119 protein-coding genes and 1 tRNA gene (1 of these 120 only partly in view) are annotated in these 109,560 nt (G+C 71.0%); 73 read left to right on the top strand and 47 right to left on the bottom strand.

What is annotated here, in order from left to right; all coding sequences use genetic code 11:
• The 6 genes in view from HDC37_RS14150 to HDC37_RS14125 are tightly spaced (at most 40 nt apart) and all read left to right on the top strand, a layout consistent with a single transcriptional unit that may run on beyond the window.
• Positions 1-714: the 3' portion of a metal-dependent hydrolase gene (locus tag HDC37_RS14150; RefSeq protein ID WP_306457571.1), read on the top strand. The gene continues 192 nt to the left of window position 1, outside the view; 714 of the gene's 906 nt are visible here — the last part of the coding sequence; its start codon lies beyond the left edge, outside the window; the stop codon is at positions 712-714.
• Positions 715-741: 27 nt separating this feature from the next.
• Positions 742-1,167, top strand: coding sequence for a DUF2256 and DUF3253 domain-containing protein (locus HDC37_RS14145; RefSeq protein WP_179561044.1), 426 nt, complete (start codon positions 742-744; stop codon positions 1,165-1,167).
• Positions 1,164-1,760 carry a DUF1349 domain-containing protein gene (locus HDC37_RS14140; RefSeq protein WP_179561043.1) on the top strand — a complete coding sequence of 199 codons (597 nt, stop codon included), beginning with the start codon at positions 1,164-1,166 and terminating at the stop codon, positions 1,758-1,760. Before HDC37_RS14145 ends, HDC37_RS14140 begins: the two co-directional genes overlap by 4 nt.
• A gap of 40 nt (positions 1,761-1,800) precedes the next feature.
• Positions 1,801-1,998: a hypothetical protein gene (locus HDC37_RS14135; protein WP_179561042.1), complete on the top strand. Its 198-nt coding sequence runs from the start codon at positions 1,801-1,803 to the stop codon at positions 1,996-1,998.
• 5 nt (positions 1,999-2,003) lie between these two features.
• Positions 2,004-2,831 carry an endonuclease/exonuclease/phosphatase family protein gene (locus tag HDC37_RS14130; protein WP_179561041.1) on the top strand — a complete coding sequence of 276 codons (828 nt, stop codon included), beginning with the start codon at positions 2,004-2,006 and terminating at the stop codon, positions 2,829-2,831.
• Positions 2,831-3,481, top strand: coding sequence for a hypothetical protein (locus tag HDC37_RS14125; RefSeq protein WP_179561040.1), 651 nt, complete (start codon positions 2,831-2,833; stop codon positions 3,479-3,481). The genes HDC37_RS14130 and HDC37_RS14125 overlap by 1 nt, the downstream gene beginning before the upstream one ends.
• Here the strand turns inward: HDC37_RS14125 and HDC37_RS14120 are convergent.
• The 5 genes from HDC37_RS14120 to HDC37_RS14100 all read right to left on the bottom strand — a co-directional run bounded on the left by HDC37_RS14120 (position 3,417) and on the right by HDC37_RS14100 (position 6,935).
• Complete coding sequence (locus HDC37_RS14120; protein ID WP_218869838.1) at positions 3,417-3,767, bottom strand: DUF6510 family protein; 351 nt, start codon at positions 3,765-3,767, stop codon at positions 3,417-3,419. The genes HDC37_RS14125 and HDC37_RS14120 overlap by 65 nt on opposite strands.
• A complete protein-coding gene (locus HDC37_RS14115; protein ID WP_308472229.1) occupies positions 3,764-4,483 on the bottom strand; it encodes a ferredoxin reductase in 720 nt (239 codons plus the stop codon). Before HDC37_RS14115 ends, HDC37_RS14120 begins: the two co-directional genes overlap by 4 nt.
• Complete coding sequence (locus HDC37_RS14110; protein WP_179561038.1) at positions 4,480-5,073, bottom strand: sulfite oxidase-like oxidoreductase; 594 nt, start codon at positions 5,071-5,073, stop codon at positions 4,480-4,482. The genes HDC37_RS14115 and HDC37_RS14110 overlap by 4 nt, the downstream gene beginning before the upstream one ends.
• Positions 5,074-5,280: 207 nt before the next feature.
• Positions 5,281-6,516, bottom strand: coding sequence for an RNA polymerase sigma factor (locus tag HDC37_RS14105; RefSeq protein ID WP_179561037.1), 1,236 nt, complete (start codon positions 6,514-6,516; stop codon positions 5,281-5,283).
• Positions 6,513-6,935 (bottom strand): YciI family protein, encoded by a 423-nt coding sequence (locus HDC37_RS14100; RefSeq protein ID WP_179561036.1) that lies wholly within the window; start codon positions 6,933-6,935, stop codon positions 6,513-6,515. Before HDC37_RS14100 ends, HDC37_RS14105 begins: the two co-directional genes overlap by 4 nt.
• A gap of 165 nt (positions 6,936-7,100) precedes the next feature.
• Between HDC37_RS14100 and HDC37_RS14095 the strand changes: the two genes are divergently transcribed.
• The 3 genes from HDC37_RS14095 (at position 7,101) to HDC37_RS14085 (ending at position 9,306) form a co-directional block, all read left to right on the top strand.
• Positions 7,101-7,889 carry a DUF4239 domain-containing protein gene (locus tag HDC37_RS14095; protein WP_257021527.1) on the top strand — a complete coding sequence of 263 codons (789 nt, stop codon included), beginning with the start codon at positions 7,101-7,103 and terminating at the stop codon, positions 7,887-7,889.
• A gap of 45 nt (positions 7,890-7,934) precedes the next feature.
• A complete protein-coding gene (locus HDC37_RS14090) occupies positions 7,935-8,498 on the top strand; it encodes a DUF1016 N-terminal domain-containing protein (RefSeq protein ID WP_179561034.1) in 564 nt (187 codons plus the stop codon).
• Between the two features lie 103 nt (positions 8,499-8,601).
• Positions 8,602-9,306, top strand: coding sequence for a cyclodeaminase/cyclohydrolase family protein (locus HDC37_RS14085; RefSeq protein WP_179561033.1), 705 nt, complete (start codon positions 8,602-8,604; stop codon positions 9,304-9,306).
• Here HDC37_RS14085 and HDC37_RS14080 read toward each other — a convergent pair.
• A complete protein-coding gene (locus tag HDC37_RS14080) occupies positions 9,284-10,132 on the bottom strand; it encodes an SDR family NAD(P)-dependent oxidoreductase (RefSeq protein WP_179561032.1) in 849 nt (282 codons plus the stop codon). The genes HDC37_RS14085 and HDC37_RS14080 overlap by 23 nt on opposite strands.
• Before the next feature lie 291 nt (positions 10,133-10,423).
• Between HDC37_RS14080 and HDC37_RS14075 the strand changes: the two genes are divergently transcribed.
• The 7 genes from HDC37_RS14075 to HDC37_RS14045 all read left to right on the top strand — a co-directional run bounded on the left by HDC37_RS14075 (position 10,424) and on the right by HDC37_RS14045 (position 15,506).
• Complete coding sequence (locus tag HDC37_RS14075) at positions 10,424-11,143, top strand: ABC transporter ATP-binding protein (protein ID WP_179561031.1); 720 nt, start codon at positions 10,424-10,426, stop codon at positions 11,141-11,143.
• Entirely contained in the window at positions 11,140-12,438 is a 1,299-nt protein-coding gene (locus tag HDC37_RS14070; RefSeq protein WP_179561030.1) for an ABC transporter permease, read from the top strand. The genes HDC37_RS14075 and HDC37_RS14070 overlap by 4 nt, the downstream gene beginning before the upstream one ends.
• A gap of 29 nt (positions 12,439-12,467) precedes the next feature.
• Positions 12,468-13,100: a TetR/AcrR family transcriptional regulator gene (locus tag HDC37_RS14065; protein ID WP_179561029.1), complete on the top strand. Its 633-nt coding sequence runs from the start codon at positions 12,468-12,470 to the stop codon at positions 13,098-13,100.
• 165 nt (positions 13,101-13,265) lie between these two features.
• Positions 13,266-13,514 (top strand): hypothetical protein, encoded by a 249-nt coding sequence (locus tag HDC37_RS14060; protein WP_179561028.1) that lies wholly within the window; start codon positions 13,266-13,268, stop codon positions 13,512-13,514.
• On the top strand, positions 13,511-14,404 hold the full coding sequence (locus tag HDC37_RS14055; protein ID WP_308472228.1) for an aminoglycoside phosphotransferase family protein: 894 nt from the start codon (positions 13,511-13,513) through the stop codon (positions 14,402-14,404). The genes HDC37_RS14060 and HDC37_RS14055 overlap by 4 nt, the downstream gene beginning before the upstream one ends.
• A 101-nt stretch (positions 14,405-14,505) precedes the next feature.
• The gene (locus tag HDC37_RS14050) at positions 14,506-15,189 is read left to right on the top strand and encodes an acyl-CoA synthetase (RefSeq protein WP_179561027.1); all 684 of its coding nucleotides are present in this window, start codon (positions 14,506-14,508) and stop codon (positions 15,187-15,189) included.
• Positions 15,186-15,506 carry an amino acid transporter gene (locus HDC37_RS14045; RefSeq protein ID WP_179561026.1) on the top strand — a complete coding sequence of 107 codons (321 nt, stop codon included), beginning with the start codon at positions 15,186-15,188 and terminating at the stop codon, positions 15,504-15,506. Before HDC37_RS14050 ends, HDC37_RS14045 begins: the two co-directional genes overlap by 4 nt.
• 4 nt (positions 15,507-15,510) lie before the next feature.
• Here HDC37_RS14045 and HDC37_RS14040 read toward each other — a convergent pair whose 3' ends face one another.
• The 3 genes from HDC37_RS14040 to HDC37_RS14030 all read right to left on the bottom strand — a co-directional run bounded on the left by HDC37_RS14040 (position 15,511) and on the right by HDC37_RS14030 (position 18,368).
• The gene (locus tag HDC37_RS14040) at positions 15,511-16,251 is read right to left on the bottom strand and encodes a DUF2071 domain-containing protein (RefSeq protein WP_308472227.1); all 741 of its coding nucleotides are present in this window, start codon (positions 16,249-16,251) and stop codon (positions 15,511-15,513) included.
• A 175-nt stretch (positions 16,252-16,426) separates the two neighbouring features.
• Positions 16,427-17,809 (bottom strand): adenylosuccinate lyase, encoded by a 1,383-nt coding sequence (gene purB / locus HDC37_RS14035; RefSeq protein WP_179561024.1) that lies wholly within the window; start codon positions 17,807-17,809, stop codon positions 16,427-16,429.
• Between the two features lie 37 nt (positions 17,810-17,846).
• Complete coding sequence (locus HDC37_RS14030; protein ID WP_179561023.1) at positions 17,847-18,368, bottom strand: low molecular weight protein-tyrosine-phosphatase; 522 nt, start codon at positions 18,366-18,368, stop codon at positions 17,847-17,849.
• 136 nt (positions 18,369-18,504) lie between these two features.
• Between HDC37_RS14030 and HDC37_RS14025 the strand changes: the two genes are divergently transcribed.
• Complete coding sequence (locus HDC37_RS14025; protein WP_179561022.1) at positions 18,505-18,795, top strand: hypothetical protein; 291 nt, start codon at positions 18,505-18,507, stop codon at positions 18,793-18,795.
• On the top strand, positions 18,792-20,174 hold the full coding sequence (locus HDC37_RS14020) for a hypothetical protein (RefSeq protein ID WP_179561021.1): 1,383 nt from the start codon (positions 18,792-18,794) through the stop codon (positions 20,172-20,174). The genes HDC37_RS14025 and HDC37_RS14020 overlap by 4 nt, the downstream gene beginning before the upstream one ends.
• On the opposite strand, the gene HDC37_RS14015 is transcribed toward HDC37_RS14020, so the two are convergent.
• Positions 20,143-20,541: a phage holin family protein gene (locus tag HDC37_RS14015; RefSeq protein WP_179561020.1), complete on the bottom strand. Its 399-nt coding sequence runs from the start codon at positions 20,539-20,541 to the stop codon at positions 20,143-20,145. The genes HDC37_RS14020 and HDC37_RS14015 overlap by 32 nt on opposite strands.
• Before the next feature lie 123 nt (positions 20,542-20,664).
• On the opposite strand from HDC37_RS14015, the gene HDC37_RS14010 reads away from it, so the two are divergent.
• From HDC37_RS14010 to HDC37_RS13990, 5 genes are all read left to right on the top strand, one after another.
• A complete protein-coding gene (locus HDC37_RS14010) occupies positions 20,665-21,792 on the top strand; it encodes a histidinol-phosphate transaminase (RefSeq protein WP_308472226.1) in 1,128 nt (375 codons plus the stop codon).
• Positions 21,793-21,895: 103 nt separating this feature from the next.
• On the top strand, positions 21,896-22,972 hold the full coding sequence (locus HDC37_RS14005; RefSeq protein ID WP_257021546.1) for a thiamine pyrophosphate-dependent enzyme: 1,077 nt from the start codon (positions 21,896-21,898) through the stop codon (positions 22,970-22,972).
• Positions 22,969-24,012 (top strand): alpha-ketoacid dehydrogenase subunit beta, encoded by a 1,044-nt coding sequence (locus HDC37_RS14000; protein ID WP_179561018.1) that lies wholly within the window; start codon positions 22,969-22,971, stop codon positions 24,010-24,012. Before HDC37_RS14005 ends, HDC37_RS14000 begins: the two co-directional genes overlap by 4 nt.
• Before the next feature lie 8 nt (positions 24,013-24,020).
• A complete protein-coding gene (locus HDC37_RS13995; RefSeq protein WP_179561017.1) occupies positions 24,021-25,406 on the top strand; it encodes a dihydrolipoamide acetyltransferase family protein in 1,386 nt (461 codons plus the stop codon).
• A gap of 257 nt (positions 25,407-25,663) precedes the next feature.
• The gene (locus tag HDC37_RS13990; RefSeq protein ID WP_179561016.1) at positions 25,664-27,217 is read left to right on the top strand and encodes a multicopper oxidase family protein; all 1,554 of its coding nucleotides are present in this window, start codon (positions 25,664-25,666) and stop codon (positions 27,215-27,217) included.
• A gap of 134 nt (positions 27,218-27,351) precedes the next feature.
• Here the strand turns inward: HDC37_RS13990 and aztD are convergent, their stop codons facing one another.
• Genes aztD through aztB form a run of 4 tightly spaced genes read right to left on the bottom strand, consistent with a single transcriptional unit; the run spans position 27,352 to position 31,642 of the window.
• Positions 27,352-28,563: a zinc metallochaperone AztD gene (gene aztD / locus HDC37_RS13985; protein ID WP_179561015.1), complete on the bottom strand. Its 1,212-nt coding sequence runs from the start codon at positions 28,561-28,563 to the stop codon at positions 27,352-27,354.
• A gap of 29 nt (positions 28,564-28,592) precedes the next feature.
• The gene (gene aztC / locus HDC37_RS13980) at positions 28,593-29,522 is read right to left on the bottom strand and encodes a zinc ABC transporter substrate-binding protein AztC (RefSeq protein ID WP_179561014.1); all 930 of its coding nucleotides are present in this window, start codon (positions 29,520-29,522) and stop codon (positions 28,593-28,595) included.
• Positions 29,519-30,769: an ABC transporter gene (locus HDC37_RS13975; protein ID WP_179561013.1), complete on the bottom strand. Its 1,251-nt coding sequence runs from the start codon at positions 30,767-30,769 to the stop codon at positions 29,519-29,521. The genes aztC and HDC37_RS13975 overlap by 4 nt, the downstream gene beginning before the upstream one ends.
• A 24-nt stretch (positions 30,770-30,793) precedes the next feature.
• The gene (gene aztB / locus HDC37_RS13970) at positions 30,794-31,642 is read right to left on the bottom strand and encodes a zinc ABC transporter permease AztB (RefSeq protein ID WP_374939199.1); all 849 of its coding nucleotides are present in this window, start codon (positions 31,640-31,642) and stop codon (positions 30,794-30,796) included.
• A gap of 89 nt (positions 31,643-31,731) precedes the next feature.
• Here aztB and HDC37_RS13965 point away from each other — a divergent pair, with 89 nt between their 5' ends.
• Genes HDC37_RS13965 through HDC37_RS13925 form a run of 9 tightly spaced genes read left to right on the top strand, consistent with a single transcriptional unit; the run spans position 31,732 to position 39,981 of the window.
• Positions 31,732-32,412, top strand: coding sequence for a metal ABC transporter ATP-binding protein (locus tag HDC37_RS13965; protein WP_179561011.1), 681 nt, complete (start codon positions 31,732-31,734; stop codon positions 32,410-32,412).
• Between the two features lie 31 nt (positions 32,413-32,443).
• Positions 32,444-33,508, top strand: a complete 1,065-nt coding sequence (locus tag HDC37_RS13960) for a metal ABC transporter solute-binding protein, Zn/Mn family (protein WP_179561010.1) — start codon at positions 32,444-32,446, stop codon at positions 33,506-33,508.
• Positions 33,505-34,323, top strand: a complete 819-nt coding sequence (locus HDC37_RS13955) for a metal ABC transporter ATP-binding protein (RefSeq protein ID WP_179561009.1) — start codon at positions 33,505-33,507, stop codon at positions 34,321-34,323. The genes HDC37_RS13960 and HDC37_RS13955 overlap by 4 nt, the downstream gene beginning before the upstream one ends.
• A 23-nt stretch (positions 34,324-34,346) precedes the next feature.
• On the top strand, positions 34,347-35,228 hold the full coding sequence (locus HDC37_RS13950; protein ID WP_218869866.1) for a metal ABC transporter permease: 882 nt from the start codon (positions 34,347-34,349) through the stop codon (positions 35,226-35,228).
• Between the two features lie 2 nt (positions 35,229-35,230).
• The gene (locus HDC37_RS13945) at positions 35,231-35,641 is read left to right on the top strand and encodes a Fur family transcriptional regulator (protein WP_179561007.1); all 411 of its coding nucleotides are present in this window, start codon (positions 35,231-35,233) and stop codon (positions 35,639-35,641) included.
• Positions 35,642-35,684: 43 nt separating this feature from the next.
• Positions 35,685-36,725, top strand: coding sequence for a permease (locus tag HDC37_RS13940; RefSeq protein ID WP_308472224.1), 1,041 nt, complete (start codon positions 35,685-35,687; stop codon positions 36,723-36,725).
• Positions 36,718-37,710 (top strand): DUF1980 domain-containing protein, encoded by a 993-nt coding sequence (locus HDC37_RS13935; RefSeq protein WP_179561005.1) that lies wholly within the window; start codon positions 36,718-36,720, stop codon positions 37,708-37,710. The genes HDC37_RS13940 and HDC37_RS13935 overlap by 8 nt, the downstream gene beginning before the upstream one ends.
• Positions 37,700-39,115, top strand: a complete 1,416-nt coding sequence (locus HDC37_RS13930; protein ID WP_179561004.1) for a hypothetical protein — start codon at positions 37,700-37,702, stop codon at positions 39,113-39,115. Before HDC37_RS13935 ends, HDC37_RS13930 begins: the two co-directional genes overlap by 11 nt.
• Positions 39,112-39,981 (top strand): DNA-3-methyladenine glycosylase, encoded by an 870-nt coding sequence (locus tag HDC37_RS13925; RefSeq protein WP_374939189.1) that lies wholly within the window; start codon positions 39,112-39,114, stop codon positions 39,979-39,981. The genes HDC37_RS13930 and HDC37_RS13925 overlap by 4 nt, the downstream gene beginning before the upstream one ends.
• 120 nt (positions 39,982-40,101) lie before the next feature.
• Here the strand turns inward: HDC37_RS13925 and HDC37_RS13920 are convergent, their stop codons facing one another.
• Positions 40,102-40,398 (bottom strand): DUF4287 domain-containing protein, encoded by a 297-nt coding sequence (locus HDC37_RS13920; RefSeq protein WP_179561003.1) that lies wholly within the window; start codon positions 40,396-40,398, stop codon positions 40,102-40,104.
• Positions 40,399-40,518: 120 nt separating this feature from the next.
• Here HDC37_RS13920 and HDC37_RS13915 point away from each other — a divergent pair, with 120 nt between their 5' ends.
• The 4 genes from HDC37_RS13915 to rpsN all read left to right on the top strand — a co-directional run bounded on the left by HDC37_RS13915 (position 40,519) and on the right by rpsN (position 42,853).
• On the top strand, positions 40,519-41,850 hold the full coding sequence (locus tag HDC37_RS13915; RefSeq protein ID WP_179561002.1) for an HNH endonuclease signature motif containing protein: 1,332 nt from the start codon (positions 40,519-40,521) through the stop codon (positions 41,848-41,850).
• Positions 41,851-42,136: 286 nt separating this feature from the next.
• Positions 42,137-42,373: a 50S ribosomal protein L28 gene (gene rpmB / locus HDC37_RS13910; RefSeq protein WP_124291907.1), complete on the top strand. Its 237-nt coding sequence runs from the start codon at positions 42,137-42,139 to the stop codon at positions 42,371-42,373.
• Positions 42,373-42,543: a 50S ribosomal protein L33 gene (gene rpmG / locus HDC37_RS13905; RefSeq protein WP_005051772.1), complete on the top strand. Its 171-nt coding sequence runs from the start codon at positions 42,373-42,375 to the stop codon at positions 42,541-42,543. Before rpmB ends, rpmG begins: the two co-directional genes overlap by 1 nt.
• Before the next feature lie 4 nt (positions 42,544-42,547).
• On the top strand, positions 42,548-42,853 hold the full coding sequence (rpsN, locus tag HDC37_RS13900; protein ID WP_179561001.1) for a 30S ribosomal protein S14: 306 nt from the start codon (positions 42,548-42,550) through the stop codon (positions 42,851-42,853).
• Between the two features lie 57 nt (positions 42,854-42,910).
• On the opposite strand, the gene HDC37_RS13895 is transcribed toward rpsN, so the two are convergent.
• A complete protein-coding gene (locus tag HDC37_RS13895; protein ID WP_179561000.1) occupies positions 42,911-43,783 on the bottom strand; it encodes a potassium channel family protein in 873 nt (290 codons plus the stop codon).
• Positions 43,784-43,880: 97 nt separating this feature from the next.
• Between HDC37_RS13895 and HDC37_RS13890 the strand changes: the two genes are divergently transcribed.
• The 3 genes from HDC37_RS13890 (at position 43,881) to HDC37_RS13880 (ending at position 47,694) form a co-directional block, all read left to right on the top strand.
• On the top strand, positions 43,881-44,963 hold the full coding sequence (locus HDC37_RS13890) for an alpha/beta hydrolase (protein ID WP_179560999.1): 1,083 nt from the start codon (positions 43,881-43,883) through the stop codon (positions 44,961-44,963).
• A 333-nt stretch (positions 44,964-45,296) separates the two neighbouring features.
• Positions 45,297-45,584, top strand: coding sequence for an HU family DNA-binding protein (locus tag HDC37_RS13885; RefSeq protein WP_124291903.1), 288 nt, complete (start codon positions 45,297-45,299; stop codon positions 45,582-45,584).
• Between the two features lie 106 nt (positions 45,585-45,690).
• Entirely contained in the window at positions 45,691-47,694 is a 2,004-nt protein-coding gene (locus tag HDC37_RS13880; RefSeq protein ID WP_308472223.1) for a cytochrome c oxidase assembly protein, read from the top strand.
• A gap of 15 nt (positions 47,695-47,709) precedes the next feature.
• Here the strand turns inward: HDC37_RS13880 and HDC37_RS13875 are convergent, their stop codons facing one another.
• Together HDC37_RS13875 and HDC37_RS13870 are read right to left on the bottom strand one after the other, a co-directional pair.
• Positions 47,710-48,780, bottom strand: coding sequence for a hypothetical protein (locus HDC37_RS13875; RefSeq protein WP_179560998.1), 1,071 nt, complete (start codon positions 48,778-48,780; stop codon positions 47,710-47,712).
• A 9-nt stretch (positions 48,781-48,789) separates the two neighbouring features.
• The gene (locus HDC37_RS13870) at positions 48,790-49,656 is read right to left on the bottom strand and encodes an NAD(P)/FAD-dependent oxidoreductase (protein ID WP_179560997.1); all 867 of its coding nucleotides are present in this window, start codon (positions 49,654-49,656) and stop codon (positions 48,790-48,792) included.
• A 53-nt stretch (positions 49,657-49,709) separates the two neighbouring features.
• Between HDC37_RS13870 and HDC37_RS13865 the strand changes: the two genes are divergently transcribed.
• On the top strand, positions 49,710-50,165 hold the full coding sequence (locus HDC37_RS13865) for a MerR family transcriptional regulator (protein WP_179560996.1): 456 nt from the start codon (positions 49,710-49,712) through the stop codon (positions 50,163-50,165).
• Between the two features lie 4 nt (positions 50,166-50,169).
• Positions 50,170-51,534, top strand: coding sequence for an ATP-dependent RecD-like DNA helicase (locus tag HDC37_RS13860; protein ID WP_179560995.1), 1,365 nt, complete (start codon positions 50,170-50,172; stop codon positions 51,532-51,534).
• A gap of 3 nt (positions 51,535-51,537) precedes the next feature.
• On the opposite strand, the gene HDC37_RS13855 is transcribed toward HDC37_RS13860, so the two are convergent.
• Positions 51,538-52,191, bottom strand: a complete 654-nt coding sequence (locus HDC37_RS13855; protein ID WP_179560994.1) for a heme oxygenase (biliverdin-producing) — start codon at positions 52,189-52,191, stop codon at positions 51,538-51,540.
• 43 nt (positions 52,192-52,234) lie between these two features.
• Positions 52,235-52,543 carry a DUF2470 domain-containing protein gene (locus HDC37_RS13850; protein WP_179560993.1) on the bottom strand — a complete coding sequence of 103 codons (309 nt, stop codon included), beginning with the start codon at positions 52,541-52,543 and terminating at the stop codon, positions 52,235-52,237.
• A gap of 84 nt (positions 52,544-52,627) precedes the next feature.
• Between HDC37_RS13850 and HDC37_RS13845 the strand changes: the two genes are divergently transcribed.
• From HDC37_RS13845 to HDC37_RS13835, 3 genes are read left to right on the top strand one after another with little or no spacing between them, the layout of a single operon-like run.
• Positions 52,628-53,911 carry a serine hydrolase gene (locus HDC37_RS13845; RefSeq protein WP_179560992.1) on the top strand — a complete coding sequence of 428 codons (1,284 nt, stop codon included), beginning with the start codon at positions 52,628-52,630 and terminating at the stop codon, positions 53,909-53,911.
• 13 nt (positions 53,912-53,924) lie between these two features.
• The gene (locus tag HDC37_RS13840; RefSeq protein WP_179560991.1) at positions 53,925-54,797 is read left to right on the top strand and encodes a DMT family transporter; all 873 of its coding nucleotides are present in this window, start codon (positions 53,925-53,927) and stop codon (positions 54,795-54,797) included.
• Positions 54,798-54,853: 56 nt separating this feature from the next.
• Positions 54,854-55,513, top strand: a complete 660-nt coding sequence (locus HDC37_RS13835) for a GntR family transcriptional regulator (RefSeq protein WP_179560990.1) — start codon at positions 54,854-54,856, stop codon at positions 55,511-55,513.
• Between the two features lie 3 nt (positions 55,514-55,516).
• Here the strand turns inward: HDC37_RS13835 and HDC37_RS13830 are convergent.
• Positions 55,517-55,590: transfer RNA gene (locus HDC37_RS13830), tRNA-Gly, on the bottom strand.
• A gap of 61 nt (positions 55,591-55,651) precedes the next feature.
• On the opposite strand from HDC37_RS13830, the gene dcd reads away from it, so the two are divergent.
• Entirely contained in the window at positions 55,652-56,257 is a 606-nt protein-coding gene (gene dcd / locus HDC37_RS13825) for a dCTP deaminase (protein ID WP_179560989.1), read from the top strand.
• 61 nt (positions 56,258-56,318) lie between these two features.
• Positions 56,319-56,477 (top strand): hypothetical protein, encoded by a 159-nt coding sequence (locus HDC37_RS13820; protein ID WP_164478128.1) that lies wholly within the window; start codon positions 56,319-56,321, stop codon positions 56,475-56,477.
• A 10-nt stretch (positions 56,478-56,487) separates the two neighbouring features.
• On the opposite strand, the gene HDC37_RS13815 is transcribed toward HDC37_RS13820, so the two are convergent.
• Both HDC37_RS13815 and HDC37_RS13810 read right to left on the bottom strand, forming a co-directional pair.
• On the bottom strand, positions 56,488-56,862 hold the full coding sequence (locus HDC37_RS13815; protein WP_179560988.1) for a hypothetical protein: 375 nt from the start codon (positions 56,860-56,862) through the stop codon (positions 56,488-56,490).
• 129 nt (positions 56,863-56,991) lie between these two features.
• Entirely contained in the window at positions 56,992-58,386 is a 1,395-nt protein-coding gene (locus HDC37_RS13810) for an MFS transporter (RefSeq protein WP_179560987.1), read from the bottom strand.
• A gap of 221 nt (positions 58,387-58,607) precedes the next feature.
• Between HDC37_RS13810 and dnaK the strand changes: the two genes are divergently transcribed.
• From dnaK to HDC37_RS13790, 4 genes are read left to right on the top strand one after another with little or no spacing between them, the layout of a single operon-like run.
• Entirely contained in the window at positions 58,608-60,479 is a 1,872-nt protein-coding gene (gene dnaK / locus HDC37_RS13805; RefSeq protein ID WP_179560986.1) for a molecular chaperone DnaK, read from the top strand.
• Positions 60,480-60,481: 2 nt separating this feature from the next.
• On the top strand, positions 60,482-61,111 hold the full coding sequence (locus HDC37_RS13800; protein WP_179560985.1) for a nucleotide exchange factor GrpE: 630 nt from the start codon (positions 60,482-60,484) through the stop codon (positions 61,109-61,111).
• A 12-nt stretch (positions 61,112-61,123) separates the two neighbouring features.
• Entirely contained in the window at positions 61,124-62,116 is a 993-nt protein-coding gene (locus HDC37_RS13795) for a DnaJ C-terminal domain-containing protein (RefSeq protein ID WP_141936366.1), read from the top strand.
• Between the two features lie 14 nt (positions 62,117-62,130).
• Entirely contained in the window at positions 62,131-62,592 is a 462-nt protein-coding gene (locus HDC37_RS13790; RefSeq protein ID WP_179560984.1) for a heat shock protein transcriptional repressor HspR, read from the top strand.
• An 8-nt stretch (positions 62,593-62,600) separates the two neighbouring features.
• Here HDC37_RS13790 and HDC37_RS13785 read toward each other — a convergent pair whose 3' ends face one another.
• Positions 62,601-63,971: a DUF2252 domain-containing protein gene (locus HDC37_RS13785; protein ID WP_308472222.1), complete on the bottom strand. Its 1,371-nt coding sequence runs from the start codon at positions 63,969-63,971 to the stop codon at positions 62,601-62,603.
• Positions 63,972-64,090: 119 nt separating this feature from the next.
• On the opposite strand from HDC37_RS13785, the gene HDC37_RS13780 reads away from it, so the two are divergent.
• On the top strand, positions 64,091-64,846 hold the full coding sequence (locus tag HDC37_RS13780) for a potassium channel family protein (RefSeq protein ID WP_218869836.1): 756 nt from the start codon (positions 64,091-64,093) through the stop codon (positions 64,844-64,846).
• Positions 64,847-64,869: 23 nt separating this feature from the next.
• Entirely contained in the window at positions 64,870-65,427 is a 558-nt protein-coding gene (locus tag HDC37_RS13775; protein WP_179560983.1) for a cysteine hydrolase family protein, read from the top strand.
• A 27-nt stretch (positions 65,428-65,454) separates the two neighbouring features.
• Here HDC37_RS13775 and HDC37_RS13770 read toward each other — a convergent pair whose 3' ends face one another.
• A complete protein-coding gene (locus tag HDC37_RS13770) occupies positions 65,455-66,051 on the bottom strand; it encodes a hypothetical protein (RefSeq protein WP_179560982.1) in 597 nt (198 codons plus the stop codon).
• Between the two features lie 153 nt (positions 66,052-66,204).
• On the opposite strand from HDC37_RS13770, the gene HDC37_RS13765 reads away from it, so the two are divergent.
• Both HDC37_RS13765 and HDC37_RS13760 read left to right on the top strand, forming a co-directional pair.
• Positions 66,205-67,422, top strand: a complete 1,218-nt coding sequence (locus HDC37_RS13765) for a glycosyltransferase (protein ID WP_179560981.1) — start codon at positions 66,205-66,207, stop codon at positions 67,420-67,422.
• 10 nt (positions 67,423-67,432) lie between these two features.
• Positions 67,433-68,635 (top strand): glycosyltransferase family 4 protein, encoded by a 1,203-nt coding sequence (locus tag HDC37_RS13760; protein WP_179560980.1) that lies wholly within the window; start codon positions 67,433-67,435, stop codon positions 68,633-68,635.
• On the opposite strand, the gene HDC37_RS13755 is transcribed toward HDC37_RS13760, so the two are convergent.
• Positions 68,622-69,038 carry a hypothetical protein gene (locus HDC37_RS13755; RefSeq protein WP_179560979.1) on the bottom strand — a complete coding sequence of 139 codons (417 nt, stop codon included), beginning with the start codon at positions 69,036-69,038 and terminating at the stop codon, positions 68,622-68,624. The two genes, HDC37_RS13760 and HDC37_RS13755, sit on opposite strands and share 14 nt — an antisense overlap.
• Positions 69,039-69,307: 269 nt before the next feature.
• On the opposite strand from HDC37_RS13755, the gene HDC37_RS13750 reads away from it, so the two are divergent.
• Positions 69,308-70,336 (top strand): GlxA family transcriptional regulator, encoded by a 1,029-nt coding sequence (locus HDC37_RS13750; protein WP_179560978.1) that lies wholly within the window; start codon positions 69,308-69,310, stop codon positions 70,334-70,336.
• Between the two features lie 4 nt (positions 70,337-70,340).
• On the opposite strand, the gene HDC37_RS13745 is transcribed toward HDC37_RS13750, so the two are convergent.
• Complete coding sequence (locus HDC37_RS13745; RefSeq protein ID WP_179560977.1) at positions 70,341-71,957, bottom strand: M28 family peptidase; 1,617 nt, start codon at positions 71,955-71,957, stop codon at positions 70,341-70,343.
• A 196-nt stretch (positions 71,958-72,153) separates the two neighbouring features.
• On the opposite strand from HDC37_RS13745, the gene HDC37_RS13740 reads away from it, so the two are divergent.
• The 4 genes from HDC37_RS13740 to HDC37_RS13725 all read left to right on the top strand — a co-directional run bounded on the left by HDC37_RS13740 (position 72,154) and on the right by HDC37_RS13725 (position 76,307).
• Positions 72,154-74,370, top strand: a complete 2,217-nt coding sequence (locus HDC37_RS13740) for an ATP-dependent Clp protease ATP-binding subunit (protein WP_179560976.1) — start codon at positions 72,154-72,156, stop codon at positions 74,368-74,370.
• Positions 74,371-74,399: 29 nt separating this feature from the next.
• Complete coding sequence (locus HDC37_RS13735) at positions 74,400-75,242, top strand: UbiA family prenyltransferase (RefSeq protein WP_179560975.1); 843 nt, start codon at positions 74,400-74,402, stop codon at positions 75,240-75,242.
• Positions 75,243-75,307: 65 nt separating this feature from the next.
• Positions 75,308-75,733, top strand: coding sequence for a hypothetical protein (locus tag HDC37_RS13730; RefSeq protein ID WP_179560974.1), 426 nt, complete (start codon positions 75,308-75,310; stop codon positions 75,731-75,733).
• Positions 75,693-76,307: a DUF4166 domain-containing protein gene (locus HDC37_RS13725; RefSeq protein WP_257021526.1), complete on the top strand. Its 615-nt coding sequence runs from the start codon at positions 75,693-75,695 to the stop codon at positions 76,305-76,307. Before HDC37_RS13730 ends, HDC37_RS13725 begins: the two co-directional genes overlap by 41 nt.
• A 3-nt stretch (positions 76,308-76,310) precedes the next feature.
• Here the strand turns inward: HDC37_RS13725 and HDC37_RS13720 are convergent, their stop codons facing one another.
• The 5 genes from HDC37_RS13720 to HDC37_RS13700 all read right to left on the bottom strand — a co-directional run bounded on the left by HDC37_RS13720 (position 76,311) and on the right by HDC37_RS13700 (position 81,166).
• Positions 76,311-76,721, bottom strand: a complete 411-nt coding sequence (locus HDC37_RS13720; RefSeq protein ID WP_179560972.1) for a DUF2255 family protein — start codon at positions 76,719-76,721, stop codon at positions 76,311-76,313.
• A gap of 134 nt (positions 76,722-76,855) precedes the next feature.
• Positions 76,856-77,992 carry an NAD(P)/FAD-dependent oxidoreductase gene (locus HDC37_RS13715; RefSeq protein WP_179560971.1) on the bottom strand — a complete coding sequence of 379 codons (1,137 nt, stop codon included), beginning with the start codon at positions 77,990-77,992 and terminating at the stop codon, positions 76,856-76,858.
• Complete coding sequence (locus HDC37_RS13710; RefSeq protein WP_179560970.1) at positions 77,985-78,692, bottom strand: methyltransferase domain-containing protein; 708 nt, start codon at positions 78,690-78,692, stop codon at positions 77,985-77,987. Before HDC37_RS13710 ends, HDC37_RS13715 begins: the two co-directional genes overlap by 8 nt.
• A complete protein-coding gene (locus tag HDC37_RS13705; protein WP_179560969.1) occupies positions 78,689-79,828 on the bottom strand; it encodes a type III polyketide synthase in 1,140 nt (379 codons plus the stop codon). The genes HDC37_RS13710 and HDC37_RS13705 overlap by 4 nt, the downstream gene beginning before the upstream one ends.
• A gap of 63 nt (positions 79,829-79,891) precedes the next feature.
• Complete coding sequence (locus HDC37_RS13700; protein WP_179560968.1) at positions 79,892-81,166, bottom strand: MFS transporter; 1,275 nt, start codon at positions 81,164-81,166, stop codon at positions 79,892-79,894.
• Between the two features lie 111 nt (positions 81,167-81,277).
• Here HDC37_RS13700 and HDC37_RS13695 point away from each other — a divergent pair, with 111 nt between their 5' ends.
• The 3 genes from HDC37_RS13695 (at position 81,278) to HDC37_RS13685 (ending at position 83,193) form a co-directional block, all read left to right on the top strand.
• Positions 81,278-81,802: a winged helix-turn-helix domain-containing protein gene (locus HDC37_RS13695; RefSeq protein WP_179561299.1), complete on the top strand. Its 525-nt coding sequence runs from the start codon at positions 81,278-81,280 to the stop codon at positions 81,800-81,802.
• 216 nt (positions 81,803-82,018) lie between these two features.
• Positions 82,019-82,417 carry a VOC family protein gene (locus tag HDC37_RS13690; protein ID WP_179560967.1) on the top strand — a complete coding sequence of 133 codons (399 nt, stop codon included), beginning with the start codon at positions 82,019-82,021 and terminating at the stop codon, positions 82,415-82,417.
• Positions 82,414-83,193, top strand: a complete 780-nt coding sequence (locus HDC37_RS13685) for a hypothetical protein (protein WP_179560966.1) — start codon at positions 82,414-82,416, stop codon at positions 83,191-83,193. The genes HDC37_RS13690 and HDC37_RS13685 overlap by 4 nt, the downstream gene beginning before the upstream one ends.
• Positions 83,194-83,202: 9 nt before the next feature.
• On the opposite strand, the gene HDC37_RS13680 is transcribed toward HDC37_RS13685, so the two are convergent.
• The 3 genes from HDC37_RS13680 to HDC37_RS13670 form a co-directional block, all read right to left on the bottom strand.
• Positions 83,203-84,588 carry a glucose-6-phosphate dehydrogenase gene (locus HDC37_RS13680; RefSeq protein ID WP_179560965.1) on the bottom strand — a complete coding sequence of 462 codons (1,386 nt, stop codon included), beginning with the start codon at positions 84,586-84,588 and terminating at the stop codon, positions 83,203-83,205.
• A gap of 72 nt (positions 84,589-84,660) precedes the next feature.
• The gene (locus HDC37_RS13675) at positions 84,661-85,761 is read right to left on the bottom strand and encodes an ABC transporter permease (protein WP_179560964.1); all 1,101 of its coding nucleotides are present in this window, start codon (positions 85,759-85,761) and stop codon (positions 84,661-84,663) included.
• Positions 85,758-86,642, bottom strand: a complete 885-nt coding sequence (locus HDC37_RS13670; RefSeq protein WP_179560963.1) for an ABC transporter ATP-binding protein — start codon at positions 86,640-86,642, stop codon at positions 85,758-85,760. The genes HDC37_RS13675 and HDC37_RS13670 overlap by 4 nt, the downstream gene beginning before the upstream one ends.
• A gap of 241 nt (positions 86,643-86,883) precedes the next feature.
• On the opposite strand from HDC37_RS13670, the gene HDC37_RS13665 reads away from it, so the two are divergent.
• A complete protein-coding gene (locus tag HDC37_RS13665) occupies positions 86,884-87,453 on the top strand; it encodes an NADPH-dependent FMN reductase (protein WP_179560962.1) in 570 nt (189 codons plus the stop codon).
• 64 nt (positions 87,454-87,517) lie between these two features.
• Here HDC37_RS13665 and HDC37_RS13660 read toward each other — a convergent pair whose 3' ends face one another.
• Together HDC37_RS13660 and HDC37_RS13655 are read right to left on the bottom strand one after the other, a co-directional pair.
• Positions 87,518-88,261 carry a response regulator transcription factor gene (locus tag HDC37_RS13660; RefSeq protein WP_218869856.1) on the bottom strand — a complete coding sequence of 248 codons (744 nt, stop codon included), beginning with the start codon at positions 88,259-88,261 and terminating at the stop codon, positions 87,518-87,520.
• A 32-nt stretch (positions 88,262-88,293) separates the two neighbouring features.
• Positions 88,294-89,619, bottom strand: coding sequence for a sensor histidine kinase (locus HDC37_RS13655; protein WP_179560960.1), 1,326 nt, complete (start codon positions 89,617-89,619; stop codon positions 88,294-88,296).
• A 132-nt stretch (positions 89,620-89,751) separates the two neighbouring features.
• On the opposite strand from HDC37_RS13655, the gene HDC37_RS13650 reads away from it, so the two are divergent.
• Together HDC37_RS13650 and HDC37_RS13645 are read left to right on the top strand one after the other, a co-directional pair.
• On the top strand, positions 89,752-89,994 hold the full coding sequence (locus tag HDC37_RS13650; RefSeq protein ID WP_179560959.1) for a hypothetical protein: 243 nt from the start codon (positions 89,752-89,754) through the stop codon (positions 89,992-89,994).
• Between the two features lie 78 nt (positions 89,995-90,072).
• On the top strand, positions 90,073-90,642 hold the full coding sequence (locus tag HDC37_RS13645) for a hypothetical protein (protein ID WP_308472220.1): 570 nt from the start codon (positions 90,073-90,075) through the stop codon (positions 90,640-90,642).
• A gap of 3 nt (positions 90,643-90,645) precedes the next feature.
• Here HDC37_RS13645 and HDC37_RS13640 read toward each other — a convergent pair whose 3' ends face one another.
• Genes HDC37_RS13640 through HDC37_RS13630 form a run of 3 tightly spaced genes read right to left on the bottom strand, consistent with a single transcriptional unit; the run spans position 90,646 to position 94,733 of the window.
• Positions 90,646-92,106, bottom strand: coding sequence for a carotenoid oxygenase family protein (locus tag HDC37_RS13640; protein WP_218869834.1), 1,461 nt, complete (start codon positions 92,104-92,106; stop codon positions 90,646-90,648).
• Positions 92,103-93,836 carry a phytoene desaturase family protein gene (gene crtI, locus HDC37_RS13635; protein WP_257021525.1) on the bottom strand — a complete coding sequence of 578 codons (1,734 nt, stop codon included), beginning with the start codon at positions 93,834-93,836 and terminating at the stop codon, positions 92,103-92,105. The genes HDC37_RS13640 and crtI overlap by 4 nt, the downstream gene beginning before the upstream one ends.
• Positions 93,837-93,884: 48 nt before the next feature.
• Positions 93,885-94,733, bottom strand: coding sequence for an exodeoxyribonuclease III (locus HDC37_RS13630; RefSeq protein WP_179560957.1), 849 nt, complete (start codon positions 94,731-94,733; stop codon positions 93,885-93,887).
• A 40-nt stretch (positions 94,734-94,773) separates the two neighbouring features.
• Between HDC37_RS13630 and pyrE the strand changes: the two genes are divergently transcribed.
• Complete coding sequence (gene pyrE / locus HDC37_RS13625; protein WP_179560956.1) at positions 94,774-95,352, top strand: orotate phosphoribosyltransferase; 579 nt, start codon at positions 94,774-94,776, stop codon at positions 95,350-95,352.
• Between the two features lie 15 nt (positions 95,353-95,367).
• Here the strand turns inward: pyrE and HDC37_RS17290 are convergent, their stop codons facing one another.
• Genes HDC37_RS17290 through HDC37_RS13615 form a run of 3 tightly spaced genes read right to left on the bottom strand, consistent with a single transcriptional unit; the run spans position 95,368 to position 96,898 of the window.
• Complete coding sequence (locus HDC37_RS17290) at positions 95,368-95,502, bottom strand: hypothetical protein (protein WP_257021524.1); 135 nt, start codon at positions 95,500-95,502, stop codon at positions 95,368-95,370.
• Positions 95,499-96,071 (bottom strand): YdeI family protein, encoded by a 573-nt coding sequence (locus HDC37_RS13620; RefSeq protein WP_179561296.1) that lies wholly within the window; start codon positions 96,069-96,071, stop codon positions 95,499-95,501. Before HDC37_RS13620 ends, HDC37_RS17290 begins: the two co-directional genes overlap by 4 nt.
• A 17-nt stretch (positions 96,072-96,088) precedes the next feature.
• Positions 96,089-96,898, bottom strand: coding sequence for an HAD-IIA family hydrolase (locus tag HDC37_RS13615; protein ID WP_179560955.1), 810 nt, complete (start codon positions 96,896-96,898; stop codon positions 96,089-96,091).
• A gap of 64 nt (positions 96,899-96,962) precedes the next feature.
• Here HDC37_RS13615 and HDC37_RS13610 point away from each other — a divergent pair, with 64 nt between their 5' ends.
• The gene (locus tag HDC37_RS13610; RefSeq protein ID WP_179560954.1) at positions 96,963-97,898 is read left to right on the top strand and encodes an SDR family NAD(P)-dependent oxidoreductase; all 936 of its coding nucleotides are present in this window, start codon (positions 96,963-96,965) and stop codon (positions 97,896-97,898) included.
• Between the two features lie 41 nt (positions 97,899-97,939).
• Here the strand turns inward: HDC37_RS13610 and HDC37_RS13605 are convergent, their stop codons facing one another.
• The gene (locus HDC37_RS13605; protein WP_179560953.1) at positions 97,940-98,578 is read right to left on the bottom strand and encodes a metal-dependent transcriptional regulator; all 639 of its coding nucleotides are present in this window, start codon (positions 98,576-98,578) and stop codon (positions 97,940-97,942) included.
• A 51-nt stretch (positions 98,579-98,629) separates the two neighbouring features.
• Between HDC37_RS13605 and HDC37_RS13600 the strand changes: the two genes are divergently transcribed.
• Positions 98,630-99,274, top strand: a complete 645-nt coding sequence (locus HDC37_RS13600; RefSeq protein ID WP_179560952.1) for an RNA methyltransferase — start codon at positions 98,630-98,632, stop codon at positions 99,272-99,274.
• A gap of 61 nt (positions 99,275-99,335) precedes the next feature.
• Positions 99,336-101,285 (top strand): heavy metal translocating P-type ATPase, encoded by a 1,950-nt coding sequence (locus tag HDC37_RS13595; RefSeq protein ID WP_179561295.1) that lies wholly within the window; start codon positions 99,336-99,338, stop codon positions 101,283-101,285.
• Here the strand turns inward: HDC37_RS13595 and HDC37_RS13590 are convergent.
• Positions 101,233-102,543, bottom strand: a complete 1,311-nt coding sequence (locus tag HDC37_RS13590) for an MATE family efflux transporter (protein WP_179561294.1) — start codon at positions 102,541-102,543, stop codon at positions 101,233-101,235. The genes HDC37_RS13595 and HDC37_RS13590 overlap by 53 nt on opposite strands.
• A gap of 104 nt (positions 102,544-102,647) precedes the next feature.
• Between HDC37_RS13590 and HDC37_RS13585 the strand changes: the two genes are divergently transcribed.
• Positions 102,648-104,630: a M13 family metallopeptidase gene (locus HDC37_RS13585; protein WP_179560951.1), complete on the top strand. Its 1,983-nt coding sequence runs from the start codon at positions 102,648-102,650 to the stop codon at positions 104,628-104,630.
• An 80-nt stretch (positions 104,631-104,710) separates the two neighbouring features.
• Entirely contained in the window at positions 104,711-105,655 is a 945-nt protein-coding gene (locus HDC37_RS13580; protein ID WP_179561293.1) for a serine hydrolase, read from the top strand.
• Positions 105,656-106,130: 475 nt separating this feature from the next.
• Here HDC37_RS13580 and HDC37_RS13575 read toward each other — a convergent pair whose 3' ends face one another.
• On the bottom strand, positions 106,131-106,595 hold the full coding sequence (locus HDC37_RS13575; protein ID WP_179560950.1) for a shikimate kinase: 465 nt from the start codon (positions 106,593-106,595) through the stop codon (positions 106,131-106,133).
• 10 nt (positions 106,596-106,605) lie between these two features.
• A complete protein-coding gene (locus HDC37_RS13570; RefSeq protein ID WP_179560949.1) occupies positions 106,606-107,313 on the bottom strand; it encodes an AIM24 family protein in 708 nt (235 codons plus the stop codon).
• A gap of 73 nt (positions 107,314-107,386) precedes the next feature.
• Between HDC37_RS13570 and HDC37_RS13565 the strand changes: the two genes are divergently transcribed.
• Positions 107,387-108,298: a PaaX family transcriptional regulator C-terminal domain-containing protein gene (locus HDC37_RS13565; protein ID WP_179560948.1), complete on the top strand. Its 912-nt coding sequence runs from the start codon at positions 107,387-107,389 to the stop codon at positions 108,296-108,298.
• Between the two features lie 87 nt (positions 108,299-108,385).
• Complete coding sequence (locus HDC37_RS13560; protein WP_179560947.1) at positions 108,386-109,468, top strand: DUF222 domain-containing protein; 1,083 nt, start codon at positions 108,386-108,388, stop codon at positions 109,466-109,468.
• The last annotated feature ends 92 nt before the right edge of the window (positions 109,469-109,560 follow it).

Genomic DNA, 109,560 nt, shown 5'->3' with positions numbered 1-109,560 from the left:
CCGGCGGACCGCGCGAGGCTCGAGGTCGCCGGCGAGACGTTCCCTGTCGTCGACGCGGTCGTCGGCGGCATCCAAGACGGGCGCCTGTTCCTCGGGGCGGAACTGCCGGTCCGGATCGGCACGGCGGGGTGGGTCTTCGTGGTCGCGCATCTCGTCGAGGGCGCCGGACCCGCGGTGGGCGCCGAGGTGGACGCCGTCGTCGACGCCGACCATCGTGCGTCTCTCTCGGCCGGCCACACCGTCTGCCACCTCGCCTCCCTCGCCCTGAACGCCGCCCTCGCGGGGGCCTGGACGAAAGACGTCGTGGCGGACGCCCGGGGGAACCCCGACTTCGATGCGCTGGCGATCCAGACGAGCCGGATTCACCCCCAGGGTTCGGTGGACGTCTACCGGGTCGGCAAGTCGCTCCGGCGGAAGGGGTTCTCGGCCGCCGGGCTCGACGACCTTCCCGCGACCACGTCGCACGTCAACATGCTCCTGGCGGAATGGATCGCCTCCGGTGCCGCCGTCCGCATCGAGCGAGACGGCGATGGGCTGTCCTCGCGCCGCGCCTGGGTGTGCGAGCTGCCGGATGCCACGGTGAAGATCCCGTGCGGCGGCACCCACGCCTCGCGCCTCGGCGACTTCGCGTCGGTGACCGTGGCCCTCGAGGCCCGCGATATCGAGGGAGCCCGAGAGATCACCATGACGACGACGGGTCGTTCGGCCCTCTGACCCTCCGGCCCGCGGCACGATGGAGCCATGGGTCGCACACGGGGAGGGACGGATGCCGCCGATCCGCGGCATCCGAAGATCTGTGCGTCCTGCGGGCGCACCATGGAGTACCGCGCGAAGTGGGCGTCGAACTGGGACTCGGTGAAGTACTGCTCCGACGCGTGCCGACGCCGGGGGGTGACCCCCCTCGACCGTGAGCTGGAGGGCGCGATCCGGAAGACCCTCGCGTCGCGTGCGGCGACGTCGTCGATGTGTCCGTCCGAGGCCGCGAAAGCCGTCGGCGGCGACGAGTGGCGCGAGCTGATGGAACCGGCGCGACGCGCCGCGCGGCGCCTCGTCGCGGCGGGCGAGGTGGAGATCACCCAGGGGGGCCGGGTGGTCGACCCCTCGACGGCGAAGGGCCCGATCCGCATCCGCCGGAGCCCGGCCGCCGATGCGACCATAGAGGGATGACCGCCTCGATCCGTCCTCGCCGCATCGACTGGGCCGACGGGTGCTGGACGCATGAGCCGGCCGCCGTCGCGCATCGCGGCGACGACCTCGTCGTCACCGCCGTCGAAGGCAGTGACGCGTGGCTGCGCACCGCGTACGGGTTCGAGCACGCCTCCGAGCACGCGCTCGTCACCGCGCTGCCGGTCGGCACGGCGATGGAGGTGGAATTCACCGCCGACTTCAGCGAGCAGTTCGATCAGGCGCGGGTCTTCGTGCGGATCGACGGGGAGCGCTGGATCAAGAGCGGCGTGGAGTTCTGCGACGGCGAGCTCGGCGCAGGCGCCGTCGTCACCGACCGCCGCTCGGACTGGTCGGTCGGTGCCGTGCCCGCGTGGAGCGGCCGTCGCCTGGTCATCCGCGTCAGCAGGGGTGAGGACGCGATCACCGTGCGCGGCGGAGTCGCCGGCGAGCCGATGCGGCTGCTGCGGCTCGCGCCCTTCGACGGCTCCGCCGAGGCCGCGGCGGGTCCGTTCGTGGCCGCCCCGTCTCGCGCCGGCCTGACCGTGGTGTTCCACTCCTGGCGCCTGACCGAGGCCGACGCGTCGATTCACTGATCCGGCCCTCCCGCCTCCCGCGCAGGCGTACGCTCTCAGCATGATCGAGCTGCTGGCATTCGGGGGCGTCGCCGCCGGTGTCACCGCGGCGGCGCTGTGGGTCGCCCGGCCCCGGCGACAGGCTTCGGCGCCCCACGACGACACCCTCCGGGTCGGTCGTGCCGCGGATCCGTCACCGTACGAGGCGGCGCGACGCGCAGAGGGAAAGGCAGCCTGGACCCGGATCTCGGGCGCCTGAGGGGGATGTCGACCGCCCTGATCGGACCCGTGGCGCCGCCCGGGCTGCACGTCATGACCTTCAACATCCGCCGCCGGCTCACACCCGCGCTGCGGCGCGTGGATCGATGGAGCTACCGGCGCGGGGCGGTGGCCGCGCTGCTGGAAACGGAGCGCCCCCACATCCTGGGTGTGCAGGAGGCCCTCCCCGACCAGGCGCGCGACGTCCACACCGCGCTCGGCGCGCGATATGTGGCGCTCGGGCACGGACGGCGGCGGGATGGCGGGGGAGAGGCCTGTCTGCTCTTCTTCGACGCCGACCGGCTCGAGCTCGAGGACTGGCGGCAGATCGCTCTCTCCGACAGCCCTGACGAGCCCGGGTCGAGCTCGTGGGGCAACAGGGTGCCCCGCATCGCGGTCATCGCACGGCTGCGTGACCGCGCGACCTCCGCGGTGTTCGTCGTCGTCAACACCCACTTCGACCACCTCTCCCGACAGGCGCGACGTCGCTCGGCCGAGGCCCTCCGCCGGGTCGTCGGTGAGGAGGCGCGGCCGAGCGTGGTCATGGGCGACCTCAACACCGGCGAGGGATCACTCCCGATCCGGGAGCTGCTGCGGGATGCGGTTCTCCGCGACGCGTGGGCCGCCGCCGCCGATCGTGCCACACCCGAATGGGGGACGTTCCCCAACTACCGCGAGCCGTGTGCGGGTCGCAAGCGCATCGACTGGATCGTCGTGACCGGCGACATCGAGGTGGAGCGCATCGCGATCAACCCGTCGGCCCCGGCGGGGCGCCGGCCCTCGGACCACCTGCCGGTCCAGGCCGTGCTGCGCATTCCGGAGGGAGAGCGATGATGACCTCGGCGGTGAGGCGGAACCCGTTCGTGCAGAACTTCCTCCGGCCACCCGCGACGGCCCTCGACATCGTCGCCGACGCTGTGCGGCTTCTCGGTGTGATCAGCGTCGTCGTCGCGGCCGTCTGGTTCACGCTCCTCGACGCGGGAGTGGTCGCGTTCTCGCTCCCCGCCCTCATGGTCCCCCGCTTCCTCGCCCTGCGTCCGGGGTGGGACATCGCGGTCGAGCTCTCGATCCTCACCGCGGCGTGGAGCAACATCTTCGGGCTCTACGAGTCGATCCCCGGCTGGGATCTCCTCGTGCACGCGGTCGTGTCGGGCGCGCTCACGCTCATGGGGCTGCTGGCCTTCGCGCACCTCGGCGTGCTGCCGTGGCCCGGGCGGTCGCGGCATCCTGGGTTCTCCGGAGCGGTCCTCGGCGGGATGCTGGCCCTTGCCCTCGGGGCGCTGTGGGAGATGGTCGAGTGGGCCGGACGCACCTTCGTCACCGCCGAGATCATCGTGTCGTACAACGACACCATCGGCGATCTCGCTGCGGACGGTGTGGGCGGTGTCGCGGCGGGACTGCTGCTCGCGGGTGCCCGGGTCACCCGGCCGGAGACGGCTCTCCGCCCTCCGGCGCACGCCGAAGGCCGCAGCTCCCGGCGATGAGCAGGGAGGGGCCGCCATCGCCGCGCATGAGAGTCCACAGGGTGTGCGTGCACGATCGGCATCGCACGATGAACGCGTCGCGGTCGGCCTCCACCCGCCATTCGGCCAGCGGCGCCGCGGTGTGACAGCCGCCGCATTCCACGATCAGCATGCTGAGGTCGCCGGCGAGGAGATCCTGAAGGACGCCCACGACGGCATTGCCGTCGACGATGTGCGCCGTGTGGGGGTCGTCCCGGCCGGGGTGGATGGCGCGAGTGAGGTCAGCGGGGTCATCGGACATCGTCATCCTCCGAATCGTTCGGTGCGCACGCGCGCCGGATCGTGGCCGGCGGCGACCATCGCGTCGGCGGCGGCTTCGACGAACCGCGTGGGTCCGCAGATGAAGGTGAGCGGATGCCGCGTGGGCGGCCACGTCGCCGCCGCCACCCGATCCGGGGTCAGGCGTCCGACGGGTTCGACCCACCCCTCGGGGGCGGTGCGGGTGTACGCCCACGTGAGGTCGAGGGAGCGGTCGGCGAGGTCGAGGATCTCGTCGCGGTACAGCGCGTCGTCGGGGGTGCGCACCGAGTAGAGCAGACGGAAGGGCGCAGGGCTTCCCGCCCGGTCGTGCGCGCGCGCCATCGCGAGGAGGGGCACGATCCCCGACCCTCCCGCGATGAGCTGCACCGGGTCGTGGTCGGATTCATGCCACACGAAGTATGCACCGAGCGGGCCCTTCACCTCGAGCATGTCGCCGACCTCGGCGACCTCGACGAGGTAGGGCGACACCTCCCCGTCGGGGACGGTGTCCACAGCGAGCTCCACGCGTTCCCCCGCACCCGACGAGGCGATCGAGTACGACCGCTCCGCCTGGTAGCCGTCTTCCGCGGTGAGGCGGATGTCGAGGTGCTGGCCGGGATCGTTGCCGGGCCAGCCGGGCACGTCGAGGGTGAGGACGCGGGCGTGGCTGGTGGTCGGCCGGACCGCCGCGATACGTGCGGGCAGCCACCCGGTGGTCCTCACCAGTACCGTTCTTCCAGCCAGGGGTCGCCGCGCAGGTGGTAGCCGTTCTGCTCCCAGAACCCGGGATCGTCGTGCTGCTGCATCACGAGACCCCGCACCCATTTGGCGCTCTTCCAGAAGTACAGGTGCGGCACGAGGAGGCGGGCAGGGCCCCCGTGCTCGGGATCGAGCGGCTCGCCGTCGAATTCGTAGGCGACCCAGGCCTTGCCGCCCAGCAGATCGTCGAGGGGCACGTTCGTGGTGTAGCCGCCGTACGAGTGCGCCATGACGTAGTCGAGGCTCGTCTCGACGTCGTCGAAGAGGGTGTCGAGCGCCACGCCCCGCCACGAGGTGCCGAGCTTCGACCAGCGGGTGACGCAGTGGATGTCGGTCGACACCTCCTCCGACGGGAGGGCGGTGAACTCGTCCCAGCTCCACCGCGCGGCCTCGCCGGTCTCGGTGCGGATCGAGAACGACCACTCCGACAGCGGAATGCGAGGCGTCGGGCCGGCCGAGAGGACCGGGAAGTCGGTCGTGAGGTACTGGCCGGGCGGAAGGTCCGGGTCGGCGTCACGCCGACGCGAGCCGAAACCGCGGGTGAAGGAGGCCATCGGAACCTGCTTTCGCGAGGGTGGTGCCGAACCGGGTGTGACGCTCTGCCGCGAGCCTAGGGCCAGGGCCTCGGCCGCTCAACCGCCTCCGCGTCGAACTCCCCGACGGGGCGTGTCCCGAACTCCTGCAGAATCGACCGGGGAGCGCGCAGCAAAGGGTTTCCGCGCCTATGACCTCGGTATTGCAGGAGTCACGGACACCGCGGGTCAGCCACCGATCGCGGCCGCCTTCGCGCGCAGCACACCGGCCTCGCGCTCGTTACCCGTCAGAGCCGCCGCGGCCAGAAGCTCGGCGCGGGCCTCCTCGGCGCGGCCGAGCCGAGCGAGCAGCTCGCCGCGCACACTCGGGATGAGGTGCGACCCGCGCAGCGCGCCCTGTGCGGCGATCCGGTCGACCATCGTCAGCGCCGTCCCGGGCCCGTCGACCATCGACACCGCGACGGCGCGATTGAGGTCGACGACCGGGCTCGGGGCGAGGCGCCCCAGCGCCTCGTACAGCACGACGATCTTCTCCCAGTCGGTGTCGCCGAACTCGGCGGCGATCGCGTGCTGCTCGGCGATCGCCGCCTGCAGTGCGTACGCGCCCCGCCCGTGCCCCAGCGCGTCGGCCCGCTCGAGGGCGGCGCGACCGCGGCCGATCTGCGACCGGTCCCACCGCCTCCGGTCCTGATCCGCGAGCAGCACGGGGTCGCCCGCGGCATCCGTCCGCGCCCCGAACCGTGATGCCTGCAGCTCCATCAACGCCAGCAGCGCCCACGCGTCGGCCTCCCGCGGCATCAGCCCGGCGAGCATGCGACCGAGCCGCAGGGCCTCCTCGGCCAGGTCGGCGCGCACCCATCGGTCGCCGCTGGTCGCCGCGTATCCCTCGGTGAAGACGAGGTAGACCACGCTCAGGACTGTCTGCAGTCGCCCCGGCCACTCACCGGGATCAGGTGTCTCGAACGGCACCTTGGCCGCCTGCAGGGTCTTCTTCGCCCGCGTGATGCGCGCCTGCACCGTGGGAACCGGCACCAGCAGCATCCTCGCGATCTCGACCGTCGTGAGCCCTCCGACGACCCGCAGAGTCAGGGCGACCTGCGACTCCCGCGACAGCGTCGGGTGACAGGCGGTGAACACCAGACGCAGCACATCGTCGTCGATCGGCTCCCAGACGTCCTCGCGCGCCTCGGAAAGGTCGTGCGCCATCGCGCGGTGGCGGTCGTCGAGCGCCGAGCGACGGCGCCATGCGTCCACCGCTCGGCGCTTGGCCACCGCGGTGAGCCACGCGCCCGGGTTGCCCGGCACCCCGTGCTCGCGCCACGATCCGAGGGCCTCGACGATCGCCTCCTGCGCGACATCCTCGGCGAGGACGACGTCCCCCGTGGCGCGCGCCACCGCCCCGACGATGCGCGCGCCCTCCATGCGCCACACGGCGTCCAGCACGCGGCGCGGGTCGGTGCTCATTCGGTGCCGAGCTCCCTGCGCCAGTCCTTCTCCTTCTGCACGTATTCGTTGTCGGCGTAGTCCGCGAAGTCGGACTCGTCGGTCATCCGGCGCACCTCGATCTTGTTGCCGGGGCCGAGCGGAGCCTTCTTCGCCCACTCGACCGCCTCCTCCTGCGATCCGACCTGGATCGTCCAGAAGCCGTTGAACAGTTCGTGCACCTCTCCGTAGGGCCCGTCGGTGACGATCGGCGCTTCGCCGGTGAACTCCACGACCGCACCCTGAGCGGCGTCGGTCAGACCGTCGCCGCCCAGCAGCACTCCGGCCTTCATCATCGACTCGTTGTAGGCGCCCATCGCGTTGATGATCGCCTCGAAGTCCATGTCTTCGTAATTCTCGACCGACCCGCTGTTGCGCATGATGAGCATGTACTTGGGCATCAGATTCTCCGTTTCGTTCGGGGAGGAAGGCCCTCCCACTATCGCGTCGAACCGGCGCGGACGAAATCGACATCGCCGCAGAAAAAGATTCCGGATGCCGCGACGCGGCGAGCCGCGGCATCCGCTTGCCTTCGAACCAAGCCGTCGCCGGGCACAATGCCAGTCATGTGGCTCTACCAGCTGCCGGTCGGGGTCGCGCTGCCGGGTTTCGTCCTCCTGTTCGTCGCCGCGTCGCTGCTGATCGTCGTCGCGCTGCGCCGCTGGGTGCCGGGCGAGAAGAAGCAGATGCGCGAGTGGGACCGGATCCTCGCCTACGTCATGGCGACCTTCGGCGTGCTCTACGGCGTGACGCTCGCGCTCATCGCGGCCGCCTCGTACGAGAACTACCGCAGCGTCGAGGAGATCGTGATGGACGAGGCGTCGGCCGTCGCCGTGCTGTACCGCGACACCGCCGGCCTTCCCGAGCCGGAGCAGGAGGAGCTCCAGGAACTGATCGTCGCTTACGTCGACCACGTGAGGAACGTGGACTGGGCGGCGCAGCGAGCCGGTGAGATCCCCTCGCAGTCGGTGGCCGAGGTCGCCGCCATCGAAGAGGTGCTCTTCTCCTTCGAGCCCGAGGGCGAGGGCGAGGCGAACGTCCAGTCGGCGGCGATCTGGGCGTTCAACGATCTGATGTCGGCCCGCAGCGCCCGCATCGGCGTGATCGGGCTCGAGCTGCCCGGCATCCTCTGGTTCGTCCTGTACTCGGGCGCGGCGATCACGGCGGTGCTGATCGGGATGATCCAGATGGGACGGTTGCGGACTCACCTGGTCATGGCAGGAGTGCTCGCCTCCTATGTCGCGATCGTCATCTTCACGATCGCGAGCTTCGACCACCCCTACATGGGTCCGGTCGCGGTGGGTACGGAGTACTTCGAGGAGGTGCAGGAGTGGCTCTTCGATCGCGCGGATTGAGCGCCGCTCTGTCGCGACCGGCTGATTCTGCGACATGCTGACGTGATGAGCGAGGATGCCCCGGCGCTGATCGATCGAGTCCGCTCGGCGCGCCACACCCTGCAGCGTCGTGCCAACGCCGAGGTGATCGCGCTGTACTGGCAGGTCGGGGCGGCGATCCTCGAGCGGAAAGAGCAGGGAACAGACGAGGATGCCGCGCTCAAGACGCTCGCGACCGGACTCCGCGATGCTTACCCGACCATGACGAGCTTCACGGTGGAGGACCTGCGCCGCATGCGCGACTTCGCCGCCTCCTGGCCCGCGCGCGGCGGCATCGTCCAGCAGCCGATCGGACAGCTGCCGTGGGGGCATGTCGTCGAGCTGCTCGCCCGCCTGAGCGACCAGGGGCTGCGAGAGTGGTACGCGGGCAAGGCCGTGCAGCACACCTGGAACCGCGCCGAGCTCGTGCACCACATCGCGGCCCGCCGCCACGAGCACGACACCGAGGCCCCGCAGAACTTTGCCGCCGCCCTCCGCCGCGCCGACTCCGCGCTCGCCGAGCAGCTGAACGCCGATCCCGACACGATCGGGTTCCTCGCGGTCGGGATCGACCGTGCGGGAATCCCCTGAGATCGCGGAGGACGAAGCGCTGGTGCCCGCACGGGCGTTGCATTGCGCGGGCAGATCCGCCACCCCCTTCGACGGAAGCGGGAGCGTCACCAGACTGGGGCTCATGGACTCTGAAATTCGCACGGCACGCGACGCGAGCGTCGGCGCATGGCTTTCCGCCCTGGGCGAGGCGACCGGGTCCCCCGGTGGAGGCGCGGCTGCCGGCGTGATGCTCGCGATCGCGGCGAGCCTCACGTCGATGGTCGCGGGCTACACCGAACCGTCCGACGAACAGAGGGACGGTCTCGGTGCCCTCCGTGAGCGCGCGCGCATGCGCGCCCGGGTCGCGCTGCAGTTGGCGGACGACGACGCCGAGGCGTCGGACGGCTTCGGTGCGGCCTTCAGGCTGCCACCCGGTCGCGAGCGCGACGCCGCGGTCGAACGCGCGTCGGTCGCGGCGGCTCGCACCTCTGCGGTGGTCGGTGAGCGAGCCGGCGAGGGCATCGCCGACCTCGAGTGGCTCGCCGAGCATGGCAACCCCGCCCTCGTGTCGGACATCGCCGTCGCGTGCGGAGCGCTGCGAGCCGCGATCGCCGGCGCGCGGACGAACGTCAGCTTCGATCTGGCGTCACTGACCTCGACGGGGAGGACGCACGACGACGTGCGCGGAGAACACCCGCAGCTGTGGTCGGCGGTCGAGCGTTTCACCTCCGACCTGGCCCGCCTCGACGCCCTTGAAGCGGCGCTCGATCCCCGCGCCGCCCCGACGGAAGCGGCTGGCGAAGGCGAAGACGGAGAGGGTGACCTCAGTCGCCCGTCCGCCCGGTGAAGGCGTCCATCGACGAGTAGACGCGGAAGACGCGGCCCGCGACGGCATCCCACGCGCGCGTCGGAAGCAGCCCGCGCAGTGCCATCGCGAGCTTGACCGTCCACGGGCGCAGCACCATCGGCGTTCCCCGGAGCATCCCGCGCCATGCGGCCGCCGTCGCCTGCACCGGCGTCATGACCGGTGTCAGGAGCGGGCCGCGGGCGCCGGCGAACATGCCGGTCGAGACGTAACTCGGACAGAAGGTCGTCACGGCGATGTGGCGATGGCCGGCCGCCGACAGCTCCAGCCGCACCGACTCGCTCCAGCCGATCATCGCCCACTTCGATGCGGCGTAGACGCTCATCCGCGGGTTGGCGAGGGTGCCCGCCGCGGAGGCGATGTTGAGGATCCGCTTGGGGTGTGACGTGTCGGCGATCATGTGAGGGAGCACCTCGCGGGTGAGCCACATGGCCGCGAGGGTGTTGACCCGCAGGGTCGCCTCGATGTCCGTGACCGGATCGTGCTCCCAGAACGGCGCCCCGCGCACGATGCCGGCGTTGTTGATGAGGATGTCGGGTGCCCCGACCTCGTCGCGGACACGCGCGACCCCCTCGCGGATCGACCCCGGCTGCGACACATCGACGACGTAGGCGCGCACGTCGACGCCCGAGCGGCCGAGGTCGGCGGCCAGCGCGTTCGCGCGTTCTGCGTCGATGTCCCAGAGCGCCACGGCGCGTGCACCTGCGGCGACCGCTCGCCGGGCGTACAGCTCACCCATCCCTCGCGCGCCGCCGGTGATGAGCACGACCGCGCCGCGCACCGGATCGTCTTCGTTGGTTCGCTTCATCGCGTCCTTTCTCGGCAGGTGGTGGCCACACAGAGACTCCAGCGGCCGTCCGAGCCTCATCCATCGCATGGTCTGCGTGCCATCATCGCGCACCCCCACGGTGAGGAGACGTCATGGCCGCGTGCCAGGTCGGGAATCTCACAGGCCCCCCCTCGCCGACATCCATCAACCGGGTGGCGAGAACGATGCTCACCGTCCTTCCCCGGAGGCGATGCATCGGATTCTCTCGAGATTCTTTCAGCGACTGCGCACTAATGTACAGTTACTGCAAGATACGTCGAAAGGAACATCATGCTGTCATCGGATGGCGCGGCTGCGGCCGTGCCCGTGCTGCGCGCCCGGGGGCTCACCCGGACGTATGGGAAGGGGGAGTCGGCGTTCACCGCGTTGCGCGGTGTCGATCTGAGCGTGGATCGCGGGCGGTCGGTGGCGATCGTGGGGAAGTCGGGGTCGGGGAAGTCGACCCTGATGCATCTGCTGGCGCTGCTGGACAAGCCGACGACCGGTGATGTCGAGGTCGATGGTCGGCCGGCGTCGCGGTTGCGGGCGGGCGAGCTGAATCCGCTGCGCAACAAGACGTTCGGGTTCGTGTTCCAGCAGTTCTTCCTCACCGCCGGGCAGACGGTGTTCGAGAACGTCAGCCTGCCGCTGGTGATCGCCGGGATGCCCGCGGCCGAGCGGCGCGAGCGCACGATGGCGTCGTTGGACGCGCTGGGGTTGGCCGACAAAGCGAAGAACCGGGCGAACGACCTGTCGGGGGGTCAGAAGCAGCGGGTGGTGATCGCCCGGGCCCTGGTGAACGACCCCTCGGTGATCTTCGCCGACGAACCCACCGGCAACCTCGACACCGCCACCGGAGCGCAGGTCGAGGACATCCTGTTCGGACTGCAACGCGACCGCGGCATCACCCTCGTCGTCGTCACCCACGATCCCGACCTCGCCGCACGCTGCGACAGCGCCGTGACGATCGCCGACGGGCAGATCGTCTCCCGGACGGGGGTGGCGGCATGAAGACGACCGACCTCGTGCGGATGGCGTCCACGAACGCCTTCCGCAGCAAACTGCGCACCACCCTCACCGTCCTGAGCCTCTTCGTCGGCGCCTTCACACTGACCCTCACCACCGCCCTCGGCGCCGGGATCAACGACTACGTCGAACGCCAGGTCGCCACCCTCAGCAGCGGCGACATCCTGCTCGTCAGCCCCGCCGCGAGCGTCGACACCGACGACGGCCCCACCGAGTACGACCCCGACGGACGCCAGCAGGGTGGGGCCGGGAACCCGCTCACGTCGGGGACCCTGCTCAACGCCGACGACATCGACACGATCGAGCAGATCGACGGCGTCCGCAGCGTCGAACCGATCAACCAGATCACGGTGGACTGGATCGCCGCGTCGGACAACTCGTCCGGCACCCGGTACGACCTCGACATCAACCCGACCTCGTCGATCGGCCGCAGCGACCTGGTCGCCGGCGGGCAGCTGGATCAGGAGACATCCGCCAACGAGATCGTCCTCCCCGAGGAGTTCGTCGACGCGCTCGGGTTCGACGACGCCGAAGCGGCGATCGGCGAGACGGTGACCCTCGGATACACCGACGCCGCCCAGCAGGACCGGCAGGTCGAGGCCACCGTGGTCGGTGTCGCCCGGGAGAGCCTGTTCGCCGCAGGCGCCGGCGCCAACTCCGCCCTCACCACCGCGGTCGCAGACGCGCAGGCGATCGAGGGACAGCCCGAGGCGTGGCCTCTCGCCGTCGCCCAGCTCGAGCACGCCGAGGGCGAGACGCCCACCGCGGCGGAGATCCAGCGGGTGAAGGACGACCTCGCCGACGCCGACCTCGCCGGTCAGACCATCGAGGATCAGCTGGGCATCGTTCAGACGATCATCAACGGGATCATCGGGGTGCTCAACGCCTTCGCGGTCGTCGCGCTGCTGGCGGCATCCTTCGGCATCGTCAACACCCTCCTGATGAGCGTGCAGGAACGCACCCGCGAGATCGGCCTCATGAAAGCGATGGGCATGTCCAACGGCCGGGTGTTCACCCTGTTCAGCCTCGAAGCGGTCTTCATCGGACTCCTCGGATCGGTCATCGGCGCCCTCGTCGCGATCGGCCTCGGATCGGTGCTCTCCGTCGCCCTCGCCGACACCGTCCTGTCCGCCCTCCCCGGCCTGCAGATCCTGCTGTTCACCCCCGGCAACGTCATCGGCGTGATCGTCATCATCATGCTCATCGCGTTCCTCTCCGGCGTGCTCCCCGCCCGCCGAGCCGCCCGGCAAGACCCCATCGAGTCGCTACGGTACGAGTGACGACGTCGACCACCAGGGAGCCGCAGATCATGTCGACCATCCCTCCCGCCCGCCCCGCCCCCCGGCGGAAGGACGCGATCGAGAAGACGCGTGCCATCGAGCGCGCGGCGACCGACCTCGTTCTCGAGCACGGCTACGAGGCGGTCACGGTCGACATGATCTGCGCGCTCGCGGGGGTCAGTCAGCGCACGTTCTTCAACCATTTCAAGACGAAGGATGCCGCTCTGCTCGGCGTGGAGCCGCCGACGGTCGACGAGCGCGCGGCGCGCGAGTTCATCGTGTCGACGGGGCCGCTCCTCGCGGGGGCGGCGCAGCTCATCCGGGTCGACCCTGGCGGGCTCGACGCCGACCCCCAGCAGCTGGCACGGCGGATCCGTGCGATCGGGAGTAACCCGCTGCTGATCACCCGCCAGCTGGAGCGGATCGAGGCCGTGGAGGCGGAGGTGCGCGAGATCATCGTGCTGCGGCTGAAGAACCAGTACCCGGAGGACGACGCCGCCGAGCGCGAGCGCCAGGCGGGGCTCATCGTCTCGCTCGTCGCGGGGCTGATGCGCTTCATCGGCCGCAGCTGGGCGGCTGAGGCCGCCGCCGGTCGCATCCCCGACATCGATCCCGCCGGAATCGAGCGCCTTCTGGGCAGCGTGCTGCCGAAGCTCGGCTGACCCGCGCCGCTGCGCCGCCGCCAGGCGCCGCTCGCCACCGCCCTGCCCCCGCGCGCCGCGCTCGCGCGGTGATCGGCCCTCGCTCGGTCCGTTGACGGCGAAGCGACCGTGCGTGCGCAGATCTCCGTGGGAGCGTCGAGGACCCACCCGCGTAGGGTGAAGGACATGTCCCACCCCGAGCCCCGTCCGCCGCGAAAGCCCGTCCGGGAGCGGATCCGCGAGGAGGGCGGCTGGTTCAACTGGATGAACGCCGTGCTGATCCGCAAGGCCGGACCGGCTGCGGTCGGGCCGTACGACACCGAGCCCGAGCCCGAGCGCACCGAGCGACCGTGCCCCCTCTGCGGTGCGCCCATGTCGCAGCACACGTTCGACCGCACCGGCCCTCGGCCGCGCATGTTCTGCCCGCAGCAGTGAACACGCACCGCCCGACCCCCGACATCGATGCATCCCGGATCGACGAGCACCTCGTCCGGGCGCTGATCGCCGAGCAGTTCCCCGCGTGGGCTCACCTCCCCGTGCGCTCGGTGCCCCACGGCGGTAACGACCACCGCATGTTCCGCCTCGGCGAGACGCTGTCGGTCCGCCTGCCCTCGGCGCCCGGCTACGTGCCGCAGGTCGCCAAAGAGCAGCGCTGGCTGCCGCACCTTGCGCCGTCGCTGCCGCTTCCGATTCCCGAGGTGCGTGGGGCGGGCCGCCCCTCCCGCACCTTCCCGGGCCCGTGGTCGGTGTACGGCTGGATCGAGGGCGACCCGGCGGGCGTGGTCGCGATCGACGACTCAGCGCGGTTCGCCGCAGACCTCGCCGCGTTCCTCGTCGCCCTCCGCGCGGTGGACGCCGACGGTGGCCCGCCCCCGGGCCTGCACAGCGGATACCGCGGCGGCCCGTTGGCGCACTACGACGACGAGACGGCGGCGATCATCGACCGGGTCTCGGGGCGGGAGCGCGATCTCGCCGAGGGGATGTGGCGCGACGCGCTGGCCGCATCCTTCGACGGGCCGCCGGTCTGGGTGCACGGGGACGTGTCGATCAACAACCTGCTGGCACGCGATGGGCGCCTGAGCGCGGTGGTGGATTTCGGATGCTCCGCCGTCGGCGATCCCGCCTGCGACACCGTCATCGCGTGGACCTTCTTCGACGGCCCCGCAGCGCGCACCTTCCGTCGAGAGCTGGCCGTCGACGAGGGAACCTGGGTGCGCGGCCGGGGGTGGGCACTGTGGAAGGCGCTCATCATGATCACCCACATCCCCGCCGATCAGCGCCTGTTGGCCCGCCGCGTGCTGGACCGCCTCTTCGCAGAGGCGTGAGCCGCGGCATCCGCTTCTCTCGTCGGCGAAGCATCGCCGGAATCCGCTGGACGCCCACGGCCTACACTGGAAAGGCCCCGATCCCCGTCTGAAACGCCGCCATGCCTGCTGCCGCCACACCCCGCGCTTTCCGCGCGCGCGATCTGCAGCTCGCGCGCGCCCTCTTCGCAGCGATCGTCGCGGTGATGATCACGTTCTCGCCCGACCACTCGGCGTCGATCGGGCTGTCGGTCTTCAGCGGGTTCGCGATCGCCACGGGCCTCGTCTTCCTCCTCGCCGCCTGGCTGGTCTACCCCGCCGGGGCGCGGTGGCAGGCGATCGTCATGGGCATCCTCAGCATCGTCGCCGGCATGGCCGGCGGCATCCCGGCGTGGCGGTCGGAGGTCACCTTCGTCGTCATCGTCGCCACCTGGGCGCTGGCGACCGGGCTCACCGAGGCCATCTCGTCCTGGCGCGAGGTGCGTCTCTCGCGCGGCGCCCCCGAACTCGCCGTCGCCGCCCGTGAGGCGCGCGACGGTCTCGCCGTGGGCCTCATCACGCTCGTGCTGAGCGTCGCCCTGGTCGCGGTGCCGGTGTCGTACGCACTGGAATACACCATCGACGAGGCGGGCACCTTCACCCTGACCGGCACGACGATCGGCGTCGGCATCCTGGGCGGCTACGCCGCCATCGTCGCGGTCTGGCTGGCGATCGCCGGCTTCTCGCCGCGCCCCGAGGCGGTCCCGCAGGTCGCCGAACCCATCGATGACGCCGCCGCGGTGTCATCCCCGGAGGACTCCCGATGACCGACAAGCTCACCCGACGCGATCTGCTCAAGCCCGTGCAGCTGCTGGGACTCGCCTTCGGAGCGGCGCTCTTCGCGGGCTTCGTGACCCTCATGTCGATGGGGTTCTTCCAGCAGGGCGGCGGCGACCAGGCCTCGCGCGCTCTCGTGGTCGCCGGGATCGTCGCAGGCGTGACGTTCATCGCCACCCTCCTGATCGTCTCGCTGCTGCTCCTGGCCGTCGACCCGGCCACCGTGCAGAAGCCGATGGATCGCCCGGTGCTCTACGACGACCCCGCCGACGCGCCGGACGCCCCCGGCGGCTCGGCCGCCCCGTAGCAGCTCAGATGCGAACGGCGCGGCTGAAGCGGGTGTGAAACCCCGGATGCTGCGCCGGCGTCGCGAGCACCGAATCCGCCGTGCGACCTGCCAGGCCCGGGAGCCCGGCGTCTGACACCAGGTCGTCGTCGAGCGCCCGCAGGCGTGCGCCGACGAGCGGCCACGGCGCGTGCTCGTTGGCCGCCCAGATCGTCTGCCCGAGGTGCGTCTCGTGGAATCCCCACCGCGCGGTGAGGAAGCGCGACAGCGCGGTGTCGACCGGCTCGGTGTCGCGTTCGACGGCGATGCGGGTGCCGGGCCCGGTGGCGCGGCCGTCGGCGCGGCGGCGCCGTGACCGGTACTCGATGAGCGGGCCGGTGTCGCGCATCCCGATGCGCGCCCAGCGGTAGGGCAGGCCGAAGATCGCCCGCGCCGCCAGCACCGGCGCCAGGTGCTCGGCCTCGAGGGTGCGGAAGACGACGCCGCGTCGCCCGGCGGCGTCAATGCCGTAGGTGCGGACGTTGATCTCGCGGAACGTTCCGACGAACGGCACCGGAGGAAGCGGCAGGAACCGGAACTCGCTCAGCACGAAGGGCACGAGCCCGACCCATGCCGATCCGTCGAAGACGTCGGGCTCGACGCCGCGGGGGAGGAGCGGCGCGACCGCGCGGGGCTCGACCCGCCAGTGCACGAACACCGCGTCGCTCCAGCGCTGCGAGATCGCGGCGCGCCGCTCCAGCGGCGGGGCGTCGCGCTCGAGGGTCACCTTCTGATTCTCGCGCCCCCGCGGCATCCCGGCTCCGCCGCCCCGGCCCTCGCCCCCGGAGCCGCGGTCCACCCTGACCCGCCGAGAAACCACGATCGCGCCGAGACCGACCACCGCAGCGTGGGGTTTCGGCGAGGATCCGGTTTCTCGGCGAAGGAAGAGGGAGCGCGCGGGGTCAGCGCGTGGGCGGCACCAGGTCGGCGGCGAGACCCACGTACCCGGCGGGGGTGAGCGCGAGCAGGCGCCCCTTCGCCTCGTCGCCGATGTCGAGCCCGCGCACGAACTCCGCCAGCTCCGACCCGCCGACGCGGCGCCCGCGGGTGAGGTCCTTCAGCAGCGCGTAGGGGTCGGTGATCCGCGAGCGCCCCGCGACGATCTCGGCGCGCACCACCGTCTGAATCGCCTCGGCAAGGACTTCCCAGTTCGCGTCGAGGTCGGCGAGGAGCACGTCGCGGCGCAGGGAGATCTCGCCGAGGCCGCGCAGGAGGTTGTCCAGGGCCAGCAGCGAGTGACCGAAGGCGACGCCGATGTTGCGCTGCGTCGTGGAATCGGTGAGGTCGCGCTGGAGGCGCGAGGTGACGAGCGTCGAGGCGAGCGTGGCGAACAGGCCCCCCGCGATCTCGAGATTCGCCTCGGCGTTCTCGAACCGGATCGGGTTGATCTTGTGCGGCATCGTCGACGACCCGGTCGCGCCGGCGACGGGGATCTGCGCGAAGTAGCCGAGCGAGATGTAGGTCCAGATGTCCGTCGCGAGGTTGTGCAGGATGCCGCCGGCGTGACGCGCCCGGTCGTACAGCTCCACCTGCCAGTCGTGCGATTCGATCTGGGTGGTGAGGGGGTTGACCTCCAGCCCCAGTCCCTCGACGAACTCCCGAGTGATCGTGGGCCAGTTCACCTGCGGGTCGGCGGCGAGGTGCGCCGACCAGGTGCCGGTGGCTCCCGAGAATTTCGCGAGATACTCCGACCCCTGGATGCCACGGGCCACCCGTTCCAGACGCCCGGCGAACACCGCCAGCTCCTTCCCCATGGTCGTGGGCGTCGCCGGCTGCCCGTGCGTGCGGGCCAGCATCGCGGCATCCCGATGCTCGTCGGCCAACCGCCAGAGGGCGGCGATCACATCGCGCAGCTTCGGCAGCCAGATGTCGTGCACCGCGCGCTTGACGGTCAGGGCGTATGCGGTGGAGTTGATGTCCTCGCTCGTGCAGGCGAAGTGCGTGAGCTCCGCGAGGCGGTCGAGCCCGAGGGAGGACAGCCGATCGCGCACGAGGTACTCGACGGCCTTGACGTCGTGGCGGGTGACCGCCTCCTTCTCGGCCAGAAAGTCGATCTCGGTCTGACCGAAGTCGAGATAGAGCACGCGCAGGCGGTCCTTGTCCGCGGGCGAGAGCGGCCCTGTGCCGAAGAGGGAGGAGTCGGTCAGAGCGATCAGCCACTCGACCTCGACCTCGACGCGGGCACGATTCAGCCCCGCCTCGGAGAGGTAGTCGGCCAGCGGGGCGACCGCGGCCCGGTAGCGCCCGTCGAGCGGGCTGAGCGGCTGAGGGGGAAGAGAGGGCACGATGCTCCCGTGACGACGCGGGCCCCGCGTCAGCACGTCACGGAGACGTGGTCGCGGGACGGATGGCGGGTTCCAGTTGCCGGAAGAGCGCCCGGCTCGCGTTCTCGATCATAGCGAGCACCTGATCGAACATCGCCGGCCCCGCATAGTAGGGGTCGGGGACGTCCACGCCGTCGGCCCGCGCGTCGAAGGAGCGCAGCAGCGCGATCTTGTCGGCATCGGTGTCGGTGGGTGCCCAGCCGCGGAGGATCCGTTCGTGGCTGCGGTCCAAGGCGACGATCAGGTCGCTGCGGTCGAAGTCGGTCTGGGTGAACTGGCGCGCCCGGTGGCGTGAGCCGTCGTAGCCGCGGCGCTCCAGTGCCGCCAGCGTTCGCTCGTCGGCACGTTCACCCACGTGCCAGTCGCCCGTGCCCGCGCTCGCGGAGACGACGCGTGAGGCGAGCCCGGCCTGGTCGGCGACAGCGCGGAACACCACGTCGGCCATGGGCGAGCGGCAGATGTTGCCGGTGCACACGAACACGACGCGGAACGGCGCAGAAGGCGAGGCGCTCGCGGTCATGGGTTCCATTCTGGAGGTGGAGGCGCAGCGTGCAAGGGCGTCGACCGTTCCTGCACAGCCCGGGGTTCGGCGACATCCCCTCACAGATCGCCGCACCCGTCTCCGCGGAGGACGGCCGGACCCCGATCATCGTCCCATGCTCTCCACCGCCGCCTGCTCTCCCGGTGCTGAAGCGAGCGCGGTCGCGTTCGCCGCCGTCGTCCGCGAGCTCCGTTCCGTCGCCTTCGCGCTCGCCGACGCGGCCATCACCGCCCGCTCCCTCGATCACGCCACCGGCTGGCGCGCCCGCGCCGCCGAGGCCTTCCACGACAAGGCCGCCTTCTGGGCGGGGGATGTCTCGGGCCTCACCTGCCAGCTCGAGACGGTCATCTTCGAGGCGCAGTGCGCCGGTGACCGGGCGGCGCTGATGGCGGAGGGATGCTGGTGAGCGACGGCCTGGAGATCCGCGGCGGTGGGGCGGTCTCGGTCGACACCGAATCGCTCCGCGAGGCAGCGGGGCGCTTCGACCGGATGGTCGACGACCTCGACGTGCTGCAGCGCCGCTTCGGCGCGGCTCGGGCCGAGCTCGCCGACGAACGGCGATTCGGGTGGGGGGCGGCCGGGGCGGCGGCGGTCTTCGCGCACGACCTCGACGCGGCGATCGTGCAGGCGGTGCAGATCGCCGGTGATCTCCGCCACGCCGCCGCCGTGTACGAGCTGGTCGAGCTGGACGCCGAGCATGCCGCGCTGTCGGCGCGCGGTGACGGTGCGGGGATCGCTGCCGTCGAGCTCCGGCGCGCCGAGCTGCTGCGCCTTTTCCCAGGGGCCGACGGTGAGGCGTTCATCGCCCGGTTCGACCGGGCGGTGATGTGGCCGAGCTACCTCGTGCGTCAGGCGACCGAGACCGGCAGCGATCTCGGCGGCATCTTCAGCGAAGTCGGCGCCGCGGTCGGCGGCGTCGCGCTCGGCGGTGCGACGCTCGGCACCGCCGTGGTCTTCGGCGTCGGCGGGTGGGGACGTCTTGCGCGCGACGCGCGCCTGAGCGGTGACCCGTCAGCGGTCGCACTCCGGTCGACAGCGCCGCCGCCGCGGATCACCACGGCACCTCCCGACCTGGCGTCGGCGGCAGCGCGGATGCCGGGAGCGGGCGACGCGCGGGTCCGGGTGGAGAAGTACACGATGCCCGACGGCACCGAGCAGTTCGCGGTGTACATCGCCGGCACGCAGTCGATCGGTGTCGGCGGCGAAGATCCCTGGGATGTGCAGTCCAACGCCGAGCTGTACACCGGCAACCGTTCGGCGTCGTACGAGGCGACCCTCGCGGCTCTCGAGGCCGCGGGGGCCGAGCCCGGCGATACCGTCCATGCCTTCGGCCACTCCCAGGGGGCGATGATCGCGGCGCACTTGGCGCTCGAGGGGCCGTACGACATGGCCACGATGGTGTCGTTCGGGTCGCCGGTCGAGGCCGATGTGGGAGCGGAGACGCTCGCCGTCGCCATCCGGCACTCCGACGACCCGGTCGCGATGCTCGCGGGGGGCGGACACGAGATCGCGGTCGGGGCGCCGGGCAGCTTCACCGCCGAGCGCGAGGCGCACGCCGAGTCGGGCGTGGGGGATGCGACGGTGCCGGCGCATTCGATGCGCAGCTATACCGAGAGCGCGGCGATGGTCGACGCCTCCGGCGATCCGCGGGTCACCACCGTGCACGAGGTGTTCGCACGGCTCGGCCAGGCGGAAGCGGTCGCGGTCACCGAGTACGCCGCGGCGCGCTCGGCGCCACCGCCGGACGGGCGGCTCAGTCCTCGCGACGGCGCGGACGCAGGATGATGCCGGCGATCCAGTTGATCACCGAGATGATGAGCGCGGCGATGATGCCGCCCCACCAGAACTCCTCGACACGCAACCCGAAGCTCCACCACTGGGTGAACCAGGCGGTCAGCCACAGCAGGAACGCGTTGATCAGCAGCCCGATGAGGCCGAGGGTGAGGATGTACAGCGGGAAGGCCAGCACCTTGATGACCGTGCCGATGACGGTGTTCACGATCGCGAAGATCGCCGCCACGAGCAGCAGCGTGAGGACCAGCTGAAGTGTCTCCCCGGGCGCGAACGGGATGACGAACACCTGCAGAGCGGGAATGAGGGTGACGACCCAGATCGCGAATGCGTTCACGACCACGCGGATGAGGAAGCCCATGCGGCGAGTGTGCCACGCCGCATGAGCGGCCGCGAGACCCTGACGCGCGTGCCGCGAGGCCATCCGCCGGTCGCTTCCCGCACCCCCGTGGCCTGGGACCCGTCCCGCCGTAGACTCGGAGCTGTGAGCGACGCTGCAGACATCCCGGTTCGCGTGCGCCCCGGCATCGCCTCCCTGCCGCCGTACAAGCAGGGCACGCAGGCAGGGCCTGACGCCTTCAAGCTCTCGAGCAACGAGAATCCGTTCGATCCGCTGCCGGGGGTGCTCCAGGCGGTGCAGGCGGCCAGCGCCTTCAACCGGTATCCGGATGCCACGGCCACGCGACTGCGCGAGCGCCTCGCTGCACGGTTCGGCGTGACCCTCGACGAGGTGCACGTGGGGGCGGGCAGCGTCTCGATCCTCGCCCAGCTCGTCCTCGCCACCTCCGGTCCCGGCGACGAGGTCATCTACGCCTGGCGCTCGTTCGAGGCCTACCCGTGGCTGGCCGTGCTCGCCGGCGCCACCCCCGTGCAGGTGCCGCTGACCGCCGGCGCCCGCCACGACCTCGAAGCCATGGCCGACGCGATCACCGATCGCACCCGCGCGATCATCGTCTGCAGCCCGAACAACCCCACCGGGCCCGTGGTCGGTCAGGACGAGTTCGACGCCTTCATCCGGCGCGTGCCCTCCGACATCCTGGTGATCCTCGACGAGGCCTATGCCGAGTTCGTCACCGCCCCCGGCGCCGTCGACGGGCTCACCGTGCTCGGCAACCGCACGCGCGGCGGCGCCGAGCTCCCGAACGTCGTGGTGCTCCGCACCTTCTCGAAGGCCTTCGGGCTCGCCGCCCTCCGGGTCGGGTACGCCATCGGGCACCCGCGCATCCTCGACGCCGCGCGCACCACGGCGATCCCGCTGTCGGTCACCGCGCACGCCGAGGCCGCGGCCCTCGCGAGCCTCGACGCCGAGGAGGAGCTCCTCGAGCGCGTCCGTCACATCGCCGCCCGGCGCGACCGGCTCGCCGAGGCCCTCCGGGAGGCCGGCTGGGCCGTCCCCCAGGCGCAGGGGAACTTCGTCTGGCTCCCCGCGCACGAGAACACCCTCGCGATCGCCGAGACCTTCACCGCCGCCGGTCTCATCGTGCGCCCGTTCGCCGGTGACGGCATCCGCATCTCGGTCGGCGAGGAGGAGTCTGTCGACGAAGTCCTACGAATAGCCGCGTCCGTTGTGGAAGACCTCCCAGAAGCCCACCCGGGCCGGCGGCTAGCGTAGAACGGTGACTCTGCACGCAGGCCCCGCCTCGTCTGAACCCGCCGCGTCGGGGAGCTCCGGCCCCGACGCCCGATTCGTCCGCCTCCTCGACGCCGACGGCTCCCTGTCACCGACGCCCGCGGCCGAGCCCTACCTCGCCGTCATCGAGGCGTTGAGCGACGCCGAGCTCGAGGGCCTGTATCGCGACATGGCCGAGATCCGCGCCTTCGACGTGCAGGCGACGAACCTGCAGCGTCAGGGCCAGCTGGCCCTCTGGCCGCCGAGCTTCGGCCAGGAAGCCGCTCAGGTCGGCTCGGCCCGCGCCGCGCGCGTGCAGGACCACGTCTTCCCGTCGTACCGCGAGCACGTGGTGGCCCGCATCCGCGGCGTCGACCCCGTCGACATCATCCGGTTGATGCGCGGACTCACGCACGGCGGCTGGGATCCGACCGATCCTCGCAACGGCAACACGCACATCTACACCCTCGTGCTCGGCGCGCAGACCCTGCACGCCACCGGGCTCGCGATGGGTCTCGCCTTCGACGGTCGCAGCGGCACGGGCGATGTCGAGCGCGATGAGGCGGTCATCGTCTACTACGGCGACGGCGCGTCCAGTCAGGGCGACGTGCACGAGGCGATGGTGTTCGCCGCCAGCTACCAGACCCCCGAGGTGTTCTTCCTGCAGAACAACCAGTGGGCGATCTCGGTGCCGGTCGCCACGCAGTCGCGCTCGCCGCTGTACCGCCGCGGCGACGGGTACGGCATCCCCGCGACCCCGATCGACGGCAACGACGTGCTCGCCAGCTACGCCGTGACCCGCGTCGTGCTCGACGAGGCGCGCACCGGTCAGGGCCCCCGCGCGATCGAGGCGATCACCTACCGGATGGGCGCCCACACGACCAGCGACGACCCGACGAAGTACCGCACCTCCGACGAGGAGCAGTCGTGGGCGCGACGCGACCCGATCGCCCGCATGGCGACCTACCTGCGTGCGCGCGGCGCCTCCGATGCGTTCTTCGCCGACGTCGACGCGTCGGCCAGAGCCCTCGCCGACGACACGCGCGTGCGCACGAACGCTCTCGGCGGCATCCCGACCGACCTCATGTTCGATCACGTGTACTCCGAGCCGCACCCCCTCGTGACGGAGCAGCAGCGCTGGCTCGCCGACTACGAGGCGTCGTTCGAGGAGGGGACGTCATGACCACCGCCCAGCCGATCTCGACCCCTGCGTCCGAGGGTGCCGGCGACCCGGCCGACGCCGGCGTCATCCGCTCCCTCCCCCTGTCGAAGGCTCTCAACCTCGGCCTTCGCGCAGCGCTCGCCGGCAGCGACCGCGTGCTGCTGATGGGCGAGGACATCGGCCGACTGGGGGGCGTCTTCCGGGTGACCGAGGGGCTGCAGGCCGAGTTCGGCGACCGCCGGGTGATCGACACGCCGCTGGCGGAGTCGGGCATCGTCGGCACCGCGATCGGGCTCGCGATGGCGGGTTTCCGCCCCGTTCTCGAGATCCAGTTCGACGGATTCGTCTTCCCCGCCTTCGACCAGATCACCTCGCAGCTGGCGAAGATCACCAACCGCCACGAGGGCGCGGTGCGGATGCCCATCGTCATCCGCATCCCCTACGGCGGGCACATCGGCGCGGTCGAGCACCACCAGGAGAGCCCCGAGGCCTACTTCACCCACACCCCGGGATTGCGGGTGGTGAGCCCCTCGACGCCGAACGACGCCTACTGGATGATGCAGGAGGCGATCGCCTCGGACGACCCGGTGGTCTTCCTCGAGCCGAAGAGCCGGTACTGGCAGAAGGGCGAGGTCGACACCCGTGCGCCCGCGCTGCCGCTCCACGCCTCGCGGCTCGTCCGGCGGGGCACCGACGTCACGCTCGTCGGCCACGGCGCGATGGTGCACACGCTGCTGCAGGCCGCCGCGCTCGCCGAGTCGGAGGGCACCAGCTGCGAGGTCATCGACCTCCGGTCGCTCTCGCCCGTCGATTACGGGCCGGTGCTCGACTCCGTGCGCCGCACCGGGCGGATGGTCTACGCGCAGGAAGCCCCCGGTTTCACCTCGCTCGGGAGCGAGGTCGCCGCCACCGTCATGGAGAAGGCGTTCTTCGCGCTGGAGTCGCCGGTCCTCCGGGTGTCGGGCTTCGACACCCCCTTCCCCCCGGCCAAGCTCGAGGGCACCTACCTTCCCGACGCCGACCGCATCCTCGAGGCCGTCGACCGCGCCCTCGCCTACTGAGGAGTCCCATGAGCACCCAGACGTTCCTCCTCCCCGACGTCGGCGAGGGCCTGACCGAGGCCGAGATCGTGACGTGGCGGGTCGCTCCGGGCGATGCCGTGGCTGTGAACGACGTGATCGTCGAGATCGAGACCGCCAAGTCGCTCGTCGAGCTGCCGTCGCCGTTCGCGGGGCGCGTGGGGGAACTCCTGGCCGTCGAGGGGGCGACGGTCAACGTCGGCGCGCCGATCATCACGATCGAACCCGCGGGTGCGGGAGCGCCGCCCGCCACGCCCGTCACCGTCGGGCAGAGCGAGCACGGCGCTCCGCGCGAGCCGGAGGAGTCGGGCTCGGTGCTCGTCGGATACGGGTCGGCGGGTGCCGTGCAGTCGCGGCGGCGGAAGCCGGCCGAGCGTCCGGTCACCCAGTCGGTGGGGGTCGTTGCGAAGCCTCCGATCCGCAAACTGGCCCGCGATCTCGGTGTCGATCTCGCCGCGGTGACCCCGAGCGGGGCAGCGGGCGAGGTCACGCGCGACGACGTCATGCGCCATGCCTCGCAGGCGAGCGTCTTCCGCAACATCCAGACGCCGGAATGGGGGGATGTCCGCGAGGAGACCATCCCGGTCGGCGCCGCGGGGACGCGCGCTTCCGAGCCGGCCGCGCCGGCGGCATCCGGATCGTCCGCGCCCGCCCCCGATCAGGCGGCGGACGACGGACGCGAGGAGTCCATCCCGGTCCGCGGCGTCCGCAAGGCCGTGGCCAACAGCATGGTGCGCACCGCCTACTCGGCCCCGCACGTGTCGGTGTGGTCCGACGTCGATGCGACCCGGACGATGGAGCTCGTCAAGCGGCTGAAGGCCTCGCCCGACTTCGCCGACACCAAGGTCTCGCCGCTGCTCATCATGGCCCGCGCGGTGGTCTGGGCGGTGCGGCGGACGCCGATGGTCAACGCCTCGTGGATCGACGGCGAGGACGGCGCGCAGATCCGCGTGCACCACTACGTCAATCTCGGCATCGCCGCGGCGACGCCGCGCGGACTCCTCGTGCCGAACATCAAGGACGCGCAGGACCTCTCGATGCGCGACCTCGCTCGCGCGCTCGAGCGGCTGACCCTCACCGCCCGCGACGGGAAGACCACCCCTGCCGACCAGCAGGGCGGCACCATCACGATCACCAACATCGGGGTATTCGGAATGGATGCCGGCACGCCGATCATCAACGGTGGTGAGGCCGGCATCGTGGCGCTCGGAACGATCCGCCAGAAGCCGTGGGTGGTCGACGGCGAGGTGCGACCGCGCTGGGTGACCACGGTGGCCGGGTCGTTCGACCACCGCGTGATCGACGGCGACGGGATGTCGCGCTTCATCGCCGACGTCGCCTCGATCCTCGAGGAGCCCGCGCTGCTGCTGGACTGAGCCGCCGCGCCGCGCGCGCCGCGCGCGCCGGGGGTCGGCGCCCGCGCCGTGTCGCGCGTGTCGCGCTTCGTCCCGCTCACTTCCGCACTCACGAGGAGATCCTCCGTCCTGAGGACGCAAACCCCGGTCGGCGTCCTCGCGAAGCGCGAAACTCCGCGTGAGCGCGGGCTGCCCCCGGGGCGGTCGGGGGAAAACCCTCCGGAAACGTCGGGTCCGCCCGGTGCCGCCGCAGGCCCCCGCCCGCGAGCGTGGAGGTCATGGTCGACACCGCTCCCCACCCTCGCCGCGGCCTCCGCCGCCCCCGCGTCGTCATCGCCGTCCTCGCGACCCTCGCCGTCTCCGCCGCCGGCGTCGGCACCGCCTTCGCCACCGGCATCGGAAACGCCCCCGCGGTCGACACCGTCGGCGACGTCGACTTCGTCAGGCCCCTCGCCGTCCCGGCACTCCTCGAGCCGACGATCGACGCCGACGGCACGAAGGTGTTCGCTCTTCACGCCCAGCCCGGGTCGACGTCTTTTGTCGAAGGTCTGGACACTCCCACGTGGGGCTTCAACGGCTCGTACCTCGGTCCGACGATCCGCGCGGCGCGTGGCGACCGCGTGCGCGTCGACGTGACCAACGCGCTGGATGTGACGACGAGCGTGCACTGGCACGGGATGCGACTGTCCGGCGAGATGGACGGCGGTGTCCATCAGCCGATCGACCCCGGCCGCACCTGGTCTCCGCAGTGGACGATCGACCAGGAGGCCGCGACTCTCTGGTACCACCCCCACCCGCACGGGGCGACAGAGGAGCATGTCCGACGGGGGCTCGCGGGACTGTTCCTGATCGACGACCCGGTCGCCACGGGCCTCGCCCTTCCCAGCGAGTACGGGGTCGACGACATCCCCGTCATCGTCCAGGACGTCGCGCTGGACCGCGAGAGCGGCGAGCTCGGTCAGCGCGATGGAGGATCATCGGGCCACCTCGGCGACGAGCTGCTCGTCAACGGCACGCTCGCGCCGTACCTCGAGGTCGCCACCGATGTGGTGCGGCTGCGCCTGGTGAACGCGTCGACCGCCCGGGTCTACGCGTTCGGGTTCGACGACGGCCGCACCTTCTCGCACATCGCCACCGACGGCGGACTGCTGCCCGCCCCCCGCGACACAGCGCGCCTGCAGCTCTCGCCCGGGGAACGGGCGGAGATCCTGGTGCGGATGACGCCCGCCGAGACCGTCGTGCTGCGAAGCGAGAGCCCTGACCTCGGCGGCGTGCTCCCCGTCTTCGGCGGCGGAAACGGCGGTGCCGATCGCTTCGACGTACTCGAGCTGCGCGCTGCGGACGACCTGGAGAGCCGTGGGACGATTCCGCCCGCGCTTGCGCCGGCTGACCCGCTCGACCCGGCTTCGGCCGTCGTGACGCGCGAGTGGGTGCTCGACGGCACCGAGATCAACGGTCAGGCGATGTCGATGGAGCGGATGGACGCGGTCGTGGAGCGCGGCACGGTCGAACACTGGCGGGTGCGGAACGACATGTCCTTCCCCCACAACTTCCACGTCCACGGTGTGCACGTCGAGGTCAAGCGATTCGGCGGTGCGAAGCCCCCGGCGGCCCTCACGGGCCCGAAGGACACCCTCTACCTCCCGCCTGGGGTCGAGGTGGAGATGGTGCTCCGATTCGACCACGCCGACCCGACGTATCCGCTCATGCTCCACTGCCACCTGCTGCGGCACGAGGATGCCGGGACGATGGCGCAGTTCCTCGTGGTCGAGCCGGGTTCGGACACCACCGTCACGACCCTCCCGCCGTCGGCGTCCGGCCACCGGCACTGAGCCTCGGGCGGGCCCGCGCGTGGCGCGGGCGCGCGGGCCGGTTCGACGAGAGTGCATCGGCGCGCCGAGGAAGCGGGCGAACCCCGCATCCTCGGCGGCCAGATGCACTCTCGGGGTGGAGAAGGCGGCAGGTGTCAGCCGGCGGCGATGGCCAGCTCGTTCGGGGTGACCTCGAGCTCGCCGGTCGCGACGATCTCGCCCGTGGTGAGGTCGACCGCGTGCACCGCGTTCGCGGCGGGCTCGGTCACATACGCGATCTCTCCCGACACGCGGATCGCGGGGTGCGGGTCCTGCCACTGCGCCGGGCCCTCCCAGGCGTCGATGACGGGGAACTCGTCGACGAACGCGCCCGCGGCCGGATCGAGCACGTGGATCGATCCGTCGGAGGCGAGCACGTATCCGAGGTCGCCCGGGCCCCGCGCCAGGTCGCGGAAGGTGTACTCCGCCCCCTCGGGCATCGGGATCACCTCGAGCGTCCGTGCCTCGGTGTCGACGACCGTCACGGCGTCGAGCAGGTACCCCTCCGCGTCGGGGTCGTTGTTGTAGTCCATCAGCACGAGGGGGCTCGTCTCGGTCGTGAAGGCGTTGCCGATTCGGCCGTAGGGCTGATCGGGCGAATCGAGCTTCACGATCTCGCCGTCGGCGTAGATCAGCGCGCCGTTCTCGCAGCCGAAGACGACGATCTCGTCCTCGGCCGTCCCTTCCCCGTGGACGCCCGGGCACTGGTCGGTCTCGGCGATCACGTCGCCCGCCGCGGTCCGGGCGACGATTCCGTTCCGTCCGTCGGCGTTGCCCACGGTGGTGAGGAAGGTTCCGTCCTCGAGGACGATCGACACCCCGTGGTGGGCTTCCACACCGGCGATCGTCTCGACGTCGGGAAGGGCGTCGGATGCCGCGAGGTCGGCCGTGTCGAAGAGGGTGGTGTCGCTCGTGCCATCCGCGTAAAGGATCGTCTTGCCGGCGTGCGGGACGACGTGGCCGGGGGTGTCGGCGGGGAAGACCAGGTCGGTCAGCTCCGGCTCCGCCTCCGTCCCCGCAGCGGTGTCGAGCACCTGGAACCCCTCGCTCATGGTGACCAGGACGTGTCGGTCATCGCCGGCGGGGTTGAGGCGGATGAACTCCTCGGAGTCGAAGTCGGCGACCGGCTCGAGGGTTTCGCCGTCGAGGACGACGACTCCGCCCTCATAGGCGACGGCAACCCGAGGTCCCGGGGCCGCGGACGGTGAGTCCGACGCGGCCGGCGCGGCGGATCCGGTTCCGGCGCCCGACGAGCACGCGGCCAGTGTCACGACCGCTCCGATGGTGAGCGCGGTGATGCCCGGGCCGCGCAAAGGGGAAGTGCGCATGATGCCTCTCTTCTTCATGGGGTGGACCCTCAGCGGGAGAGTCCGGTGGAGATGCGCTCGGTGTTGACGCGCATCATGGTCAGGTAGTCCGGAGCCCCGCCCTGCGGATCGGTGAGCGACTCGGTGAAGAGCTCGATCACCGCGACATCGACCCCCGCCTCCACGGCGAGGGCGCGCACCAGCCGGTCGGGCGAGGACGACTCGGCGAAGATCGCCGGCACACCCGTCTCCTCGACCGCGGTGACGAGGTCTGCCAGGTCGGACGCGGACGGCGCGGCGAGCGTGGTCCCCCCGGGGATCACCGTGCCCACGATCTCGAGGTCGTAGCGGGCCGCGAGGTAGCCGAAGACGTGATGGTTGGTCACGAGGGCGCGACGCTCCGCGGGGATGGCAGCGAAGGCCGAGGTCATCTCGACGTCCAGATCGACGAGCGCCGCGCGATAGGCGGCGGTTCTCACCGCCAGTGCCTCGGCGTCGACGCCGTCGATCTCGGCGAGAACGGGGGCGAGCGCGTCGATGACGGCGAGCATCCGCGTCGGATCGGTCCAGAAGTGCGGGTCGGGGGTTCCCGCGGCATCGCCGGAGGCGTAGGGGAGGACGTCGATGACGTCGCCGGCGACGAAGGTCGGCGTCCCGTCGGCGTCGGCCGCGTCGAGGTGCTGCTGCAGTCCCTCCTCCAGCCCGAGGCCGTTCGAGACGACGAGGTCCGCGCTTCGCAGACGCGCCGCCTCCTGCACGGAGATCTCGAACGAATGCGGGTCGGCGTTCGGCTTCATGAGGGTGCGTACCTCCACGCCTTCCCCGACCATCTCGCCGACGACGTCACCGAGGATGTTGGTCGTCACCACCACCACGGGGCGCTCGCCGCCGAGCGATGCGCATCCGGCGAGACCGAGGGCGGCCAGCGCCCCCGCGAGCACGACACCGCCGAGGCGCACCACACGCGACCCGCCGCTCATCGGCCGGTTCCCGCGGCGAACAGGGGTGCCGGGCCCGTATCGAACGTGCGCGCGATGCGGGCGTCGTCGGCGAAATCGATCTCGAAGACCTTCTGCTCGCGAGGCCCCGCGAGGTAGGCGCGTTGCGCGTCGGCGATGATCACCGGCGGGCTCCCTCCCGACGAGACGTCGGTCGCAGACGCCGGCACGAGGGGCTCTGTGCTCGACCGCACCGCTCCGTCGGTGCCGTCGAGCACCACCAGGCGCCCCTCGGCGGTGATCGCGAGCACCGTATCGGCGTCGTCGTCGACGGCGGAGACGGCGACGAGCGGCTCGGGTGAGGGCAGGAGGGTCCAGCTCCGGGCGCGGGTGTCGAGAAGCCAGACGCCGTCCGTCCCGTCAGGCCCGGCCAGGGCGGCGACCGTGGGCCGACCCTCCCGGTTGTGGAAGGATGCCGCGGGCGCAGCCGTCGTGCCCGGTGGGTACGGAATGCGCGTGAGGGACAGATCGCCGTCGGTGACCGTGGCGAGAAGCGCCGCGTCGCGGCATCCGATCACAGCCCCCACTCGCGTGGTGATCGTCCCGGCAGGCTCCGGGCACGCCGCCTCGGTTCCGGTCGGCGTGCCGTCGCCGTCGTGGACGATGACACGGCCCGCGCGCCCGGTCGCATCAGCGCGGGACACCAGCGCCCACGACCCGACGGGCACGACGAGGCCGTCGTGCGGCGCGACCTCGAGCCGGAAACGCTCGACCACATCGCCGCGCGAGAGCGCCTCGGTGTCGAGCAGCACCGCCTCGCCCGACTCGGCGAAGAAGACGCCCGTGCCCCCCGAGGTCGACTGATTCGTCGTCGCCACGGTGGCAGGGCCCCGCCCTTCGAGCGTCCCGAGGCGGTCGGGCGCCGCCCGGTAGTAGTGGAAGTGGTCGACGTGGTCCCAGGTCCACACCCCGGAGTCGACGATCTCGACACCGCTCGCGGTCTCGGCGAAGAGGTAGCGCCCGTCGGTCGCCACCGCCCGGGGGGGCTCGATCACGCCGAGCTCGGTGACGTTCTCGCTGAGGAGGTCGAGGTGGGCGATCGTCCCCTCGCCGTCGATCGTCGTGAGCCCGAGCGCGGGTTCGGCGAGTTCGACCGCGCCCTCGTGCGCGCCGTGGTCGTCGTCGGACGCGGCGACGGGGGGCGGGTCGGTCGCCGGCGCGGCCGCGCAGGCGGTGACGATGAGTCCGGTCGCGCAGGCGAGGGTGGTGAGGAGGAGGCGGGAACGCATGGCTGCCTTCAGTCGGGTCGGGTGTCAGAGAGGGGCGGGAACGCGCCGGATGTCCGCCGCGCTCGTGGTCGGCCGCCGTCGGCGGGCAAGGGGGAGGAGGGCGTGGACGAGCGTCGACAGCGCCGCCAGGGCGATCGCCGCCGCGGCGACGGACGCGCCGGCGGCGGTGGCGAAGTGCCACGAGGCGAGGAGGCCGGTGAGGACGGCGAGGACGCCGATGAGGGCTGCCAGCGCCATGCGGCTCGGAATGCGCCGGGTCCACCGTCCCGCTGCGACCGCCGGCGCGAGGAGGAGTCCCACGACGAGGAGCGAGCCGACGGCCTGATACGACGCGACGACGGCCAGGGTGACGAGTCCCACGAGCGCCGCCTGCGTGAGGCGGGGGCGGAAGCCGAGCACCGTCGCGATCCGCGGGTCGAGGGTGAGCGCGACGAGCGAGCGGTGCGCGAGGGCGGCGGTGAGGATCCCTGCGCCGCACGCGATCGCGAGGACGAGGAGGTCGGCGGTCGTGATCGCGAGGATGTCGCCGAAGAGGATGGCGGTCGCGTCGGTGGCGAAGCTGCCCGACGACGAGATGACGATCACGCCGAGCGACAGCATCGCCACGAAGAGGAGTCCGATGCTGGTGTCGTACGACAGGCGCCCGCGGCGCTGCAGCGCACCCACCCCGAGACTCATGATCACCGCGCCGGCGGCACCGCCGAGCAGAAGCGGAAGGCCGGTGACCGTGGCGAGTGCGACGCCCGGAAGCATCCCGTGTCCGAGCGCCTCGCCGAGGAAGGCCATCCCCCGGATGACCACCCACGTGCCCACGACACCGCAGAGGACCGCGACGAGCGCGCCGCCGGCGAACGCGCGCTGCACGAAGTCCATCGCTAAAGGCGCGAGCAGCAGGTCGGTGAGAAGGAGCACGCGAGCCACCGTATTGTTAATGAGAATCATTCTCAAAATCGGAGGTGCGGATGCGAGGCGAAGCCGAGGTGACCGAGGCGGTGTCGTCGACGGATGGCGCCGAGGGGCCTGTGACGGTGGTTCGCCTGCGCCGGGTCGGCGTCGAGTTCGGCGGGCGGATGGCGCTCATGGACGTGTCGACGCACGTCGACCGCGGCGCGGTGACCGTGATCACCGGGCCCAACGGAGCGGGGAAATCGACGCTGCTGGAGGTGATCGCCGGGGTGCGGGCGCCCTCGCGCGGGGCGCGGGAGGCGGCGGTGACCGTGGTGTCCGCCTTCGTGCCGCAGCTCGTGGCGGTCACCCCTCTCCTTCCGGTGACCGTCGAGGAGGTGATTGCGCTGGGGATTCGTCGCGGGGTGTCGCGCGCGCGCCGGACCCACCTGGTGGATGAGGCGATGCGACGACTCGCGATCGAATCGCTTGCGCACACCCCGATCGCGGACGTGTCGGGCGGGCAGCGCCAGCGCGCACTGCTGGCGCAGGCGTGGGTGCGTCGACCCGACATAATGCTCCTCGATGAGCCGACCACCGGGCTCGATGCGGCGAATGCCGCGCGCATCCGTCAGATCATCCGCGAGGAGGCGCGGAGGGGCGCCGCGGTGGTCTGCGTCTCGCACGACCCCGCCGTGCGGGCGATCGCCGACCGCGTCATTCGTCTGCAGGACGGCAGGACTCCAGGCGATTACTGATAACGATTATCAATCCGTTACACTGGGGCCTATGCGTGCGACCCGACTCGTTCCCCTCTTCGCCGTGACCGCGGCATCCGCTTTCGCCCTCGCCGGCTGCGCCACCGCGACCGGATCGTCATCGTCGGCGGGGAGTGCCGATGCGGCGCGTGACGCTGTTCAGGTCGTGGCGTCGACGAACGTCTACGGGCAGATCGTCGAAGAGATCGGGGGCGACGCGGTCGCCGTCACCTCGATCGTGAGCTCCGCCGCGCAGGACCCGCACTCCTACGAGCCGAGCGCCCAGGACACCCTCGCGATCTCGAACGCCGAGCTCATCGTCGAGAACGGCGGTGGCTACGACGCGTTCATCGACGCGCTCATCGAGTCCAGTGGCAGCGAGGCCCACGTGATCACCGCCGTCGAGTTCTCCCACGACTACCCCGGTGCCGAAGCGCACTCCGACGACCACTCCGAGGAGGGCGGCGCGGCCGAGGGCGCCGCCGATGCCGCGGCGGAGGAGGAGCACGCGCACGAGGAGGGCGAGGAGCATGCCCACGACGAGGGCGAGCACGATCACGCCCACATCGAAGGCTTCAACGAGCACGTCTGGTACGACCCGCACACCATCGTCCACGTCGCCGAGGCGGTCGCCGACGAGCTGAGCGAGCTCCGACCCGAGGAGGCCGACACCTTCGCGGCGAACCTCGACGCGTTCACCGGTGAGATCGAGGGTCTTGAGGACTCCCTCGGCGCGATCGCCGGTGAGCAGCAGGGTGCTCACGTCTTCGTCACCGAACCGGTGCCGGTCTACCTCGCCGCGGCGGCGGGGCTGGAGAACGTGACCCCCGAGGCGTTCAGCGAGGCTGTCGAGGAGGGGCAGGATGTTCCGCCCGCGACGCTCCTCGAGTCGCTCGACCTGCTCGGGGCCGATGACGTGCGCGTGGTGATCACGAACACCCAGACGGGCGGCGCCGAGACCGAGCAGATCGTCTCCGAGGCCGATTCGCTGAGCATCCCGGTGATCGCGTTTTCGGAAACCCTCCCGGAGGGGGAGACTTACATCTCGTGGATGCAGGCGAACATCACCGCTCTCAGCGACGCCCTCGCGGAGTGACGTCCACGGCGCCGGCGCTGGAGATCCGGGATGCGGCGCTCCGGCGCTCCGGTCGCGAACTGTGGTCGGGACTCGACCTCTCCGTCGCACCCGGTGAGCTCATCGCCGTCCTCGGCCCGAGCGGCTCGGGCAAGACGACGCTGCTGCAGGCGATCCTGGGCCTGCAATCCCTGAGCTCGGGCACCATCTCCGTCCTGGGAGAGCCGGTACGCGCGGGCGGAAACCGCCGCATCGGGTACATCCCGCAGTCGCGGCCGCTCCCGCGCGACGTCGCCCTGCGCGGCCGCGACGTCGTGGCGCTCGGAGTCAACGGGCACCGCTTCGGGCTCCCCATCCCACGGCGCCGCGACGCGGCGCGGGTGGACAAGCTGATCGATGAGGTGGGCGCCCGCGCCTTCGCCGACCGTCCCGTCGGCGTTCTCTCGGGCGGGGAGCAGCAGCGGCTGCGCATCGGCCAGGCCCTCGCCGACGACCCGAAGCTCCTGCTCTGCGACGAGCCGCTCACGAGCCTCGACCTCGCGAACCAGCGCGCCGTGGTCGACCTCATCGACCGCCATCGCCGCGACCGCGACGCCGCCGTCCTTCTGGTGACGCACGACGTCAACCCGCTGCTGACCAAGGTCGACCGGATCCTGTACATCGCCGGCGGACGATTCACTCTGGGGCGCCCCGACGAGGTACTGCGCTCCGAGGTCCTGACCGAGCTGTACGGCACACCCGTCTTCGTCCTGCGTGCCGGTGACCGGCTCGTCGTGGTCGGCGCGCCGGATGCCGAGGATGCGCACCATCACCACCACGACGAGGACCACTCGTGAGCTGGGACGCCATCTGGGAGGCGATGTTCGGCGGCCTCCCGGTCTACGGCCAGCTGCTCGGACTCGTCTCGAACGCGGTGTGGGCCGGCGCTGCGCTCGGCCTCGTCGGCGGTCTCGTCGGGGTCTTCGTCATGCAGCGGGACATGGCCTTCGCCGTCCATGGGATCAGCGAACTCTCCTTCGCCGGTGCCGCGGCCGCCCTCCTCATCGGCGTCGACGTCGTGACCGGCTCGATCTTCGGATCCCTGATCGCCGCCGCCCTGATCGGCTGGCTCGGCGCACGCGCGAGAGACCGCAATTCGATCATCGGCGTCCTCATGCCGTTCGGCCTCGGCCTCGGCATCCTGTTCCTGTCTCTCTACGACGGGCGAAGCGCCAACCGTTTCAGCCTGCTCACCGGGCAGATCGTGTCGGTGCAGACCGGACAGCTCGGCTGGCTGATCGGGATCAGCCTCATCGTGCTGCTCGGGATGCTGGTGATCTGGCGTCCGCTCCGCTTCGACTCGCTCGACCCGCAGTCCGCCGCAGCGCGCGGTGTGCCGACCACCGCGGTGTCGCTGATCTTCATGATCCTCCTCGGCCTCATCGTCGCCGTGGCCGTCCACATCATCGGCGCGCTGCTGGTGATGGCTCTCCTCGTGACACCGGCCGCCGCCGCGATGCGCGTCGCCCACGGGCCGCTGTCGGTGCCGCTCCTGGCGGCCGCCTTCGGCTTCGTGTCCGCCGTCGGCGGCATCCTCCTCGCCATCGCCGGCACACTGCCGGTGAGCCCCTACATCACCACGATCTCGTTCGTGATCTACCTCGTCTGCCGCGTGATCGGCGGCCGGCAGGGGCGGGTCGTCCGGATGCGCGGGGGTGAGGGGCGTCCAGCGGCGGTTCAGGGCGCCTCGGTAAACTCCTGATCATGGCCCAGCGGAACACGTGGCAGCGCGAACGCGTGCGCGAAGCCCTCGCCGACGCCCGCGGCTTCGTCAGCGCCCAGTCGCTGCACGCCACACTCCGCGACGAGAACACCGGCATCGGCCTGGCCACCGTGTATCGGGCGCTGGCCGGTCTGGCCGCGAACGGTCAGGCCGACTCGCTGCAGAGCCCGGAGGGCGAGAGCCTGTACCGCGCCTGTGTGTCGGCGGGACACCACCATCACCTGATCTGCCGCAACTGCGGCAAGACCGTCGAGATCGAAGCGACGGATGTCGAGGACTGGGCGCGACGCACGGCGACCGCTCATGGGTTCACTCAGGCCGAGCACATCGTCGACATCTTCGGATACTGCTCCGCCTGTACGGCCGGAGCCGGTGAGCGTGACACGGACTGACCCGGCCCCCCGCGTCGCTCCGCCGGAGCATCGCGATCGGACCGTGACCCGCGACGGGTCGCGGCCCTCGGCGACCGCGCGAGCGCTGGTCGCGCTCGGCATCGGCGTCGCCGTTGTCGTCGGGCTCTTCCTCGTCGATGCGCTCGCGCCGGCGATCTTCCCCGACCCGCTGCCGACCCGCGCGCAGGACGGACTCACTCTCGCCGTCAGCGTGCTCATCGAGTCGCTGCCGTTCGTCGTGCTGGGCGTCGTGCTCTCCATCGCGGTGCAGGTCTGGGTGCCGCCGGGACTGATCGAGAGATGGATGCCGCGGCGCGCGTGGGCGCGCCGGGCCGTCCTCTCCCTCCTCGGCATGCTCATTCCGGTCTGCGAGTGCGGCAACGTGCCGTTCGCCCGTGGCCTGCTGATGCGCGGGTTCAGCGTGTCCGAGACGATGACGTTCCTCATCGCCGCTCCGATCGTGAACCCGATCGTGATCATCACCACGCACGCCGCCTTCGGGTTCGACGACGGGATCCTCGTTGTCCGACTCATCGGCGGGTATCTCATCGCGAACCTCATCGGGTGGCTGTACAGCCGTCACCCGAGCCCGGACGCCCTCCTCACCGACCGGTTCCGTGACACGTGCGCACTGCAGCTGGCGCGTGGTCCGGTGGAGGCGGGGTCGGCGGGCGCCCTCGGTGAGCGCGGGCGTCGTAGCCTCGCGCAGTTGGTGATCGAGCTGCGCGCCGTGATGCCGGCGCTCATCATCGGCTCGGCGATCGCCGGAGCCGTGCAGGTGCTGATCCCCCGCGACGTGCTGCTGGCGATCGGATCGAACCCTGCGATGTCGATCGTGGCCATGATCGCCTTGGCGATGGTGGTGTCGATCTGCTCGAACGTCGACTCGTTCTTCGCGCTGTCGTTCGCCTCGACGTTCACGCCCGGGTCGCTCGTCGCCTTCCTCCTCGTCGGACCCCTCGTCGACGTGAAGATGCTCGCCCTCATGCGCACCACCTTCACCACCCGCGCGCTCGCCGGTGTCGTCGTCGTGGTGATCCTCGCCGCCTTCGCGATCGGGACGGGGGTGAACCTCCTTGCCTGAGCGCTCCGCCCTCCTCACGCGCTGGCTCGGCGTGGGCCTCGCCACGATCCTCGCCGTCATCACCGTCTCGCTCGCCCTCACCGGGCGACTGGGCCTGTACATCAACCCCGAGTCGTCGTGGTTCGCGGTGTCGATGTCGATCCTCGTGCTGATCGGAGCCGTGATGAGCTTCTTGCTCCCGGTGGGGGCCGAAGACGATCACGGGCACGATCACGGTGACGGCGTGGGGCACGGGCACGGTGAGGGTGCGGGGCACGGGCACGAGCATCCGCTGGATGCCGCCCTCGTCGACGATCACGATGCCGCTGCCGACCAATCGGCTCCCGCCGCTTCCGCCGCTCCCGTCCTCACCCGGGCTCAGGCGCGCGCTGGTGCATCCCGTCCGCGTTCGTCCCGCCCACCGCGGGCACCGCGACCGGGTCGAGCACCGCGACCCGCTGAGGCGCCTCGGGCATCGCGCGCAAGCCGCCGCTCCCTGGGACTGCTCGCGACCGGAACCGGGGCGGTCCTCGCCTCGGCGGTCGTGCTGCTGACACTGGTTCTCCCCCCTCGTTCCCTTTCGGCCGAGCTCGCGATCTCCCGCGACGTCGGCGCCCCGCCCCTCTTCGGCGGAACTGATGTGGTCACCCTGGCACGCACCGGCGACACCGCGTCCTTCGGCGTCGGAGAGTGGTCGGCAGTGTTCGCCACCGCCACGAATCCCGAGGCGTTCGACGGCGACCCGGTCACGCTGACCGGATTCGTCACCCCTGGAGAGGACGGCGGATTCGCCCTGTCGAGGCTGGTGATCACGCACTGCGTGATCGACGCCCAGTCGGCGAGCCTCCCGGTCGCCGTCGGCGAGAGCGAGGCCGGCGAAGATGCAGAGACCGGTCAGTGGGTCACGGTCGAGGGCATGGTGCGCGCCAACTCCGACGGGCGCCTGTTCATCGACGCCGCGACGGTGGAGCTGATCGACGAACCCGAGGACCCGCATGAGTACTGACCGCGTACGCTCCTCGGCGCGCACGCGGTCGACTCGCCGCGCGTTCGTGCTGCCCTTCCTCATCGTCGCCGCACTTCTCGGCGCCCTTGGTCTTGCGGGAGCCGCCGTGAGCACCCTCCAGGGCCCCCGGGTGACTGCGGTGGATGTCGATCCCGAGGCGGCTGCCGCGGCATCCGGGGGTCGCCTGATCGTCTCGACCTCGCTGCCGCTCGCGGAAGTCACGGCTGATCAGGTCAGCATCACGCCCGAGGTGCCGTTCGCGGTCGACACGTCGGGGCGCAGCCTCGGGGTGCGCTTCGGGCTGCCGCTGCGGGATGACACCGAGTACACGATCAGCATCGAGGGGCTGACCGCCGCGGGCGGCGGGCCCGCGACCGAGGTCGTCGAGACCTTCCGGACGCCGCGCGCCGAGGTCTTCCTGCTGCAGCGCGGGGACGGAGACGACACCGTGTTCCGTACCGACCTCACCGGTGACGACGCCGAGGCCGTGTTCACGCACCCGCACATCGAGGACTTCCGCGCGACCTCCCGACACCTCGTGATGTCGGTCCTCGCCGACGACGAATCGGCTGAGCTGATCGTCACGAACCTCGAGGGCGAGGATGAGCGCAGTCTGCCGCTGCCCGGCGACGGCCTCGTCACGAATCTCCAGAGCGCCGACCGCGGCGAGGTGGTCGGATACCTCTACACCGATGAGGATGTCAGCGCCGGCGGTGCACGCGAGAGCCGCCTCTACACGGCATCCCTCGCGCGGGGCGCCGCAGAGACCGAGCCGACTGAGATCGCGATCGATGGGGCCGACCCCCGCATCGCGGAATGGCGGTTCGTGCCCGACACCGACAGCATCCTGCTGCTCTCCTTCGACGGGCAGCTTCTCCTGACCGGCGCGGACGGCGCTGATTCGACACCGCTCGGCACGGCGCTCTCGATCAGCGGGATCGCCCGGGGTTCGTCGGAGGCGGTCGTCGAGCGCGCCGACGGACCGGCGGTCATCGACCTGACGGATGCCTCCGAGGAGCCGCTGGCGGTTCCGGAGGCCGATCTCGGAACGGTCACCGCCATCACTCCCCTGCCCGATGGCGGGACGATCCGCTCTGCTGCGGTGTTCGGCGCCGACGGCACCCCGACCGGATCGACGGCCGTCGTGCGCGTCGGAGTCGACGGAACCACGAGCGCCCTCACCGAGATCGGGGCCGAGGACGCCGTGGTGCAGACATGCGTGTCGCCGAGCGCACGCTACCTCGCCGTGCTCGTCGCGCCGGCTGCCGCGCAGAACGCGTACGACGACTACCGTCTGCCGCTCCCCGAGCGACTTCAGACCCGCATCGTCGAGATCGACGACGGCACACAGGTCGTCTCGCTGCAGGGCTTCGACATCTCGTGGTGTCAGGTGCCGCCGCGGTGAGCATGACTTCCGATGGACACGTCGAGGCGGGCTCGGGGCTCCGCCCCGCCTCCCGCGCGGACGTCGCGGGACTGCCCGTGGAGGTGGCGCCGCGGCTGCTCGGAGGGGTGCTCGAGGTGACCGTCGACGGAGAGACCGTGGCCGTCCGTCTCTCCGAGGTCGAGGCCTACCACGGCCGGGGCACGGGCCCGGTGCCCGATCCCGGGTCGCATGCCCGCATGGGGCCGACCGCGCGCAATGCCACCATGTGGGGGGAGCCCGGTCACCTCTACGTCTACCTGAGTCATGGGATCCATTCGTGTGTGAACGTCGTGTGCGGCCCCGAAGGCACAGCAGGCGGGATCCTCCTCCGCGCGGGCGAGATCGTACGGGGGAGGGATGTCGCGGTGCGTCGTCGCACCGCCGCCCGCGTGTCGGTTCCGGCTGGCGCTGCCTCCCATGCGTCGTCACCCGTCGGCGCTGTCTCCCCTCCGTCGTCACCCGCCGGCGCTGCCTCCCGTGCGTCGTCACCTGCCGGCGCTGTCTACCCTCCGTCGTCACCCGCCGGCGCTGCCTCCCGCGCTTTCGCCTTGCCGCACCGTGACCTCGCCCGCGGACCCGGCCGATTGAGCCAGGCCGTGGGTCTCCGGCATCCGGTTCACGACGGAATCGACGCGATCACGTCGGAGCCGCGCGCGGGAGCCGTGGCAAGACTCCTCCTCCCTGACGGACTCCTTCCCCAGACGGTCTCGGGGCCGCGGGTCGGCGTTGCAGGCGTCGCGGGCACCGCCGCGTTCCCGTGGCGCTTCTGGATCGACGGCGATCCGACGGTGTCCCCTTTCCGGTGGGGACGCGGCGCCCGCGAGGCTGACATCCGCGACACCTGAGGATCGCGGCTCGCGCGGCGCCGACACCCGCACTACCCGAGGGTCGCCGCCACCGACCATGAGACCCGGCGCGCCCGGCGGTCGAGATCTCCACCTCGAAGTCGATGCGCGAACCCGTGGTCAGAATCCTTCGGGCTTGGTCGCGATGCCGTCGAGCCAGAGACGGTCCCCCGCGTCGGCGTGCGTGCCACCCGACCCGACATGCTTCGGGTCGATCCGGTCACCCTTGGTGATGACGTGGACCATCGCCATGGCATGACCGCGCCCCAGGTCGTAGTCGGACTTCAGCCACTCGATGATCTCCGTCGCCTTCACGCCGGCGGTGTCGAGTCCTCGCTCGTGGGCGGCCTCGACGAGTTGTCGGGGGGTGAGTCCCGTCTTGCGTTCGATGGTGTCGAGATAGGCCTGGAAAGACATCCCGTGCTCCTTGACGTTCGTTCGGTGGAGACGCCGCCATCTGCGGCAGTCGCCAGTATATCGAAGAAAACTTCGTATGCAAGTATTGCCTGAATAGAACGCGTGTACTAATATCGAGTCATGACGACACCACTCGCGGGGATCGCGCAAGCGCTCGAAGCGCTGGCGCTCGCGGGGGGTGACCGTGTGCCGTCGGCGCTCAGCCCGTCTGAGTTGATCGCGGTGACCCACGCTTTCGGCTCGTTGAAGAGGCACGTCGACGCGGCCTACGCCGGTGTTGCGGCGGAGGTCGCGCGGCAGTCGCGCGCCGAGCTCGGTAAGGACTCACTGGCGAAGCGGCAGGGATTCGCGTCGCCCGCGGTTCTCCTTTCGACGACGACCGGCACGAGCGTCGGTGAGTCCGTGCGGATGATCCAGGTCGGTGAGGCGACGGCGCCGCGCACCGCCTTGAGCGGTGAGCAGCTGCCGGCCAGGCATCCGCACGTCGCGGGCGCGGTAGCGGCTGGGCGGATCGGGATGACGGCTGCCTCCTCGATCGTGACCATGTTGACGAAGCTCGCACTGCGCGTGGACTCCGCGCGGCTCGACGACGCCGAGCGACAGATGTGCGACCTCGCACCGGGATTGCGCCCCGACGAGCTGGCCAAGCTTCTCGCGCGCGTGGAGGCGCATCTCGACCCCGATGGCGTCGCGCCGCGACACGAAGAGCTCCGGGGCGCGCGGACGCTCGTCATCCAGGAGCGGGACGGGATGCTGGTCATCTCGGCGAAGCTCGACGTGGAGACTGGCGCGCCGGTCAAGGCCGCGATCGAGTCGATCGTCGGTGCGACTCTCCGTCGGAACGAGCACTCCCCGGACGACGACCGGGATGCCCGGTCGGTGAAGCAGATGAGTGCTGACGCTCTCGCCGACATCTGCCGGCACGCCATCGGATGCGACGACGTTCCGACCGCGCCGTCGGCGACCGTGGTGATCCGCATGGACCTCGCATCCCTCGAGAGCGGCCTCGGCACGGCGACGATCGACGGCATCGCACAGCCGGTGCCCGCGGGGATCATTCGCCGAATGGCCGCCGACCAGCAGCTCATTCCGTGCGTGCTCGGCGGCGAGAGCGAGATCCTCGACTGGGGTCGCACCCGTCGACTTTTCACGACGGCCCAGAAGCTCGCCATCGCCGAGCGTGACGGAGGATGCATCGACTGTGGCGCACCCCCCGCGTGGTGTCACGTGCATCACATCTCGTGGTGGAACAGGGACGGCGGCCGGACCGACCTCCCAAACGGCGTTCTCCTGTGCACCGGATGTCATCATCGTCTTCATTCCGACGGGTGGGAGATCATCGTCGAAGGTCCCGGGATCGACGCCCGTGTGTACCTTCTGCCACCACCCTGGATCGATCCACAGCGGAAGCCGCGATTGGCTGGGCGAGCCCGCTATCGCTTGACCGCTTGATCCTCGACCGGCAGTTCTTGATCCTCGACCGGCAGTTCGCGCGTCATCAAGACGGTGACGCTGGACACCGCGGCCGGCCGTGCGGCGGCGAGGGGCTCGAACGCCGCCCCCGGCGATTAGGTCGCGCCCGCGGCATCCGGTACCATCGAGGTTTGTCTGCGCGCACTCCAGCGTGTAGTACGTACCCCTCCTTCGATGCCGGCCCACGGTCGCGCCCGAAACGGGGTGCAGACAAGGGATCTTGGGTGGCACCGTCCGGTGTCACGGTACAGAAGGAGACATCACCATGGCAGCAGTGTGCCAGGTGACTGGAGCGGTTCCCGGCTTCGGTCACAACATCTCGCACTCGCACCGCCGGACGAAGCGCCGCTTCGACCCGAACGTGCAGAAGAAGACCTACTACGTTCCCTCGCTCGGTCGGAAGATCACGCTGAACGTGTCGGCCAAGGGCATCAAGGTCATCGACGTCCGCGGCATCGAGTCGGTCGTGAAGGACCTCATCGCGAAGGGTGTGAAGCTCTAATGGCGAAGAAGGCTCAGGACGTTCGTCCGATCATCAAGCTGCGCTCGACCGCCGGCACGGGGTACACCTACGTGACGCGTAAGAACCGCCGCAACAACCCCGACCGCATCGTGCTGAAGAAGTACGACCCGGTCATCCGCAAGCACGTCGAATTCCGAGAGGAGCGCTGATCGCATGGCCAAGAAGAGCAAGATCGCGCGCAACAACCAGCGCAAGGAGATCGTCGAGCGCTACGCGGCCAAGCGGGCCGAGCTGAAGAAGGCCCTCGTCAGCCCCACGAGCACAGACGAAGAGCGCGAAGCCGCCCGCCTGGGCCTGCAGAAGCTGCCCCGCGACGCATCGCCGGTTCGCCTGCGTCAGCGCGACGCCATCGACGGCCGTCCCCGCGGAAACCTCCGCAAGTTCGGCATCTCGCGCGTGCGCTTCCGCGACATGGCCCACCGTGGCGAGTTGCCCGGTGTGACCAAGTCGTCCTGGTGATCACAACCAGCCGCTGAAGGGCGGGAGTTCTCCGGAGCTCCCGCCCTTCGCCGTTCCTCACCCCGCCACCCGCCGGTGCGCGACGGCCACATCGGTCACCACCTCGTCCGTCGACTCGCCGCGCACGTGCGGATACTGCGCCTTCAGCAGATCGGCGAGCTGGTCCACGATCGCGGCGAGTGCGCGCCCTGCACTGACGACGGCGACGCGCGGAGACGCCACCGCCGCGTCACGCAGCTCGAGCACGTACTCCATCGCCTGCGGCGCCGAGAGCCGACGCGACTCGTCCGCGAAGTAGAAGATCTCGGAGTTCTGCACCAGATCTGCCGTCAGCACCGCGAGTGACTCGGTCACCCGGTCGATGATCGACGCGGCCCGCTCAGCACTGAACACCTCGATGTCTTCGGCGGCCCGCGATCGACGAAGGCTCTCGATCTGCAGCCCGAAGGCGCGTCTGCGCGCGAGGGCAGGGTAGAGCTGCATGAACCACGAGACCGCTGCCGACAGCAGCGCGAAGCCCATGAGAGCCTCCAGCGGAGACACCACCCGCAGCACCGGTTGAGCCGGCACGACGTCGCCGAGCCCGAGCGTGGTGAGGGCGACGAGCGACATCGTCACCGACTCGGCGAAGGGATTGAACTCCGCCGGATCCAGACTCTGATAGGCGAATCCGTCGGGCATGTGCGGCAGGTAGACCAGCGCCCAGCCGAGGGTGATGAGGGCGACCCAGACTCCGATGACGACGAGGATGGTCAGGGGGGCGGAGGCGGGGAATCGGCGACTCGGCACGATCGCCCACGACAACCGGAAGATGACGTGCGTCAGCCGGCCGGTTTCGCTCGGGCGCAGCAGCGTTCGGAACACGTCGTGGAGCGCCGTGACGATCAAGATGACGCCGACCAGGGTGGCGACGATACCGGGGAAGGTCATGCGGGTCACGGTAGGCGATGCCCGGCGATCAGGCACCGACCGAGGTCCTGCGGAGGTGGTCGCTCGTAGACTCAGGTGTCCCCGGGAAAGGAATGCCGTGCCACTCGACCCGGTCTTCGCCGACCGCCTTCGCGTCCACCGGAAGTATCTGTTCGGTCAGGCCGTGTCACGGCTGAAGAAGCGCCTGTCCGCGATCTGGCCCTTCGACTCGACCGCGAGCGGTCCCGCGCCCCGGAAGCGCACCGCGTCGCCATCGAGCCCGCGAGCCCGCGCGCGGGCGAAGCATCGCCGCGCTGCCCTGGCCTGGGATCGCACCGAGCTCGAGACCGTCGGGACGCCGGGCCCCGACATCCGCACGAGAGAGCACACCGTGGAGGTTGCGGGGCGACCCGCCGTGCGGGTGCGCGTCTACGACCCGCGCGAGTCCGGCGCGGGTGCCGCCGCGGCGCCCCTCCCCGCGGTGCTGGCCTTCTTCGGCGGCGCCTTCCGCATCGGCGGAATCGACTACCCGACCACCGATGCCGGATTCCGCCGCCGCGCCGCCGACGCCGACGTCGTCATCGTCGCCGTCGACTACGCCCTCGCCCCCGAGCACCGCTATCCGGTCGCCGTCGAGCAGGGCGCGGCGGCCCTCCGCTGGCTGTTCGCCCACGCCGCCGAGCTCGACGTCGACGTCGACCGCATCGGCATCCTCGGCACTTCCGCGGGAGCGAACCTCGCCGCGGCCGTCACCCTCCTCAACCGCGACGGCGAAGATCCACTCCCCGTGCGACTGCAGGTGCTCGAGGTCCCGGTGCTCGACCTCACGGGCCGCCACCTCGACCTCCGGGCGACCCGGGCGCTGGGCGTGCCGACCGTCATCGCGCTCCGCGAACTCCGCTCGGTCGCGCGCACCTACCTGTCTCACCGGCGGATGGCCCGCGAGCCCCTCGCCTCCCCGCTCCGCGCCGCGTCGCACGCGGGGCTCCCGCCCGCGGTGATCCTCACCGCCGAGTTCGATCCGCTCCGCGGTGACGGCGCCGCCTACGCCGCAGCGCTCCGCGCGGCCGGCGTCGACGCCAGCGCCGTGCAGTACCTGGGCGTGACCCACGACACCCCCATCTTCACCGGCGTGCTTCCCGCCGCCCGCCGGTGGCACGGCGACGTGGTCGCCGCTCTCCGCCGGCTCCACGGGGTCTGACGGCCGCGGGCGCAACCGCGGAGCCGCGGAGCGACACCCCGCCCGTCACCGCGGCGCGTGGGCGCGCCGAGCGTCATCCCCGCCGTTGTGCACGCTCTCCGGCCGCCTCCTCCGAGAAGGGCCCGAGAGGTACGCCAGAGCGCCTCAGGCGCCACAACAGCACCACAGAACGGGCGACACGCCGCCCATTCCGTCCGCCAGGAGCCGAAATCCGCGAATTTCCGCGGTTCCGTGGGTATATTCGACCCCGGTCGGTCCGACCAGCCGGCGGCGAACCCCGCCCCGGTCCACGTAGCAGAAGGCGACCTGCGGTCGCCCTGGAGGACAATCCACATGGCTGACAAGTCCATCACCAAGACCGAACTCGTCGCGAGCATCGCGAGCGCCACGGGTCAGAGCCAGTCCGCCGTGTCCGGCGTGCTCGACTCGCTCTTCTCCACGGTGTCGGAGGCGGTGGCCAAGGGCAGCAAGGTCTCCATCCCCGGATGGATCTCCTTCGAGCAGGTCGAGACCTCGGCTCGCACCGGCCGCAACCCGCAGACCGGCGAAGAGATCAAGATCCCCGCCGGCAAGCGCGTCAAGGTGACCGCCGGCTCCAAGCTCAAGGCAGCGGTCAAGTAATCACGATCGCACGCTGATCAGAAGGGGGATGTCGCACACCGCGGCATCCCCCTTCGGCATCCTCCGCGCCCAGCCGCCGCCCACCACCCGCGCGTAGGCTGGTGGGGTGAACTCCCGCGCGCTGCGGGCCGCCGGGCCCGTGATCCTGGTTGCCGCGGCGCTCGTCACCCTCATCGCCGGACTCGCTCTCGGCGGGGGCGCAGCCCCGCTGCTCATCGGCGATCCCGGCCCCGTCGCCCGCTGGGGCCTTCCCGTTGCCAAGCTTCTGGTCAATCTCTCGGCCGCCGGCATGGTGGGCGCCCTGGTCCTCGCGCTCTTCGCGCTCCGCGCGGGGGAGCGCGAGTTCGATGTCGCCCTCGACACCGCATCGGTCTCGGCGGCGGTCTTCACCGTCTCCGCTGCGGCCACCGGCTTCCTCACCTTCGTCGACGCGTTCAACCCCGCCATCAGCGCCGGCGCCGAGTTCGGCGCTCAGCTCGGCCGCTTCCTCGTCGAGACCGAGCCCGGCCGGGCGTGGCTCCTCACGACGATCGCGGGGGCCGCCCTCACGGTCCTCACCTTCGCGGTGCGCTCGTGGCTGGCCACGATGATCGTCGCCCTCGCCGCCATCGCCGCGCTCATCCCGATGGCCACGCAGGGCCACTCCGGCGAGGAGGCCAACCACAACTCCGCCGTGGTCGCCCTCGCCCTCCACATCATCGCGGCCGCGGCCTGGCTCGGTGGGCTTCTCCTCCTCGTCATCCTCCGGCCCGTCCTCGACCGCTCCCGCCTCACCGTCGTCCTCAGCCGCTACTCGAGCATCGCCCTGGCCGCCTTCCTCGTCGTCGCCCTCTCCGGCACCGTCCGCGCGGCGATCGGCGTGGTCACTCCCGAGGCGCTCCTCAGCCCCTACGGCGCGATCCTGGTGGTGAAGGTGATCGCCCTCATCGCCATCGGAGTCTTCGGAGCCTGGTATCGCCGTGGCGCCATCGCCCGGCTGGATCAGAAGGCGGATGCCGCGGCCCGCCGCTTCTGGGGGATCATCGCCGTCGAACTGGCGTTCATGGGCATCGCCAGCGGCGCCGCCGCCGCGCTCGCGCGCACACCCCCGCCGGTCGACACCGCCCTCCCGGCCGTCCGCACCCCGGCCGAAGTCCTCACCGGCGCGCCGCTCCCGCCCGAGTTCACCCTCGACCGGTGGCTGACGGCGTGGGACCTCGACCTCCTCTGGGCGACCGCCGCCGGATTCGGGCTGTTCTTCTACCTCGCCGGCGTCTGGCGCCTGCGCCGCCGCGGCGACCGATGGCCGGTGTACCGCACCGTGCTGTGGAGCCTCGGGGTCGCGCTGCTCTTCTGGGTGACGAGCGGGCCGATCAACGCCTACCAGGACTACCTCTTCAGCGTGCACATGCTCGGCCACATGCTGCTGTCGATGGCGATCCCCGCCCTCCTCGTCGCGGGTGCCCCGGTGACCCTGGCGGCGCGCGCGATCCACAAGCGCGACGACGGCACGCGCGGCGGACGGGAGTGGATCCTCTGGGCGGTCCACACGCCGTTCTCCCGTGTTCTGACGAATCCGTTCGTCGCGGCCGGGCTCTTCATCGGCTCACTCTGGGCGTTCTACTACACCGATCTCTTCCGGTGGTCGCTCTACGACCACCTCGGGCACGAGTGGATGATCGCCCACTTCCTCATCACCGGCTACCTCTTCGCCCTCACCCTCATCGGCATCGACCCGGTGCCGTGGCGCCTGCCGTACGCGGGACGGCTGCTGCTGCTCATCGGCGTCATGGCGATGCACGCGTTCTTCGGCGTGGCGATGATGATGCAGTCGGGTCTCATGGTCGCCGAGTGGTTCGGGTCGATGGGTCGCACCTGGGGGCCGACCCCGCTCGAAGACCAGTACATCGGCGGGGGCCTCGCCTGGTCCATCGGCGAGATCCCGACCCTCATCCTCGCCATCACCGTCGCGATCCAGTGGAGCCGCAGCGACGCGCGCGATCAGAAGCGCAGCGACCGCCACGCCGACCGCACCGACGACGCCGAGCTCGCGGCGTACAACGCCCAGCTCGCCGCCCTCGCCCAGCGCGACGCGGAGCGGGCCGAGCGCGACGCCCACGTCAGTCGCTGATCCTCCCGACGGCGATCACTGCGTCTCCGAACTCGTGATCGAGATCGACGCGCGCCCTTCGGGATCGACGGTGATGCTTCCCGCGAGGGAGAACGGCACGTCTTCCTCCGTGCTCTTCACGCGCCCGTCGAAGAGCGAGCGGATGTCGACAGTGATCCGCGCCACGGCCGGGGTCGGCGGAATCGTCCAGTTCGCCCCGTCCGGCTCCAGTCGGACGACCGGCTGCTGCACGATCGACCAGCTCGGCGGTGAGACGATGCGGTCCTGCACCTGGTAGCCGAAGGGGCACCCGGTCGGCTGGAGCACCTCCTGGGCGGCGCACTCGGTGAGGAATCCCTCCACACGGTCCTGCACCACCGAGACGAACTCCTCCGTCGGCTGGGCCTGGAGCGACACCGGCACCGAGGAGAACGGACTGTCCGACACCACGGCCACACCGGGCGTCTTCGAGATGGCCGTGTCCACCGAGACGGAGTAGATACCGGGGGAGAACACCAGCAGCGACACCGGCGCCGACGGGTCGGCCTCCGCGCCGTCGGGGGAAACCTGCCGCTTGTCGAGGGAGAACCCGTTGACGTCGAACGTCATCGACCCCTGCACGGCCACCTGCATGACCGCGAGCGGGCTCGTGGCGAACCGCCAGGTGGGAAGCGGCCCCACCGACCCGTCGCGCTCGACCTCGAAGGTCGTGGTCCCCTCGAACTGCCCGGCCCGATAGGCGGCGGTCACGCGCGTGACGCTGCGATCCTCCTCCTCGCCGACGATCTCCACGCCACCGAGGGCGGCGAGGGCGTCGCGACGCAGAAGCGCCTGCGACGCGGTCGGGGGCAGCCCCGCCGCCTCGAGCGCCTCGATGTCGACCGAGACCCCCGGGGTGGCGAGCGCCTCGGCGGCACGCCCGTCGGCGAGAAGACCCAGGTACCGCTCGACGAAGGCCGCGGGGCTGTAGAACTCGCGGTACAGCGTGGCGCCGGCAGCGACGAAGGAGGCGACCAGGAGCGCCCCGACGACGCCGAGCAGGGCGAGGTCGGTGGCCAGGCGCGAGCGTGAGCGACGCCCGCCCCTCGCCGCCGCCCCCTGCTGCATGAGCCCAGTCTAGGAAACCGCTCCCCGCTGTGCGCCGAGCTCGCGAGCGGCGAGCTGGTGAACGGCCGCCGCAGCGGCCAGCTGGCCCGCCGCGATCGCGACGGCGAGTGAGGCCATGGGGCCGGGCATCGCCGCCGTGTGCGCCATGTCGCCCGCCGCGAACACGCCCGGCAGGCTCGTGCGACCCATCGGGTCGACCTCCACGCCCCCCGACGGCAGGGTCGCAAGCCCCAGCTGCGCCGCGAACGGCGACCGCTGCGTGGATGTCGGGGCGACGAAGAGTCCGCCGACCTCGGTGCTGTCGCCATCGCGCCGCCGCACGACCAGACCGTCGTCCGTCGGCTCGACGGCGGTCACCTCGTCGGGGTCGATCACCACGACCGCCGACCCGATCGGCGCGAGCATCGCCCGGTGGGCGGCCGCGTGCGCACCCGATCCGAGGATGCCGATGCGCTTCCCGCTCAGCTCATGCCCGTGGCAGAACGGGCAGTGCGCGACCTCGCGCCCCCAGGCCGCGGCGAGTCCGGGGATCGGCGGCAGCTCGTCGCGCAGGCCGGTCGCGAGGATCAGGACGGATGCCGCGAACGCGCCGTCGTCCGTCATCGCGGCGAACCCGCCGTCATCCCGTGCCTCGACGGCGTGCACCTCCGTCTCGACGATACGCACCGTCGCGTAGCCCGCGAGGTCCTCGCGCGCGAGCCGGCGGAGCTCCGCAGGCGCACGCCCGTCGTGCGTGATGAGGTTCTGGGCGTGGTCGACCGTGGCGTTGCGGTACTCGCCCGAGTCGAACAGCATCACCTGCCGATGCATCCGACCCAGCGTCAGGGCTGCCTGCAGGCCGGCGGGTCCGCCGCCGATCACGATGGCGTCGATCATGTGTCCTCCTCGAAGGGGTTGCGTCGGAGCCCATCGTGTGACTTCATGTCGACATGAAGTCAAGCGGCCTCCCCATCGGCGATGCGGCGACGCGGTTCTCGCTCCCGACCCACGTGCTGCGGCACTGGGAGGACGCCGGCCTCCTGGCGCCTGCCCGCGACGGCGGCGGCCGCCGGCGGTACAGCGACGACGACCTCGTGCGCATCGCCGTGATCCTCCGCAGCAAGGCGGCGGGGATGTCGCTGGATCAGATCCGCGTGCTGCTGGACGATCAGGCCCCGGAGCGGCACCGCGTGCTCGAGGCGCACCTGGCCGACCTGGCTGAGCGGGTGGCCGAGATGGAGCGGTCGCGCCTCATGACCGAGCACGCCCTCCGTTGCCAGGCGCACGACATCACCGCCTGCCCGCGGTTCCGCGAGATCGTCACCGGCGTCGTGGCGGGGACGAGGCGCTGGCCCACAGATCTCGCGGACCCGTCGACGCCGAGCCGCGGCATCCGTCTACCATGAACCGGTGACCACGCCCGCGCTCTCCGCCGAGCAGGAGGCGCTGTTCCGGCTCATCGAGGACTCGCGCGACCACGTCTTCGTCACCGGCCGCGCCGGAACCGGCAAGTCCACCCTGCTGCAGCACCTGGCCTGGAACACCTCGAAGCAGATCGCAGTCTGCGCCCCGACCGGGGTCGCCGCCCTCAACGTCGAGGGTCAGACGATCCATTCCCTGTTCCGATTGCCGATCGGGCTCATCGCGAACACCGATCTCGACCAGTCCGATGCGACACGGCGCATCCTCAATGCCATCGACACCCTCGTGATCGACGAGATCTCCATGGTCAACGCCGACCTCATGGACGGCATCGATCGCGCGCTCCGTCAGGCGCGCGGCCGACGCGCCGAGCCCTTCGGCGGCGTCCAGATCGTCATGTTCGGCGACCCCTACCAGCTCGCTCCCGTGCCGCCCCGCGGCGACGAGATGCGCTACATCCGCGACCACTATCGCTCGTTCTGGTTCTTCGACGCCAAGGTGTGGACGGGCGAGGTCGCCGGTGACGGGCTGATGGAACTCGGCGCCTACGGCGCCTCGCTGCACGTGCGCGAGCTCGCCGAGATCCACCGGCAGGCCGACCCCGCGTTCAAGGCCATGCTCAACGCCGTCCGCCACGGGCGGGTCACCGCCGACATCGCCCAGGTGCTCAACGACACCGGTGCCCGCACGCCCCCGCACCCCGACGACGGCGAGCACCCCGTCATCACGCTCGCCACCCGCAACGACATCGTCAACAACATCAACCGCCGCCACCTCACCGAGCTCGTCGGTCGCGAGCAGACCGCGGTCGCCGAGATCAACGGCGACTTCGGGCGCGGCGAGGCGAACTACCCCGCCGACACCGAGCTGAAGCTGAAGGTGGGAGCGCAGGTGATGTTCCTGCGCAACGACACCCAGGGCTACGGCGATCCGCCGCGCTGGGTCAACGGCACGATGGGCACGGTCACCCGCATCGCGGGTGGCACCGTGCGGGTCGAGGTCGACGGGCAGGAGTTCGACGTCGAACCCGCGGTCTGGGAGAGGTTCCGCTACGCCTACAACGCCGGGTCCCGCACGCTCACCCGTGAGGTCGTCGCCGAGTTCACCCAGTTCCCGCTGCGGCTGGCGTGGGCGGTGACCATCCACAAATCGCAGGGCAAGACCTACGACCGCGCGGTGATCGATCTGGGCTCGGGCGCATTCGCACCCGGACAGACGTACGTGGCGCTGTCGAGGCTCACCTCTCTCGACGGGCTCTACCTGTCGCGACCGCTCCGGCCGAGCGACATCCGCGTGGATCCGGATGTCGCGCGGTGGATGCACGAGCACGTGCGCCGCCCCGCGGCATCCTGACCCTCAGGCGACGGCTTCCGCCTTCGCGGCGGCAAGGTCTTCGAACAGCTCGGTGTTGTAGCGATATGCGCGCAGCACCTCGTCGATGACGCGTTCCTGCTCGTCGACGTCCCACGGGGCGGCGTCGAGCTGCTCGCGGTAGACCTCCTTGAAGCCCCGCGGGTCAGCGATCTCGCTGAAGAGGTAGAAGCCGATGCCGTTGGTCTCGAACCCGAAGCGCCGAGCCATGAGGCGCCCGATGAACAGGCCCCCCGACAGGTCGCCGAGGTAGCGGGTGTAGTGGTGCGCCACGAATCCGCCCGGCCAGGTCGCCCCGACCTGGCGGATGCGCTCCACGTAGGCACGGGTCGTCGGAAGAGGGCTGATGCGGTCTCGCCAGTCGGCACCGATGAGGAACGCGAGGTCGGCTTCGAGGGCGGGGAGCCTGGTCAGCTTGTCGGAGATGAAGACGGATGCCACGGGGTCGCGCCGCATCTGCTCGGCGGCCGTCTCCAGCGCGTCGTAGATGAACCAGTGCTGAGCGACCAGGGCGATGTAGTCCTCACGGGTACCGGCGCCCTCGATGAGGTCGGCCATGAATCCGGACCGCTCGCTGGAGGAGTGCGCGCTGCTGGAGCGCTCACGCAGCGTCGCCGAGAACGGGATGAGGTCGGCCATGCGCCTCATCATAGGCGACTTAGGGTCACCTAACCAGCGTCGGTCAGTGCGGGCGAGGGGTGACGCCCAGGCGACGGCAGGCCTCGTCGTAGAGCGCGACGATCTCCCGCCGCACCTCGGGGCGCTCGGTGATGGCGCCCCCGGGCCAGTCCACGCGCACGGCGACCTCGTCGCCCGCCTCGGTCTCGGCCGCCCAGTCGCCCCCCGCGCCGTCGAGCCCCGTCATCCGCGCTGCCCGGAAGGCGCCCGACGAACCGAACGCGCTCACGATCAGCAGATTGTCGTCGCGGTGGTCGTCGTTCATGTGCCGGAGGATCGCCGCGACCGTGGAGTCGTCGAAACGGTGGGTCACAGCTGACCACCCTACGACCAGGAGCGTTCATACAGCCCCCGTGTGCTTAGATTCTCGAGGACGACGATGCTCCTGGGGGGTGACATGCGGTTGCGTTCGGATCGATCGCGCGCCCTTCGCGGCGCCCTCGCGACGGTCGTGGCAGGTGCGGTCGCCCTCGGGCTGACCGCCTGCTCCCCCGACCAGACGGTGTCGATCGACGTGCCCGCACAGGTCGAGGGTTCCCTGCCCGACGACATGGTCGTCCAGCTGCAGGACGCGGTGACCTTCGCCATGGCCGCCACCGGGTCGACCGGCGCCGTCGTGGGCGTCTGGGCGCCGTGGAGCGGATCGTGGGTGTCGGGGGTCGGGACGACCGCCCCCGGCGGCGCGGAGACCTCCGCCGACAGCACCTTCCGCGCCGGACAGGTGACCCGCGCCATGACCTGCGACGCGGTCTACCTCGTCGCCGAGCAGGGCCTGATCGACCTCGACGCGCCCATCACCGACTACGTCTCGGGTTTCGCCGGACTCGCCGACATCACCGTCGAGCAGCTGTGCGACGGCACTTCCGGCCTCGGCGATTACGCACCGCGTCTGCTGGGCAGCTTCCTCACCACGCCCGACCGCATCTGGAATCCGCGTGAGCTCGCCGGCTACGGCGTCGGCACGACCGCGGATGTGACGCCCGGCGCTGCGTTCCGCGATTCCGACTCGGGGTATCTGCTCGCCGGGCTCGTCCTGGAACGCGTGACGGGTCGCTCGGCCGCCGATGTGCTGCAGGACGACGTCTTCGAGCCGCTCGCGTTGACGGGCACCCGGCTTCCGGGCGCGGCGGCCTCCGCGCCTTCGGCGGAGGGTCCGGTCCTCGACGGGCTCTGGTCGCCGGATGCGGAGGGCGGCATCAACTGCGCGGAGCCGCTGAACATCACCGAGGCCTCGGCGAGCTTCGGCTGGACCGACGCCGGGGTCGTGACGACGATCGACGATCTCGGGCGGTACGCACAGGGACTGGCCTCCAACGCCCTCGGCGTCGACACCGACGAGCGCTACGACGCGCCTCTCCCGCCCTACGACGGTGCCCCGTCGTGGCAGACCACCGCGGGCGGCGTCGTGCAGGCGGGCTCGATGATCGGCCAGTACGGCGCGACGCCCGGCTACATCACCGCCGCCTTCGCCGACCCCCAGACCGGCCTCACCGTCGCGGTCTCTCTGAACAACTCGCGTGCCTCCGACGCGATCGCGGCGTTCGTCGCCTGGCAGCTCGCGGCGATCGCCTCCAAGGCGCCCGCCGCATCAGGGCAGACCGCGCCCGAGGCAGGCCTGCCGTGGACCCCCGAGCAGCAGCGCGACGCCATCGCCCAGAACGCGATCTGCCCCCTCCCGTGACCGCGCCGGTCTCGTGAGCACCCGGGCTCCGAGCCCGGCCGTCCTCCTCGTGGTGGCGGGCCTGGCCTGCCAGGAGGTGGGCGCCTCGATCGCGGTGCTGCTGTTCCCCCAGGTCGGGCCGCTCGGCATGGTGCTGCTGCGTCTGGCATTCTCGGCCGTGCTGCTGCTCGCGATCGCCCGCCCCGCGCTCCGCGGGCACTCCCGTGCGGCGTGGCGCGCCGTCATCCTGTTCGGTCTCGTGCTGGCCCTCATGAACGGGCTGTTCTACCTCGCGCTCGAACGCCTCGCCCTCGGGGTGACCGTGACGATCGAGGTGCTCGGACCGCTCGTGCTCTCGATCGTCGCGTCCCGCCGGGCATCGGCGTGGCTCTGGGCGGTCCTCGCGTTCGCCGGCGTCGTCGCGCTCGGCGGTGGCGGGTGGGACCGGCTCGACCCGATCGGGGTGCTGTACGCACTGGGCGCCGCGGCGAGCTGGGCGTTCTACATCCTCGCGTCCGCGCGCGTCGGACGTGAGTTCCCGAAGCTCGACGGGCTCGCCATCGCCATGGCCGTCGGCGCCGTCGTGATGCTGCCGCTCGGGATCTGGGATGCCGGGCCCGCGCTTCTGCGCTGGGATCTCCTGGCGCTCGGCGCGGCCGTGGCGGTGCTGTCGTCGACGATCCCCTACGCGCTCGAGCTCATCGCCCTCCGCCGGCTCCCCGCGGCGGCCTTCGCCATCCTCATGAGCCTCGCACCCGCCACCGCCGCCCTCGCCGGCTTCCTGCTGCTCGGTCAGGAACTCGCGTGGCTCGAGCTGGTGGGTATCGCGCTCGTGATCGCGGCGAGCATCGGAGCGGTGCGCTCGTCGGCTCGCGCGGCACGCGAGACGGCCGAGCCGCTGCCGTAGGCCGCCCCCGCCGCCTCCGCTTGCGGCCGAGCCGCACACTGTGTGCAATATGTCAGGTGCCGATCCCTCTCGCCTCCTCGTCGCTCCCCCGCAGCCTGCTGCGCGATGACGTTTACCGGCGGCTCCGCGACGCGATCGTCGACGGCACCTTCGAACCCGGGGAGCAGCTCCGGGACGGCGACCTCGCCGCATGGCTCGGGGTGAGCCGCACCCCGGTGCGCGAGGCGCTGCTGCGGCTCGGCAGCAGTGGCCTGGTCGTGGCGCACCCGGGCCGCTCGACCACGGTCAGCCCCATCGAGGAGGCCGCGCTTCGCGATGCGCGCGACGTCGTCGCCGCCATGCACGAACTCGCCGTCCGCGAAACGGTCGCCCGACTCACGCCCACCGACATCGCACGCATGCGCGACGCCAACCGGCGCTTCACCGCCGCCGCCGCGCGCGGCGACGTCTCGGCAGCCCTCGACGCCGACGACGACCTGCACGCGGTTCCCGTCGAGGTGCTGGGCAATGCCGCCGTGGTGACGGTGCTCGAGCAGTTCGGCCCCATCGTCCGCCGCGCCGAGCGCCTGCGATTCGGCAGCGACGCACCGGCCGCCGCCGAACGCCACGAGCGCTTCATCGCCCTGTGCGAGGAGGGGGATGCCGCGGCCGCGGCCGCGATGGCCTACGAGACCTGGCACACGCTGCCGGTCAGCGCGGCGGAGACCGCCGGATGAGACTGGAGGGGGTGACGGGAATCGAACCCGCGCTCTCAGCTTGGGAAGCTGATGTTCTGCCATTGAACTACACCCCCGGAGGGTGCGCCACAAGCGCCTCGCAAGGATAACACCGGCGACAGCGATAGTCTGATCCGCGTGCTGCTGAGCGACCGCGACATCCGCTCCGAGATCGACGCCGAGCGCATCGGTCTGGCGCCGTGGGATCCCGAGATGGTGCAGCCCTCGAGCGTCGATGTGCGCCTGGACCGCTATTTCCGGCTCTTCGACAACCACAAGTACCCCTTCATCGACCCGGCGCTGGACCAGCCCGATCTCACGCACCTCATCGAGGTCGACCCGGCTGAGCCGTTCATCCTGCACCCGGGCGAGTTCGCGCTGGGGGCGACCTTCGAGCAGGTGCGCCTGCCCGACGACATCGCCGCGCGCCTGGAGGGGAAGTCCTCCCTCGGACGTCTCGGCCTTCTGACCCATTCCACGGCCGGCTTCATCGATCCTGGATTCACCGGGCACGTGACGCTCGAACTGTCGAACGTCGCGACCCTGCCGATCAAGCTGTGGCCGGGGATGAAGATCGGGCAGCTGTGCTTCTTCCGACTGTCCTCGCCCACCGACACCCCCTACGGGTCGGGGCCGTACGGCAACCGCTATCAGGGCCAGCGGGGGCCGACCGCATCGCGCTCCCACCTCAACTTCCACGTCACCGACGTCGGCGCGACCGACGCCGGAGCCCGCGGCGCCTGAACGCCACGGGCTCGGCTGTCAAGCCTTTGCCGTCGGGAAGAGGACGGGCGAGGCTGGGGCCATGCCCGCACTCGCACTGATCCTCCTCATCGTCGGCATCGTGCTGCTCCTCCTCGGCGTGTTCGTCGAGGCGGTGAAGTTCCTCCTCTGGCTCGGCATCGTGCTGCTGGTCCTGGCGGTGATCGCCTACCTGATGCGCTTCATCCGCCGTCAGACCTGATCCGGCTCGCTCAGTCCGCGTCCGCGTCCGCGTCCGCGTCAGGACGGGGTCCCGCACCGGGGAGGCCGTGATGCGGGTTCCCACCGAAGCGGTCGACGGGTCGTGGACGCGCCGCGGCAGCGGCCGCCCCGGTGGCGGCGACGACGGTCTCGGTGAGAAGGGCGCGGCGCGCGCGGCCGTCGGCGGTCAGTGCCCACGCGTCACCGTCCCGTGACACCCAGCCGTGCGCGGCGAGGCGGTCGAGCGTCTCGGCCGCGACACCGGGGGCGGCGGGGTCGGGGATCGCCCCGGCCAGCGCGCTCAGCGCCGTCCATTCGTCGCGGTCGGCACCGTGGCGCGCCAGCGCGGCGTCGACCGCACGGGAGATCTCCGCGTCGGGATTCATGTCCGACAGCATGCCACTCGTCGCCGCTGTCGCGCGATCGCGCGACGGATGCATGACGCGTGGGACGGGTGTGGTCTGGTGGGGCGCCCGAGCCGCGACCGGCGGGGTCGGCCGTGCATCCGTCGCGCCTCAGCGCGGGGCGCGTACCGGAAGCAGCAGAAGAAGTCCGACCAGCACGACCAGCACGATCCCGAGGATGCCGAACGCGGTGACGCCTCCGATGATGATGAAGATCGACCACATCGCCGATGCCATCCAGCTCGCGGCGCGCCCTGTCGTGGCATAGAGGCCGAAGATCTCGCCCTCCCGGCCTGCGGGCGTGACGCGCGAGAGGAAGGACCGCGCGGCCGCCTGCGCGGGACCCACGAACGCGCAGAGCACGAGGCCGCCGATCCAGAACACCGTGGTCCCGGCGTCGACGAGGAAGAAGACGGCGAGGCCGGCGATCACCATGCCGGACAGCGAGAACACGATCACCGATTTCGGGCCGAAGCGGTCGTCGAAGCGGCCTGCGATGATGGTCGACACCCCGGCGATGAGGTTCGCGGCGACACCGAAGATCACGAGGTCGAGGAATTCGAAGCCGAACACCTGCGCGGCGATGACCGCCCCGAAGGCGAAGACCCCGCCCAGTCCGTCGCGGAAGACGGCGCTGGCGAGGAGGAACCAGAACGTCTGACGCGTACCCGGGTTCTTGTACAGTCCGATGACGTCGCGGACGAGCAGGCGGTAGGCGGCGAAGAACCCCACCCTGCGCTCGGGACGCCCCTCGGAGGGCTCGGGCACGGCGAGGAAGATCGGGATCGAGAACACGATCGCCCAGATCGCGCAGCCCACGGCGATGATCCGGAAGGGGAGGCCGTCGGCGTCGGAGATGCCGAACCAGTCGGCGCTGTAGAACACGACCACCAGCACCAGGGCGATGATGCCGCCGAGGTAGCCGAAGCCCCACCCCAGGCCCGACACCCGGCCGATCGTCTTGCGGCTGGCGATGCCGATGAGCATCGCGTTGGAGTTCACCGCCGCGATCTCGCCGAACACGGTGCCGGCGGAGATGAGCGCGACACCGAGCCAGAAGTACGCCGGCGCAGGTTCGACGAACCACAGCCCGAACATGCAGAGGATGAGCGCACCCGTGCCGATTCCGAGCCAGAGCTTCTGCCGGCCGCGGGCGTCGGCCTGCTGCCCGAGGATCGGCGCGATCGCGAGGATGAGCAGCCCCGCGATCGTGCCGCCCCAGCCCAATCCCACCGCGAGGTCGGCGAGGGCCGCGTCCTTCGCCGGGGAGTCGTCGGGCAGCGCGGCGATGTCGGGCGGAAGGAAGGCGTCGGTCGTGAGGTAGAGCGCGGTGAAGATGAAGGTGAGGATGACCGTGTTGAACGGCTGGGTCGCCCAGTCCCACAGCGCCCAGGCGTAGATCTGACGCCGCGGCGCGGCGGTGTCCTCCCGCAGGTCCAGCCCCATGACGGGGATGGCGGCGCTGTCGGCGGTGGCGGGCGGCACGCCCTCGGCGGGTGCGGTCATGACCGTCACGCTAGGGCTCTTCGGTGAACGAAGGAAGAAGCCGGGTCGCCGTGGCGTGGCATCCGAACTTGAGCCAATTCATATCAAGTTCATTTGACGGATGCCACGGTCCGGCGTAGTGTTGAGCCAACGCGACTCAACCCTCCGTTGACGCTCGCACGCAGACTTCCCGACAATGCCCCGGGTCGAGGCTCTCGGCCCCCTGAGAAGGAGAAACACACATGGCACGTGCTGTTGGTATCGACCTCGGAACGACGAACTCCGTCGTCGCGGTGCTGGAGGGCGGCGAGCCCAAGGTGATCGCGAACGCCGAGGGCTTCCGCACCACCCCCTCGGTGGTCGCCTACACCAAGGACGGCGAGATTCTCGTCGGTGAGACCGCCAAGCGTCAGGCCGTCACCAACGTCGACCGCACCGTTTCGAGCGTCAAGCGCCACATGGGCACGACCTGGAGCTTCGAGGTCGACGGCAAGAAGTGGACGCCGCAGGAGATCTCGGCGCGCATCCTGCAGAAGCTCAAGCGCGACGCCGAGCAGTACCTCGGCGACACCGTGACCGACGCGGTCATCACCGTTCCCGCCTACTTCAACGACGCCGAGCGTCAGGCGACCAAGGAGGCCGGTGAGATCGCCGGCCTGAACGTGCTCCGCATCATCAACGAGCCCACCGCCGCGGCGCTGGCGTACGGTCTGGACAAGGGCAAGGAGGACGAGCTCATCCTCGTCTTCGACCTCGGTGGCGGCACCTTCGACGTCTCCCTCCTCGAGGTGGGCAAGGACGACGACTTCTCCACCATCCAGGTGCGCTCGACCGCCGGCGACAACCGCCTCGGTGGTGACGACTGGGACCAGCGCCTCGTGGAGTACTTCATCAAGCAGTTCAAGGACACCACCGGCGTCGACGTCTCGGGCGACAAGATCGCGCTGCAGCGCCTCAAGGAGGCCGCGGAGCAGGCGAAGAAGGAGCTGTCGAGCTCGACCAGCACCTCGGTCAACCTCCCGTACCTGTCGCTGACCGACTCGGGCCCGGTCTCCCTGTCGGAGACGATCACCCGTGCGAAGTTCGAGGACCTCACCAAGGACCTCCTCGACCGCACGAAGAAGCCCTTCGAGGACGTCATCCGCGAGGCCGGCATCAAGGTCGGCGACATCGCCCACGTCGTGCTCGTCGGCGGATCGACCCGTATGCCCGCCGTGTCGGAGCTCGTTCAGCGCGAGGCCGGCAAAGAGCCGAACAAGGGCGTGAACCCCGATGAGGTCGTCGCCGTCGGTGCGGCCCTCCAGGCCGGTGTGCTGAAGGGCGAGCGCAAGGACGTCCTCCTGATCGACGTCACCCCCCTGAGCCTCGGCATCGAGACCAAGGGCGGCATCATGACCAAGCTCATCGAGCGCAACACCGCCATCCCCACCAAGCGGAGCGAGACCTTCACCACCGCCGACGACAACCAGCCGTCGGTCGCGATCCAGGTCTTCCAAGGCGAGCGGGAGTTCACACGCGACAACAAGCCGCTCGGCACCTTCGAGCTCACCGGGATCGCTCCGGCTCCCCGCGGCATCCCGCAGATCGAGGTCACCTTCGACATCGACGCCAACGGCATCGTGCACGTCTCGGCGAAGGACAAGGGCACCGGCAAGGAGCAGTCGATGACGATCACCGGCGGCTCGTCGCTGCCGAAGGACGACATCGAGCGCATGGTGCGCGAGGCCGAGGAGCACGCGGCCGAGGACAAGAAGCGCCGCGAGGCCGCCGAGGTCCGCAACCAGGCCGAGACCCTCGCCTACTCCGTCGACAAGCTCATCAAGGACAACGACGACAAGCTGCCCGCCGACGTCAAGGAGTCGGTCCAGGCCGACGTCGATGCGCTGAAGACCGCGCTCGCCGGTGACGACGACGACGCGGTGAAGTCGGCGTTCGAGAAGCTGTCGCAGTCGCAGGGCAAGATCGGCGAGGCCATCTACTCGGCGAACCAGTCCGCGCCGCAGACCGACGGTGCCGCCGCCGGTGGCGAGGGCGCGCCCGCGGGCGACCAGCCGTCGAACGATGAGGACGTGGTCGACGCCGAGGTCATCGACGACGAGGACGAGAAGAAGTAACCATGGCGAAAGACAAGGACGACCCCACGGTCCCCGGGCCCGATCCCGAGGACGGTTCGGCGCCCGAGTCGGCAGACGCCTCACCGAACGCGTCGGCGGACGCGGCGAGCGCAGAGGACGGCGACTTCACCGTCGACGACATCCTCAGCGCCGCCCAGTCCGCCGACGCGGCGGCAGCGGATGACACCGACGCCGTCGCCGACCGCGTCGAGGCTCTGGAGTCGCAGCTTCTCACCGACCTCAAGCGCCTGCAGGCGGAGTACGCCAACTATCGTCGCCGCACCGAGGACCAGCGCGAGATCGAGATCGAGCGTGCCAAGGGGGCGGCCGCCAAGGGCCTCATCCCGGTGCTGGACGACCTCGACCGTGCGGCCAAGCACGGCGATCTCGTCGAGGGCACGCCCTTCGCCGCCATCGCCGAGAAGGTGCGGGCGGTCGTCGAGCGCATGGGTGTGGAGGCGTACGGCGCTGCCGGCGAGACCTTCGACCCGCAGCAGCACGAGGCGATCTTCCAGCAGCCGACCCCCGGTGCGACGGAGGCGACGATCCTCGAGGTGGTCGAGACGGGCTACCGGCTCGGCTCGGTCGAGTTGCGTCCCGCCAAGGTCGTCGTCGCGGTGCCGGCAGAGTAGGCCGGAGGCGCCATGGCCAGCCAGGACTGGTTCGAGAAGGACTTCTACAAGGTGCTGGGGGTCTCCAAGGAGGTCTCCGACGCCGATCTGAAGAAGACGTACCGCAAGCTCGCGCGGCAGTACCATCCCGACTCCAAGCCGGGGGATGCTGCGGCCGAGGCGAAGTTCAAAGAGATCAGCGAAGCATACGCGGTGCTCTCCGACCCTGAGCAGCGTGCCGAGTACGACCAGATCCGTGCCATGGGCTCGGGCGCCCGCTTCACCGCGGGCGGCCCGGGCGCCGGCGGATTCGAAGACGTCTTCAGCGCGTTCGGTCAGAGCCGCGGCGGCGGCCGCTACGAATCCGCCGACTTCGACGACATCTTCGCGATGTTCAACCAGCAGCAGGGCGGGAGCTTCGGCTCGGGTCGGTTCGGGCAGCCCACCGGCGGGTTCCGCGGCTTCGGCGGCCCGACCCGCGGGGCTGACGTCACGGCCCGCACGACCATCGACTTCGTCACCGCCACGAAGGGCGAGACCATCACCCTCCAGGGGGAGGACGGCAAGCCGTTCAAGGTGAAGATCCCCGCCGGCGTCGCCGACGGGCAGCGGATCCGCCTGCGTGGACGCGGACGCCCCTCGCCCGACGGCGGAGAGAGCGGCGACATCGTGGTGCAGGTGACGGTCCGCCCCCACCCCGTGTTCACCCGCGAGGGACTGAACCTGCGGGTGGTGGTACCGGTGACCTTCACCGAGGCCGCCCTCGGCGCCACCATCGAGGTCCCGACCCTCGGCGGCGACCCGGTGAAGCTGCGCGTCGCACCGGGCACCCCCTCGGGGCGCGTGCTGCGCGTCAAGGGGCGCGGCGTCGCCACGCAGAAGGGCACCGGCGACCTCCTCGCCGAGGTGCAGGTCGTCGTGCCGTCGCACCTGGAGGGTGCCGCGCGCGAAGCGCTCGAGCGGTTCCACGAGGTGGAGCCGAAGGAGAACCCGCGGGCGGACCTCATGGCCAAGGCGCGCGGCTGACACGGGAGGGACGGATGACCGACCACGTCGACATCGACGGTGATGCGCCGATCTTCGCGATCGCCGCGGCAGCGGAGCTGTCGGGCATGCACCCGCAGACGCTGCGTCAGTACGACCGCCTCGGTCTCGTCGTCCCCGCCCGCACGCAGGGCGGCTCGCGCCGCTACTCCCTGCGCCACGTCGAGCAGCTGAGGGAGGTGGCGCGGCTGTCGGCCGACGGCATGAGCCTGCCGGCCATCGCGCGCCTGATCTCCCTCGAGCAGCGCGTGCACGACCTCACCCGGCGGGTGCGCGATCTCGAGCAGCAGCTCGAGATCGAACGCCAGTCGCGCCCCGGCGCGCGGGTCTTCGCCGCGGGCGCGACCGGGTCGGTCGTGACCCTCCGTCACGGCACGCGCGTGCGCCGCGCCACCGAGCTGGTGGTGTGGCGCCCGCGACAGCCGCTCTCTCGGGACGACGGCGAAGAGTCGGCGTAGCCGCCGACTCAGGCGTCGATGCGGCGGTGGCGGCGGAACGTCTTCCAGTCCTGGTACGACAGATCGGCGTAGGCGTACGCCCACTCGACGATGGCGTCCTCGAACCGCCGACCGCCGCCGACGTAGCCGGCGGCGGCGGCCCCCGTCGGTGATTGCCCGTGGGCGCGCGCCAGCGTCGCCGCGCACGCCATGGCGTACCAGCGGAACGGCTTGTCCTCCATCGCCTCGGCGTCGAAGCCGCCCTTCATGTCGTGGAACTGTCGCACGTAGAAGTCCCTGCGCGCGCCGGACGGCGAGCGGCGGATATGACCGAGGAAGGGGTCGGACACCGCCTGCAGGATGCGTTGCAGCGCGACGACCCGCCCGCCGTTGCCGTAGGTGTCGATGAATCCGGCGACCGCCTCCGGCTGCGTCACGTGCCCGAACTGGATGAGCACGCTCTCACCGGCCTCCTTCCCCTGGAGGAGGAGCACACCGCCGTCGCCGTCCTGAAGAGCGATCAGCAGACACCGGGTGCCGACGCTGCCGACGCCGACCACCCGAGCGGAGACGTCGGCCATCACGTACTTCTGCAGCAGGACCCGGATGTCGACATTGACCGACAGTCGGTATTCGTCGAAGACCCGCCATGCCCGCTCCTCGTCGGCGGTCGTGAGGCGGGTCATCACGGGGGGATCCTCGAGGAGGGTGACGCGGCCGTGCTCGTCGATCGTCGTCAGCTTCCGCGCGGCGCGGGAACCGGTGCGCCTCTGCGCGGATCGCACCGCGCGCTCCACGACGGCCGACGTCTCCGGGTCGGCCGAGAGGTGAGCCCCGAGCGCGTCGAAGTGGTCGAAGTACCGCTCGAGCGGCGACCGCTTGGCGGCGGTGCGCAGACCCCGCTGATATGTGCGCACGGCCTGCCTCGCGGCATCCTCGACGACCGTGTCGACACGCGAGGTCGCCCGCCCGGCGATGACGACGCTGGTGACGAGGCGCTTGAGGTCCCACTCGAAAGGTGCCCAGGCCGACTCGTCGAAGTCGTTCAGGTCGAACACGAGCGTGCGCTGCGGCGAGGCGTAGAGGCCGAAGTTCGACAGGTGCGCGTCGCCGCAGGAGGCGACGAGGATGCCCGTGCTCGGGCAGCGCGACAGGTCGTCGGCCATGATGGCGGCGCTTCCCCGGTAGAACGCGAAGGCGCTCGCCCCCATGCGGGCGGTGCGCAGCGGCACGAGCTCCGGCACGCGGTCGACGTCCTGCGCGTCGAGGACGGCCATGGCGTCTCGGCCGGTGGTCACAAGCTGGGAGAGCGCGGCACGAGGCGTCCGGCCCCGCTCGGTCTTGCCCTCCGCCGCGTGGGCGGACCGGCCCGGGGGCGGCATCCATGGATCTCGAGGCACGGCACTCCTCCCACCCGGCGGCATCGTCGCCTGGTCAGACGGTACGCGATGGGGCCGCACGCCGCCAGCATCGGCGTGCGCTCCCGGCTGAGGCCGATCGCCGCCGTTACTGTCGTGCCGTGAGCCTCACTCCGACCGGCGGACCCGCAACCCGGGGGATGACCGCTGATCGCTGGCACAGTCTCACCTACTGGCCGCTGATCATCACGTCGCTGCTCTTCATCGTCGTGTACTCGTGGCAGGTGATCGCCGACCTGCAGGGCACGGCCTATGCCATCGCACGGGTCATCATCGGGGTCACGTGGGTCGTCTTCGCCGTCGACTACGTCGTGCGGCTCGCCCTCGCCCATCCGCGAGGCGCGTGGTTCCGGGGGCACCTGTTCGACCTCGCCGTGGTGGTGATCCCGGCGCTCCGGCCGCTGCGGCTGCTTCGCGCGCTGACCGTCGTCAAGACACTCCAGCGCACCGCAGGATCCGCGATCCGCAACCGGGTGGCCATCTACGGCGCGGGAGCGGCGGTGGTCCTCATCTGGATCGCCGCGCTCGCCGTCCTGGAGGCAGAGCGCGGCGCACCCGGAGCCAACATCGAGAACTTCGGCGACGCGGTCTGGTGGGCCTTCGTCACCAGCACCACCGTCGGCTACGGCGACTTCTACCCCGTCACGTGGTGGGGCCGCGTCGTGGCGGTGCTGCTGATGTGCGGCGGTATCGCGGTGGTCGGCGTCGTGACGGCGACGGTGTCGTCATGGGTGATCGAGCGTGCGGCGGCGACCGTCGGCGATGACACCGAGCCCGCCACGCGAGGACAGGTACGCGAGATCGCCCAGCAGTTGGCTGCGCTCAGCGCAAAGCTCGGCGACCCGCCCGCGCGGTGACCCCGCGCACCTAGGCTGAGGCGATGGGTCCCGTCCTCGTCCTCATCGACATCCAGCGCGACTACTTCCCCGGCGGGCGTTTCCCCCTGGTGGAGCCGGATGCCGCGGCGGAGCGGGCTGCCGAACTGCTGGCCGCCTTCCGCACGGCCGGGCTCCCCGTCGTGCACGTGCGGCACGAGTCATCCGGCTCGGGAAGCTTCCTCGAGGCCGGGACGCCGGGAGCCGAGATCGACCCCCGGGTCTCTCCCGGAGCTGACGAGACGGTGGTCGTCAAGCACCACCCGAACGCCTTCCACGGGGGTGTCCTCGGCGAGGCGCTCGCCGCCCATGCCGGCGCGCCGCTCGTCGTCGCCGGGATGATGACGAGCATGTGCGTCGACGCCAGCGTCCGCGCGGCATCCGATCTCGGCTGGAAGGTGACCGTCGCCGCCGATGCCTGCGCTGCGCCCGACCTGGCGTTCGGCGGGGTCGCCGTCGGCGGAGCCGACGTGCACGCCGCGTTCCTGGCCGCACTCGCGAGCGCCTATGCGCGGGTCGAGCCGGTCGCCGAGGTGGTCGCGGCGCTCCGCGCCCGCGCCTGACGCGCCCCGAGGAGCCCGCGACGCGGATCAGGCGCGCGGCTCGATGCGCAGCACCTCGGGGGAGTCCCCGACCGTCAGATCATCGATGACACGGATGCTGCGGGCCACCTCATCCACGAAGGGGATCACCGTCCCCACCCGTTCCCGGTCGGAGCACACCGCCGTGAGCGTGACGAGGTGGGTGCCGGTGTCCCACGTGTAGGTGGCGAACGGGGGTGTGCGCGGCTCGGGCGGGAGCGCCATCACCAGGCGCTCGCCGACACCCAGGTGCGGGTTGTGGAACGACTCGGTGTCGTCGTACTCGATCGGCATCATCGCCCGCGCGGTGCGCAGCTGCGGGGTGAGCTCCTGCAGCTGCGCCATCATCACGACAAGCTCGGGGTCGGCCTTCCAGACCCAGATCAGAACGCGGCCGTCGGCGCGGCGCATCAGCAGCGGTGCCGCCTGACTCATGATCCAGGCCATTCCGCGGCTCCCGGGTCGCTCCTCGGCGCCCATCGCCCGATTGGCCTGGCCCAGCAGCATCCGGATGGCCGCCTTGCGATGGCGACGCCCGCGCAATCCGAGCGAACCGGTGACGGGAACCCAGCGTTCGGGGGAGGCGTCGGCCTGGAGTCGAGGCATGCCCCCAGGGTAGGCGCGCGGCCTGCACGAATCCTCGACGTGCGGCCCGCCCGCGCCGCACTCCTCGGGTATCGCGCCGCCTCGATTAGAGTGGGACCGCCGCGCGACCCTGCGCGGCGCCATCCTCCGCCGCAGAGAACAGGCACATCTCCCGTGACCACCCCCGCGACGCCCGATGACCCCACACGCTCCGACGCCGTGAAGCGACCGCTCCGGGTCCTCATCGGCTGCGACACCTTCGCCCCCGACATCAACGGTGCCGCCCGATTCGCCGAGCGCCTGGCCGCAGGCCTGGTGGCCCGCGGCCACGACGTGCACGTGATCGCCCCGAACAGCGCCTACCGCAAGAGCCCGGCCCGCACCGAGGTCATCGAGGGCGAGCCGATGATCATGCACCGGCTGCCCTCGGTGCGCTGGCCCCCGCACGACTGGCTGCGCTTCGTCTGGCCCTGGCGGTCGAAGCACTACGCCCGGAAGGTCCTCGACGAGGTCAAGCCCGACGTGGTCCACATCCAGTCGCACATCGTCATCGGCCGAGGGCTGTCCCGCGAGGCGCGCAAGCGCGGCATTCCGATCATCGCGACCAATCACGTGATGGCCGAGAACATCCTCGACTTCACCACCCTCCCCGACGCGATGAACCGGGTTGTGCTGAAGCTCGCCTGGGCCGACGCACGGCGCACCTTTCAGCTGACCCGTGCCGTGACGACCCCGACCCGCCGGGCCGCCGACTTCCTCGAGTCGACGATCGAGATCAAGAACGTGATCCCGATCAGCTGCGGCATCGACCGCTCGAACTACGCGCCCGACCTGACGCCGCGCGACCGCCACCGCGTCCTTTTCGTCGGCCGCCTCACGAGCGAGAAGCACATCGACGTCCTTCTGAACGCGGTCGCGACGCTCGACCCCGCCCTCGACGTCTCGGTCGACATCGTCGGCGGCGGCGATCAGCGGAAGAACCTCGAGAACCTCACCGCCCAGCTGGGGCTCACCGACCGGGTCACCTTCCACGGCCACACCTCGGAGGAGGAGCTCCGCCGGATCTACTCGCGCGCGAGCGTCTTCGCGATCGCCTCGATCGCCGAGCTGCAGTCCATCGCCACGATGGAGGCGATGGCGTCGGGGCTGCCGATCGTGGCGGCGAACGCCGTCGCCCTCCCGCACCTCGTGCACGACGGCGAGAACGGCTACCTGTTCGAGCCGGGGAACGTCGCCGAGATGGCCGACAAGCTCACCGCCGTCCTCACCGCGACCCCCGAGGAGCGGCAGCGGATGCAGCAGGCCTCGCTCGACGGCGTCATCGTCCACGACATCGGCCGCACGCTCGACACCTTCGAGGCCCTGTACCGCGGCGAGCCCATCCCGCAGTGAGGCGCCGGCCGTGCACATCGTGATGTTCGGCGACCAGCACGTCGAGTCCTCCGGCGGTGCGCAGGTGTCGATGAGGCTGCAGCGCCGGTTCCTCGAGCGCGCCGGACACGCGGTCACGATCGTTCAGCCGCGCCTGCACGCCCGGCGGGTCGTCGACCCCGCCTTCGTCGATCTGCCCTCGCTGCCGGTGACCGTCGACCGGGAGTACGGGATGACACTGCCGACCCGCGCCGCCGACCGCGCCGTCGATGCGGGGATGGCCGGGCGTCCGCCGGTGGACGTCGTGCATGTGCAGGGCGACTTCTGGGGCGCGATCCTCGGTCACCGGTTCGCGGCCCGGCACGCGCTCCCGGTCGTCCACACCATGCACAACCGCGTCGACGTGGGGATCGCGGCGACCACGCCGTTCCCGCGCCTGGCGCTGCGAGTCCTGGGTGCCTGGGCGAGCCGGGCGATCCTGCCGCGCGAGCCGCGGGAACCCGGAACCGACGGGTGGGCCTACCTCCGCCGGTTCGCTGCGCGCGCTGCGGCGGTGACCGCGCCGTCCTCCCACTTCGCCCATCGCCTGATGGCTCATCACGTCCGCCCCGGCGGGTCACCGGAAGGCCGCGTCGACGTTGTCTGGAACGGCATCGACGACGAGATGCTGGATGCCGCGGGCGCGGCCGGTCCTCCCCGCCCGGCGCGTCCGCGTCCCCGCCTGGTGTGGGTCGGCCGGATGAGTCCCGAGAAACGGCTGCTGCCCTTCCTCGACGCCCTCGCCGACTCCGGCGTCGCCGCCGATGTCACCGTGATCGGCGGCGGCGGGCAGGCGCGTGCCGCGCGCCGGCTCGTGGCACGGCGGAGGCCCGCGGCGCGGGTGACCTTCGCCGGACGCTTGCCTTACGCCGAGACCCTCCGGCGCCTCGCGGCCGCCGACGCGGTGGTGCAGAGCTCGATCGGCTTCGAGACCCAGGGGATGACGGTGTTCGAGGCCGCGTCGCTGGGGACCCCGGCGATCGTGGCCGACCCCGACATCGCCGACGAACTCGGCGGCGGCGTGTGGCGCGTCGGCGGAGAGCCGGACGCGTTCGCGCGGACGCTCCGCGACGCCGTCGCCGACATCACCGCCGGGCGGACGCCGCGGCCGCTGCCCGAGATCGCCGACACTTTCCGGCAGTCGTCGCGGACCGCGGCGATGGTGGCGGTCTACGACCGGGTCAGGCAGCGCTGAGGATCAGCGGGTAAAGGACGTTCCACAGAACCGCGCTGAGCAGCGCGAAGCCGCCTGCGCCGAGGGCGATCGCCGCGAGCACAGGCGATCGGTCACGCCGGAAGAGGCCGACCAGACCCAGGACAACGGTGACGAGGGCCACGAGGCCCTCCACGATCCCGAGGATGCCCGTGATCGGCCCGAACAGGTCGTAGGTCTGCGACAGGAGGATGCCGACCTGCACGAACAGCTGCAGCACGACAAGCAGCACGAGGACGGCGGCCGAGATGATGGCGGCCAGCCCCCATGGGTTCCTGCGGCCGCGAGCGCCGCCGGGTGCCGGGGCGACGCCGGCGGGGGCGTAGCCCGGCGGCGGAGCGAAGGCGCCCGCAGGCGTGGGCTCGGACGGAGTGGGGTAGGACACGGCGACCTCATCTCTCGAGGTACCGAGTCTAGGGTCAGGGAAGTCGCGTGCCGTCTGTCGGCACGCGGCGGTACCCGTCGCGGTGGAGGGCGATTGCGGAGGCGACGATGCCCCACACCGAGGCGGCGGCGATGACGATGAGAAGTGACATGGCAGAGAGGCTACGCCTGGCGCTATTCTGCCAACAGTGGCAGGATGGACACTATTCAAGCGATTTCTGCCATACGGTAAGGGGCGGAGCCGACCGCCTCGAAAGGAGACACACGCCGATGAAGACCGTCGCCTGCATCGTCACCCCCGGGTTCGCGCCGTTCGAGTTCGGCGTCGCGTGCGAGGCGTTCGGCCTCGACCGCTCCGCCGACGGGGTTCCGAACTTCGACTTCCGCGTCGTCACGCCCGATCCGGGAACCGTCCCATCGAAGCTCGGCTTCTCCCTCGTCGTAGACAACGACCTGACCTTCGCCGACGAGGCCGACCTCGTCGTGGTCTCGCCCACTCCCCAGGAGTACTGGGGAGATCCCGACCCGCGGGTGATCGAGGTGATCCGTCGTGCCGTCGATCGCGGCGCCTGGGTGCTGAGCGTCTGCAGCGGCTCCTTCGTGCTCGGCGCCGCCGGGGTGCTCGACGGACGACGGGCGACCACGCACTGGATGTACGCGGCGAAGATGGCGCAGATGTTCCCGGCGGTCGAGGTCGACCCCGATGTGCTCTACGTGCAGGACGGTCGCATCATCACCAGCGCCGGCACCGCGGCGGGCATCGACGCGTGCCTGCATCTGCTCCGCCAGGAACTCGGCGCCGAGCTGACGAACAAGATCGCCCGCCGCATGGTCGTGCCGCCGCAGCGCGACGGCGGTCAGGCGCAGTTCATCGACAAGCCGCTGCCGGTGTCGACGTCGCAGTCGCTCGCGCCGGTCACCGACTGGATGCTCGACAATCTGCGCAGCGACCTCACCGTCGAGCAGCTCGCCGCGAAGGCCCACATGTCGCCGCGCACCTTTGCCCGCCGGTTCAAGGCCGACCACGGCGCGACCCCCGCCGCGTGGCTCGCGCGCCAGCGTCTCATCCACGCCCAGCGGCTCCTGGAGACCACCGATCTGGGCCTCGACCGCATCGCCGAGGCGAGCGGCTTCGGATCGGCCGCCGTCCTGCGGCAGAACTTCGCCCGCACTCTGGGGATCACCCCGACCGCGTACCGCGACCGGTTCTGCTGCGTGCGGGAGAGCGCGACCGCGAGACAGACGGATGCCGCGGCGAACCTCGTCGCCGCGGCATCCGTCCTTCAGCCCGCGGGTTGAGCCGTCAGCGCACCGCAGCCTCCGTGTGGTGACCGTGGTCGTGGAGGAAGCCGCCACCCGGCGTCGACGGACCGCCCGTGGCGCCCTGAGACCCGTCGCCGCCGGCGAGGATCGAGGTGTCGAAGGCGAACGTGACGACCGCCGAGGCCAGAGCATCGGAGTTGACATCGAGCGCCGTGCGGTTGACGTTGCCCGTGAGGCGCTGCTTGACCGATCGGGCGAGGTCTTTGTAGAGCACCTCGTCCTGGCCCTCACCGGTGAGGTTGTCGCACAGCTGGTGGTAGCAGGGGTCGTACGCGACGCCGGCGAGGCCGCCGAAGCGGGCCGCCTCGTCCGCGGTCTTGATCCCCTCTGCGCCGGTGAACAGGCCGCCCGCCGGAATGCCGACGGCGATGAAAGGACCGTAGTCAGAGCGTCCCGAGAACTCCGTGTCCTGGAAGGGCAGGCCCTGCGAGGCGTAGAACTCCTCGAAGACGTCCTCGATCTGCGCCGACCCGGCCGGGATGAAGCCCTCCGGGGCGGTGCCGCTGGAGTTGTCGCCGTCGTAGATGCCGTAGACGTAGTTCGGCGAGCCGATCATGTCGAAGTTCAGGTACAGGGCGATCTCGTCGATCTGCTCCGGCGTGAGGTTGGACACGTAGTGGTCGGCGCCGAGGAGGCCCTCCTCCTCCGCGCCCCACCACGCGAAGCGCACGGTGTTGGTGGGTTCCACCCGCTGCATCTGAATGGCCGTCTCCAGCAGCGCGGCGCTGCCCGACCCGTTGTCGTTGATGCCCGCGCCCGCCTGCACACTGTCGAGGTGCGCGCCCGCCATGACGACGTTGGAGTCGTCGCCGGTGTTGGTCTCGGCGAAGACGTTGTAGGTCACGCGCTCCTCGGCGAAGTAGTCGACGGTCACGGTGACGGTCGCGCCGGGCGTGGCGTAGAGGTCCTGCCCGACCTCGGTCGAGGCGAACACCGCGGGAATGGTCAGGCCCGTGGCATCCCCGATCATTCCGACGAGCCCTGCGCGACCGTCGTTGGAGACGATCACCGCCGAGGCTCCGGCGGCCTGGGCGTTGACCGCCTTGAGGGAGAAGTCGCACGAGCCGCGCTGCACGAGGGCGACGCCGCCGGCGGGGAAGCCGGCGAAGTCCGCCGCCTCGCATCCGCTCGTGCTCGTGCCGTCGGCGGGGAAGGCGGGCTCGAAGTCGACCGGGACGAGGGGACCGGTGCCCGTTCCCTCCGGGCTGCCGCTGTCGAAGTTGTTGCGGAGGAAGTCCTGGCCGTCGACCCACGTCGTCGCGGGGTCCTCACGGGTGAGGGCGCTGTTCTCCTCGGCGTAGGTGAAGGGGAACTCCTGCACCTCGGGTGCGTACCCGGCCCGGGTGAGCTCCTTGACGATGTAATCGACGGACGCGTCGTAGCCGGGAAGACCCGACGCGCGGTTGCCGTCGTTGGCATCGGCGATCCGCTGCAGCTGTTTCAGGTGATTCATCACCTGGCTGATCTTGACGGCCTTGACGATCTTCTCCGGTGTGTCGGCGACCGGCACGGCGTAGGCCGGTGCGGCCAATCCCATCGTGGCGATCACTCCCGCGGCCGCGGTGACCGCTGCGATCCTGCGCTTCGTGAGCGGCATGGCTCTCCCTTCGGATGTCGGCGACCTCGTCGACGCCGACCCTCCCGACCGTAGTGACGCCCGCGCAGTCGGGAAAGGAAAATCTGCGCAGATGAGAGGGGTCTCATCTTGGCGACCCGTTGCCCCGCGGACGCCGTGATGGTAAAGTTGAGTCGATACGACTCAGGTTTGAGTCTCGCCGTCTTCAGGAGAACCCATGCAAGCCACGCAGATGCCCGGGCAAGAGGAGCAGCAGAGCGCTCTCGAGCAGTTCGGAATCAACCTCACCGACCGTGCCCGGCAGGGCAAGCTCGACCCCGTCATCGGCCGCGACAGCGAGATCCGTCGCGTCAGTCAGGTGCTCACCCGCCGCACCAAGAACAACCCGGTGCTGATCGGCGAGCCCGGCGTCGGCAAGACCGCCGTCGTCGAGGGCCTCGCGCAGCGGATCGTGGCGGGCGACGTCGCGGAGTCGCTGAAGGACAAGGAGCTGGTCACCCTCGACATCTCCGCGCTCGTCGCCGGCGCGATGTACCGGGGTCAGTTCGAGGAGCGTCTGAAGAGCGTCCTGAAGGAGATCACCGAATCCGACGGCAAGATCATCACCTTCATCGACGAACTGCACGTGCTGATGGGCGCCGGCGGCGGTGAGGGGTCGGTCGCGGCCTCGAACATGCTCAAGCCCATGCTCGCCCGCGGCGAACTGCGCCTCATCGGCGCGACGACGCTCAACGAGTACCGCGAGTTCATCGAGAAGGATGCTGCGCTCGAGCGCCGCTTCCAGCAGGTCTACGTCGGCGAGCCGTCGGTCGAGGACACCGTGGCGATCCTGCGCGGACTCAAGGAGCGCTACGAGGCCCACCACAAGGTGGCGATCGCCGACGGTGCACTGGTCGCCGCGGCATCCCTCTCCCATCGCTACATCCCCAGTCGCCAGCTGCCCGACAAGGCCATCGACCTCATCGACGAGGCGGCCTCGCGCCTGCGGATGGAGATCGACTCGGCGCCGCTGGAGATCGACGAGCTGCGCCGGCACGTCGACCGGCTGAAGCTCGAGGAGCTGGCGCTGAAGAAGGAGAAGGATGACGCCTCCCGCGAGCGCCTTGCGGCGCTGCGCGAGACCCTGGCAAAGGAGCAGGCGAAGCTCGACGAGCTGCAGGCGCGCTGGGAGCGGGAGCGGTCATCGCTGAACAAGGTCGGTGACCTGAAGACCCGCCTGGATGCCGCGCGCATCGAGGCCGAGCGCGCGCAGCGCGAGGGCAACCTCGAGAAGGCGTCGCGGATCCTCTACGCCGAGATCCCGCGGCTCGAGCGCGACCTCGTCGAGGCCGAGCGCGAGGAGCCCGCGGGTGACCGGATGGTCAACGACCAGGTCACCGAGGAGGACATCGCCGCCGTCATCGCAGCCTGGACCGGCATCCCGGTCGGACGCCTCATGCAGGGCGAGACCGAGCGACTGCTGCACCTGGAGAAGGAGCTCGGCAGGCGGCTCATCGGGCAGCGCGACGCGGTGCGCGCGGTGTCGGACGCGGTTCGCCGCTCGCGCGCGGGCATCAGCGACCCGAATCGGCCCACCGGATCGTTCCTCTTCCTCGGGCCCACCGGTGTCGGCAAGACCGAACTGGCCAAGGCGCTGGCGGAGTTCCTCTTCGACGACGAGCACGCCATGGTGCGCATCGACATGTCGGAGTACGGCGAGAAGCACTCGGTCTCGCGTCTGGTCGGTGCCCCTCCCGGGTACATCGGCTACGAGCAGGGCGGTCAGCTCACGGAGGCCGTGCGGCGGCGGCCGTACTCGGTCGTGCTGCTCGACGAGGTCGAGAAGGCGCACCCCGAGGTCTTCGACGTGCTGCTGCAGGTGATGGATGACGGGCGTCTGACCGATGGGCAGGGGCGCACGGTCGACTTCAAGAACGTGATCCTGATCCTCACCTCGAACCTGGGGTCGCCGATCCTCATCGACCCGACCCTGTCGACCGAGGTGAAGCGAGAGCAGGTGCAGGCGCTCGTGCGCCAGGCGTTCAAGCCCGAGTTCATCAACCGCCTTGACGACATCGTCATCTTCCAGGCGCTCACCGAGGACGACCTCGCCCAGATCGTCGAGCTTGCCGTCGACGCGCTGCAGCGACGGCTGAAGGACCGGCGCCTGACGCTGGCTGTGACACCGGACGCGCGGGCCTGGCTCGCCGAGCGCGGGTACGACCCGGTGTTCGGGGCGCGGCCGCTGCGCCGGCTGATCCAGTCCGAGATCCAAGACCGGCTGGCCATGGCGATCCTCTCGGGCGGGGTGCGCGACGGCGACCTCGTGCGGGTCGACGTCGCCGCCGACGGGTCGTCGCTGGTGCTCACCAGCGCGGGGCCGGCGAACGTACCGGGGGGCGCCGCGGAAGGTGCGGACGACGATGAGGTGATCGAGGCGATCCTGGAGGACTGACCCGCCTCGCCGTCGGCTAGCGTCGGGGGATGCGGATCATCCGGGCGCTGTGGGGATCGTCTCATCCCGGCCCGACCCTCGTGGTCACCGCGCTCTCCGCCGGTCTCGGCATCGCGGCCGGCCTCGAGGGTTGGCGCATCGCGCTTCTCGCGGCCGCGGTCTTCTTCGGCCAGCTCTCGATCGGCATCTCGAACGACGCCATCGACGCCGACCGTGATCGCGCCGTCGGCCGCACCGACAAGCCCCTCGCGCGCGGCGACGTCAGCCTGCGAACGGCGTGGATCGGCGCGATCGCGTGCGTCGCCGTCGCGCTCGCACTGTCGGCCCCGCTCGGGTGGGGGGTGCTCGCCGGCAACGGCGTGATCATCCTGTCGGGGTGGGTCTACAACCGTCCGTTGAAGTCCACGCCCCTGTCGATCGTGCCGTTCTTGATCGCGTTCGGATCGCTGCCGTCACTGGCGACCCTCGCCGCGCCCACTCCGTCGCTCGCCCCGGCATGGGCGACCGTCGCCGGGGCCGTTCTCGGCGCCTCGGTGCACCTCACCAATGTGCTGCCCGATCTCGACGCCGACCGTGAGACCGGGGTGCGGGGCCTTCCCCATCGGCTCGGTGCTCGCGTGTCGACGGTGCTCGCCGCCGCCGGCATCGTGGGGGGCGCGCTCGCTGTGCTCCTCGGGCCGGTCGGCGGCGACGTCTCGCGGGTCGCGGTGGTGTCGTGGGTGCTGTTCGCCGCCGTCTGCGCCGTCGCTGTCTTCACCGTCGTCCTTGCGGCAGGCCGCGCGCCCGGGCGCACCCTCTTCCGGCTGGTGATGCTGTCGGCGCTCCTCCTGGCCGCCCAGCTCATCCTGTCGGGCGGCGCGCTTCGGGCGTGAGACGCGGGGGTTCGTCTCGGGGATTTCGCGGACCCGGGTCGGCGGCCGCGACATAGCCTGTCGAGGTGGGGGGACGCCAGATCTACGTCGAGACGACGATCGCCGCGGATATCGGGACGGTGTGGCGTCTGACGCAGGACCCCGCTTCCCACGCTCGGTGGGACATCCGCTTCTCGCGCATCGTTCCGGATCCGGCGTCGGGTGCGGATGAGGGGGCGCCCACGCACTTTCGTTACGAGCGACGCACACCGCTGCACACGGAGCGGGGAACCGGCGTGAGCATCGGAGAACGCCGCCACCCCGACGGCACGCGAACATCAGCTCTGCGATTCCACACGCGCGATCGGCTGTCACCGATCCGCGCGGGGCGCGGGTTCTGGCGGTACATCCCCGACCGGGAGCGCACGGTCTTCCTCACCGATGGGCAGCGACTTCGACCGACTGCATCCGATGATGCAGCGCCGGTTCGGGGTGGGCCTGGCCTCGGGTGAGGCGTGTGTGGGCCGCGGGGTGATGACGTCCATCCGGCGAGGACCGTGGTGGACCGTCCCCTTCCTGCAGATCGGCCGGCTCCGCAACATTCTCGTCCCGGACGTCGGCGAAGACGTGCCGTTCGTCATCGAGAACTATCCGTACCGCGACCCGTTCGGGCGTGAAACGGTGACCTTCGTGCGGGAGTACGTCGTGCGGGAGAAGCGGCGGCGGTTCGATGCGACGATGATCCGCGACGGCGACCGCGTCGTGGACTACCTCGGCACGCATCAGCACCTCGCGGTGGACCTGGATCTCACGGTCGACGACCGCGGCGGACTCGAGCTCCGCTCCGACGCGCAGCGCTTCTACGAGGGCCCTGTCGCGTTCTCGTTTCCGATGTTCCTCAGCGGCCGGGCACTGCTGCGCGAGTGGTTCGACGACGCGGATGAGCGGTTCCACGTCGATCTCAAGGTGAGCAACGAACGCTTCGGGTTCCTGTTCGGCTATCGCGGGAGCTTCACCTGCGAGTGGTTGTCGGCGACCGATGCGCCGGCGCGCGTGAAGCCCCGACGGCACGAGCGTCGGACGTGAGGGTCAGGGAGCGACGACGCGGAACGTGCAGGCGCGGGCGCGAGGGGTGATCGTCTCCTCGACCGAGGAGGGCTCGTCGGCGTACTTCGCCCACAGCGCCTCGTCGATGCGGTCGTTGATCGGATCGTCGGCGGGGATCGCCTCGAGGGCCACAGCCTCGCGGGGGAGCGACAGCGCCGCCTCCTTGTCGCGTTCCGCGACGGCGCCGTCTTCCGTCGCGAACGCGACCTCGCGACCGGCCATCACGTGGCGGTACCACCACGCCGTCTCGCCGTAGGCGGACCGCACGTACGGCTCGCCGTCGATGACGACCGCCCAAATCGGGGTGGCCGTGGGCGACCCGTCCTGGCGGCGGGTGATGATGGCGACGACGCGCGTCGCGTCGAGGTGGTTCACGACGTCGGAGAAGGTCACGCGCTCACGCTACGCGTCCGCGCTCCGCGCCGCCACGGCCCCAACTCCTGCACAATCGCGTCTCGCGGGCCCGGAAGCCCGCGTGAGCGGGGTCGGAGCCCCGGCTTGCAGGAGTTGGGGACACGCCCACGCCCTCACGCGTCGAGGTCGAGGCCCATCGCGTACGCGTGCGCGAAGGCGCGCGCGCCCGGTCCGGCGAGGAGGGCACGCAGCGCGGCGCGTCGCGCGCGATCACCCACCGCACCCAGCGGGCGGCCGAGCCCGGTGTTGAGCGACGCGAGCAGCGCCGCCCGCCGCGCGGAGGCGACGCGGCGCCGCTCCCACCGGGCGAGATCCGCGTGGGGCGCCTCGTCGCCGCGCACCCACGCCGCCACCAGCGGCGCCAGCGTCGCGGCATCCAGCAGCCCCAGGTTCATCCCCTGCCCGCCGATCGGGCTCACCTCGTGCGCGGCGTCGCCGATCACGACCAGCCGCCCGCGCCGCAGGCGCGGGGCGACGGCCCGCCGCACCCGGAAGGACGTCGCCCCGGCGATCGAGGCCGCGGTGTCCGTCCCCACCCGGTCGGCGACGGCCCCCCGCAGCCGAGCCGTCCGCGCGGCGGGGTCGTCGTCGCCCGGGGACGCGTCCCAGGCGACGAACCGCCGCACGCCCCCGGGCATCGGGAACGACTCCAGCACGCCCCCGCGGTCGAGATGCACCTCCGCCACCGCTCGGCCCTCGGCCGGAGCGTCGGCCATCAGGTAGCGGTCGGGGTACTCCCGCACGGCGACGGCCCCCGGGCGGTAGACGAGCTGCCGCGCCCCCGAGCCCGACGCCACGATGACCACGCCCGCACGCACCTCGCCCGCTCCGCCGTTCCCGCGCTCGACGTCGATGCGCACACCGTCGCGCTCGACGGCCACCCGCCGCACCGTCACTCCGCGCTCGACCTGCGGCGCGGCATCGGTCAGCACCCGCTCTGTCACCGCCTGCGGCAGCGTCGCCACGAAGGGGAAGCGACGCGACAGCTGATCGAACCGCACGACTCCGAGCACGCGCCCGCCGCTGCGCGCCTCGCCCCGGTCCACCCGCAGCGCCTCGGCGAGCAGCCGCTCGGTGTATCCCCCCGGCTCGAGGGCCGCGAGCGAGGGTGAGTGGAGGCCGATCGCGCGGGAACCCGGCCCGACGACGGGCCGCCGTTCGAGCACGGCGACCTCGGCGCCGAGCCGGTGCAGCTCGGCGGCCGCCAGCAGCCCCACCGGCCCCGCGCCGACGACGACGACCTCAGGCATCCCCGCCCCCCGCGACGGCGAGCACCCGGAACGGCGCGGGCCGCTCGACCCGCCACCCGGGCCCCAGAGCGCCGGCCAGCTCCGGCGCGGTGAACGAGCGACGGATGCTGCGGAGCCCATCCGTGCGCAGGAACGACCCCGGAGCAAGCGGCGTGATCCCCACGGCGTACAGCCCGTACGCCGCGCGCCCGCGCGCGATGTCGCCGTGCAGCACGAGCCCGCGCGAGCCGCCGTCGACCAGTGCGAGCGAATCGTCGCGGAACGCCGCGAACGCGGCCTCGTCGAGGTGGTGCAGCACGTGATTCGAGATCACCAGGTCGAACCGCTCGCCGGCGGCGCGCAGCGCCGCCGAGTCCATCGCCTCGAACCGTATGCCAGGGGCGGCATATCGCCGGGCGACGGTCAGGGCGCGCTCATCGGGGTCGACACCGAGCCACTCCGCGTCCAGCCCATCGGCTCGCGCCAGCGCGGCGAGCCGAGCGATGACGTCGCCGCCGCCGCATCCGAGATCCAGCACCCGCGCGGGCCGCTCGATCCGACGCAGGTACGGCGCCACCCGCGACCGGTAGACCGCGCCCCACCCCGAGACGAGTCGATTGACCACCGAGAACCGTCGCAGGGTCGTGTGCAGGCGCCCGAGGTCGCAGTCGGGGTCGTCCATCAGCTCCCGCAGGTGCGTGTCGCGCACGGCGAGCGTCACGGCCGCCCGCCGGTGCGTGCGGTGAGGAGGGCGGCTTCGACGGTGAGTCCGGGACCGAACGCGAGGGCGGCGATGCGCTCGCCGTCGCCGAGGACGCTTCCGAGCACCCGCTGCAGGATGAAGAGGATCGTCGCGCTCGACATGTTTCCGAACTCGCGCAGGACATCTCGTGAGGTCTCCAGCGCGGACTCCGGAAGCCCGAGTCCCGATTCGACGCGGTCCAGCACGCTCCGACCGCCCGGATGCACCGCCCAGGTCGCGGGGCGGTCGTCGCCGAGGAACTCGCCGACGGCCTCCTGGATCTCGCGACCGATGATCCGCGGCACCTCGGCCGACAGGGTCATCTCGAATCCCTCGTCGCCGATCGTCCAGACCATGTCGGTCTCGCCCTCGCTCGTGAGCGTCGTCGCGAACCGGTCGAGGTCGAGCACCGCGCCCGTCACCCTGCCGGCAAGATCGTCGCGCGCGGTGACGACGGCTGCCGCCGCCCCGTCGGCGAAGACCGACGCCGCGACGATCTGCTGCGGGTCGTCCGAGGCGCGGATGTGGAGCGAGCACAGTTCGGCACAGGCAACCAGCACGACCGCGTCGGGGTCGGCGGCCGAGATGCGCGCGGCGGCGCGGAGCGCCGGAATCCCCGCCGCGCAGCCGATGAACCCCAGGTGGTAGCGCTCGACGGTCGACGCGAGACCCAGGTCGCGGACGAGCCGGTAGTCCGGTCCCGGGGCGAAGAAGCCCGTGCACGAGACGGTCACGACGTGGGTGATGTCGGATGCCGCGACGCGGCCGCCCGCCAGTGCCTCGCATGCCGCCTGCGCGTAGAGCTCGGGAGCGAGGGCCGTGTATGCCGCGTTCCGCGCGCCGGTGGAGGGGACGCGAAGCTCGCCTTCGGCACCGATGAAGCCTCCGCCGGGCGCCGCCGACGCGGCATCCGTCCCCTTCTCGCCCCGCAGGCGGCCGAACTCGTGCAGCACCGTGTGCCGTCGGTCGATCGCGGCGGCGTCGAAGGCGGCGCCGATGAGTCGCGCGGTCAGCCGATCGACGCCCGGCTGGGCGACGAAGAAGTCGCGCACGTCGCCCTGCGCGAGCACGGTCGGCGGCACGGCGGTGCCGATCGAGAGGATGCGTGCGACCATGCTCACACTCAACCACGCCCGGCACCGGGTCGGGCCGGGGCTTGCGTCCCGCGGGAGCGGCGCCTACGCCTCCGCGTGCGCGTCGGGCAGATCCCGCATCGTCCAGAACGGGCCGATCACGACGAACAGGCACGACAGCAGCTCGCCGGCCGCGGCGATCCACAGGGTCGGCACGGTGCCGATCCAGGTTCCGAGCGCACCGGCGACGAGGGCGGCGATCGGCATCACGCCCCACACCACGAAGCGGATCGAGGCGTTCATGCGTCCGAGCAGGCGCGCCGGGGTGATGCGCTGGCGGAACGAGACCTGCGTGATGTTGTACAGCAGCACCGAGAAGCTGAGCCCGAAGAACTGCAGCACCAGCAGCGGGAAGGCCAGGGCCGGTACGAGCGAGATTGCCGGGAGGAAGAACGGCACCAGACAGAAGATGATCGCGCTGATCGGGATGGCGCGGGCCTCGCCGATGCGCTTGACGATGTGCGGGGTCGCGATGGCGCCGAGGAGGCCGCCGACGGCCGAGAGCGAGAAGACGACGCCGAGCATCTCGGGGGACAGGCCGAGCTCGCGCAGCACGAAGATCGGCAGGAGCGTCGTGGCGATCGTGCCGAAGAAGTTGGCGGTGCCCGTCGTGCAGACGATGCGGCGCAAGAGCGGATTGCCGAAGACCCAGCCGAGTCCCTCGCCGATCTCTCGATGCAGCGGGCGGCGGCTCTCCCGCTCGTGGGGCGGTTCGTGGTCGCGGGTGAACAGCAGAGCGACGAAGGAGGCGAGGTAGGTGGCCACCGTGGCGAGGATGGCGACGGGAGCAGCGAGGACGCCCACGAGCCATCCGCCCACCGCCGGCCCCGCGAGGCCTGCGACCTGGTGGGTCGCCTCGAGCTTGCCGTTAGCCTCGGCGATCTGACCCGGTCGCACGAGCGAGGGGATGAGGCTCTGGTACGACACGTCGAAGAAGACCGTCGCGACACCCATCAGGAGCGCGACGGCGATGAGGTGCCAGATCTCGAGGATGCCGGCGAACCACAAAAGCGGCAGCGAGCCGAGAGCGAGCGCGCGGACGAGGTCGGCCCAGATCATGACGTGGCGCTTGCGCATCCGATCGATCCAGGCGCCGGCCGGCAGGCCGACGATGAGGAACGCGGCGACGTTGGCGGCGTTCAGCACGCCGACCTCCCACTCGGTCGCCTGCAGGAGGATGACGGCGAGCACCGGGATCGCGAGCTCGGTGATCTGCGAGCCGAACTGGCTGAAGGCCTGCCCGGTCCACATCGTGAGGAAGTTGCGGTCGCGCCAGAGGGACCCCTTCGGTGCGGTGTCGGTCGCGACTGATTGAGACATGTCGATCAGTGTGCCGCGCTGATTGAGGGATGTCAATCGGTGTGATTAGGTGGGGTCGTGAGTCGCGAGCGGATCGAGCTGCGCCCGGGGGATCCCGAGGCCGAGGCGCGGATGCGCGCGCTCAGCTCGCCGCTGCGACTGCGGGTTCTGCGGTTGTGCGCCTTCGAGGCGCGCACCAACAAAGAGCTCGCCGAGCTTCTCGGGGTGAACCCCGGGACGATGCTCCACCACGTCCGCACCCTCGTCGGCACCGGCTATCTCGCCGCGGAGGCCGAGCGCACCGGCGCGCAGGGTGCACGCGAGGTGCCCTACCGGGCGACGGGCCTGTCGTGGCGGACCTCGATGCCGGGCGGGGCGCACGTGCTGGTCGAGACGTTCCTGCAGCAGATCGAGGGGCTGACCGACGACGACCTGGACACCACCTGGCTCGGGTTGAAGCTCAACGACGCCCACCGGGAGGAGCTGCAGGAGCGGCTCTTCGCACTGGTGAACGAGTTCAAGGAGCGCGGGCCCGACCCCGACGGCGAGACGTACTCGCTCTTCACCGTGCTGCACCCCGATCGGAACCCGCCCGGCGCGGGCGCTGGTCCCCACCTCCGGCAATCCGCGCCGGAAACCCCCGATTCGGCCTCCTGACCCGGGGGGATCGCCGATTCTGCAGGAGTTGGGGACGGCGCGGTCGGCGCAACTCCTCAAGAATCGGCGTGAAGCGGCCCGCACCCCCGGATTCCGGCCTCACGGGACGCGGATCTGAGGAGTTGTGCAGGCCTCGCGGCCCCGCGCACGGCGTCGGGGCTGGACGCATCCGGCAAACCGCGTCAGGCTGGCAGTCACACCACCCAGGAGGACCCGATGTTCACCACCGAGCACGCATTCCCCGGCTTCAGCGTCGACGACATCGACGCCGCGCGGCGCTTCTACGGCGAGACGCTGGGGATGACCGTCTCCGACAACGACATGGGTTTCCTCGTGCTCGAGTTCCCCTCGGGCGGCCGGGTGCTCATCTACGACAAGCCGAACCACGAGCCGGCGAGCTACACGATCCTGAACTTCCCCGTGCGCGACCTCAGCGCCGCCGTCGATGACCTGAACGCGCGCGGGGTGAACACCAAGATCTACTCCGACGACGAGTTCCCCACCGATCACCGCGGCATCGTCCACGCCACCGACAACGGCCCCGACATCGCGTGGTTCCGCGATTCGGCGGGCAACGTCCTGGCCGTCTTCCAGGACGACGATCTGCCCGGATGACGGCTGAGCTCCCCGCCGCGCCGGCGCGCCCGCCGGACTTCGAGGACGACTTCTCGCGCGGCCTCCACCCTGCGCGGTGGGTCGCCCACTACCTGCCGCACTGGACGACCCCCGACCGATCCGCGGCGCGCTACGCGCTCGTGCGCGAGGGGCTGGAGCTGCGCATCGAGGCTGACCAACCCGACTGGCGGCCCGAGGACGCGCCGCTGCGCGTCTCGAACATCCAGACCGGCACGTTCTCCGGGCCCGTCGGGTCGACCATCGGCACCCATCGCCACCGAGCCGACGGACTTCTGGTCCGCACCGAGACCCCCAGCCGCCTGCTCTGGGCGCCTGCCTCCGGTCGGGTCGACATCACCGTCTCGGCCTCCACGGACCCGGGATGCATGCTCGCCGCCTGGTTCGTCGGCACCGAGCACCTGTCCGCCGACGACGCCGGCGAGATTTGCGTCTTCGAGATCGACGCCTCGGCGATCGGTGAGACCACGGTCGCGCGCACCGGCATCAAGGCGCATGGCGACCCGCGGCTCACGACCGACATGCGCGAGGTGACGCTTCCGTTCGACGCCTCACGTCCGCACACGTGGACGACGATCTGGGGTGGCGGCGAGACGGTGGTCGGGTGCGAAGGCACGGTGATGGCACGGATGCCGCAGGCTCCGGCCTCGCCGATGTTCCTCCTCATCGATCTCTTCGAGATCGGGTCGCCCTCGGGTGCCTACCCGAAGACGGCGACGGTGCATCGGGTCCGCGCGTGGGAGGGCCCGACCTCCTAGCCCGGCGGCCTACGGTCGAGGCCACCCCTCCGGCCCGTCGGTCCCCGCGGGGTACTCGTCGAGCGGCACCGCACCGCTGCGCCACGCGTCGAGCACGGGCTGCACGATCCGCCAGCACTGCTCGGCGGCGTCGCCGCGCACGGCGAGCATCGCGTCGCCGTCGAGGATCCCCGACAGCACCTCGGCGTAGGCCTTCAGTGTCCCTTCACCGAGGTCGGCGATGAGGGGGGCGCGTTCGAGCTCGAAGGCGTCGCCGTCTCCGCTGACGTTCAGTTCGAGCGTCATCCGGTCCGGGCCCAGGGCGAAGCGCAGCACGGTCGGCTCGGTGCTGCCGCTGAGGCCGTCGGGAAGGTGACGGACGGGCTTGAACCGCACGATCACCTCACGCTCGGCGTCATCCAAGGCCTTCCCGGACCGCAGGGTGAAGGGCACGCCTTGCCAGCGCGCATTGCGGACTTCGAAGACGACCTGCGCGAGGGTCTCGGTGTCGCGCTCCGCGTCGACGCCCGGCTCATCGACGTAGGACGGAAGAGGACGCGCCTGCACGACGCCGGCGGTGTACCGCGCGCGGTGCGAGGAGGCCACCGGGTCGCCCTGCCAGATGTCGGTCGCGCGGAGGACCGCGCCCGTCGCCTCGCGGAAGTCGATCTCCGACAGCGACGCCGGAGGCTCCATCGCGACGATCGCGAGAACCTGGAGGAGGTGGCTCTGGATCATGTCCACGAGCGCCCCCGCATGGTCGTAGTACCCGGCCCTGCCTTCGAGACCGAGGGTCTCGTCGTAGCCGATGAAGATCGACTCGATGTGCTCGGCCGACCACACCGGCTCGAGCACCCGGTTCGCGAGCCTCGCGCCGAGGATGTTCAGCGTCGTCGAACGGCCGAGGAAGTGGTCGATGCGGAACACTTGCGACTCGGGCACGATCTGCGCGACCGTCTCGTTGAGGGCGCGGGCGGTCGCTTCATCGCTGCCGAAGGGCTTCTCGATCGCGAGGATGAGCCCCTCGGGAACCTCCAGCCCGGTCAACGCCTGGCACGCGCGCTCGGTGATCGCCGGCGGCACGGCGAAGTACAGCGCGACCCGCCCGTCGTTGCCGTTCATGAGCGCGGTGAGGTCGGCCGGGTCGGTGATGTCGGCCCTGGTGTAGGTCGTCGCCGCCACCGAGGCGAATGCCTTCTCCGACCCGGTCGTGGCGAACGACGTCTTCACGACCTCGCGCCAGTGGTCGTCGTCCCAGTCGTCCATCCCGGCGCCGCGGAGGTGGATCCGGCGGTCGGGCTCGCGCGTGAGCAGCTGCCCGAGGGCGGGGAGGAGGAGCCTCGAGGTGAGATCTCCGGATGCCCCGAGGATGATCAGCGTGGTCAGGTCGGTGGCCGTCTTCTCCGCAGCACTCATGCTCGCCACCCTAGTTCGCCCAGAAGAAGAGGGGGGATGCCGGTACTCCGGCATCCCCCCTGGCGCGGCGCCTCAGGCGGCCAGCGCCTCCCGCAGCTTGACGCGTGCCCCCATGCGCAAGAGCGAGTTCTCGTAGATCTTCGCGCCGACCAGGATCGCACCGATGCAGGTCGCGGCGAGGATCGCCAGCGACACCAGCGGCTCCCACCACTGCGCCTCGCCGAGGAAGAGCCGCATCGGCATCCCCACGGGCGCCGAGAACGGCACGTAGGACATGATCGTCAGCACCAGCGAGTTGTCGTTGAAGAAGATCACCAGGAAGTACGGCGCCATGACCAGCATCGTCAGCGGCGTCGTGGTCGAGCCGATGTCCTCCTGACGCGACACCATCGCCGCCGCCGCGGCGAACAGCGCCGCCAGCAGGATGAAGCCGAACAGGAAGAACACCGCGAACCAGGCGATCGGTGCGCCCAGGCCCTGCAGCAGCGCGGTCTGATCTGTCACGGTGAGTCCCACCACCGCCACAGCGGCGAGCACCAGGATCTGCCCCACCGCGAGCACGGTGTTGCCGATGACCTTTCCGGCGAGCAGCGCGCGGGTGGGGACGGCGGAGATCAGCAGCTCGACCACGCGTGTCTGCTTCTCCTCGACCACGCTCTGGGCGATCGTGCCGCCGAAGAGCGAGGCGGCGAGGAGGAACACGATGCCGAATCCGAGGGCGACGAAGTACCGGATCAGAGGGTTGGTCTCATCCGGGTTCAGCAGCTCCACCGGCGGCACCTGCGCGAGGGTCAGCATGAGGTCGGTGGGCGGGCTCGAGTCGGCCAGGATGACGAAGCCGAGCGGCGACGACGCGTCGCCGACGACCGCGGCGTCGACGTCACCGGAGGCGACGAGATCCTCGGCCTGGGCCCGATCGGTCACGTCGGTGACGTCCAGCCCGTCGACGCCGTCGACGTACTGCGTCGCGTTGCTCGTGACGGCGACAGGGGTTCCCGACGAGTTCCCGGCGGTGAAGCCGCCCCAGATCACCAGGGCCAGAGCGCCGAGGACGAGGATCGCGGTGGAGATGACGAAGGCCTTGCTGCGCAGCTTCGACCCGATCTCGCGCTCGGCGACGAGCCAGACGCTCTGCGCCGTGCTGGGTGCGGTGGGCAGGGTGGACGTGCTCACTGGATGACCTCCTTGAAGATCTGGGCGAGAGTGGGATGCTGCGGGGCGAAGCTCGCGACGTCTCCCTGGGCCACCGCGCGGCGGAGCACCCGCTGCGCGGCGTCCTCGGAGTCGACGTCGAAGACGGCGTACCCGCCGTCGAAGTCGATGACGCTCACGCCGGGCTCGTCTCGGAGCCACCCGGCGTCGCCGGCTGACACGAGCTCGTACCGGTGAGCCGAATGCTCGGCACGCAGGGCGTCGCGCGCCCCGGCGGCGCGGACGCGGCCCCCGGCGATGATGACGAGGTCGTCGCAGAGGCGCTCGACGACGTCGAGCTGGTGGGAGGAGAAGAGGACGGATGTCCCGGCCGCGGCCCGCTGCTGCAGGACGCCCGCCACGACGTCGACCGCGAGGGGGTCGAGGCCGGAGAACGGCTCGTCGAGGATGAGCACCTCGGGCTGGTGCACGAGGGCGGCGGCGATCTGCGCGCGCTGCTGGTTACCCAGCGACAGGGTCTCGACGTTGTCCTCCAGGCGCTCGCCGAGGCCGAGCTCCTCCAGCAGCGCTGTGGCGCGGGCGGTGGCGTCGGTCTTGGAGAACCCGTGGAGCCGCGCGAGGTAGACGATGTGCTCGAGCACCTTCATCTTGGGGTACAGCCCCCGCTCCTCGGGCATGTATCCGAAGCGACGGCGGTCGGCGGGGGTGACGGGCGAGCCGTCGAGGGTGACGGTGCCGGCATCCTTCCCCAGCACGCCGAGGACGATGCGCATGGTCGTGGTCTTGCCGGCGCCGTTGCCGCCGACGAAGCCCGTCAGTCGTCCGGGGCGGACGTCGAACGAGACGTCGTCGAGCACGCGACGGCGGCCGTGCGCCTTGGTGATGCCTCTCAGCTCCAGCATGGATGCTCCTTCTGTCGTGACCGGCGGGGGATGACATCGACGTTACGGACGGCGCCGCGCGGCGACATCCGTCCCCGGGTGGGTTTCCCGCCCGCCGGGTCCTCCCCCGTGCGGGGGATACTTCGACGACGAGAGAATTTTCCATACGCGGGAATAGATCTGCGAGGCTGGTGATTGCACATGCATGGAATGTCCGACGGCGGCCTCCCGCCGGGAGACGCCATCTATGGAGGAGAACTCAATGAGCAACCGCACCATCGGGTACATCGTCGGGAGCATCTCGTCGACGTCGATCAACCGGCGCCTGGCCGAGGCCCTCGCGCGCCTCGCCCCGGAGGGCACGACCCTCGTCGAGATCCCGATCAAGGACCTGCCGTTCTACTCGCCCGACTACGACGCCGACTACCCCGAGGTCGCTCGCGACTTCAAGCAGGCCCTCGCCGACGTCGACGGCGTCATCATCGTCACCCCCGAGTACAGCCGCTCCATTCCCGGCGTGCTGAAGAACGCCCTCGACTGGGCCGCGCGCCCGTGGGGTCAGAACTCCTTCGACGGCAAGCCCACCGCCGTCATCGGCACCTCGCAGGGCGGCATCGCCACCGCCGCGGGCCAGCAGCACCTGAAGGCCATCCTCAGCCACTTCAACGCCCCGTCGCTCGGACAGCCCGAGGGCTACATCCAGACGACGCCGGGTCTGTTCACCGACTCGGGTGAGATCACCAACGACGAGACCGCCGCGTTCCTCGCCGGGTACCTCGAGGCGTTCAACGCCCTCGTCGACCGCTACGCGCGCGAGCTCGTCAGCGCCTGACGGCTCCCCTCGGAGGGCCCCGGTCCGCTTCGGCGGGTCGGGGCCCTTCCATATTCCCGGGGTTTCATGCGAGCCCGTGGCGGTGGGCGTAGACCACCGCGGCGACCCGGTCGCGCGCGCCGAGCTTCTGCAGCACGTTCGACACGTGCGTCTTGACCGTCGCTTCGCCGATGAACAGGCGCTCGGCGATCTCGGCGTTGCTGAGCGCCTGCGCGACGAGGCGCAGCACCTCGGTCTCGCGGTCGGTGAGGTCGACGGTCGGTGCGGCCGGGGCGGCGCCGGGCGCCGCCGCCGTCGACCCAGGCGGGGAGATTCCTCCCTGACGAGGACGGTCCGGCGCGATGAGTCCTCCGCTGCGCGGATCGTCCTCGGGAGCAGCGGGCGGCGCCGGGTGCGACGCCGTGCCCGCACCCTCACCCCCACCCCCACCCGCGAACCGGCGGATCACCCGGCGGGTGACCTCGGGGGCGAGCAGCGCATCGCCGGCGGCCGCGACGCGCACCGCGTGGACGAGCTCCTCGGGCCCGGCGTTCTTCAGCAGGAATCCGCTCGCGCCCGCCGACAGCGCCTCGAAGAGATAGTCGTCGCGGTCGAACGTCGTCACGATCAGCACCGCGGCCTCCGACCCGGTGGCGACGAGTTCCCGGGTCGCGGTGATCCCGTCCATCCCGGGCATCTGCACGTCCATGCAGATCACGTCGGGAGAATGAGCGGATGCCGCGGCGACGGCCTCGCTGCCGTTGGCGGCCTCTGCGACCACGGCGATGTCGTCCTGTGACTCCAGGATCATCCGGAACCCGGCGCGCATCACGGCGTGATCGTCGACGAGGATCACCCGGATCACAGGGCGGACCCCTCGCCGACCGTGACGCGGTCCGCCGTGGCCGGCGCAGCGGCCTCCGGCACTGGGGACGGGCCGTCGGAGCGGACCGGCACCCGCACTCGCACCCGGAACCCGCCGCGCGGCCGGGGTCCTGCCTCGAGCTCCCCGCCCGAGGCTGCCGCGCGTTCGCGCATCCCCACGAGGCCGAGACCGGGTCGGATGACCGTCGCGACGCGGCCGGTGTTGGTGACCTCCAGCTCCACGCCGTCACGCTCGTAGCGCAGGCGCACGTCGGCGCTCGCGTCCGGTCCGGCGTGACGCCGGGCGTTCGTGAGCGCCTCCTGCGCGATGCGGTAGAGATTCACCTGCACGAGGTCCGGCACCGACCAGCGATCGCCGACCACGGTGAAGGTCGTCGGGAGGCCGTTCTCCTGGGCGTGGGCCACCAGCTCGCCGAGGTCGTCGAGCGACAGGGTCGACCCCTCCACCGATCCGCCGTCGGGCGTCCGGAGCGTCTCGAGCAGCTGACGCAGCTCATGAAGGGCCGAGCGCGCAGAGGTCTCCACCCCCGCGAGAGCGGTGCGCGCGGCATCCGGATCCTTCTCGATCACCGCGCGCGCGGCCCCCGCCTGCACGCCCATCGCCGAGACATGGTGGGCGACGACGTCGTGGAGCTCGCGTGCGATCTTGATGCGGTCCAGGGCCACGGCCTGGGCGGCGGTCACCTCCCGCTCCCGCTCGAGCTCGGCGGTGCGCAGCTCGAGCGCGCGCCGCTGCAGCGCCGACGCGTAGGCCCGGTCGCCCATGTAGTAGGCCCCGCCGAAGAAGGCCACGTTCACCAGGAACTGGATGAGCATGTAGGCGACGAACGGGGAGAAGACCCCCTCGCGCGAGAGCCCATCGTCGGTCGGTGCGGTGGCGGCCTGGAAGGTGGTGATCAGGAGCCAGAGGAACATGCCGACCGTGATGAGCGCGCGGACGATGACGGCGCGCCGGCGGTCATCGACCCAGGCGCCGACGGTGTAGAAGGCGATGAAGACGGCGATGTTGCCGACGTAGACCTCGGGAATGCGGAAGCTCATCCCGATGAAGAACGCCAGCGACACCGCGATCGCGATGATCTCGGGGAAGCGGCGGCGCAGCGCGAGGGGCAGAGTGAGGGCTGCTCCGTACAGCAGGGACCACTGGATGTCGACGGTGTCGGTGCCGTAGAAGCCGGCGACCGATCCCAGGGCTGCGCTCAGGACGGCTCCGACGAAGAGGCCGATCGCCAGACCGAGGTCGGCGCGGAAGTCGGCGCGCGTCGCCGGAGCCCGAGAGATCGTGGATGCGGGCGCGGTCATCCCTCCACGGTAGGGGCGGCGGTGACCGGCTGCATCCTCCCCTCGACGGACCTCCGGTTCTCCGCCTCGCGGGGGAGGTGCGACCGCATCCGCGATTGAGAGGGTGGTGGGTACCGAGGAGAGGAGCGCATGATGGCGAAAATCGAGAACCTCCTGTGGGGAGATCGCGACGACCCGCGGCGCGAGCTCGCAGAGCTGTTCCCCGGTGAAGGTGAGGCCGTGACGGTTCGCGCCCGCGCATGGGCGCGCGGCGTGATCGCCGAGGCCGGTGTCGCCGCCTCCGACGAACTGCGCGTCATCCGCACCCTCCGGGATGCGGAGCCTCGACTCTCGCTGAAGCCCGCCCGCTACCTGGCGGCCCAGCTGAACGTCTGAGACCTATCCGGATGCCCCGGCGGGCCACTCCGCGGGGGCGGCGGCGTGTCCGGCGCATCCGCTGCTAGCGTGCGGCGGGTGGGCGAACATCAGATCGAAGAGCAGGGGCGAGCGCAGCGCGCCGTGCCGATCGGCGTGGTCATGGTCGGCATGTCGCTGGTCGTGTGGTGGCCGGCCTTCACCCTCGGCGCCTGGGGCGACCTCTTCTTCGATCAGCTGCTGACCCTGTGGGCCGCGGCCACCGCAGCCCTGGTCTTCGTGCTGATCGAGCGCCGACCCGTCGGCTCGAAGCTCGTGCGGGCACTGCTCCTCCTCATCCCCTCGCTGTGGATCGTGCTGTCGTTCCTCTTCAACGAGAGTGAAGAGAACCTCGCCGTGTTCCTGCTCGCGCTCGCCGGCATCCTCGTCGTCGTGGTCGGACTGCCGCTGACGATGTGGGTGCTGGTGCGGATCGTCTGGCCCGACTTCGCCTCGTTCACCCGGCGGAGCACGCGGTGGACGATCCTCGGGGTCGTCGGCGGCATCGCCGTCATGTCGTTCCTGCTCGGCGTCTTCCAGTCGGAATGGCTGTACTGCGAGGAGTTCACCCTCAGCGGCAACTCCGAGCCGCCCGGCTGCACGCCGGAACCTCCCGATCTCGACGAGTGAGGGTCAGGACGGGCGGACCTCGCCGTAGAACTGTCCGTGGTAGCCGTGCAGCACCGCGTGCGGGAGCTCGGCACGCGCGATCTCGGTGAAGCTCGTCGCATCGAGCACCAGGAGGAACGACGTCTCCGCCGCGGCATCCAGCACCACCGACAGCACCACGCCGTCGTCCTCTGCTTCGCGGCCGGGGCGCCCGACGAAGACGCCCTCGCCCGGGTAGCAGCCCTCGGCGTGCCAGGTCGCCGTGGTGCGGGTGACGGTGTCGATCTTCACGAGCCGGTCGTAGAAGCCCGGCTCGTCGCCGAGGCTCACCCCGTAGACGTACCGGTGGTCGGGGCGGGTGTTCATCCGCGCGTAGTCGAGGCTCGGCAGCTCGATCGGCGTCGGCGAGAGCTCCTCGCCGGTGACCGTCTTCGCCGTGTCGCTGATCGGGAGGCGGAACCGACGGAGGGTTCCGGGAGGGATGCGGGCGTCGGGCTCTTCGAGCCGGTGGAGGTAGAACGCCTCGATCACCGAGGCGTCGTCGTAGCCGACGAGGTCGACCACGACCTCGTCGCCGTCGTCGTAGGCGTTGACGTGGTGGAAGGCGAAGAAGGCCGGCGAGGTGAGGGTCTTCACGTGCGCGCCGGTCTGCCGGTCGAAGACGTGGAACTTCGTGCCGCGCTCGGGCTTCCACCGGAAGTTCTCGATGTAGGGCTTCAGCCACAGCAGGAGCGAGACGGGGTTCACCACAAGGGGGAACTCGGCGAGCACGAGGTAGCGCTCCGACATCCCGAACGAGTGGATGTAGCCGGGTTCGCCCACCCGCCGGCGCGCGAGCGTCGTGGGGCTGGCCCCCGGGGTGGTGGTGTCGAGGTGGCGGAAGACGTACTGGCTCGAGGCGTTGAAGCGCGTGACGAGGTTGATCGCCTCGCCCCGCGCATCGTCGAGCTGCGGGTGCACCGTCGTCATCCGCCCGAAGGTCGACGTGTCCCACCCGGTCACTCCGACCGTCTTGAGCGTCACCGGGTCGAACTCGACCTGGATCGGCGTCTCGGCCAGGGCCAGGAACTTCTCCGCCACCTTGGCGATGTTGACCTTCGCGCTGTCGGTGGGTTTCGGGTCGAACACCGCCATCGCGCGGGCGAAGAGCGACCGGCACGGGTCGGTGGCGAACTCGGGGAAGGCGATGCGGCCCTCGTCGCGCGCCGCGCGGTAGGCCTCGGTCTCGAGGAACCGGTTCTGGTACGACACCCGGCCACCCGATCCTGCGTGCTGCGAGATGGTGAACCGGTGGAGCATCGCCAGGCCGTCGAACCAGTGCCGGTAGCGCCGCTCACCCACCTGGAACGACCCGGGACCGTTGCGCAGCAGCGACCCCTCCAACCAGTCGGGAAGGATGCCGCGGACCGGCACGTCGTCGATCTCGACCTCGGGGCTCTCGCCGAACCCGGCGGCGAAGCCCTGCGATGTGGTGCCCGCGCTCACGAGGGCACCTCGTCGGCGATGCGGGTCGCGTCGGCGTCGCCGGCGCGTCGCGCGGCAGCGGGGAACTCCTCGCCGATGAGGCCCGCGGCGATCTTGCCGGAGGCGAGCACCGCCGGAACGCCGGCGCCGGGGTGGGTGCCGGCACCGACGAGGTACAGACCCCGCACGGCGCGAGAGCGGTTGTGCGGGCGGAACCAGCCCGACTGGAAGAGCGTCGGCTGCAGCGAGAAGGCCGCGCCGCGCGGCGTCTGCAGGACGTCGCGGAAGTGCTCGGGCCCGATCGCGTGCTCGGCGATGATGTGGTCGGACAGGCCCGGGAGGAACCGGTCGTCGAGGGTGTCGAGCACGAGGCGCCGCACCCGGGCGGCCTCGTCGGCGGCGGCTTCGGGCGACCGTTCCCCGTGGGCGGGGAGGGCCGGCGAGGCGACCAGTACATACAGCGCCTCGCATCCCGGCGGCGCGACCGACGCGTCGGTGCGGGTCGGCACGTGCACGTAGAGGAACAGGTCGTCGGCCTCCAGGTGCGCACCGCCCTCGAGGTCCCGGGCCTTCGGTCGGAAGACCCGCTGCATGACCGCGCGCGCGTCACCGCCGAGGAGCAGGTTGTGGTGGTGGAGCGGGGTGTCGGGCCAGGTGCGGTCGGCGCCGAAGTAGAGCACGTGCAGCGACATGCTCGGCGTGCTCCGTCGCATCCGCATCCGTGACGGCGCCGCCTGCGGCGCACCGGCGAGCAGGCGTTCGTACGTGGCGCCGGGGTCGGCGCCCGAGATGACGACGTCGGCGTCGAGCTCGGAGCCGTCGACCAGGCGCACCCCGGTGACGCGTCCGCCGGTGTGGAGGATGCGGTCGACCTCGGCGCCGCAGCGGATCGTGCCGCCCAGGCGCTGGACGAGCGCGCCGATCGCCTCGACGAGAGCGCTCGTGCCGCCGATGGCGTAGTGCACGCCCCAGCGGCGTTCGAACTCGACGATGAGGGCGTACAGCGACGGGGTGCGGGCCGGGTCGCCGCCGATGAGGAGGGGGTGGAAGGCCAGGGCTCGCCGGAGGAACGGGTCGCGCACGGTGGTGTTCACCAGGTGCTGCATGCCGCGCGCGGCCCCGTGGCGCAGCAGGTAGGGGAGCATCCGCAGCATGACGTGCAGCTGCATCATCGAACGCTCGGTGTAGGGGTAGAAGGCGTCGAAGATGCCGCTGATCTTCCGCTGCAGCCGGTCGAAGCCGGTGACGTCGGCGGGGCTTCGCCGGGCCACTTCCTCGCGGAAGTCGTCGAGCGAGGCGCGGAAGTCGAAGCGCCCGCCCGCGGCGTCGAACGCGCGGTAGAAGGGGTCGAGGGGGACGAATTCGACGTGGTCGGACAGCTTCTCTCCGGCGAGGGCGAACAGCTCCTCGAACATGAACGGGGCGGTCAGCACCGTGGGTCCGCCGTCGAAGCGGAACCCGTTGATGTCGTACCGGTACGCGCGCCCGCCGATGAGATCGCGCTTTTCGAGGATGGTGACCTCGTGTCCGGCGGCGGCAAGTCGGGCGGCGGCGGCGAGCCCCCCGAATCCGGCGCCCACGACGACGACGCGCGCGCCCCCGGCGGTCACCGGCGTCCGCTCGGTGCAGAGTGCACCACGATGAGCGAGGTCGCGGCCGCAGCCACGCCTCTTCCCCGCCCGCGGGAGGTCCCTCGGGTTCCTGACACGCTCCCCATTGCGCTCCCCTTTCGAGGATGTGGGGCTTAGCATACGGCTCCCCTGCGAGGGGGAGGGTCGCGAGGGTCGAGGCTTCGGGGTTCAGCCGAAGATCATGGGGCGATCGTCGTCGTCCTCCACCGACGGTTTCAGGTCGAGGTCGATCACGACGGGGACGTGGTCGCTCGGCAGTTCGCCCTTGCGCTCGTTGCGGTGGATCTGCGCCCCGGTGACCTTCTCGGCCAGGCCCGCCGACCCGAGGATGAAGTCGATGCGCATCCCCTCGTTGCGGGGGAACTTCAGCCGCTTGTAGTCCCAGTAGGTGTAGCCGGTGGGCACGAGCGGGCGCACCACGTCGGTGAGCCCCGCAGACTGCAGTGCAGCGAACGCTTGGCGCTCGGGCGGTGAGACGTGGGTGGAGAAACCGGGCACCACCGCCGGGTCGCCGTTGTCGGCGTCGGTGGGGGCGATGTTGAAGTCACCGACGAGGGCCAGCGGCAGGTCGGGCTCGGCGGCGAGGGCATCTCGGGCGTACTGCTCGAGGGCGGCGAGCCAGTGCAGCTTGTAGTCGTAGTGCGGGTCGCCGAGTGCGCGACCGTTCGGCACGTACAGACTCCACACCTCGACCCCGTCGATGCGCGCGCCCAGCGCCCGCGCCTCCTGCGGCGCATCCGGTCCCTCATGCCCCTTCGCGAACCCCGGCATGCCCGGGAAGGCGGTGCGGATGCCGTCGATCGGCGCCCTGCTCGCGATCGCCACCCCGTTCCACTGCGAGAATCCGTGCGCCTGCACCTCGTAGCCGGCCTCTTCGAACCGCTCGTAGGGGAACTGCTCGGCCTTGCACTTGATCTCCTGCATCGCCAGCACGTCGATGCTCTCGCGGACGGCGAAGTCGACGATGCGGTCGACGCGGGCGCGGATCGAGTTGACGTTCCAGGTGGCCAGGCGCATTCCTCCAGCGTAGAACGGCGCCGGATCTAGACTCGTCGTCGTGACCGTCGCCTCCACTCCCGAGCTCGAAGCCGACCGCCAGGCCCTCATCGCCCTCATCACCGACGAGGCGGTGTTCCACGGCGACTTCACGCTCTCCAGCGGCAAGAAGGCGTCGTACTACGTCGACATGCGCCGGCTCACCCTCGACCATCGGGCGGCGCCCGCGATCGGGCGGATCATGCTCGACCTCATCCGGGATGTCGACGGCGTCGTCGCCGTCGGAGGGCTGACGCTCGGCGCCGACCCGATCGCCAACGCCGTGCTGCACGAGTCGGTGCGGGCGGGGCGTCCGCTCGACGCGTTCGTGGTGCGCAAGGAGCCCAAGGACCACGGCCGGGGCCGGCAGATCGAGGGTGCGGATGTCGCCGGCAAGCGCGTCGTCGTGGTGGAGGACACCTCCACCACCGGGCAGTCGGCGCTGAAGGCCGTCGAGGCGCTGCGGCGCGAGGGGGCGGAGCCGGTGGCGGTCGCGGTGATCGTCGACCGCAGGACCGGGGCGCAGGATGCCGTCGAGGCGGCCGGCCTGCAGTGGCTCGCCGCGATCGACCTCGACGACCTGGGTCTCGCGCCGCAGTAGCCGCTCGGCGGGGCGTTACTCGTCGTCGCGCGGGCCGCGGCCGCGGCCGCGGCGGGAGCGCACCAGCTGCCACAGCAGCACCACGAGCGTGCCGGCGACGATGATCGCGCTGCTGAGCAGCAGCAGCGTCTGCTCGGTCTCGGAGATCATGGGCGCTTCCCTTCCGCCGCGTCGGCGACGATCTTCGCGATGCGCGCCGCGCGGGTCTCTTCTTTTCGGGCGGTGTCGACGAACCCGATGCCGTACTTGCGGGCCGAGGGCGGGAAGCCGTCCCAGTTCGCGCGAGCGACGGCATCGGCGTCGAGGGCCGCGGCGAGATCGTCGGGTTCGCGCAGCGCCTCGGCGTTGTCCAGCACGCTCCAGGACCCGTTGGCCTTGGCGACCTCGATCGCGCGGATGCCCGCTTCCTCGAGAAGCCCCTCCGCCTCGAGGCGCGCGACCCGCGCCTTGTTCGTCGCCGCCCACCCGCTCGTGGGCCGCCGCGGCGCGAACCAGAGTCCGCTCGTCTGCTCGTCGAACACCCGCACCGGGCCGTCGACCCACCCGAAGCAGAGCGCCTGGACGATCGCGTCCTCGTAGCCGACGAGCTCGAGGCCCGACCCGGGTCTGGGGCGAACCAGCCAGGCCCCCGTCGACACCCGGTGGTTCTCCGCGAGCCACGCCCGCCAGGCGGCAGCGTCGCGGGCCGTCACCTTCTCGCCGTCGTCGAGGGCACCCATGTCGACCGCCTCGGGGCTCACACCCCCTCGGGCATCTCCGATTCCAGGGGCTCGGGCGCGAGCAGGTCGGCGACGGAGTCGACGACCTCGTCGGGCCGGAACGGGTACCGCTCGATCTCGGTCTGGTCGCTGATGCCGGTGAGCACGAGGACGGTGTGCAGGCCCGCCTCGATGCCGGCCACCACGTCGGTGTCCATGCGGTCGCCGATCATGCCCGTGGTCTCCGAGTGCGCCCCGATGCGGTTCAGAGCCGACCGGAACATCATCGGATTGGGCTTGCCGACGACGTAGGGTTCCTTGCCGGTCGCGCGGGTGATGAGCGCCGCGAACGACCCGGTGGCGGGGACCACTCCGTGGGGGGTCGGGCCCGTGGCATCCGGATTGGTGATGATGAAGCGTGCACCGTCGTTGATGAAGCGGATCGCCCGTGTGATCGCCTCGAAACTGTACTGCCGCGTCTCGCCGACGACGACGTAGTCGGGCTGGGTCTCGGTCATGACGAATCCGGCCTCGTGCAGGGCGGTCGTCAGGCCCGACTCGCCGATGACGAACGCCGTGCCGCCGGGGAGCTGCGAGCGGAGGAAGTCGGCAGTCGCGAGGGCGGAGGTCCAGATCCGCTCCTCGGGGACGTCCAGGCCCGATCGGGCCAGCCGGGCACTCAGGTCACGCGGCGTGAAGATCGGGTTGTTCGTCAGGACGAGGAACGGCGTCGCCTGATCGCGCCACTGCGCGAGCAGCTCCGCGGCGCCGGGGATCGGACGGTTCTCGTGGACGAGGACCCCGTCCATGTCGGTGAGCCAGCATTCGATATCGGCGCGGGTCCGCATGATGCCAGCGTAGCGGGGGAGTCGAGGATGCCAGGGGGCGAGCGCGGGGTCTACTGTCGGAGGGGTGACCGCGCCCGAGTGGGACCCCGAAGCGCTGCCGGATCTGACCGGCCGCACCTACCTGGTCACGGGTGCGACGCGGGGACTGGGGTACTTCGCCTCGGAGCAGCTGGTGCGCGCGGGCGCACGGGTCGTCATGACCGGACGGAACCCGAACCGCCTCGTCTCGGCGCGAGCGGCGGTGGAACGGCGTGTGCCCGAGGCGGCGACGGTCGGACCCACCGAGACCCTGCTGCTGGACACCAGCAACCTCGGCTCGGTGCGCGCGGCCGCAGCGACGGCCCGCGCGCGGTGGAACATCGACGGTCTGCTGCTGAACGCCGGCGTCGTCCATCCGCCCCGCACCCGCGAGACCACCTACGGCGGGAACGAGGTCGTCTTCGCCACGAACGTGCTCGGCCACTTCGCCCTGGCGGGGGCGCTCCTGACGTCGCTGTCGGCGGTGGCGGGACGGATGGTGTGGGTCGGCAGCGTCGCGGCGACGATCTCGCCCTACGATCCCGTCGACCCGCAGCTGGTCGAGGGCTACACGCCCTGGCGGGCGTATGCGCAGTCGAAGGTCGCGTGCACGTCGCTCGGGCTCGAGGCCGAGCGGCGGCTGCGGGAGGCGGGAGTGCCGGTGTCGAGCGTCGTCGCCCACCCCGGCTACAGCATCAGCGGACGCACCCCCGGCATCCACGGGGTGAACGAGCCGTCGCGCTGGGCGCGCTTCGTCGACAACCTGCAGGGGCCGGTCACGCAGTCCAAGGAGCAGGGTGCCTGGCCGCTCGTGCGCGCGCTCGCCGACCCGACGGTGAGCGGCGGGGAGTTCTGGGGGCCGCGCTTCCTGCTTCGTGGCCGGCCCGCGAAGCAGCGCCCGTCGAAGGTCACCCGCGACCCCGAGGTCGCCGAGCGGCTGTGGCGCTTCTGCGAGGAGACCTCGGGCATCCACTGGCCCTGAGCGCGTCGCCGCCGCCCCGCGGCCCGCGCGCCGCGCCGAGGTCAGGCGCGCAGCCAGACCGCCGTCGCCGCACCCTCCGGCAGGGTGAGCGGCGCGCCGCCGTCGACCGAGACCCGCCCCCCGAGGCGCACCTCGATGTCGTGCCCCACGGCGACCCCGACGACTTCCAGGGCGCGGAGCAGATCGGGGTCGCGGTCGCTGACGCGCAGCACGCGCCCCTGATGCCCGGCGGGCGCCACCGAGAGCAGCACGAAGGGCTCGCGGTCGACGCGCCCGTCGGCATCGGGGATCGCATCGCCGTGCGGATCGAACCGCGGGTGGCCCAGTCGCTCGTCGATGCGGGCGAGCAGTCGGTCGCTGACGGTGTGCTCGAGCACTTCGGCTTCGTCGTGCACCTCGTCCCAGCTGTACCCGAACTCCTGCACCAGCCAGGTCTCGATGAGGCGGTGCCGACGGATGATCGCGGCGGCGCGACGCTCACCGCTCTCGGTGAGCGTCACGGGCCCATAGGGGCGATGGGTCACGAGCCCCTGCGCGGCGAGCTTCTTCACCATCTCGGTCACGCTCGAGGGGGCGAGGCCGAGGACCGCCGCGAGCTGGGACGGCGTCATCCGGGCGTCCTGCCACTCGGTGTGGTGGTAGATCGTCTTGAGGTAGTCGTCGACGGCGGGGGAGGCCACCGCCTCAGGCTACCGAGGTCGGAGGATCCGGCCGAGGGATAGCCTGTTCCGGTGGATGCCGCCTCGAACGAGTCCGAGCCTGCGGAATCAGCCCTCCCGCACGGCGTCGGCCCCTGGCCCGGTGGTCCCGACGCGTGGCCCGACGACCCGCGGTACGACCCCGACCTGTTGGCCGCCGGCGATACCCGCAATGTCGTCGACGCCTACCGGTACTGGCGGATGGATGCGATCGTCGCCGACCTCGACCGGCGACGCCACGGCTTCCACGTGGCGATCGAGAATTGGCAGCACGACATGAACATCGGGTCGATCGTGCGAAGCGCGAACGCCTTCCTCGCCGCCGAGGTGCACATCGTGGGGCGGCGGCGGTGGAACCGGCGCGGAGCGATGGTCACCGACCGCTACCAGCACGTGCGTCATCACGAGGATGTCGCGGCGTTCGCCGCCTGGGCGACGGGCGAGGGCCTTCCCGTCATCGCGATCGACAACGTCGAGGGGTCGGTGCCGCTCGATCGTGCCGACCTCCCCGAGCGATGCGTTCTGCTGTTCGGGCAGGAGGGCCCGGGCTTGTCGCCCGAGGCGCTCACCGCAGCCTCAGCGGTGGTGGAGATCACCCAGTACGGTTCGACGCGATCCATCAACGCCTCTGCGGCGGGTGCCGTCGTCATGTACGAGTGGTGTCGCCGCTGGGCGTGACCGGTGCCCTCTGGTGAGCGGTCCCCTGGCGAGTGCCGACCACCACCGCCATGCTGGAGCGGTGGCGGTGGTGCGGTCTCTGGCGCGGTACCCGATCATCGCGGCGACGCTCGTCGTCCTCGCCGTGGTGGCGGTCATCGCGTCGGCCGGCGGGGAGCAGCGGGCGCGCTGGATCGCCAGCGCGTACGTCGGGCTGTTCATCGTGTGGACCCTGGTCCGCATGGTGCGCGACGTGCTGCGCGGGCACATCGGCCTGGATGTGCTGGCGGTCGTGGCGATGGTCGCCACTCTCGCTGTCGGGGAGTACCTGGCGTCCCTCATCATCGTGCTGATGCTCTCGGGCGGTGAGGCGCTCGAAGACTTCGCCGCGCGACGCGCGACGCGCGACCTCACCGCTCTCCTCGACCGGTCGCCGCGCACCGCGCACGTCGTGGTGCGTCAGCCCGGGCTCTCGACGGCGGAGGACGGCGATTCGCCCCCTGCGGAGGCGGAGCGGATCACGGACGTTCCCGTCGACGAGGTCGCCGTCGGCGACATCCTTCTCGTCCGTCCCTCCGAGATCGTGCCCGTCGACGGCGAACTGCAGAGCGAAACCGGCACCTTCGACGAGTCCTCCCTCACCGGCGAGAGCATGCCGGTGGTACACGGCCGGGGGGACGAGGTGTTCTCCGGGGCGATCAACGGCGCGGAGGCCGTGCGCATCCGTGCGCGGCGCCCGAGCTCCCAGAGCCAGTACCAGCAGATCGTCTCGCTCGTGAGACAGGCGCAGGCCTCCCGGGCGCCGGTCGTGCGGCTCGCCGATCGCTTCGCGATCCCGTTCACCGCCGTGTCGCTCGTGCTCGCCGGCGCTGCGTGGACGATCTCGGGAGACCCGGCCCGCTTCGCCGAGGTGCTGGTGCTGGCCACCCCCTGCCCTCTCCTCATCGCGGCGCCCGTGGCCTTCCTCGGCGGGCTCTCCCGCGCGGCGAAGGCGGGCGTCATCGTCAAGGGCGGCGGCGTCATCGAGCGGCTCGCGCGGGCACGGTCGGCGTGCTTCGACAAGACCGGCACGCTCACCGCGGGACGACCCGACCTCGTCGACGTGCGACCGGCCGACGGGTTCGATCGTCGCGAGCTGCTGACTCTCGCCGCGACGGCCGAGCAGTACTCCACGCACGTGCTGGCAGACGGGGTGCGCCGCCTCGCGGCTGTGGAGGGCATCACCCTCCGCCCCGCCGAGGCGGCGACGGAGGTGGCCACCAACGGCGTGACGGCGCTCATCGACGGCGCACCGGTGGCCGTGGGCAAGCCCGCGTTCATCGCCTCGCGCGCGCCCGCCTTCGTCCGCACGCATCTGGTCTCTGGGCAGGCCGCCGCCTACGTCGCGGTGGGCGACCGCTTCGCCGGCGCCCTCGTGCTCGCCGACGCCGTGCGGCCCGAGTCGGCGGCCGTGGTGGACTGGCTGCGCGGCAACGGCGTCGAACGGGTCGCGATGCTCACCGGAGATGCCGAGACCACCGCCACCGCCATCGCGTCGCAGGTGGGGATCACCGAGGTGCACGCCGAGCTCCTCCCGCCCGAGAAGGTCCACCTCGCCGCCGCCATGCAGCCGAGGCCCACGATGATGGTCGGCGACGGCGTCAACGATGCGCCGGTGCTCGCCGCCTCCGACATCGGTGTGGCGATGGGCGCGCGCGGGGCGACGGCCGCCGGTGACGCCGCCGACGTCGTGGTGGTCGTCGACTCCCTGGCGAAGGTCGCCGAGGCTGTGGCGATCAGCCGCCACACCCTGCGAGTGGCACTCACGGCGATCTGGATCGGGATCACCCTCAGCATCGGCCTCATGATCGTGGCGATGACCGGCGTCATTCCCGCCGTCGCGGGCGCTCTCATCCAGGAGGGCGTCGATCTCGCGACGATCCTCTACGCCCTGCGCGCGCTGCGCGGGCCGGTGCCGGTGATCGGCGCGACGCCGGACGTCACGCTCCCGCGGTCAGCCACGCCCGACCGCGCACCCGGCGCCCCAGCGTGACCAGGCGCGCGAGCATGTAGACCCCGAAGAACGCCGTCGCCAGCCACGCCAGTCCTGCGGCGCCGGCCGGAGCGAAGATCGCCACGAGAACCAGCGCGGGCACGAACGGCACGAGGTTCAGCACCCCGACGATCGCGAGATACCTCCCGTCGCCGGCTCCGATCAGCACCCCGTCGAGCACGAACACCACGCCGCACACCGGCTGGGTCACCGCGAGCACGAGCAGGGCCGGCTGCACGAGCGCGGCGAGCGCCGGGTCGCCGGTGAACACCAGGCCGATGACGCCGGATGCCGCGGCGATGCCCGCGCCGACGATGACCCCGAACCACGCTCCCCACGCCACCGTGCGGCCGAGCACGCGGCGCACGTACGGCTCGTCGCCGGCGCCGAGGCCCTTGCCGATGAGGGCCTGTGCGGCGATCGCGAGGGCGTCCAGCGCGAAAGCGGCCGTGGAGAAGATCGTGAAGGCCACCTGCCAGCCGGCGAGCTCGTCCGTACCGAGACCGGTCGCGACCGCGACGGTCGCCAGCAGCGCCGCGCGCAGCGACACCGTCCGCAGGAACATCCATCCGCCCTGGAGGGCCGAGCCGCGCACGCCCTCGCGCTGTGGACGGACGGATGCCGCGTGCCGACGCGCGAGCCGGCCGATGACCACCACATAGGCGGCCACCATGCCCCATTGGGCGACGACCGTGCCGACAGCCGACCCCGCGATGCCCCAGCCGAAGACGTAGATGAAGATCCAGTTCAGCAGCGCGTTCGCGCCGAACCCGAGCCCGGCGATCCACAGTGGCGTCACCGTGTTCTGCATGCCCCGGAGGAGGCCCGTTGCGGCGAAGACGATGAGCATCGCCGGCAGTCCCCACATCGAGATGCCGAGGTAGATCTGCGCGTCGGCGGCGACCTCGGGGCCGGCTCCGAAGAGGCCGACGAGCAACGGGGTGGCGAGATACCCCGCGAGGGCGAGGATCGCGCCGATGCCGAGGGCCAGCCACATGCCGTCGATGCCGACCGACACCGCGCGCGCGGGGTCGCCCGCCCCGAACCGCCGGGCGACGGCGGGGGTCGTGGAGTAGGCCAGGAACACCATCAGGCCGACGATCGTCTGCAGCACCGCCGCGCCGATGCCGAGCGCCGCGAGCGGGACGATCCCGAGGTGCCCGACGAAGGCCGAGTCGAGGATGAGGAACAGAGGCTCGGCGATCAGGGCGCCGAGCGCGGGGACGGCGAGGCTCAGGATGTCGCGGTTCAGCGTCATCCGTCCGGTCTTCTGCTCGCTCTCGCCCACCCCACCGAGCGTAGAACCCGTCGGCGACACCGCCTCGGACGCCGCCCGCAGAAGCGCCGCCTATCCTGGAACCCATGACCGATGCCCTCCACTCCGGCCTCGCGCTCGACGAACTCAGCGACGAGATCCGCCCGCAGGACGACCTGTTCCGTCACGTCAACGGCTCGTGGCTCGACCGCACCGAGATCCCCGACGACAAGGCGCGGTGGGGGTCGTTCCACCTCATCGCCGAGCAGGCCGAGAAGGACGTCCGCGCGATCATCGAGGAGTCGCAGGGCGCCGAGCCCGGCACCGAGACCCGCAAGATCGGCGACCTCTACGCCAGCTTCATGGACACCGGTCGCATCGCGGACCTCGGCGCCGCGCCGCTGGCGGCGCAGCTGGCGCGCATCGACGAGGTCGCGAGCATCCCCGACTTCCTGCGGCTCGTCGGCGCCTTCGAGCGCGAGGGTGCGGGCTCGCTCATGGTGCTCTACGTCGAGCCCGACCCGGGCAACCCGCAGCGGTACGTGCCGTTCTTCGTGCAGGGCGGACTGAGCCTCCCCGACGAGAGCTACTACCGCCTGGAGAACTTCGCCGACACCCGCACGGCGTTCCGGGCGCACGTGGAGAAGATGCTCGAGCTGGCCGGGGTCGCCGACGCCGCGGCATCCGCTGATCGCATCTTCTCCCTCGAGACCGAGCTGGCGACCCACCACTGGGACAACGTCAAGAGCCGCGACGCCGTCGCGACCTACAACCTCCGCACCTGGGAGCAGGTGAAGAGCCTCGCCGGGGCCGACCTCCAGCCGTGGCTGGAGGGCCTTGCTCCCGGGTACGAGGACGCGTTCAGCGAGGTCGTCGTCTACCAGCCGAGCTTCATCGAGGGGCTCGGCGGGCTGCTGCGCGACGACCGGCTGGAGGACTGGAAGGCGTGGCTGCGCTTCCAGGTCGTCCACGCGCTCGCGCCGTTCCTGTCGGATGACTTCGTCGAGGCGAACTTCGCCTTCTACGGCACCCAGCTCACCGGCGTCCCCGTCAACCGCGAGCGCTGGAAGCGCGGGGTGGGCCTCACCGAGGCGGCCATGGGCGAGGCGATCGGCAAGGTCTACGTCGAGCGGCACTTCCCCCCGGCGGCGAAGGATGCGATGGATGAACTCGTCGCGAACCTCATCGAGGCGTACCGGCAGAGCATCTCCGAGCTCGAGTGGATGACCCCCGAGACCCGTGAGCGGGCGCTTGCGAAGCTCGAGGCCTTCACGCCGAAGATCGGCTACCCCGTGATGTGGAAGGACTACTCCGCGCTCGAGATCGACGAGGCCGATCTGGTGGGCAACGTGCGTCGCTCCCACATCTGGGAGCACGATCGCCAGCTGGCGAAGGTAGGCGGACCGATCGACCGCGACGAGTGGTACATGACGCCGCAGACGGTCAACGCGTACTACAACCCGCTGATGAACGAGATCGTGTTCCCCGCGGCGATCCTGCAGTACCCGTTCTTCGACGAGACGCGCGACGCGGCCGCCAACTACGGCGGCATCGGCGCGGTGATCGGTCATGAGATCGGTCACGGCTTCGACGACCAGGGGAGCCGCTTCGACGGCGACGGGTCGCTGCGCGACTGGTGGACGGATGCCGACCGCGCGGCCTTCGAGGAGCGCACCGCGGTGCTCATCGAGCAGTACAGCGCTCTCGTGCCGCAGGGTCTCGCGGCGGAGAACACGGTCAACGGCGCGCTCACGATCGGTGAGAACATCGGCGACCTCGGCGGTCTCGGCATCGCGATCAAGGCGTATCGCCTGTCGCTCGGTGCCGACATCGAGGGCGCCCCGGTGGAGGGCCCCGAGATCGACGGGTTCACCGGCATCCAGCGGCTGCTGCTGTCGTGGGCGCAGATCTGGCAGCAGAAGGGGCGCGACGCCGAGACGATCCGCCTGCTGACGATCGACCCGCATTCGCCGAACGAGTTCCGCTGCAATCAGATCGTCCGTAACATCGATGCGTTCTACGACGCGTTCGGTGTCACCGAGTCCGATGCCCTCTGGCTCGAGAAGGACAAGCGCGTCACCATCTGGTGATCCGGCCGGTCTGGTGGCGAAGGCCGACTTCGCGTAGACACTTGACCGAACCGTCTGGCAGGAGGGACAGTCGCGTGGCGATGCCCATCGAACCGCCCTCGCAGGGGTCTTCCGGACCGGGCTCCCGTCGGGAGGCCGACCCGCTGCGCGGACCCCGCCGCGGGCGCGCGCGCACCTCGCGTCGCGGCGGGGGCGGAGCGCGCACGTTCACCTCGACCCTGCGCGCCCTCGACGCCGTCGCGGCGTCGGGCGCGCAGGTGTCGGTGCGCATCACCGATCTCGATCGGGGAACCACGGTGCTCGCCGGTGACGACCATGTCACCCAGCCGGTCGCGGGCCTCGGCGTCGTGCCGCTGCTGATCGAGGTGGCTGCCCAGTTCGAGGGCGGAACCCTCGACCCGCTCGAGCTGTGCGATCGCGCCCGCCTCGCGGGCATCGAGGGTGCGGGGCTCTGGCAGCACCTGAAGGTGCCGACCCTTCCGCTCGTCGACATGGCGGTACTCGCCGCTGCCGCGGGCGATGGCCTCGCCGCGAACGGGCTGCTCGAGCGGGTGGGTCTGCCCGCCGTGCGGGCACGGATCGACACCCTCGGTCTCACACGCACGGCGCTCCTCGACCGGTTCCGCGACCACCGTGGGCCCGACGACGCCCCCCATTTCGCCTTGAGCTCCGCCCGCGATCTCGCGGAGGTCTTCGCGGCCCTGGCGAACAGTCAGGCGGTGTCGCCGGCGGTCAGCGCGCAGGTGGCGGAGTGGCTGACTCTCAACCATGATCTTTCCCTCGTCGCGTCGGCCACGGGGCTCGACCCGTTCGCGCACGAGAGCGATGACCACGGACTGCTCTTCTTCAACAAGACAGGCCGAGACCGTGGCATCCGTGTCGAGGCCGGGGTGATCGCCGGTCCCCGCGCCGGAGTCGCCTACGCCCTCATCGTCTGCTTCGACGACCTGTCGGTCATGCATCGGAGCCGCGCGCACGAGGCGTTCCGCGCGCTCGGGGTAGAGCTCATGGAGTACGCGTACTGAGCGAGGTTCGGCGCCCGGCGGTTCTCTCGGCTGCGTGTCTCGATAGGTGCGGCCGCGGCGCTCGGAGCCCGCGCCTTCTGCGACATCCCCGGCGAGCATGTCGCAGAAGGAGCGGGATGCTGCGGGCCTACGTCGCATCGTGTGGGACACGCGCGGCGGCGGGGGCGGCGGTGCGGCCAGCGCTCACTGGCTCGGGGCGGGCTCCGGCGACGAGCGCCACGCGAGTGCGCTGAGGTCTGAGAGCGGGCGTGTCTCGACCGCGTGGCTGCCGCGCTCGGAGCACGCGCCCTTTGCGACATCCCCGGCGAGCATGTCCCAGATGTTGCGCCTTCGGGACTCGGAGTGCGCGCCTTCTGCGACATCCCTGGCGAGCATGTCGCAGGAGGAGCGGGATGCTGCGGGCCTGGGTCGCATCGTGTGGGACATGCTCGGGCGGGGATGGCAAGGGACGGCGGCGAGGACCGGACGGCGGCGCTCAGCGCTCTCGGGCGGGAGCTCCGGCGAGGAGCGCCTCGACCTCGTCGGCGAGCTCGGACACCGGTCGGCGCCCGTCGAGTTCGAGCGTCGCCGATCGGCGGAGAAGCGGCTCGACCTCGATCGTGTAGCGGCGGATGTCATCCTGCTGTTCCGGGGTCTTCCCGTACGGGTTGTCGGTGCGCCGCCGGACGCGCTCGAGCAGGACCTCGATCGGTGCGCTCAGCAGGACGATATGGGCGAACCGGTCTCGGAACAGCCCCTGGTTCTCGGCCGTGCCCGAGACGACGACGTGCTCTCGCGTGGCGAGCAGTCGCGCCATCCGCTCCTCGTCCCAGGGTCCACCGTCGCCGTCGGTCCAGCCGTCATGGTCTGTGTCGACGGTGAGGTGGCCGCGGCGCGCGAGCTCGGCGAGGAGGGTCGACTTCCCGGCGCCCGACATGCCGGTGATGAGGATGCGGGGCACGAGCCGTTCCTCAGTTGTCGTCGCCCGACTTCTCGGGCAGGTACGGCTCGATCGCCGCAGCGAGCTTCGCGGGCGTCATCGACTGCAGCCAGGCGTGGCCAGGCCCGTGCAGCTGAGCGAGGAAGAGCGAGTCGCCGAAGAACTTGTTCTTGATGCCCTTGATGCTGGCGAACTCGAGCGGCATCTCGGCCCGGTAGAGCGCCAGGTGGCCCGGGTGGATGAGGAGCGACTGCCCGGCCTGCAGGTCGTACTCGACGATCTCGCCGGCGAGCTGCACCCAGGCGGTGCCGTTGCCCGCGAGCTTCTGGAACACCACGCCGGCGCCGCCGAAGATGCCGGCGCCGAGCTTCTTCTGCAGCCCCACCGACACCTCGACGGCAGGAGTGCTCGCCATGTAGGCGCCCGACTGCACCATGAACTGGTCCTGTGGGTCGATCGCGATCTCGCGGATCGTGCCCGGCAGCTGCGCGGCGAACGCGACGAAGCTCCCCGGTGCCTGCGCTGTGTACTGGGTGAGGAAGAGCTGCCCGCCGCCGACCATGCGCTTCAGGCCGCTCATGAAGCCGCCCTTGCCGCCTGAGCCGAACGCAGTGGAGGTCTGGATGTCGAAGCCCGGTGTCAGCCACGAGACGTCGCCGCCTTCGGCGATGATCCGCTCGCCCGGGTCGAGGGTGAGCTCGAGAACCGGCATGGTCGTCCCTGCGATGGTGGCCTTCATGGCCACACCATAGCGAGGCGTCCGGTCGGGCGATACCCGCCGGTAGGGGCGTGCGACCTGCCAGGATGTCGGCATGGCCCTCGCCGCGTCATCCGATCTGTCCTCCTCTCCGGGGGAGGCCGCGATCGGTGGCGGTCGGCCGCTTCGCAAGGTGTCGCCCGCGCGGCAGGTGCTGACTCTCTTCGGCGACTACTGGTGGCGCAACGACGATCCCCTCCCGTCGGCGGCGCTCGTCGGTGCGATGGGCGATCTCGGGATGAAGGAGCCCGCTGCGCGCGCGACACTCGCGCGGCTCGTGCGGTTGGAGCTCCTCGAGCAACGTCGGGAGGGTCGCCGAACCACCCACGGGCTCACCTCGCGGGGACGGGCGATCATCGAAGACGAGGCGCGGTGGCTCGAGAGTTTCGGGGTCGCGCCGGTAGTGTGGGACGGTGCGTGGAGCGTGGTGACGTTCTCGATCCCGGAGTCGCAGCGGGCCCTCCGCCACACGGCACGCTCGCGGCTGAAGTTCCTGGGGTTCGGTCCGCTCTACGACGGCGTGTGGATCTCCCCCTCGGATGTCGCGGCGCTCGCCCGAGCGGAGCTGCTCGACCTCGGGGTTCCGGATGTCACCACGATGCGTGCACAGCTGGATGTCGCGGGGCCGGGCGGACCGCAGCGCGCGTGGGATCTCGCCGGCGTCGGTGAGCGCTATGAGGTGTTCCGTCGCGAGCTGGTCGCGTCGACGGCGGAACTCACGGGGGCGGCGGCCCTGGCGGAGCGGACGGGGCTGATGATCCAGTGGCAGGCGTTCCGGGGCGTGGATGCGGGGCTTCCGGCGGCGCTGCTGCCCGCCGATTGGCCCCGCGAAGACGTCCGCGCCCGATTCGGAAGGCGCTTCGACGACCTCGGCCCGGCTGCCGAGGATCGGATGCGGTGGCACGTGTCTCGCGTGGATGAGCCGCTCGCGCGCGGGGTGCTCGAGCGGCGGCTGGCTCGTTCGTAGATAGTTTCGTCTGTACGCGGTATTCTCTTCAGTCAATGTCGGAACCCCCTACGATGATGTGGGTAGGTCATCGAGACGGGGTTTTCAGTGGACGCGGACGAGAAGCGGCGGCGGGCGGAAGACAAGCGCGCCGGGGTGTTCGCGGACGAACTGGCCAAGTTGCAGCGAGCAGAGGCGAAGCTTGCGGCGAAGAGGACCCGGCTGCTGGCGGATGCGTACGCGTTGACGCTGGAGCAGCGGTCGCGGATCGGGTCGGTGTCGTCGCGGGAGCGGGACATGCCGCTGCGGTCGATGGCACTCGAGCTCGGGATGGCGGTGCGGGTGAACGACCGGGCGATGCAGACGCAGATGCACGACGCGCATGAACTCATCGAGTTGTTCCCGCAGACGATGGAAGCCCTCGTGGAGGGGCGGGTGACGCGGGCGCATGCGCAGGTGATCCAGGACGCGGGACGGGTCATCGAGGACCCGGTGGACAGGGCGTCGTTCGAGCGGATCGTGCTGGTGGAGGCGGAGCGGCAGACGGTGCCGCGGACGAAGAAGTACGCCCGGCAGCGCGCGGAGGTGTTGGACCCGCGCCCGTTGCAGGAACGGCACGACACCGCGATACGGCAGCGGCGGGTGTGGGTCACGGACCTGGACGACACCCTGTCGGCGTTGACGATCGTGGGTGGGAACGTCTACATCCACGGCGCCTACCACCGCCTCACCGGGCAGGGGACGACGGTCAAGGACGTCGACCGCGCGAAGCGGCGCGCCTACGCCGCCGGGCAGGCTGAGGCGAAGAAGACGGGCGGGAACGGTAACGGCAACGGCAACGGCAACGGCGACGGCGAGAGCAACGGCAACGACAACGGCAACGGCAACGGCAAGAGCAACAGCAGCGCCGATGCCACGCAAGACGCCGAAGCCATGCACGACGCCGAGCCGTGGTTCGATGACCGGTCGTTGGATGAGATCCGCTGCGACCTGGCCCTGGACATGCTCCTCGCCGGGACCCCGGTGATCGACCCCACCGACCCGACCACCACCGGCGGCGGGCTCGGCGCAATCAAGGCGGAGGTGCAGATCACCATCCCCATCACCACCCTCACCGGGGTGACGAACTCGGGTGCGGAGCTGAACGGGGTCACCCCCGTCGACCCCGACACCGCAAGGCGGATGGCCTGAACCGTCCTGGGTTCCGTGGAGGCTTTTCTGTCACGCGGCCAGGGGCTCCTGGGCGTGTGCTTGATGGTATTCGGTCTCGTACTCGATAGGTG

It is taken from the genome of Microbacterium sp. AK009 (genome assembly GCF_013410955.1).
In the GTDB taxonomy this organism is placed as follows: domain Bacteria; phylum Actinomycetota; class Actinomycetes; order Actinomycetales; family Microbacteriaceae; genus Microbacterium.
This window is presented reverse-complemented; position numbering and strand designations above follow the sequence as displayed.

What these genes read in the sequence shown, in the direction of transcription:
- rpmB (WP_124291907.1), top strand. Translation starts at nt 42,137, where the DNA reads ATGGCAGCAGTGTGCCAGGTGACTGGAGCGGTTCCCGGCTTCGGTCAC.
- HDC37_RS13920 (WP_179561003.1), bottom strand. Translation starts at nt 40,398, where the DNA reads ATGTCTTTCCAGGCCTATCTCGACACCATCGAACGCAAGACGGGACTC.
- HDC37_RS13950 (WP_218869866.1), top strand. Translation starts at nt 34,347, where the DNA reads ATGTTCGGCGGCCTCCCGGTCTACGGCCAGCTGCTCGGACTCGTCTCG.
- HDC37_RS13820 (WP_164478128.1), top strand. Translation starts at nt 56,319, where the DNA reads ATGCCCGCACTCGCACTGATCCTCCTCATCGTCGGCATCGTGCTGCTC.
- HDC37_RS14015 (WP_179561020.1), bottom strand. Translation starts at nt 20,541, where the DNA reads ATGGGCTTCCTCATCCGCGTGGTCGTGAACGCATTCGCGATCTGGGTC.
- HDC37_RS14120 (WP_218869838.1), bottom strand. Translation starts at nt 3,767, where the DNA reads ATGACGATGTCCGATGACCCCGCTGACCTCACTCGCGCCATCCACCCC.
- HDC37_RS13960 (WP_179561010.1), top strand. Translation starts at nt 32,444, where the DNA reads ATGCGTGCGACCCGACTCGTTCCCCTCTTCGCCGTGACCGCGGCATCC.
- HDC37_RS14110 (WP_179561038.1), bottom strand. Translation starts at nt 5,073, where the DNA reads ATGGCCTCCTTCACCCGCGGTTTCGGCTCGCGTCGGCGTGACGCCGAC.
- HDC37_RS13740 (WP_179560976.1), top strand. Translation starts at nt 72,154, where the DNA reads ATGCAAGCCACGCAGATGCCCGGGCAAGAGGAGCAGCAGAGCGCTCTC.
- HDC37_RS13800 (WP_179560985.1), top strand. Translation starts at nt 60,482, where the DNA reads ATGGCGAAAGACAAGGACGACCCCACGGTCCCCGGGCCCGATCCCGAG.
- HDC37_RS13745 (WP_179560977.1), bottom strand. Translation starts at nt 71,957, where the DNA reads ATGCCGCTCACGAAGCGCAGGATCGCAGCGGTCACCGCGGCCGCGGGA.
- HDC37_RS13815 (WP_179560988.1), bottom strand. Translation starts at nt 56,862, where the DNA reads ATGAATCCCGACGCGGAGATCTCCCGTGCGGTCGACGCCGCGCTGGCG.
- HDC37_RS14100 (WP_179561036.1), bottom strand. Translation starts at nt 6,935, where the DNA reads ATGCCCAAGTACATGCTCATCATGCGCAACAGCGGGTCGGTCGAGAAT.
- HDC37_RS14090 (WP_179561034.1), top strand. Translation starts at nt 7,935, where the DNA reads ATGAGCGAGGATGCCCCGGCGCTGATCGATCGAGTCCGCTCGGCGCGC.
- HDC37_RS17290 (WP_257021524.1), bottom strand. Translation starts at nt 95,502, where the DNA reads ATGATCTCCGAGACCGAGCAGACGCTGCTGCTGCTCAGCAGCGCGATC.
- HDC37_RS13770 (WP_179560982.1), bottom strand. Translation starts at nt 66,051, where the DNA reads ATGCCTCGACTCCAGGCCGACGCCTCCCCCGAACGCTGGGTTCCCGTC.
- HDC37_RS14125 (WP_179561040.1), top strand. Translation starts at nt 2,831, where the DNA reads ATGACCTCGGCGGTGAGGCGGAACCCGTTCGTGCAGAACTTCCTCCGG.
- HDC37_RS13565 (WP_179560948.1), top strand. Translation starts at nt 107,387, where the DNA reads ATGGCCCTCGCCGCGTCATCCGATCTGTCCTCCTCTCCGGGGGAGGCC.
- HDC37_RS13795 (WP_141936366.1), top strand. Translation starts at nt 61,124, where the DNA reads ATGGCCAGCCAGGACTGGTTCGAGAAGGACTTCTACAAGGTGCTGGGG.
- HDC37_RS13865 (WP_179560996.1), top strand. Translation starts at nt 49,710, where the DNA reads ATGAAGTCAAGCGGCCTCCCCATCGGCGATGCGGCGACGCGGTTCTCG.
- HDC37_RS13790 (WP_179560984.1), top strand. Translation starts at nt 62,131, where the DNA reads ATGACCGACCACGTCGACATCGACGGTGATGCGCCGATCTTCGCGATC.
- crtI (WP_257021525.1), bottom strand. Translation starts at nt 93,836, where the DNA reads ATGCTAAGCCCCACATCCTCGAAAGGGGAGCGCAATGGGGAGCGTGTC.
- HDC37_RS13845 (WP_179560992.1), top strand. Translation starts at nt 52,628, where the DNA reads ATGCGGTTGCGTTCGGATCGATCGCGCGCCCTTCGCGGCGCCCTCGCG.
- HDC37_RS13570 (WP_179560949.1), bottom strand. Translation starts at nt 107,313, where the DNA reads ATGAAGGCCACCATCGCAGGGACGACCATGCCGGTTCTCGAGCTCACC.
- rpmG (WP_005051772.1), top strand. Translation starts at nt 42,373, where the DNA reads ATGGCGAAGAAGGCTCAGGACGTTCGTCCGATCATCAAGCTGCGCTCG.
- HDC37_RS14070 (WP_179561030.1), top strand. Translation starts at nt 11,140, where the DNA reads ATGAAGACGACCGACCTCGTGCGGATGGCGTCCACGAACGCCTTCCGC.
- HDC37_RS14135 (WP_179561042.1), top strand. Translation starts at nt 1,801, where the DNA reads ATGATCGAGCTGCTGGCATTCGGGGGCGTCGCCGCCGGTGTCACCGCG.
- HDC37_RS13810 (WP_179560987.1), bottom strand. Translation starts at nt 58,386, where the DNA reads ATGACCGCACCCGCCGAGGGCGTGCCGCCCGCCACCGCCGACAGCGCC.
- HDC37_RS13700 (WP_179560968.1), bottom strand. Translation starts at nt 81,166, where the DNA reads ATGTCTCAATCAGTCGCGACCGACACCGCACCGAAGGGGTCCCTCTGG.
- HDC37_RS14030 (WP_179561023.1), bottom strand. Translation starts at nt 18,368, where the DNA reads ATGACCGCGAGCGCCTCGCCTTCTGCGCCGTTCCGCGTCGTGTTCGTG.
- dnaK (WP_179560986.1), top strand. Translation starts at nt 58,608, where the DNA reads ATGGCACGTGCTGTTGGTATCGACCTCGGAACGACGAACTCCGTCGTC.
- HDC37_RS13995 (WP_179561017.1), top strand. Translation starts at nt 24,021, where the DNA reads ATGAGCACCCAGACGTTCCTCCTCCCCGACGTCGGCGAGGGCCTGACC.
- HDC37_RS13945 (WP_179561007.1), top strand. Translation starts at nt 35,231, where the DNA reads ATGGCCCAGCGGAACACGTGGCAGCGCGAACGCGTGCGCGAAGCCCTC.
- HDC37_RS13895 (WP_179561000.1), bottom strand. Translation starts at nt 43,783, where the DNA reads ATGACCTTCCCCGGTATCGTCGCCACCCTGGTCGGCGTCATCTTGATC.
- HDC37_RS14000 (WP_179561018.1), top strand. Translation starts at nt 22,969, where the DNA reads ATGACCACCGCCCAGCCGATCTCGACCCCTGCGTCCGAGGGTGCCGGC.
- HDC37_RS14130 (WP_179561041.1), top strand. Translation starts at nt 2,004, where the DNA reads ATGTCGACCGCCCTGATCGGACCCGTGGCGCCGCCCGGGCTGCACGTC.
- rpsN (WP_179561001.1), top strand. Translation starts at nt 42,548, where the DNA reads ATGGCCAAGAAGAGCAAGATCGCGCGCAACAACCAGCGCAAGGAGATC.
- HDC37_RS13990 (WP_179561016.1), top strand. Translation starts at nt 25,664, where the DNA reads ATGGTCGACACCGCTCCCCACCCTCGCCGCGGCCTCCGCCGCCCCCGC.
- HDC37_RS13680 (WP_179560965.1), bottom strand. Translation starts at nt 84,588, where the DNA reads ATGAGTGCTGCGGAGAAGACGGCCACCGACCTGACCACGCTGATCATC.
- HDC37_RS14065 (WP_179561029.1), top strand. Translation starts at nt 12,468, where the DNA reads ATGTCGACCATCCCTCCCGCCCGCCCCGCCCCCCGGCGGAAGGACGCG.
- HDC37_RS13705 (WP_179560969.1), bottom strand. Translation starts at nt 79,828, where the DNA reads ATGGTCGCACGCATCCTCTCGATCGGCACCGCCGTGCCGCCGACCGTG.
- aztD (WP_179561015.1), bottom strand. Translation starts at nt 28,563, where the DNA reads ATGCGCACTTCCCCTTTGCGCGGCCCGGGCATCACCGCGCTCACCATC.
- HDC37_RS13655 (WP_179560960.1), bottom strand. Translation starts at nt 89,619, where the DNA reads ATGACCGCGCCCGCATCCACGATCTCTCGGGCTCCGGCGACGCGCGCC.
- HDC37_RS13590 (WP_179561294.1), bottom strand. Translation starts at nt 102,543, where the DNA reads ATGACGCTGAACCGCGACATCCTGAGCCTCGCCGTCCCCGCGCTCGGC.
- HDC37_RS13870 (WP_179560997.1), bottom strand. Translation starts at nt 49,656, where the DNA reads ATGATCGACGCCATCGTGATCGGCGGCGGACCCGCCGGCCTGCAGGCA.
- HDC37_RS14025 (WP_179561022.1), top strand. Translation starts at nt 18,505, where the DNA reads ATGCTCTCCACCGCCGCCTGCTCTCCCGGTGCTGAAGCGAGCGCGGTC.
- HDC37_RS13775 (WP_179560983.1), top strand. Translation starts at nt 64,870, where the DNA reads ATGGGTCCCGTCCTCGTCCTCATCGACATCCAGCGCGACTACTTCCCC.
- HDC37_RS14095 (WP_257021527.1), top strand. Translation starts at nt 7,101, where the DNA reads ATGTGGCTCTACCAGCTGCCGGTCGGGGTCGCGCTGCCGGGTTTCGTC.
- HDC37_RS13685 (WP_179560966.1), top strand. Translation starts at nt 82,414, where the DNA reads ATGACGGCTGAGCTCCCCGCCGCGCCGGCGCGCCCGCCGGACTTCGAG.
- HDC37_RS14045 (WP_179561026.1), top strand. Translation starts at nt 15,186, where the DNA reads ATGACCGACAAGCTCACCCGACGCGATCTGCTCAAGCCCGTGCAGCTG.
- HDC37_RS13965 (WP_179561011.1), top strand. Translation starts at nt 31,732, where the DNA reads ATGCGAGGCGAAGCCGAGGTGACCGAGGCGGTGTCGTCGACGGATGGC.
- HDC37_RS13725 (WP_257021526.1), top strand. Translation starts at nt 75,693, where the DNA reads ATGATGCAGCGCCGGTTCGGGGTGGGCCTGGCCTCGGGTGAGGCGTGT.
- HDC37_RS13695 (WP_179561299.1), top strand. Translation starts at nt 81,278, where the DNA reads ATGCGCGCGCTCAGCTCGCCGCTGCGACTGCGGGTTCTGCGGTTGTGC.
- HDC37_RS13875 (WP_179560998.1), bottom strand. Translation starts at nt 48,780, where the DNA reads ATGCAGCAGGGGGCGGCGGCGAGGGGCGGGCGTCGCTCACGCTCGCGC.
- HDC37_RS13670 (WP_179560963.1), bottom strand. Translation starts at nt 86,642, where the DNA reads ATGCTGGAGCTGAGAGGCATCACCAAGGCGCACGGCCGCCGTCGCGTG.
- HDC37_RS13855 (WP_179560994.1), bottom strand. Translation starts at nt 52,191, where the DNA reads ATGGCCGACCTCATCCCGTTCTCGGCGACGCTGCGTGAGCGCTCCAGC.
- HDC37_RS13930 (WP_179561004.1), top strand. Translation starts at nt 37,700, where the DNA reads ATGAGTACTGACCGCGTACGCTCCTCGGCGCGCACGCGGTCGACTCGC.
- HDC37_RS13615 (WP_179560955.1), bottom strand. Translation starts at nt 96,898, where the DNA reads ATGCGGACCCGCGCCGATATCGAATGCTGGCTCACCGACATGGACGGG.
- HDC37_RS14080 (WP_179561032.1), bottom strand. Translation starts at nt 10,132, where the DNA reads ATGAAGCGAACCAACGAAGACGATCCGGTGCGCGGCGCGGTCGTGCTC.
- HDC37_RS14050 (WP_179561027.1), top strand. Translation starts at nt 14,506, where the DNA reads ATGCCTGCTGCCGCCACACCCCGCGCTTTCCGCGCGCGCGATCTGCAG.
- HDC37_RS14105 (WP_179561037.1), bottom strand. Translation starts at nt 6,516, where the DNA reads ATGAGCACCGACCCGCGCCGCGTGCTGGACGCCGTGTGGCGCATGGAG.
- HDC37_RS14085 (WP_179561033.1), top strand. Translation starts at nt 8,602, where the DNA reads ATGGACTCTGAAATTCGCACGGCACGCGACGCGAGCGTCGGCGCATGG.
- aztC (WP_179561014.1), bottom strand. Translation starts at nt 29,522, where the DNA reads ATGAGCGGCGGGTCGCGTGTGGTGCGCCTCGGCGGTGTCGTGCTCGCG.
- HDC37_RS13630 (WP_179560957.1), bottom strand. Translation starts at nt 94,733, where the DNA reads ATGCGCCTGGCCACCTGGAACGTCAACTCGATCCGCGCCCGCGTCGAC.
- HDC37_RS13660 (WP_218869856.1), bottom strand. Translation starts at nt 88,261, where the DNA reads ATGCGCGCCGGGTTCCGGATGATCCTGGAGTCACAGGACGACATCGCC.
- HDC37_RS13915 (WP_179561002.1), top strand. Translation starts at nt 40,519, where the DNA reads ATGACGACACCACTCGCGGGGATCGCGCAAGCGCTCGAAGCGCTGGCG.
- HDC37_RS13715 (WP_179560971.1), bottom strand. Translation starts at nt 77,992, where the DNA reads ATGCCTGAGGTCGTCGTCGTCGGCGCGGGGCCGGTGGGGCTGCTGGCG.
- HDC37_RS14145 (WP_179561044.1), top strand. Translation starts at nt 742, where the DNA reads ATGGGTCGCACACGGGGAGGGACGGATGCCGCCGATCCGCGGCATCCG.
- HDC37_RS13690 (WP_179560967.1), top strand. Translation starts at nt 82,019, where the DNA reads ATGTTCACCACCGAGCACGCATTCCCCGGCTTCAGCGTCGACGACATC.
- HDC37_RS14140 (WP_179561043.1), top strand. Translation starts at nt 1,164, where the DNA reads ATGACCGCCTCGATCCGTCCTCGCCGCATCGACTGGGCCGACGGGTGC.
- HDC37_RS13750 (WP_179560978.1), top strand. Translation starts at nt 69,308, where the DNA reads ATGAAGACCGTCGCCTGCATCGTCACCCCCGGGTTCGCGCCGTTCGAG.
- HDC37_RS13665 (WP_179560962.1), top strand. Translation starts at nt 86,884, where the DNA reads ATGAGCAACCGCACCATCGGGTACATCGTCGGGAGCATCTCGTCGACG.
- HDC37_RS13585 (WP_179560951.1), top strand. Translation starts at nt 102,648, where the DNA reads ATGACCGATGCCCTCCACTCCGGCCTCGCGCTCGACGAACTCAGCGAC.
- HDC37_RS13620 (WP_179561296.1), bottom strand. Translation starts at nt 96,071, where the DNA reads ATGGGTGCCCTCGACGACGGCGAGAAGGTGACGGCCCGCGACGCTGCC.
- HDC37_RS13650 (WP_179560959.1), top strand. Translation starts at nt 89,752, where the DNA reads ATGGCGAAAATCGAGAACCTCCTGTGGGGAGATCGCGACGACCCGCGG.
- HDC37_RS14060 (WP_179561028.1), top strand. Translation starts at nt 13,266, where the DNA reads ATGTCCCACCCCGAGCCCCGTCCGCCGCGAAAGCCCGTCCGGGAGCGG.
- HDC37_RS13975 (WP_179561013.1), bottom strand. Translation starts at nt 30,769, where the DNA reads ATGCGTTCCCGCCTCCTCCTCACCACCCTCGCCTGCGCGACCGGACTC.
- HDC37_RS13580 (WP_179561293.1), top strand. Translation starts at nt 104,711, where the DNA reads ATGCCCATCGAACCGCCCTCGCAGGGGTCTTCCGGACCGGGCTCCCGT.
- aztB (WP_374939199.1), bottom strand. Translation starts at nt 31,642, where the DNA reads ATGGACTTCGTGCAGCGCGCGTTCGCCGGCGGCGCGCTCGTCGCGGTC.
- HDC37_RS13885 (WP_124291903.1), top strand. Translation starts at nt 45,297, where the DNA reads ATGGCTGACAAGTCCATCACCAAGACCGAACTCGTCGCGAGCATCGCG.
- HDC37_RS13735 (WP_179560975.1), top strand. Translation starts at nt 74,400, where the DNA reads ATGCGGATCATCCGGGCGCTGTGGGGATCGTCTCATCCCGGCCCGACC.
- HDC37_RS14075 (WP_179561031.1), top strand. Translation starts at nt 10,424, where the DNA reads ATGCTGTCATCGGATGGCGCGGCTGCGGCCGTGCCCGTGCTGCGCGCC.